Annotated in this window: 108 protein-coding genes and 1 tRNA gene (2 of these 109 running past the window's edge); 76 read left to right on the top strand and 33 right to left on the bottom strand. The window is 53.8% G+C overall.

Going from position 1 to position 115,343, the window contains the following annotated elements:
• Positions 1-1,958 carry the 3' portion of a UvrD-helicase domain-containing protein gene (locus F552_RS0114775; RefSeq protein WP_018152534.1) on the top strand. Its footprint begins 70 nt before the window's first position, so the window shows 1,958 of its 2,028 coding nt (coding positions 71-2,028); the start codon falls outside the window, past its left edge; it ends in the stop codon at positions 1,956-1,958.
• A complete protein-coding gene (arsN2, locus tag F552_RS0114770) occupies positions 1,955-2,395 on the top strand; it encodes an arsenic resistance N-acetyltransferase ArsN2 (protein ID WP_018152533.1) in 441 nt (146 codons plus the stop codon). The genes F552_RS0114775 and arsN2 overlap by 4 nt, the downstream gene beginning before the upstream one ends.
• Before the next feature lie 73 nt (positions 2,396-2,468).
• Here the strand turns inward: arsN2 and F552_RS19535 are convergent, their stop codons facing one another.
• Entirely contained in the window at positions 2,469-3,014 is a 546-nt protein-coding gene (locus tag F552_RS19535; RefSeq protein WP_018152532.1) for a c-type cytochrome, read from the bottom strand.
• Positions 3,015-3,170: 156 nt separating this feature from the next.
• On the opposite strand from F552_RS19535, the gene F552_RS0114760 reads away from it, so the two are divergent.
• From F552_RS0114760 to F552_RS0114745, 4 genes are all read left to right on the top strand, one after another.
• Positions 3,171-3,247: transfer RNA gene (locus F552_RS0114760), tRNA-Arg, on the top strand.
• 542 nt (positions 3,248-3,789) lie between these two features.
• Positions 3,790-4,257: a 5-(carboxyamino)imidazole ribonucleotide mutase gene (purE, locus tag F552_RS0114755; protein WP_026182770.1), complete on the top strand. Its 468-nt coding sequence runs from the start codon at positions 3,790-3,792 to the stop codon at positions 4,255-4,257.
• A gap of 11 nt (positions 4,258-4,268) precedes the next feature.
• Positions 4,269-5,462: a 5-(carboxyamino)imidazole ribonucleotide synthase gene (locus tag F552_RS0114750; RefSeq protein WP_018152529.1), complete on the top strand. Its 1,194-nt coding sequence runs from the start codon at positions 4,269-4,271 to the stop codon at positions 5,460-5,462.
• Between the two features lie 30 nt (positions 5,463-5,492).
• Positions 5,493-6,374 carry a phosphoribosylaminoimidazolesuccinocarboxamide synthase gene (locus tag F552_RS0114745; RefSeq protein ID WP_018152528.1) on the top strand — a complete coding sequence of 294 codons (882 nt, stop codon included), beginning with the start codon at positions 5,493-5,495 and terminating at the stop codon, positions 6,372-6,374.
• Between the two features lie 89 nt (positions 6,375-6,463).
• Here F552_RS0114745 and F552_RS0114740 read toward each other — a convergent pair whose 3' ends face one another.
• Positions 6,464-6,835, bottom strand: coding sequence for a hypothetical protein (locus F552_RS0114740; protein WP_156802342.1), 372 nt, complete (start codon positions 6,833-6,835; stop codon positions 6,464-6,466).
• Positions 6,836-7,088: 253 nt separating this feature from the next.
• Here F552_RS0114740 and gshA point away from each other — a divergent pair, with 253 nt between their 5' ends.
• From gshA to F552_RS0114630, 23 genes are all read left to right on the top strand, one after another.
• The gene (gene gshA, locus F552_RS0114735) at positions 7,089-8,378 is read left to right on the top strand and encodes a glutamate--cysteine ligase (RefSeq protein ID WP_018152526.1); all 1,290 of its coding nucleotides are present in this window, start codon (positions 7,089-7,091) and stop codon (positions 8,376-8,378) included.
• A 1-nt stretch (position 8,379) separates the two neighbouring features.
• On the top strand, positions 8,380-9,330 hold the full coding sequence (gshB, locus tag F552_RS0114730; RefSeq protein ID WP_018152525.1) for a glutathione synthase: 951 nt from the start codon (positions 8,380-8,382) through the stop codon (positions 9,328-9,330).
• 197 nt (positions 9,331-9,527) lie between these two features.
• Positions 9,528-9,893, top strand: a complete 366-nt coding sequence (locus tag F552_RS0114725; RefSeq protein WP_169333606.1) for a PTS sugar transporter subunit IIA — start codon at positions 9,528-9,530, stop codon at positions 9,891-9,893.
• Positions 9,894-9,937: 44 nt separating this feature from the next.
• Positions 9,938-10,207 carry an HPr family phosphocarrier protein gene (locus tag F552_RS0114720; protein ID WP_018152523.1) on the top strand — a complete coding sequence of 90 codons (270 nt, stop codon included), beginning with the start codon at positions 9,938-9,940 and terminating at the stop codon, positions 10,205-10,207.
• A 114-nt stretch (positions 10,208-10,321) separates the two neighbouring features.
• Positions 10,322-12,052, top strand: coding sequence for a phosphoenolpyruvate--protein phosphotransferase (gene ptsP / locus F552_RS0114715; RefSeq protein ID WP_018152522.1), 1,731 nt, complete (start codon positions 10,322-10,324; stop codon positions 12,050-12,052).
• The gene (gene rfaQ / locus F552_RS0114710) at positions 12,045-13,169 is read left to right on the top strand and encodes a putative lipopolysaccharide heptosyltransferase III (RefSeq protein WP_018152521.1); all 1,125 of its coding nucleotides are present in this window, start codon (positions 12,045-12,047) and stop codon (positions 13,167-13,169) included. The genes ptsP and rfaQ overlap by 8 nt, the downstream gene beginning before the upstream one ends.
• Positions 13,166-14,311, top strand: a complete 1,146-nt coding sequence (locus F552_RS0114705) for a glycosyltransferase family 4 protein (RefSeq protein ID WP_018152520.1) — start codon at positions 13,166-13,168, stop codon at positions 14,309-14,311. Before rfaQ ends, F552_RS0114705 begins: the two co-directional genes overlap by 4 nt.
• 50 nt (positions 14,312-14,361) lie before the next feature.
• Positions 14,362-16,197, top strand: coding sequence for a lipid A export permease/ATP-binding protein MsbA (msbA, locus tag F552_RS0114700; protein ID WP_018152519.1), 1,836 nt, complete (start codon positions 14,362-14,364; stop codon positions 16,195-16,197).
• A 17-nt stretch (positions 16,198-16,214) separates the two neighbouring features.
• Positions 16,215-17,225, top strand: a complete 1,011-nt coding sequence (locus F552_RS19530) for a glycosyltransferase family 9 protein (protein ID WP_018152518.1) — start codon at positions 16,215-16,217, stop codon at positions 17,223-17,225.
• Positions 17,226-17,229: 4 nt separating this feature from the next.
• Positions 17,230-18,336, top strand: coding sequence for a glycosyltransferase family 4 protein (locus F552_RS0114690; protein WP_018152517.1), 1,107 nt, complete (start codon positions 17,230-17,232; stop codon positions 18,334-18,336).
• A complete protein-coding gene (locus F552_RS0114685; protein WP_018152516.1) occupies positions 18,333-19,160 on the top strand; it encodes a polysaccharide deacetylase family protein in 828 nt (275 codons plus the stop codon). Before F552_RS0114690 ends, F552_RS0114685 begins: the two co-directional genes overlap by 4 nt.
• A 5-nt stretch (positions 19,161-19,165) precedes the next feature.
• Entirely contained in the window at positions 19,166-20,284 is a 1,119-nt protein-coding gene (locus F552_RS0114680; RefSeq protein WP_018152515.1) for a glycosyltransferase family 4 protein, read from the top strand.
• On the top strand, positions 20,277-21,467 hold the full coding sequence (locus tag F552_RS0114675) for a glycosyltransferase family 4 protein (RefSeq protein WP_018152514.1): 1,191 nt from the start codon (positions 20,277-20,279) through the stop codon (positions 21,465-21,467). Before F552_RS0114680 ends, F552_RS0114675 begins: the two co-directional genes overlap by 8 nt.
• Positions 21,464-22,519: a CgeB family protein gene (locus F552_RS0114670; protein WP_026182766.1), complete on the top strand. Its 1,056-nt coding sequence runs from the start codon at positions 21,464-21,466 to the stop codon at positions 22,517-22,519. The genes F552_RS0114675 and F552_RS0114670 overlap by 4 nt, the downstream gene beginning before the upstream one ends.
• Before the next feature lie 64 nt (positions 22,520-22,583).
• Positions 22,584-23,597 carry a glycosyltransferase gene (locus tag F552_RS0114665; protein ID WP_018152512.1) on the top strand — a complete coding sequence of 338 codons (1,014 nt, stop codon included), beginning with the start codon at positions 22,584-22,586 and terminating at the stop codon, positions 23,595-23,597.
• A gap of 4 nt (positions 23,598-23,601) precedes the next feature.
• Complete coding sequence (locus F552_RS0114660; RefSeq protein ID WP_026182765.1) at positions 23,602-24,738, top strand: FAD-dependent oxidoreductase; 1,137 nt, start codon at positions 23,602-23,604, stop codon at positions 24,736-24,738.
• Entirely contained in the window at positions 24,725-26,323 is a 1,599-nt protein-coding gene (locus F552_RS0114655; protein ID WP_026182764.1) for a hypothetical protein, read from the top strand. The genes F552_RS0114660 and F552_RS0114655 overlap by 14 nt, the downstream gene beginning before the upstream one ends.
• A gap of 3 nt (positions 26,324-26,326) precedes the next feature.
• Positions 26,327-27,130, top strand: coding sequence for an NAD-dependent epimerase/dehydratase family protein (locus F552_RS0114650; RefSeq protein WP_018152508.1), 804 nt, complete (start codon positions 26,327-26,329; stop codon positions 27,128-27,130).
• Positions 27,127-27,960 carry a sugar phosphate isomerase/epimerase family protein gene (locus F552_RS0114645; RefSeq protein WP_018152507.1) on the top strand — a complete coding sequence of 278 codons (834 nt, stop codon included), beginning with the start codon at positions 27,127-27,129 and terminating at the stop codon, positions 27,958-27,960. Before F552_RS0114650 ends, F552_RS0114645 begins: the two co-directional genes overlap by 4 nt.
• Positions 27,957-28,313, top strand: a complete 357-nt coding sequence (locus F552_RS20395) for a DMT family transporter (protein WP_083917521.1) — start codon at positions 27,957-27,959, stop codon at positions 28,311-28,313. The genes F552_RS0114645 and F552_RS20395 overlap by 4 nt, the downstream gene beginning before the upstream one ends.
• Positions 28,314-28,332: 19 nt before the next feature.
• Positions 28,333-29,154, top strand: coding sequence for a glycosyltransferase family 2 protein (locus F552_RS0114640; protein WP_051078330.1), 822 nt, complete (start codon positions 28,333-28,335; stop codon positions 29,152-29,154).
• A 24-nt stretch (positions 29,155-29,178) separates the two neighbouring features.
• Positions 29,179-31,191: a glycosyltransferase family protein gene (locus tag F552_RS0114635; protein ID WP_026182761.1), complete on the top strand. Its 2,013-nt coding sequence runs from the start codon at positions 29,179-29,181 to the stop codon at positions 31,189-31,191.
• Positions 31,192-31,230: 39 nt separating this feature from the next.
• Entirely contained in the window at positions 31,231-32,298 is a 1,068-nt protein-coding gene (locus F552_RS0114630) for a glycosyltransferase family 9 protein (protein ID WP_018152505.1), read from the top strand.
• Between the two features lie 32 nt (positions 32,299-32,330).
• Here the strand turns inward: F552_RS0114630 and F552_RS0114625 are convergent, their stop codons facing one another.
• Together F552_RS0114625 and F552_RS0114620 are read right to left on the bottom strand one after the other, a co-directional pair.
• Positions 32,331-32,744, bottom strand: coding sequence for a hypothetical protein (locus tag F552_RS0114625; protein ID WP_156802341.1), 414 nt, complete (start codon positions 32,742-32,744; stop codon positions 32,331-32,333).
• A 39-nt stretch (positions 32,745-32,783) separates the two neighbouring features.
• On the bottom strand, positions 32,784-34,256 hold the full coding sequence (locus F552_RS0114620; RefSeq protein ID WP_018152503.1) for a bifunctional ADP-dependent NAD(P)H-hydrate dehydratase/NAD(P)H-hydrate epimerase: 1,473 nt from the start codon (positions 34,254-34,256) through the stop codon (positions 32,784-32,786).
• 116 nt (positions 34,257-34,372) lie between these two features.
• Between F552_RS0114620 and glyQ the strand changes: the two genes are divergently transcribed.
• The 6 genes from glyQ (at position 34,373) to gloA (ending at position 40,046) form a co-directional block, all read left to right on the top strand.
• Positions 34,373-35,347 (top strand): glycine--tRNA ligase subunit alpha, encoded by a 975-nt coding sequence (glyQ, locus tag F552_RS0114615; protein ID WP_026182760.1) that lies wholly within the window; start codon positions 34,373-34,375, stop codon positions 35,345-35,347.
• A gap of 71 nt (positions 35,348-35,418) precedes the next feature.
• Positions 35,419-37,485, top strand: a complete 2,067-nt coding sequence (glyS, locus tag F552_RS0114610; protein ID WP_018152501.1) for a glycine--tRNA ligase subunit beta — start codon at positions 35,419-35,421, stop codon at positions 37,483-37,485.
• A gap of 7 nt (positions 37,486-37,492) precedes the next feature.
• Positions 37,493-38,032: a D-glycero-beta-D-manno-heptose 1,7-bisphosphate 7-phosphatase gene (gmhB, locus tag F552_RS0114605; RefSeq protein WP_018152500.1), complete on the top strand. Its 540-nt coding sequence runs from the start codon at positions 37,493-37,495 to the stop codon at positions 38,030-38,032.
• Between the two features lie 33 nt (positions 38,033-38,065).
• Entirely contained in the window at positions 38,066-38,788 is a 723-nt protein-coding gene (locus F552_RS0114600) for a lysophospholipid acyltransferase family protein (protein WP_018152499.1), read from the top strand.
• Positions 38,746-39,525 carry a M48 family metallopeptidase gene (locus tag F552_RS19525; protein WP_018152498.1) on the top strand — a complete coding sequence of 260 codons (780 nt, stop codon included), beginning with the start codon at positions 38,746-38,748 and terminating at the stop codon, positions 39,523-39,525. The genes F552_RS0114600 and F552_RS19525 overlap by 43 nt, the downstream gene beginning before the upstream one ends.
• 140 nt (positions 39,526-39,665) lie before the next feature.
• Positions 39,666-40,046 (top strand): lactoylglutathione lyase, encoded by a 381-nt coding sequence (gene gloA / locus F552_RS0114590; RefSeq protein WP_018152497.1) that lies wholly within the window; start codon positions 39,666-39,668, stop codon positions 40,044-40,046.
• A gap of 169 nt (positions 40,047-40,215) precedes the next feature.
• Here gloA and F552_RS0114585 read toward each other — a convergent pair whose 3' ends face one another.
• From F552_RS0114585 to F552_RS0114560, 6 genes are all read right to left on the bottom strand, one after another.
• Complete coding sequence (locus tag F552_RS0114585; protein ID WP_018152496.1) at positions 40,216-41,625, bottom strand: aminopeptidase P family protein; 1,410 nt, start codon at positions 41,623-41,625, stop codon at positions 40,216-40,218.
• Positions 41,626-41,699: 74 nt separating this feature from the next.
• Positions 41,700-42,683 carry a peptide ABC transporter ATP-binding protein gene (locus F552_RS0114580; RefSeq protein WP_018152495.1) on the bottom strand — a complete coding sequence of 328 codons (984 nt, stop codon included), beginning with the start codon at positions 42,681-42,683 and terminating at the stop codon, positions 41,700-41,702.
• A complete protein-coding gene (locus tag F552_RS0114575) occupies positions 42,680-43,669 on the bottom strand; it encodes an ABC transporter ATP-binding protein (RefSeq protein WP_018152494.1) in 990 nt (329 codons plus the stop codon). Before F552_RS0114575 ends, F552_RS0114580 begins: the two co-directional genes overlap by 4 nt.
• Before the next feature lie 9 nt (positions 43,670-43,678).
• On the bottom strand, positions 43,679-44,602 hold the full coding sequence (locus F552_RS0114570) for an ABC transporter permease subunit (protein ID WP_051078328.1): 924 nt from the start codon (positions 44,600-44,602) through the stop codon (positions 43,679-43,681).
• A gap of 13 nt (positions 44,603-44,615) precedes the next feature.
• Entirely contained in the window at positions 44,616-45,644 is a 1,029-nt protein-coding gene (locus F552_RS0114565; protein ID WP_018152492.1) for an ABC transporter permease subunit, read from the bottom strand.
• A 273-nt stretch (positions 45,645-45,917) separates the two neighbouring features.
• Positions 45,918-47,510, bottom strand: coding sequence for an ABC transporter substrate-binding protein (locus F552_RS0114560; protein ID WP_018152491.1), 1,593 nt, complete (start codon positions 47,508-47,510; stop codon positions 45,918-45,920).
• Positions 47,511-47,881: 371 nt separating this feature from the next.
• Between F552_RS0114560 and F552_RS0114555 the strand changes: the two genes are divergently transcribed.
• The 4 genes from F552_RS0114555 to F552_RS0114540 all read left to right on the top strand — a co-directional run bounded on the left by F552_RS0114555 (position 47,882) and on the right by F552_RS0114540 (position 51,386).
• Entirely contained in the window at positions 47,882-48,829 is a 948-nt protein-coding gene (locus F552_RS0114555) for a LysR substrate-binding domain-containing protein (protein WP_018152490.1), read from the top strand.
• Positions 48,830-48,969: 140 nt separating this feature from the next.
• Positions 48,970-49,506, top strand: a complete 537-nt coding sequence (locus F552_RS20170; RefSeq protein WP_156802340.1) for a hypothetical protein — start codon at positions 48,970-48,972, stop codon at positions 49,504-49,506.
• A gap of 39 nt (positions 49,507-49,545) precedes the next feature.
• Positions 49,546-50,184: an ABC transporter ATP-binding protein gene (locus F552_RS0114545; protein WP_018152488.1), complete on the top strand. Its 639-nt coding sequence runs from the start codon at positions 49,546-49,548 to the stop codon at positions 50,182-50,184.
• Positions 50,181-51,386: an ABC transporter permease gene (locus F552_RS0114540; protein ID WP_018152487.1), complete on the top strand. Its 1,206-nt coding sequence runs from the start codon at positions 50,181-50,183 to the stop codon at positions 51,384-51,386. Before F552_RS0114545 ends, F552_RS0114540 begins: the two co-directional genes overlap by 4 nt.
• An 11-nt stretch (positions 51,387-51,397) precedes the next feature.
• Here F552_RS0114540 and F552_RS0114535 read toward each other — a convergent pair whose 3' ends face one another.
• The gene (locus F552_RS0114535) at positions 51,398-52,387 is read right to left on the bottom strand and encodes a serine/threonine protein kinase (protein WP_018152486.1); all 990 of its coding nucleotides are present in this window, start codon (positions 52,385-52,387) and stop codon (positions 51,398-51,400) included.
• A 155-nt stretch (positions 52,388-52,542) separates the two neighbouring features.
• On the opposite strand from F552_RS0114535, the gene F552_RS0114530 reads away from it, so the two are divergent.
• The 5 genes from F552_RS0114530 to efeB all read left to right on the top strand — a co-directional run bounded on the left by F552_RS0114530 (position 52,543) and on the right by efeB (position 57,742).
• Entirely contained in the window at positions 52,543-53,388 is an 846-nt protein-coding gene (locus F552_RS0114530; RefSeq protein WP_018152485.1) for a DMT family transporter, read from the top strand.
• A gap of 7 nt (positions 53,389-53,395) precedes the next feature.
• Positions 53,396-54,202, top strand: a complete 807-nt coding sequence (locus tag F552_RS0114525; RefSeq protein ID WP_018152484.1) for a helix-turn-helix domain-containing protein — start codon at positions 53,396-53,398, stop codon at positions 54,200-54,202.
• Positions 54,203-54,311: 109 nt separating this feature from the next.
• Entirely contained in the window at positions 54,312-55,139 is an 828-nt protein-coding gene (efeU, locus tag F552_RS0114520) for an iron uptake transporter permease EfeU (protein WP_018152483.1), read from the top strand.
• A 51-nt stretch (positions 55,140-55,190) separates the two neighbouring features.
• Positions 55,191-56,372, top strand: a complete 1,182-nt coding sequence (gene efeO, locus F552_RS0114515) for an iron uptake system protein EfeO (RefSeq protein WP_018152482.1) — start codon at positions 55,191-55,193, stop codon at positions 56,370-56,372.
• Positions 56,373-56,446: 74 nt separating this feature from the next.
• Complete coding sequence (gene efeB, locus F552_RS0114510) at positions 56,447-57,742, top strand: iron uptake transporter deferrochelatase/peroxidase subunit (protein ID WP_018152481.1); 1,296 nt, start codon at positions 56,447-56,449, stop codon at positions 57,740-57,742.
• 7 nt (positions 57,743-57,749) lie between these two features.
• Here efeB and F552_RS0114505 read toward each other — a convergent pair whose 3' ends face one another.
• Together F552_RS0114505 and F552_RS19515 are read right to left on the bottom strand one after the other, a co-directional pair.
• On the bottom strand, positions 57,750-58,898 hold the full coding sequence (locus tag F552_RS0114505) for an MFS transporter (protein WP_018152480.1): 1,149 nt from the start codon (positions 58,896-58,898) through the stop codon (positions 57,750-57,752).
• Entirely contained in the window at positions 58,895-59,674 is a 780-nt protein-coding gene (locus F552_RS19515) for a DeoR/GlpR family DNA-binding transcription regulator (protein WP_018152479.1), read from the bottom strand. The genes F552_RS0114505 and F552_RS19515 overlap by 4 nt, the downstream gene beginning before the upstream one ends.
• Before the next feature lie 147 nt (positions 59,675-59,821).
• On the opposite strand from F552_RS19515, the gene dtd reads away from it, so the two are divergent.
• The 10 genes from dtd (at position 59,822) to F552_RS0114450 (ending at position 70,589) form a co-directional block, all read left to right on the top strand.
• On the top strand, positions 59,822-60,274 hold the full coding sequence (dtd, locus tag F552_RS0114495) for a D-aminoacyl-tRNA deacylase (protein ID WP_018152478.1): 453 nt from the start codon (positions 59,822-59,824) through the stop codon (positions 60,272-60,274).
• A gap of 9 nt (positions 60,275-60,283) precedes the next feature.
• On the top strand, positions 60,284-61,702 hold the full coding sequence (locus F552_RS0114490; protein WP_018152477.1) for an aminotransferase-like domain-containing protein: 1,419 nt from the start codon (positions 60,284-60,286) through the stop codon (positions 61,700-61,702).
• 128 nt (positions 61,703-61,830) lie between these two features.
• On the top strand, positions 61,831-63,213 hold the full coding sequence (gene ccoG, locus F552_RS0114485) for a cytochrome c oxidase accessory protein CcoG (RefSeq protein ID WP_018152476.1): 1,383 nt from the start codon (positions 61,831-61,833) through the stop codon (positions 63,211-63,213).
• 70 nt (positions 63,214-63,283) lie between these two features.
• Entirely contained in the window at positions 63,284-64,393 is a 1,110-nt protein-coding gene (locus F552_RS19510; RefSeq protein WP_033375658.1) for a PfkB family carbohydrate kinase, read from the top strand.
• 35 nt (positions 64,394-64,428) lie between these two features.
• Positions 64,429-65,352, top strand: a complete 924-nt coding sequence (locus F552_RS0114475) for a pseudouridine-5'-phosphate glycosidase (protein ID WP_018152474.1) — start codon at positions 64,429-64,431, stop codon at positions 65,350-65,352.
• Positions 65,353-65,537: 185 nt separating this feature from the next.
• Positions 65,538-66,728 carry a tetratricopeptide repeat protein gene (locus F552_RS0114470; protein WP_018152473.1) on the top strand — a complete coding sequence of 397 codons (1,191 nt, stop codon included), beginning with the start codon at positions 65,538-65,540 and terminating at the stop codon, positions 66,726-66,728.
• A gap of 228 nt (positions 66,729-66,956) precedes the next feature.
• On the top strand, positions 66,957-67,574 hold the full coding sequence (locus F552_RS0114465) for a DJ-1/PfpI family protein (protein ID WP_018152472.1): 618 nt from the start codon (positions 66,957-66,959) through the stop codon (positions 67,572-67,574).
• 41 nt (positions 67,575-67,615) lie between these two features.
• Positions 67,616-68,395 carry a carbon-nitrogen hydrolase family protein gene (locus F552_RS0114460; RefSeq protein ID WP_018152471.1) on the top strand — a complete coding sequence of 260 codons (780 nt, stop codon included), beginning with the start codon at positions 67,616-67,618 and terminating at the stop codon, positions 68,393-68,395.
• Between the two features lie 315 nt (positions 68,396-68,710).
• A complete protein-coding gene (locus F552_RS0114455; RefSeq protein WP_018152470.1) occupies positions 68,711-69,619 on the top strand; it encodes an O-acetylserine/cysteine exporter in 909 nt (302 codons plus the stop codon).
• Positions 69,609-70,589 carry a GlxA family transcriptional regulator gene (locus F552_RS0114450; RefSeq protein WP_018152469.1) on the top strand — a complete coding sequence of 327 codons (981 nt, stop codon included), beginning with the start codon at positions 69,609-69,611 and terminating at the stop codon, positions 70,587-70,589. The genes F552_RS0114455 and F552_RS0114450 overlap by 11 nt, the downstream gene beginning before the upstream one ends.
• A gap of 65 nt (positions 70,590-70,654) precedes the next feature.
• Here the strand turns inward: F552_RS0114450 and F552_RS0114445 are convergent, their stop codons facing one another.
• On the bottom strand, positions 70,655-71,905 hold the full coding sequence (locus tag F552_RS0114445) for a hypothetical protein (protein WP_018152468.1): 1,251 nt from the start codon (positions 71,903-71,905) through the stop codon (positions 70,655-70,657).
• 419 nt (positions 71,906-72,324) lie between these two features.
• Here F552_RS0114445 and metX point away from each other — a divergent pair, with 419 nt between their 5' ends.
• Genes metX through F552_RS0114430 form a run of 3 tightly spaced genes read left to right on the top strand, consistent with a single transcriptional unit; the run spans position 72,325 to position 74,557 of the window.
• Positions 72,325-73,473, top strand: coding sequence for a homoserine O-succinyltransferase MetX (metX, locus tag F552_RS0114440; protein ID WP_018152466.1), 1,149 nt, complete (start codon positions 72,325-72,327; stop codon positions 73,471-73,473).
• Positions 73,473-74,075 (top strand): methionine biosynthesis protein MetW, encoded by a 603-nt coding sequence (gene metW, locus F552_RS0114435; RefSeq protein ID WP_018152465.1) that lies wholly within the window; start codon positions 73,473-73,475, stop codon positions 74,073-74,075. Before metX ends, metW begins: the two co-directional genes overlap by 1 nt.
• A 2-nt stretch (positions 74,076-74,077) precedes the next feature.
• Entirely contained in the window at positions 74,078-74,557 is a 480-nt protein-coding gene (locus F552_RS0114430) for a glutathione peroxidase (RefSeq protein ID WP_018152464.1), read from the top strand.
• A gap of 39 nt (positions 74,558-74,596) precedes the next feature.
• Here F552_RS0114430 and F552_RS0114425 read toward each other — a convergent pair whose 3' ends face one another.
• From F552_RS0114425 to F552_RS0114400, 6 genes are all read right to left on the bottom strand, one after another.
• Positions 74,597-75,946 (bottom strand): sigma-54-dependent transcriptional regulator, encoded by a 1,350-nt coding sequence (locus tag F552_RS0114425; protein WP_018152463.1) that lies wholly within the window; start codon positions 75,944-75,946, stop codon positions 74,597-74,599.
• Positions 75,943-77,808 carry a sensor histidine kinase gene (locus F552_RS0114420; RefSeq protein ID WP_026182754.1) on the bottom strand — a complete coding sequence of 622 codons (1,866 nt, stop codon included), beginning with the start codon at positions 77,806-77,808 and terminating at the stop codon, positions 75,943-75,945. Before F552_RS0114420 ends, F552_RS0114425 begins: the two co-directional genes overlap by 4 nt.
• 181 nt (positions 77,809-77,989) lie before the next feature.
• Positions 77,990-78,724, bottom strand: coding sequence for an amino acid ABC transporter ATP-binding protein (locus tag F552_RS0114415; protein WP_018152461.1), 735 nt, complete (start codon positions 78,722-78,724; stop codon positions 77,990-77,992).
• 41 nt (positions 78,725-78,765) lie between these two features.
• The gene (locus tag F552_RS0114410) at positions 78,766-79,425 is read right to left on the bottom strand and encodes an amino acid ABC transporter permease (protein WP_018152460.1); all 660 of its coding nucleotides are present in this window, start codon (positions 79,423-79,425) and stop codon (positions 78,766-78,768) included.
• A complete protein-coding gene (locus F552_RS0114405; protein ID WP_018152459.1) occupies positions 79,425-80,171 on the bottom strand; it encodes an amino acid ABC transporter permease in 747 nt (248 codons plus the stop codon). Before F552_RS0114405 ends, F552_RS0114410 begins: the two co-directional genes overlap by 1 nt.
• A 188-nt stretch (positions 80,172-80,359) precedes the next feature.
• On the bottom strand, positions 80,360-81,256 hold the full coding sequence (locus F552_RS0114400) for a transporter substrate-binding domain-containing protein (RefSeq protein WP_018152458.1): 897 nt from the start codon (positions 81,254-81,256) through the stop codon (positions 80,360-80,362).
• 1,038 nt (positions 81,257-82,294) lie between these two features.
• Here F552_RS0114400 and F552_RS0114395 point away from each other — a divergent pair.
• Positions 82,295-84,166 (top strand): methyl-accepting chemotaxis protein, encoded by a 1,872-nt coding sequence (locus F552_RS0114395; protein WP_018152456.1) that lies wholly within the window; start codon positions 82,295-82,297, stop codon positions 84,164-84,166.
• Between the two features lie 341 nt (positions 84,167-84,507).
• On the opposite strand, the gene F552_RS0114390 is transcribed toward F552_RS0114395, so the two are convergent.
• The gene (locus F552_RS0114390; protein WP_083917519.1) at positions 84,508-86,100 is read right to left on the bottom strand and encodes a PglL family O-oligosaccharyltransferase; all 1,593 of its coding nucleotides are present in this window, start codon (positions 86,098-86,100) and stop codon (positions 84,508-84,510) included.
• Positions 86,101-86,760: 660 nt separating this feature from the next.
• Here F552_RS0114390 and F552_RS20165 point away from each other — a divergent pair.
• Positions 86,761-88,356 carry an HD domain-containing phosphohydrolase gene (locus F552_RS20165; RefSeq protein WP_018152454.1) on the top strand — a complete coding sequence of 532 codons (1,596 nt, stop codon included), beginning with the start codon at positions 86,761-86,763 and terminating at the stop codon, positions 88,354-88,356.
• Positions 88,353-90,731 (top strand): HD domain-containing phosphohydrolase, encoded by a 2,379-nt coding sequence (locus F552_RS20160; protein ID WP_018152453.1) that lies wholly within the window; start codon positions 88,353-88,355, stop codon positions 90,729-90,731. Before F552_RS20165 ends, F552_RS20160 begins: the two co-directional genes overlap by 4 nt.
• Positions 90,732-90,816: 85 nt before the next feature.
• Here the strand turns inward: F552_RS20160 and F552_RS0114370 are convergent, their stop codons facing one another.
• The 5 genes from F552_RS0114370 to F552_RS0114350 all read right to left on the bottom strand — a co-directional run bounded on the left by F552_RS0114370 (position 90,817) and on the right by F552_RS0114350 (position 94,272).
• The gene (locus tag F552_RS0114370; protein ID WP_018152452.1) at positions 90,817-91,419 is read right to left on the bottom strand and encodes a peroxiredoxin; all 603 of its coding nucleotides are present in this window, start codon (positions 91,417-91,419) and stop codon (positions 90,817-90,819) included.
• A gap of 299 nt (positions 91,420-91,718) precedes the next feature.
• The gene (locus F552_RS0114365) at positions 91,719-92,219 is read right to left on the bottom strand and encodes an RNA pyrophosphohydrolase (RefSeq protein WP_018152451.1); all 501 of its coding nucleotides are present in this window, start codon (positions 92,217-92,219) and stop codon (positions 91,719-91,721) included.
• Between the two features lie 128 nt (positions 92,220-92,347).
• Positions 92,348-93,133, bottom strand: coding sequence for a fused MFS/spermidine synthase (locus tag F552_RS0114360; RefSeq protein WP_018152450.1), 786 nt, complete (start codon positions 93,131-93,133; stop codon positions 92,348-92,350).
• A gap of 1 nt (position 93,134) precedes the next feature.
• Positions 93,135-93,503: a dihydroneopterin aldolase gene (locus F552_RS19495; RefSeq protein ID WP_169333605.1), complete on the bottom strand. Its 369-nt coding sequence runs from the start codon at positions 93,501-93,503 to the stop codon at positions 93,135-93,137.
• Between the two features lie 10 nt (positions 93,504-93,513).
• Entirely contained in the window at positions 93,514-94,272 is a 759-nt protein-coding gene (locus F552_RS0114350) for a pteridine reductase (protein ID WP_018152448.1), read from the bottom strand.
• Positions 94,273-94,487: 215 nt separating this feature from the next.
• Between F552_RS0114350 and F552_RS0114340 the strand changes: the two genes are divergently transcribed.
• Positions 94,488-94,883, top strand: a complete 396-nt coding sequence (locus tag F552_RS0114340) for a YkgJ family cysteine cluster protein (RefSeq protein WP_026182752.1) — start codon at positions 94,488-94,490, stop codon at positions 94,881-94,883.
• Between the two features lie 15 nt (positions 94,884-94,898).
• Here the strand turns inward: F552_RS0114340 and F552_RS0114335 are convergent, their stop codons facing one another.
• Positions 94,899-95,609 carry an SDR family oxidoreductase gene (locus F552_RS0114335; protein WP_083917518.1) on the bottom strand — a complete coding sequence of 237 codons (711 nt, stop codon included), beginning with the start codon at positions 95,607-95,609 and terminating at the stop codon, positions 94,899-94,901.
• Between the two features lie 145 nt (positions 95,610-95,754).
• Here F552_RS0114335 and F552_RS0114330 point away from each other — a divergent pair, with 145 nt between their 5' ends.
• The 7 genes from F552_RS0114330 to F552_RS0114300 all read left to right on the top strand — a co-directional run bounded on the left by F552_RS0114330 (position 95,755) and on the right by F552_RS0114300 (position 102,388).
• Positions 95,755-96,099, top strand: a complete 345-nt coding sequence (locus tag F552_RS0114330) for a hypothetical protein (protein ID WP_156802339.1) — start codon at positions 95,755-95,757, stop codon at positions 96,097-96,099.
• A gap of 60 nt (positions 96,100-96,159) precedes the next feature.
• Positions 96,160-96,954, top strand: coding sequence for a helix-turn-helix transcriptional regulator (locus tag F552_RS0114325; protein ID WP_018152443.1), 795 nt, complete (start codon positions 96,160-96,162; stop codon positions 96,952-96,954).
• Between the two features lie 126 nt (positions 96,955-97,080).
• Positions 97,081-98,412 (top strand): glutamine synthetase family protein, encoded by a 1,332-nt coding sequence (locus F552_RS0114320; RefSeq protein WP_018152442.1) that lies wholly within the window; start codon positions 97,081-97,083, stop codon positions 98,410-98,412.
• A 42-nt stretch (positions 98,413-98,454) separates the two neighbouring features.
• Complete coding sequence (locus F552_RS0114315; RefSeq protein ID WP_018152441.1) at positions 98,455-99,567, top strand: polyamine ABC transporter substrate-binding protein; 1,113 nt, start codon at positions 98,455-98,457, stop codon at positions 99,565-99,567.
• Positions 99,568-99,601: 34 nt separating this feature from the next.
• Positions 99,602-100,909, top strand: coding sequence for an NAD(P)/FAD-dependent oxidoreductase (locus F552_RS0114310; RefSeq protein ID WP_018152440.1), 1,308 nt, complete (start codon positions 99,602-99,604; stop codon positions 100,907-100,909).
• A gap of 58 nt (positions 100,910-100,967) precedes the next feature.
• Positions 100,968-101,333: a cupin domain-containing protein gene (locus F552_RS0114305; protein ID WP_018152439.1), complete on the top strand. Its 366-nt coding sequence runs from the start codon at positions 100,968-100,970 to the stop codon at positions 101,331-101,333.
• Between the two features lie 101 nt (positions 101,334-101,434).
• Positions 101,435-102,388: an AraC family transcriptional regulator gene (locus F552_RS0114300; RefSeq protein WP_018152438.1), complete on the top strand. Its 954-nt coding sequence runs from the start codon at positions 101,435-101,437 to the stop codon at positions 102,386-102,388.
• A 38-nt stretch (positions 102,389-102,426) separates the two neighbouring features.
• On the opposite strand, the gene nudC is transcribed toward F552_RS0114300, so the two are convergent.
• Both nudC and greB read right to left on the bottom strand, forming a co-directional pair.
• Entirely contained in the window at positions 102,427-103,242 is an 816-nt protein-coding gene (gene nudC, locus F552_RS0114295; RefSeq protein WP_018152437.1) for an NAD(+) diphosphatase, read from the bottom strand.
• 1 nt (position 103,243) lies between these two features.
• Positions 103,244-103,732, bottom strand: a complete 489-nt coding sequence (greB, locus tag F552_RS0114290; protein WP_211208315.1) for a transcription elongation factor GreB — start codon at positions 103,730-103,732, stop codon at positions 103,244-103,246.
• A 254-nt stretch (positions 103,733-103,986) separates the two neighbouring features.
• On the opposite strand from greB, the gene F552_RS0114285 reads away from it, so the two are divergent.
• The 6 genes from F552_RS0114285 to F552_RS19485 all read left to right on the top strand — a co-directional run bounded on the left by F552_RS0114285 (position 103,987) and on the right by F552_RS19485 (position 108,428).
• Positions 103,987-104,238 carry a BufA1 family periplasmic bufferin-type metallophore gene (locus F552_RS0114285; protein WP_018152435.1) on the top strand — a complete coding sequence of 84 codons (252 nt, stop codon included), beginning with the start codon at positions 103,987-103,989 and terminating at the stop codon, positions 104,236-104,238.
• A 142-nt stretch (positions 104,239-104,380) separates the two neighbouring features.
• A complete protein-coding gene (locus F552_RS0114280; RefSeq protein ID WP_018152434.1) occupies positions 104,381-104,632 on the top strand; it encodes a BufA1 family periplasmic bufferin-type metallophore in 252 nt (83 codons plus the stop codon).
• Between the two features lie 167 nt (positions 104,633-104,799).
• Positions 104,800-105,672: an MNIO family bufferin maturase gene (gene bufB, locus F552_RS0114275; RefSeq protein ID WP_018152433.1), complete on the top strand. Its 873-nt coding sequence runs from the start codon at positions 104,800-104,802 to the stop codon at positions 105,670-105,672.
• On the top strand, positions 105,656-106,429 hold the full coding sequence (locus F552_RS19490; RefSeq protein WP_018152432.1) for an HvfC/BufC N-terminal domain-containing protein: 774 nt from the start codon (positions 105,656-105,658) through the stop codon (positions 106,427-106,429). Before bufB ends, F552_RS19490 begins: the two co-directional genes overlap by 17 nt.
• The gene (locus F552_RS0114265; RefSeq protein ID WP_018152431.1) at positions 106,426-106,890 is read left to right on the top strand and encodes a DoxX family protein; all 465 of its coding nucleotides are present in this window, start codon (positions 106,426-106,428) and stop codon (positions 106,888-106,890) included. Before F552_RS19490 ends, F552_RS0114265 begins: the two co-directional genes overlap by 4 nt.
• Before the next feature lie 719 nt (positions 106,891-107,609).
• Positions 107,610-108,428 (top strand): cytochrome b/b6 domain-containing protein, encoded by an 819-nt coding sequence (locus F552_RS19485; RefSeq protein ID WP_156802337.1) that lies wholly within the window; start codon positions 107,610-107,612, stop codon positions 108,426-108,428.
• A gap of 145 nt (positions 108,429-108,573) precedes the next feature.
• On the opposite strand, the gene F552_RS0114255 is transcribed toward F552_RS19485, so the two are convergent.
• Both F552_RS0114255 and F552_RS19480 read right to left on the bottom strand, forming a co-directional pair.
• A complete protein-coding gene (locus F552_RS0114255; RefSeq protein ID WP_018152429.1) occupies positions 108,574-109,629 on the bottom strand; it encodes an HAD family hydrolase in 1,056 nt (351 codons plus the stop codon).
• A gap of 190 nt (positions 109,630-109,819) precedes the next feature.
• Complete coding sequence (locus F552_RS19480; protein ID WP_018152428.1) at positions 109,820-111,178, bottom strand: ATP-binding protein; 1,359 nt, start codon at positions 111,176-111,178, stop codon at positions 109,820-109,822.
• A 100-nt stretch (positions 111,179-111,278) separates the two neighbouring features.
• Here F552_RS19480 and F552_RS19475 point away from each other — a divergent pair, with 100 nt between their 5' ends.
• Positions 111,279-113,078: a GGDEF domain-containing protein gene (locus tag F552_RS19475; protein ID WP_033375743.1), complete on the top strand. Its 1,800-nt coding sequence runs from the start codon at positions 111,279-111,281 to the stop codon at positions 113,076-113,078.
• Here F552_RS19475 and F552_RS0114240 read toward each other — a convergent pair.
• Together F552_RS0114240 and F552_RS0114235 are read right to left on the bottom strand one after the other, a co-directional pair.
• On the bottom strand, positions 113,075-114,100 hold the full coding sequence (locus F552_RS0114240; protein ID WP_018152426.1) for a hypothetical protein: 1,026 nt from the start codon (positions 114,098-114,100) through the stop codon (positions 113,075-113,077). The two genes, F552_RS19475 and F552_RS0114240, sit on opposite strands and share 4 nt — an antisense overlap.
• A gap of 46 nt (positions 114,101-114,146) precedes the next feature.
• Positions 114,147-115,058 carry a DMT family transporter gene (locus F552_RS0114235; protein WP_026182750.1) on the bottom strand — a complete coding sequence of 304 codons (912 nt, stop codon included), beginning with the start codon at positions 115,056-115,058 and terminating at the stop codon, positions 114,147-114,149.
• Between the two features lie 30 nt (positions 115,059-115,088).
• On the opposite strand from F552_RS0114235, the gene F552_RS0114230 reads away from it, so the two are divergent.
• Positions 115,089-115,343: the beginning of a helix-turn-helix domain-containing protein gene (locus F552_RS0114230; protein ID WP_245546698.1), read on the top strand. It continues 375 nt past the right edge of the window; 255 of the gene's 630 nt are visible here — the first part of the coding sequence; it begins with the start codon at positions 115,089-115,091; the stop codon falls past the right edge of the window.

Genomic DNA, 115,343 nt, shown 5'->3' with positions numbered 1-115,343 from the left:
CTGGTGCCGGTAGTGGCAAAACACGCGTGATTACCCAGAAGATTGCCTATCTGGTCGAACAGTGTGGTATTTCTGCAAAAAATATTGCCGCCATTACCTTTACCAACAAAGCCGCCCGCGAGATGCAAGAGCGGGTGGGCACCCTGCTGCCCGGCAAGGCTGCCAAAGGGCTGACCATTTCGACTTTCCACTCGCTGGGGCTGATGATGCTGCGGCAAGAGTGCAAAGTGCTGGGCTATAAGCCCAACTTCTCGATTCTGGATTCTGCGGATGCCGCCAAGATTGTCTCGGATAATCTGGCCACCACCGACAAACAGCTGATCCGCTCGGTCCAAAGCCAGATATCCATGTGGAAGAACGCGCTTTTGAGCCCCGACGAAGCCATTTCGATGGTAACGGATGAGGCAGAGATGGTGGCGGCACGCATTTATCGGGTGTATCAGGACACACTGTTTGCCTATCAGGCACTGGATTTTGATGATCTGATCCGTTTGCCAGTGCGCCTGTTTAGCGAGCATGCCGATATTCTGGACAAATGGCAGGACAAGCTACGCTACCTACTGGTGGATGAGTATCAGGATACCAATGCCTGCCAATACACCTTGCTCAAGCAACTGGCGGGCATGCGCGCCCAATTCACCGCAGTGGGGGACGATGACCAGGCCATTTATGCCTGGCGCGGCGCGGATATCGAAAACCTGAAGAACCTGCAGCGGGACTTCCCGAAACTGAAGGTCATCAAGCTGGAACAGAATTACCGCTCGACCTCCCGGGTTCTGAAAGCCGCCAACACCCTGATTGCCAATAACCCCAAACTGTTTGAAAAGACGTTGTGGAGTGAGCACGGCCTGGGTGAGCAAATCCAGATTGTGGCGACCCGTGACGAGGAAAGCGAAGCCAATACGGTGGCGCAGCGGCTGATGGCGCACAAGTTCGAGCACCGGACCAAGTTTTCTGATTACGCCATTTTGTACCGGGGTAATCATCAGGCCCGCATTATCGAGCAGGCATTACGCAGTCAGAAAATCCCCTACGCCATGAGTGGCGGGCAGAGCTTTTTTGACAAGGCCGAGATCAAAGACATTCTCGGTTATCTGAGACTGCTGGCTAATCCGGATGATGACCCTGCGTTTATCCGTGCGGTAACAACCCCTAAGCGCGGCATCGGCAACCAGACACTGGAACGGCTGGGTGCTTACGCGGCAGAGCGGCATATCAGTTTGTTTGATGCGGTGTTTGAAAGCGGTCTGGAACACCAAATGCCCGTCAAGCAGTACGAATTGCTGAAAATGTTCTGTGAATTCATCAACCGCATGCAGTCCAGGGCCGAGCGTGAGCCCGCCGCCGTGGTGCTGCAAGACTTGCTGACCGCCATCGACTACGAAACCTGGTTGTTTGATAGCGAGGATGTCAAACCCGCAGAGGCCAAGTGGAAGAACGTGCTGGAGTTTGTCGGTTGGATTACCCGCAAAAGCGATAATCAGGACGACGACGGTCCGCCACCCAACCTGATTGAGCTGGCGCAACGCATTGCGCTGATTACCATGCTTGAAGGCCGGAACGAAGAAGAAGTAGACGCCGTCAAGCTATCCACCCTGCATGCCAGCAAAGGTCTGGAATATCCGCACGTGTTCCTGATCGGGGTAGAAGAAGACATTTTGCCGCACCGGGAAAGTGTGGACACCGGCAAACTGGAAGAAGAACGCCGGCTGATGTATGTGGGTATCACCCGGGCCCAGCGCAGCCTGACACTCACCCACGCCTTGAAGCGTCGCCGTGGCGGAGAATGGCATGTGGTAGAGCCTTCCCGTTTCATCAATGAAATGGGTGTGGATGATCTCTGGTTTAGTGGCCGTCCCGTGGCAGACAAAGTGGCAGCGAAGGCCAGGGGGAGCGAGCGCTTGGCAGGGCTAAAAGCCATGCTGAAAAAACCGGACGAACCAGAGGATAACGGATGACGGAAAAGGGTATTTTCTTTGCAGGGCCAGACCATCACGCAGTAGAAGGCTTGTTATCAGCCGCCGGATTGCCTGTTGAGGACATCCACCTCTGCAGCATGGATCACTTTATCGGCTACCGCACACCATCAGGCACTTTATCTGGTGTTGCTGGCCTGCAACTATTCGGGACTGTCGGGTTGGTACGATCCCTCGCCGTGGCGTCAACCCTTCGCCAGCAAGGCATCGGGCAACAGTTGCTAAAACAGATAGAGCAGCATGCGGTGGCACAGGGGGTACGTCAGCTGTATTTGCTGACAACAACCGCAAAACCGTTTTTCTTGCGTCATGGGTATCAGGAAGCAGACCGCGCTCAGGCACCGTTGCCTATTGGGCAGACGCCGGAGTTTAGCGGGCTGTGTCCTGCCACTGCATCGTTCATGCATAAATCCCTGTAAAGCTAGGCGCACAAACGCCAATAAAAATGGCGCACCATGGTGCGCCATTTTTTAGGGCAATGCGTTGGCAAGATTACTTGCTGGCAGCGCCTTCTTTACCGCTTGCTGCACCCTCTTTGTCAGAGGCAGAACCTTCTACTTCTGGCTCCTTGAAGTTTGCACCGGCCTTGTTAGCCATGTAGGCCACTGCACGGGCAACTTCTTTGTCGGTCAGGCTGGCATTGCCGCCTTTGGCCGGCATTTTGCCATTAAAGCCTTCCACGGCATGCTTGATCAGGGTGTCATAACCTTGTGCAATGCGTGGTGCCCAAGCGGCAGAGTCACCGAATTTCGGTGCGCCAATCAGACCATCTTTGTGACAGGAGAAACAAACCTGTTCGTACACCATTTGGCCGCTCATGGCACCAGCCGCGACGACTTCACCAGCGTCCAGTTCGCCGACTGGCTTGACACGAGCAGCGATTGCCTCGTTGGTCATTGCATCCGGATTGACCTGGCTTGCGTTAAAAGAGTGAATCAGCTTGGCGACCAGGACAATGGCCACAACCGGAACAACTACACCGGCAATGACCAAGCCTAGCAACTGCTTCGGGCTTGTGCTGCTTTTTTCTGTGCTCATGCTTGTCCAACCTTGTCCAAAGGGTGAAATAATAAAAATCTTGCGAATTATAGCGCCAAAAATCAGGTTAGCGATAGAAATTCGTGGACGTTTGACCAGAAAATCGCTATCCTTAGCGGCCTGTTAGCTTAGTTGCGACAGATTTTCCTCGTGCATGCACCCGTAGCTCAGTTGGATAGAGTGTCAGTTTCCGAAGCTGAAGGTCAGTGGTTCGATTCCACTCGGGTGCGCCAATCTCTTCAGCCTGCTTCTCCAAAATTATCAAGTAGTTAGTTCTCGACCGCATATTGCGGGTGTCCGTAACGTTTTTGCCAATCAGCGATCCGGCTCAATGTGTCAGTGCGTCACCAGTTGCTTGGCCATCCCCCAAAAGATGCTCTGTGCCTAGATAGCCAGTCTTACTGCCGTGATATTGCTTAGGGCCTTAAATCATCTTGCGGTTTTGGGTAATGTCTATCGAGCAGAGCGATTAAGGTATTAAGTCGTGTGGCAAGCATCTATGAATACATGGAATTCTTCGCAAACGCTTCTCAAGTAAGCAAACGATAGACATGTTTATTATGTGTGTGGTGAATATTCTTGTTTAATTTAATGGGTATATTCTTATATACGAAACAAATGGTATTTCCACAGTCCTTTCAAAACGAAATTGCTGGCATCGGTACAAAGTTCCCCAATCCTGCTCATTTTCTGTACAATCTCGTTTTTAAACGGGTAGGCCTTTTTGGCCCAATAAAAAATGACCGCTTCTCCTGCTCCTTTAGTTGGCGTCGTGATGGGTAGTTCCAGTGACTGGGACGTCATGCAAAACGCCGTTCAACAGCTCAAAGCCTTTGGTATTCCTTACGAAGCGCGCGTGGTTTCTGCGCATCGCACACCAGACCTGTTGTTTGAATACGCCGCTACCTCACAAGCCCGTGGCCTGAAGGCCATCATTGCCGGCGCAGGCGGCGCGGCTCACTTGCCGGGCATGCTGGCGTCCAAGACCATTGTGCCAATTCTGGGCGTGCCTGTTCCTAGCAAATACCTGCGCGGCGAGGACTCCCTGTTGTCCATCGTGCAAATGCCAAAAGGCATCCCGGTCGCTACCTTTGCCATTGGCGAAGCTGGTGCTGCCAATGCCGGTCTGTATGCGGTTGCCATGCTGGCCAATACCGATCCGGTACTGGCAGACAAACTGGCTGCATTCCGCAAGCAGCAGGAAGAAACCGTCCTGGCGATGAGCCTACCTGACGTTGAATAACGGGTTTAATCATGCCTGACCATACACCTACATCACCGATTTTGCCGCCAGCCATGCTGGGTATCCTGGGCGGTGGCCAGCTGGGTAGCATGTTTGCCACAGCCGCCAAAACCATGGGCTATGGCGTGACGGTGCTGGATCCGGATGCCAATGCACCAGCTGCGCGCTTTGCCGACCGGCATTTATGTGCCGCCTTTGATGATGCTGCAGCCCTGGCCGATATGGCCAATACGTGTGCTGCCATCACGACCGAATTCGAGAATGTGAATGCCAACTCCATGATCTGGCTGGCCCAGCACACGTTTGTGTCTCCCAGAGGCGAATGTGTTGCCATTGCGCAGGATCGCATCCGCGAGAAAACCTTCTTCCGCGATGCCGGCTTGCCGACTGCGCCGTTCCTGGCACTGGAGAAACCGTCGGATCTGGATGCTGATGTCTCTGCCTACCTGCCCGGTATTCTGAAAACGGCCCGTCTGGGTTACGACGGCAAAGGGCAGGTGCGCGTCAAGACACGCGACGAACTGGTGACTGCCTGGCATGACCTCAAGCAACAGGCCTGCGTGCTGGAAAAAATGATGCCGCTCAAAACCGAAGTGTCGGCCATTGTGACTCGCGGAGTAGACGGCAATACAGCGGTTTTTCCGGTAGCTGAAAACCACCATTACCAAGGCATTCTGGATGTTTCGATTGTGCCGGCTAATGTAACGCAAGATGTAGCTACCCGTGCTGCCGCGGCGGCCAAAACCGTTGCCTCATCGCTAGGGTATGTGGGCGTGCTGGCCATCGAATTTTTTGTGCTGGCGGATGACTCTCTGGTCGTCAACGAAATGGCGCCACGTCCGCATAATTCCGGGCACTACACGCTGGACGCCACCACCGTCAGCCAGTTTCAGCAGCAGGTACGTGCCATGTGCGGCCTGACGCCGGGGGACGCGTCCCTGCTCAAGCCGGTCGCCATGGTAAATTTGCTGGGCGATGTCTGGCCGGGTGCTGGTACCGCTGATTGTGTTGAGCCGGACTGGTCGGCCATGCAGCAAGAGCCTGCCGGGTTTCTGCATTTATATGGCAAGAAAGAAGCTCGTGTGGCGCGCAAAATGGGGCATTACAACCTGCTGGGCGATGATGCGAATACTGTTGCCCGCCGTGCAGGACAACTGCGCGACCAGTTGCTGGCCAGTGCCGGCCGTGCCCGTCCCGTTGAATGATTTGATACTGACCTCGATAAAGAGACCTTTATGAGTAGCTTGCTGACTTCTAACCTGACCAGCCTGAAAAAAATCTACGCTGGCAAAGTGCGTGACTTGTACGATGTGGAAGGCGGACGTTTGCTGATGGTAGCAACCGATCGCCTGTCTGCATTTGACGTGATTCTGGCAGAGCCGATTCCGGAAAAGGGCAAGATCCTGACCGCGATCTCCAACTTCTGGTTTGACAAGCTGAAAGACGTGATGCCAAACCACCTGACCGGTGAACAACCGGAAGACGTGGTCAGCAACGAAGCCGACCGTGCCCAGGTTGCAGGACGCGCTGTCGTCAGCAAAAAACTCAAGGGACTGCCGGTCGAGGCCATTGTCCGTGGCTATGTGGCGGGTTCTGGCTGGAAAGAGTATCAAAAGTCCGGCACGATTTGCGGCATCCAGTTGCCGGCCGGGTTGCGTGAGGCAGACAAACTGCCAGAGCCGATTTTTACCCCTAGCACCAAGGCTGCCGTGGGCGATCACGACGAGAACATCACCTTTGCCCAGTGCGAAGAGATTCTGGGGGCCGAACTGGCCGCCCAGGTCAGCGCTGCTGCAATCAAGCTGTATAAAACAGCCGCAGAATACGCCGCTACCCGTGGCATCATCATTGCCGATACCAAGTTCGAGTTTGGTCTGGATGAACATGGTGTGCTGCATCTGATGGATGAAGCCCTGACGCCGGATTCCAGCCGTTTCTGGCCCGCAGACCAATACCAGCCCGGTACCAACCCGCCAAGCTTTGACAAACAGTTTGTGCGTGACTGGCTGGAATCTACCGGTTGGGACAAAACGCCACCAGCGCCGGCCTTGCCGGCTGAGGTAGCAGAGAAAACCGCGGCCAAATATCGCGAAGCTCTGGAAAAACTGACCGCCTAAGCAACCGGTTCAGTATCGTGTCAAAAGCCAGCACGGCATGTGCTGGCTTTTGTTTTTTAGGGGATGCATGCAGGCGCGCCCTCGGTCGTCTATCTGGGGTCATCCATTTTCTGCCATGTCCAGCCCCTGGCTTCCATGCATTTTCTGAACGCACGATCGCGGTTGTCTTCATTCACGTCTTTCAATGCAGTAATCGGCCGATGCCAGAAACCGGGCGTGGTGGTGCAGGTGGTTTTATTGGCAAGCGTGGTGCAGCGGGTAAAGGGTTCGCTGTAGAAGCCATCGTCAATGAACTGGCGTGCCAGTATGACGGGATACAGCTGCGCGGCTTCTTTCTCGCAGGCATAGCTGTCCTGCTTGCGCGTTTCTTCGTCTTTGCCTGACTGTTGCCACTGGTAGTGCGCACACCCCGTCAATACGACGGATGCAAGCACAAGAAAGTACCATTGCTTGATTTTCATGCCGAGCCTGCCTGCGTTTTCATAGTCCATAGCGTATCATGAAGGAAGTGAATCATTCCTGAACAGTACCGCGATGGGTATCGCAGGAAAATGTCGGCTCTGTGCAAGCCTTTTTTCTGGCAGCGTGACATGATCCTGACATGTTGCAGGGGTTGAATATTTGCAATTCTGCCCCATGTAGACAGGATATCGTTTTTTCACGTCCCGAATAACCCGCTTATGTCTCCACAAGAATGACATATTGGAGTAGTCCATGGTTCCTCATTTGACCACCGCATTAAATGGCCCCCTTAAAGAACTCGAGTCCCGTATTATCAAGGCTCAGCCTCAGATTGAGCACTGGTTTCGTAGCCAGTGGGTCGATCACGCGGCTCCATTTTATGCGTCTGTCGACCTGAGAAATGCCGGTTTCAAACTGGCGCCGGTTGATACCAACCTCTTCCCGGGCGGCTTTAACAACCTGAGCGGTGATTTTCTGCCCCTGGCGGTACAGGCGGCGACGGTCGCGGTGGAAAAAGCCTGTCCGGACGCTCGCGGCATTTTGCTGATCCCGGAAAACCACACCCGCAATACCTTCTATCTGCAGAACGTGGCGGCCATTCACGGCATCTTGCGTCAGGCCGGACTGAATGTGCGAGTCGGTTCGTTGCTGCCGGAAATTACGTCCGCCACGGTACTGGATTTGCCAAACGGCAAGCAGCTGACACTGGAGCCAATCACCCGTCGTGGCAATCGCCTGTTTGTGGGGGAGGAATTCAACCCGTGCGTGGTCTTGCTGAATAACGATTTGTCTGGCGGCATTCCGGATATCCTGAAAAACATCGAGCAGAACCTGTTGCCTCCGCCTTATGCCGGTTGGGCGACCCGCCGCAAAACCCGTCACTTTGCAGCCTATGATGAGGTGGCACAAGATTTCTCCGAGCTGATCAGCATCGACCCGTGGCTGATTAACCCGTACTTCTCGCACGTGGGCGAACTGGACTTCCAGGCACGCCAGGGCGAGGATGTACTGGCCGATACCGTGTCTGACCTGTTGGCCCGGATCCGCGTCAAATACAACGAGTATGGCATTACCCATGACCCGTACGTGGTGGTCAAGGCCGATGCCGGTACCTATGGCATGGGGGTGATGACGGTCAAGGATGCAGCCGAAGTCAAAGGCCTTAACCGCAAGCAGCGCAACAAGATGTCGGTGGTCAAGGAAGGCCTGGAGGTGAATGACGTGATCATTCAGGAAGGCGTGCATACCTTCGAAACCGTCAATGAGGCCGTGGCCGAGCCGGTGGTATACATGATGGATCACTTCGTTGTGGGCGGCTTTTATCGTGTGCACACCGGACGCGGTGTCGATGAGAACCTGAATGCGCCAGGCATGCACTTTGTGCCGCTGGCGTTTGAAAAGCCATGTAATGCACCGGACTGTGACGGTACGCCGGATTGCGCACCTAACCGCTTCTACTCGTATGGTGTTGTTGCCCGTCTGGCACTGCTGGCGGCTTCGCGCGAGCTGGAAGCCATGGACGAAGAATTTGGAGATAACTGAGATGCAGATCGCCTTCATCCTGGACCCGCTACCGCTATTGAAAGCCTACAAGGACAGCAGTATCGCCATGATGAGGGCGGCGCAAGCACGTGGTCACGTATGTTTTGCCATCATGCCGGAAAGCCTGTTTGTTGACGGGCGCGATGGTCAGGTGGATGTCCTGTGTCAGGCGCTGCCCTTGACAGTATCTGATGACAACCATGACTGGTATGTAGCCGGCGAGATGCAGCAGCAACGGCTGGCCGCCTTTGATGCGGTGGTCATGCGCAAAGACCCGCCCTTTGATGCCGAATATCTGTACGCCACCCATTTGCTGGAAATTGCCGAGCGGGCCGGGGCCAAGGTCTTCAATGCCGCCAGGGCCTTGCGCGACTTTAATGAAAAACTGGCGATTCTCCGGTTTCCGGACTGGATTTCACCGACCCGTGTGACCCGCGAGTCGGCAAAATTGCGCGAGTTTATCGACTTGCATCAGGATGTGATTCTGAAACCGCTGGATGGCATGGGCGGAATGGGCATTTTCCGGGTGACGCCATCAGACCCCAACCTGAGCGTGATTCTGGAATCCATCACTCGCAATGAAACCACTACCGTGATGGCGCAGCGTTATATTCCGGACATTGTCAAAGGGGATAAGCGCATTCTCCTGATTGATGGCGAGCCCTTGCCATATGCTCTGGCACGTATTCCTCAGCAGGGAGAAACCCGTGGCAATTTGGCCGCAGGCGGGCGAGGCGTTGCTCAACCGCTGTCTGCGCGGGATCTGGCCATTGCCAAAGCTGTCGGGCCTTTTGTGAAGGCGCAGGGATTGTTGCTCGTAGGACTGGATGTGATTGGTGACTATCTCACCGAAGTTAACGTGACCAGCCCGACATGCATGGTCGAGATTGCTACCCAGACCGATTGCCGGCCCGCGGACCTGTTTGTTCAGGCGCTGGAGCGGTTGGCCTGATATCTGGCATTTATCGTTGCACTGCAGCACGTCAGACACTAGCGCTGACGTGCAATACAGGCTATCTTCCTATCTGTCTGCCAACGGAAATGAACCGTTGGGGCAGCCTCCATCGCCTACCCGTCAATGGATATGTTTACAGAGATTGACGAGCAGGTTTGAATCCTTCGCGACAGGCTATTATGGTTGGAATATTATTGATCACCCATTATCAGTTGGGTGAGAGTTTTAAGGCATGTGTCGAGCACATATTCGGACCGGATATCGAGCGGTTTGCCACCCTGGCCATCGAACGCGACGATGTACCTGAGCAAAAGCTGCAGGAAGCCGAACAAATGCTGACTTTACTCAATAACGGCACAGGCGTTATTGTGTTTACTGATCTTTTTGGCGCAACACCAGCCAATATAGCAGCTGCGTTGGCCAAAAAAACCGACGTTGCCTGTTTGTCTGGTGTGAACTTGCCGATGCTGGTCCGGTCTGTGACTTATCGGCATTTGCCGCTGGCAGAGGTTGTAGAAAAAGCGATGACTGGCGGGAAAGACGGCATCATCGAAATGTAAGTGGCATCAAATAGAATAAAATAATAAATCTACCGAGGCAGGACATGTTTGAACAAGAAGTCGAAATCATCAATAAACTGGGCTTGCATGCACGGGCAAGCAGCAAACTCACCCAACTGGCTACCTCATTCAAGTGTGAAGTATGGCTTAGCCGCAATAGCAAGCGCGTGAATGCCAAAAGCATCATGGGTGTCATGATGCTGGCTGCCGGCAAGGGCAGCAAAGTCAAGATCGAAACCATAGGAGAGGACGAAGAAGCGGCAGGTAATGCTTTGACCAAGTTGATCGCCGACCGTTTTGGCGAAGGGGAGTAATACCTTGACGCTACCATCGTGTGGTAGCAAGAAGGTGTTGGATATTGATACGTCACCCTGTGCCGGTCGTTTGCGGCATGACGTAGGTTTTACCGTATTCTGAAAGGGCAAAGCATGAGTATCACGTTACGCGGCGTAGCCGGAGCTGGCGGTATCGCGATAGGCCATGTGCATTTGGTCTCTGAAACCACTGTCGATGTGGTGCACCTTGTATTGCCTGAAGAGGAGATTTTCTCCGAAATCAACCGTTTTGATTCTGCCATCCGCGAGACACGTACCCAGCTGGAAATGCTGTGGGGCTCGATTCCGGACAATGCGCCAGCCGAGCTTGGCTCGTTTCTGAGCCTGCACATCATGCTGCTCAATGACCCTGCCTTGTCGCGGGACCCGCGTACCCTGATCGAGGAACAGCGCTGCAATGCCGAATGGGCGCTGATGCAGCAGCTGGAAGTCTTGCTGGCACAATTTGACGAGATTGAAGAAGACTACCTGCGGGAGCGTCGTGCCGACGTGATCCAGGTGGCGGACCGGATTCTGAAAGTGCTGGCCGGCCATTCAGTAGTTCATAGCCATGCGCAGCTGGCGACGGATGTCGATACGATTCTGGTCGCTCATGATCTCAGTCCGGCAGATATGGTGCAGTACAAAGACATCGAATTTGCTGCCTTTGTTACCGATGCAGGTGGCGCCACCTCCCATACGGCGATTCTCGCCAGGAGCCTTGGCATCCCTTCCGTAGTGGCCATGCACAATGCCCGTGAAATGCTCAAAGAGGGCGAGCTGGTCATTGTGGATGGCACGCAAGGGATTGTCATCGTTGAGCCAGACGAGACAGAGCTGGCCCATTACCGCCAGTTGCATGCCGACTGGGCGCAAAAGAAAATCTCCCTGACCAAGATTCGTACCGAAGCTGCGGTGACGATGGACGGGGTTGCTATCGAGCTGATGGGAAATATCGAACTGCCGCAGGATGTGGCCGAAGTTCACGAAAACGGTGGCTCGGCTGTTGGCCTGTTCCGGAGCGAATTCCTGTTCCTGTCCCGCGATGACCTACCAACCGAAGAAGAACAGCTGGAAGCCTACAAGGCTGTCGCCGAAGCCCTGAAAGGCCAGCCAGTGACCATTCGTACGCTGGACATCGGCACCGACAAGATTCCCCGCTGGTTTGAGCGCGGCACCGGTATCAACCCTGCACTTGGGTTGTGTGGCGTTCGCCTGACCCTGGCCCAGCCGCATATTTTCCAGACCCAGCTGCGTGCGTTGTTACGCGCCTCTGCCTTTGGCAAAATCCAGATCATGTTCCCGTTACTGTCCGAGACCCGGCAGATTCGCCAGTGCCTGCAGCACGTCGAACTCGCCAAGCAGTCGCTGCGGGAAGAAAATATCGCCTTTGATGAAGACATCAAGATTGGTGGCATGGTAGAAATCCCGGCTGCCGCAATCAACGTAGCCGGATTCCTCAAGCACTTGTCTTTTGTGTCCATCGGTACCAATGATCTGGTGCAGTACACGCTGGGCGTGGATCGTGGTGATGATCAGGTCGCACACCTGTATAATCCTGCCCACCCGGCGGTCCTGCATTTGCTGGCACACGTGATACGTACCGCTAACCGGATGGGGAAAGAAGTGTCCGTTTGCGGCGAGCTCGCCGGCGACCCGCGCTTTACCCGTTTACTATTGGGCCTGGGACTGAAACGTTTCTCCATGCACCCGTCTAGCCTGCTGGCTGTCAAAGAAGTGGTCAGAACGACCGATACCGGTACGCTGGAAGCCTCTGCGGACCAGATTCTGGCGATTGACGATGAAGATCAGGTATTACCCTTGTTGGATACATTGAATGTTTGAACCGGTAAGTGCAAGCACGGATTTCCGCATTGCCCCGCCAGATGCAGTCGACTTTGCCAGTGTGAAACGTGTCTTGATCACCAAGTTGCGCCATCATGGCGATGTGTTGCTGGCGAGTCCACTACCACGCATATTAAAGCAGCAGTTTCCTCATCTTGAAGTCGACGTGCTGGTGTATGACGATACCGCCCCGATGCTGGCCAATCACCCGGATATTGCCCAGATGCATATGGTAGGACGCAAATGGCGTCAGTCGGGCTGGCTGCAACAGTTGCTTAACGAATGGCGTTTGCTACGCACCTTGAAAGCCCGGCGCTATGATGTCTTGATACATCTGACGGATGGCCGACGCGGAGCAACCCTTGCCCGACAGCTGGGCGTGAAGGTCAGTGTTGCACCCAAGGTCAAGAAACGTGGCTGGGACAGGCATTTTACCCATCTGTTTGCCATTCCAAGGCAAGGTAATTCCCGTCATACAGTTGAATATCATCTGGATGCGTTGCGCAGGCTTGGGGTCCAGCCCGGGGCTGATCGGCAACTGGTGTTGGAGCCTGGAGCCATTGCACGAGAAACCATCCATGCCCGTTTGCAGCACGCAGGCTTGGTCGGCAAACCGTTTATTCATATACACCCGCCGTCACGCTGGTTTTTCAAATGCTGGCCTGTCGAGAAAATGTCCGCATTAATCGACCGTCTGACAGCTAACGGTTGGCCGATTGTCATGACAGGCGCACCCACGCCGACCGAACGAGCCATGAATGCAGCCATTGTCAGCAAGCTGTCCAGACCAATACACGACCTGACAGGGCAATTGAACCTGCAAGAGCTTGCTGCGCTCAGTGATGAGGCCACGCTGTTCATTGGTGTGGATTCTGCCCCGATGCATATCGCTGCCGCCATGCAGACACCGGTGGTCACCTTTTTCGGTCCCTCCGGCGACGTGGAGTGGGCGCCGTGGCAAATATCGCACCGCATCCTCAAATCGCAACATCGCTGCCGCCCTTGCGGCTGGGATGGCTGCGGCGGAGGTAAGCTTTCTGAATGTCTCACAACTATTTCGGTTGAAGAGGCCTTTAAGGCTGTGCAGGAGTTGCTGGTGGAGGTCGGGGCTGTATGAGGGTTGCGCTGATTCGTCAGAAATATAATCCGTTTGGTGGTGCGGAACGTTTTGTGACTAAGGCTTTAGATGCACTGTCGCAAGATGAATCGATTGAGCTATCCTTGATTACGCGGCGTTGGAAGCCATCTGATTCAAATCGACAGGCAATTGTCCGGGTCATCGAATGCAACCCATTTAGCATTGGGCGCACATGGCGAGATTGGAGCTTCGCGCGTGCAGTAAGGGGTGTGGTTGCCAAGGAACGATTTGATCTGGTTCAGTCTCATGAGCGGATTGATGTGTGCGATATTTATCGGGCCGGAGACGGGGTGCATCAAGTCTGGCTCGAACATAAAGGACGTGCCAGTGGCTTTTGGGGGCGCTTGGGCGATGTCATAAACCCTTATCACCGCTATGTGTTAGCAGCCGAGAAGCGGCTTTTTCATAGCAAACGGCTAAAAGCCGTGATTTGCAACTCACGTATGGTTCAACAGGAAATCCATACCCGATTTGGTTTGCCATTGGAAAAGCTGCCCGTCATTTACAGTGCGGTGGATACCGAGAAATATAATACTGATCTGATCAGCTATCGGGAGAAAATCCGGCAAACCTATGGCATACCGCAAGATGCATTACTTACGCTGTTTGTGGGTTCCGGTTTTTCCAGGAAAGGAGTCGGTCCGCTGATAAATGCGCTCAAGCATTTGCCAGATAACGTCTGGTGCATGATTGTCGGTAAGGACAAGCAGCAAAAGCGCTTTAAAACCCTGGCTGAACGATTGGGGGTGGCTCACAAGGTTGTATTTGCTGGCGGCCAAATGGATGTACGGCCATTTTATGGTGCCGCAGATGTATTTGTGTTGCCAACACTTTATGATGCGTTCCCAAATGCCGCATTGGAGGCATTTGCATGCGGACTGCCTGTCATTACGAGCCCGGGAAGTGGTGCGGCCGAGTTTGTTCAGAATGGCTTCAATGGCTGGGTCGTGGATGCGCTTGATGGGGACGCCATTGCATCGAAGATCAAATTACTACTCGATGAACTCCTGCTAGAAGAGATGGGGCGTGCAGCCGTCGGTACTGTAATACATCTAAAGCCTGAGAAAATGGCCGTTGAAATGCAGCAACTTTATCGGCAAGTCCTTGGTTTGACACCTTAACCCTCATATATCGGTTACAATTACCGGTTTAATTCCACTCGGATAGCGGCATGAGCAAAGCAGATGCGCAACTTGGCAGCTTGCAGTTATATGGAAGATTGCTCGGCTATATACGCCCTTACTGGAAGGTAATCGTCGTCGCATTTGTTGCCACTCAGATTGCGGCGGTGACGGAGCCTCTCTTTGCCTGGCTGCTCGGCCCGCTGATCAATATCAACTTTGGTGCGCATTCAAGCAAAGCATTGCCTGGGGCTTTGCAATATCTGGCAGATCATTTGCATTTGTCATCCTTTGCCAGTCCTGGCAAGGTGAGCCCACTACTGATTCCTTCCCTGATTGTTCTGTTGTTTCTGATTCGTGGTATTTCTACGTTTTTCTCGGACTTCTTTGCAACATGGTTATCAAATCGTTTGGTGACCGATTTGCGTGAAAAAATGTTTGAGCGTGTTTTGACATTGCCAGTTGCATACTACGATGAACACCCGTCAGGCCATCTGATGTCCCGTATTTCAGGTGATGTTACCAGTGTGACTGGTGCAGGCTTAAGTATTCTGACGGTTGTTGTAAAAGACAGTGTGACGGTTATTGCCCAACTTGGGTTAATGATTTATATCGACTGGCGCTTGACGCTGATTACCCTTGCAATTTTGCCATTGACCGGTTTTAGTATTAGAGCCGCTGGCAAGCGTTTAAGAGGGCTGAATCGAGACCAACAGCATGCCATGCGTGAGCTGACTCAAGTGCTGCAAGAGAGTATCCAGAATCAGCGCGTGGTAAAGATTTTTGGTGGCAAAGACTTTGAATTGAGCCGATTCCAGAAAGCAGCAAATCGAGTCAGGCAACTAGCGGTAAAGCAAACAGCTGCTAGCTCGGCAAACTCGGCACTTGTGCAGTTCCTTATTGCTGTAGCTTTGGCGATTGTTATCTATTATGCCAGCATCCGTTCGGCTGCAGGTGCCATGTCTGCCGGTGACTTTATGTCTTTTCTGACGGCTATGCTAATGCTTTCCCAGCCGGTACAGCGACTGACGCGTGTCAATGAGTCTTTGCAAAAAGGTTTGGCCGCCGCCGAAAGTGTGTTTGGCTTGATGGATGAAAAGCCGGAGTCAGACATCGGGACACAAACCACTGAAAACAAAAGCTTATCTGTACGGTTCGAGAATTTGAGTTTCCAATATAACAGGGCGGAAAAGCATGCCTTGCACCAACTGAATATAGAGATCAAGGCGGGTGAAACGGTCGCCCTGGTTGGATCATCCGGTAGCGGTAAAACAACGCTGGCACAGCTTCTGCCTCGGTTTTATGAGCCTGCTGCTGGCTGCATTTATATTAATAATGTTCCGGCGACCCAGCTCTCTTTAAGTAGCCTGAGAGCAGCAATTGCCTTGGTATCACAAGATGTCATGTTGTTTAACGATACGGTCGCGGCAAATATTGCGTATGGCATGACGCGTGAGGTGTTGCGAGAAGAGATAGAGGCTGCTGCCGAGGCTGCTTATGCCCTCGATTTTATTGAAGCCTTGCCAGAAGGTTTTGATACAGAAATCGGCGAACGTGGTACCCGGCTATCCGGGGGGCAGAAACAACGTTTGGCTGTTGCCCGTGCACTATTGAAAGATGCACCCATCCTGATTCTGGATGAAGCAACATCTGCACTTGATACAGAGTCAGAGCGACAAGTTCAAAAAGCATTGGAACGTCTGATGCAAAACCGTACCACGCTGGTTATTGCCCACCGCTTATCAACAATTGAACGTGCCGATCGGATTTTGGTGATGAGTCATGGCCAGATTGTGGAAGCAGGCAGCCATAAAGAACTGTTGGCCCATGACGGTGCTTATGCACGTCTTTGGCAGATGCAATTCAGGGAAGAAGGAAAGAACTAGTGCATTTGTCTTCTAACATGCGTGTCTTGGTCATTAATGTCGCCAGAATTGGTGATACGCTATTGTCTACCCCTGTGATCACTGCATTACATCAACAGTTGCCAGAAGGGACAGTTGATGTTGTGGTCCATTCTGGACGGAAGTCTGTCCTTGAACATTTACCGGGTATCCGCAAACTCATTGGTCTGACACCCAAGCAACTGTGGTGGAAACGTATTTTCTTTAAAGAAAAGTACGATATCGCAATCGTGTATGGTAATGACCAATCATTGCTTAAACTGGCTAGAAAGAAAGCTACCTATACCATTGGTTTCAAGCAGAACGATGAGCGTTCTAACCGTCTGCTGGATTGTGCTGTGCCAAAACCGAATCAGTTGATGCATGCCGTTCATGAACGGCTTTTGCTGTTGGCACCATTGGATATTCAAACGGATAAGCTAGAACTGTCCTATGTGGTGACACCGAAAGAAACCGCTTGGGCTGAGCAATGGCTTATGCGCCAAGGCGTTCATCAAGTAGGCTTGGTTGGCCTGCAAATGGCCAGTTTTCCAACAAAGTCCTACCGAGACTGGCCCTTCGAACGGTTTTCTGAACTAGTGAGTGGCATGCTGACTCGATGGCCTGACCTTCAATTTATTGTGTTGGGTGATAAGCAGTCGGTTCAACGGGCGCATGATCTTTCCGTAGCTTACCCAGGCAAGATCATCAGTGCTGCCGGAAAATTAAGCTTGCGAAAGTCGGCGGCCGTCATGTCACATTTATCACTGTATATTGGGGTTGATACGGGGCCTACGCATCTTGCAGGTGCCATGAAAATCCCTATGGTAAGTATGTACCACTGCTTTCATCGAGGAGAGTTTTTGGCACCACTTCAACATCCCTATCTTGAAGTTGTGGAGCATCCAGCTTTGATTGCAAGGCGTGAAGCCCCAATGGCTGAGTTAAGTGCATCCTTGGTCATCAATGCGGTAGAGCGATTGTCGCATCGTCTGCCTGCTAATCACCCTATGCACCCCGAGCAGGAGTAATGCAATGCTGACCGTGCTACATACCGAGAGCTCAACAGGTTGGGGGGGGCAGGAAAATCGTACATTGCAAGAATCCATTCAGTTAAAAGCGCTTGGACATCGAGTACTTATTGCATGCTCTCCAGGTTCACGGTTGTTGGCCAGAGCTGCCGAAGAAGGCATTGAAGTATTTGAGATCCCTTTTCTTCGTGGCTTGAGGCTTTCTGCTGTTCCCAAATTGCAACGCTTGATGCGTGAACAACATGTAGATGTGCTTAACACACACAGTAGTCGTGACACTATTGTAGCGGGGCTTGCTGCACGTTTGATGAGGTGCGGACCAGTCGTGATTCGTACTCGGCATTTAATCATGCCTATTACATCAAAGAGCACCTACAGTTTATTGCCCCATCATGTTGTCGCAGTCAGTGATGCTGTTCGAGATTATCTTGTGTCTGCAGGAGTAGATACATCAAGGGTGAGCGTTATCAGGACTGGAATCGATCCTGAAAAATTCAACCCAGATAACGTCTCTGGTGATCTTAAGGCTGAGTTGGGCCTGGATGAAGACATTCCTTTGGTTGGTTCTGTGTCTATCCTGAGGATCAGAAAGGGACATCGCCATTTGCTGGAAGCGATTCCTGAGATACTTGCACGTATGCCGCAAACGCACTTCGTGCTTGCGGGGGATGGTCCCCAGTTTGAAAATCTGAAAAAAATTGTTCAAGAACAAGGACTTAATCACTGTGTTCATTTTTTGGGACTACGTCGGGATATCCCGAATATTTTGAAATCCCTGGATGTATTTGTTCTGCCAACGTATGACGAAGCTTTAGGTACTGCATTCCTGGAGGCGCAGGCGATGGAGACGGCTGTTATAGGTACCCGGACAGGTGGCGTTCCTGAAACGATGCAAGAGGGCGTTACTGGGTTGTTGGTACCTACACAAAACCCTACGGCCATCTCTGAGGCTGTAATTGCGTTGCTTGAACAACCGGGACGGGCGCATGATATGGGCAAAAATGGGCGACAATTCATATTGTCTAACTTCACTGTCAAGGTGATGGCTGCGCAGATGTTGAACTTGTACCAACAGCTTTTGCAAGTATATGGACTGAATCATAAGAAATGAATTTTCGTCACCCTCAGGCTAAAGCCATTCCAGTGCTGATGTACCATCATGTGACGCCGCAAGCAGGTTTGGTAACGGTGTCTCCTGACTCGTTCGAAGCACACATGCGTTACTTGTCAGAACATGGCTGGAATACAATTACCTGCGATCAGTTGGCCGATTTCATGGCTGATAAGCAAGCATTACCTGCAAAATCGGTATTGATCACCTTTGATGATGGTTATCTGGATAACTATGTGTATGCGCACCCTATTCTGGAGAAATACCAGCAAAAAGCAGCACTCTTTATTGTTACGGACTGGATTGGTGATGGTGAGCCTCGCGATATTGCGAAGTGTCAATCAAGCGTGTCTTGCCCGGACCACAAAGCTTGTAAAAGAGCCATAGCAGATGGTCATCATGATGAAGTGATGTTGCGTTGGTCTGAGATTGAGTATATGCAAAAAATGGGAACTTTTGAGTTTCACAGCCATACGCATACACATACGCGCTGGGATAAAGTCGACCCGCAAAATAAATTGGCAAGCATGATTCAAGAGTGCGAGCTTTCTAGAAAGCAATTAATAACTCATATGGGTCGTGCTTCTGCTCATTTGTGTTGGCCGCAAGGGTATTATGAATCAGACTATCAGCATTTAGCGATAGGGCATGGTTTCTCCCACTTATATACAACAGAAAAAGGCATGGTTACTCCTGAGACTTTACCCACGCAAATTCCTCGAGTGGTTGTGAAAGATAAGCCTGCATCATGGCTAGCCACGAGGTTATGGCTATTTAGCTCGCCTTTACTTGGAAAGTTGTATACCCAACTACGTGGACAGTAAGCTACATGAAAATAGCATTTGTGGATGTAACAGTCACTGTGACATTTGGTGGAGTCCAGACCGCTGTGTGGGAACTCTCAAAAACACTGGTCAAACTTGGTCATCAAGTCACTATCTTTGGCGGGGATGGCAATATTTGCCCTTTAAATGACAATGATGGAGTTAATGTCCAGAAATTTCCGTTTACACCAAGAGAGAAATTTCCAAATTTAGGCACAAGATTCAGGAAGTTGGCCGAGAGAGTGAGTTTTGCGAGAAATGCGAGATCTGCGCTTATTCAAGGTAAATATGATTGGGTAGTTCTGACCAAACCTTTCGATTTCTGCTGGCCACTGTTTATGCCTGCCCATGCGCAGACAAAATTTGCCTTTATGAGTGGGGGTACAGATTTTTTCAAAGGTGACAGGTGGCTGTCCAAGCATGTCAGCGCCTGGTTGGCTTGTAGCCATTTTAATGCATGGCAGATTTTTCAGCGTTACGGCCAGTACCCCAATGTGATGTTTAACGGTGTCGATGTTGATAAGTTCAAGGCCGGTGCCAAAAACATGGAGCTAAGGCAACAATTGGGTATTGCCGCGGAAACTTGTGTGTTTACATTTGCAGGGCGTTTGATTGGTTTTAAGGGGTTGCATATTCCGATCAGAGCACTTGCTTCTAACAGATTAAACAACAAAGATACCAAACTCATGATTGTAGGCAGCGGACCTGCGGAGGCATCTCTGAAAGCCTTGGCAAACTCACTAGGCGTTCTTGATAAAGTCATTTTTCAAGCCGCAGTATCTCACAGTGACTTGCCTGCCTATTACTCCGCGAGTGATGTTGGCATCTTTCCTAGTGTTGGGGCTGAGGCATTCGGGATTACAATTGCAGAAGCCATGAGCTGCGGAATTCCTGTTGTAGCCAGTCATATGGGGGGAATTCCAGAGGTTGTTGGTAATGAAGGTCATGCGGGTTATTTGTTTGAAAGGGAGCGCGTGGATACGTGCGCTGCCTTTATGGAGCAGCTGATTGATAATCCAGCACTCAGAAAACGGCTTGGACGGCAAGCCAGGGAAAGAATTGTCAATTTATTTACATGGGAGGCAAGCGCCTTACGCATGTTGAATACACTCGAGAATGCCTGAAATGAAAATGGCTTACATAAACCCGCAAGCCGTGCCAGATTCTTTACCGTCTGCAATACAGGTTCTGCAGGTGGTAGATTCTTTCGGTGATATGGGTGTGGATGTCAGTCTTGTTACACCAACCCCGTCAGCTGGGGCTAACCCAACGTTGTTTCTTGGCAGACCATTATCCTCTAACGTCCGATTGGTTCATTTGTTTGACTGGCGGAAAAAATGGTTTTTTCCATTTTCAAGCCATAGGCCCTTTTACCAACAAGCTAAGGCATGGGTAAAAAAATACAAACCAGATGTTGTCTATCTCAGAAATTTAAAATTAGCCGAAGTGCTATTAAGTTTGAAAGATCGTCCCAAGATTGTGTTTGAGACACACGAGCTGTTTGCTCAGACCTATCGAGAGAATCATCCTGCACCTACGAAGCGACAGCAGCAAAAACTTGAGATACTGTCAGCCAGAGAGTTGAAGGTATATCAATCAGTTGATGCATTGGTGACAATTACCCAGGCATTATTAACGGATATTCAGACTACTTACCATATACAAACCCCCTCATGCGTGGCACCTGATGGTGTAGATCTGGCACTTGCAAAGGAAGCACATACCCCAACACATGCAGAATCTGAGCCAGTCATGTTGTACATTGGCAGTTTACACCCATGGAAGGGAGTCGATACTCTGATTGCGGCAATGCCCTCGGTTAAACGGGGTATGCTTTGGATAGCGGGTGGTATGACAGAGCAAATCGCAGCACTGCAGGCACAAGCTGACAATCTGGGCGTTGGTGCTCGAGTCCGTTTCCTGGGAAAGATACCACCTGCTCAGCGGTTTAAGTTGATAGGGAAGGCAGATATATGTTTGTTGCCATTAACTGATAGCAGTATTGCTAGCCGTTATACTTCACCGCTTAAGTTGTTTGAATACATGGCGATGGGAAAGCCCATAGTCGTTGCAAATCATGAGTCTATTCGTGAAGTTCTTGTTCACGGGCAAGATGGGGTTCTGGTTGATCGCTGTGAAGATCCTTTGTGCTTTGCTGAATCCATCAATTGGCTCATCAATGATCAAGATTTGCAAAAGAAATTAGGTGCAGCTGCAGCAGTAAAGTCGGCACAATTTACATGGCACAAGCGTAACCAGCGTGTTCTTGCGTTACTTGACTCTTTGAATGACCTGGCATTGATATGACAAAATTACGCAAAGTATTACTTTATTACGTGCCAAGACCTCCTATCATGGCGTATCTGCAAAAGGCTTTTACTAAGCAGGGGGTGCAAGTCATCTGCTCAGATGCTCATGCAAATAATTGGGTTGATAAGCGATTATTTCATTTTATAAATAAGCAAGCGCATAATTTCCGGATTTTGCCAAAGTCTAAAAATTTTTTTGAATCCCATCCACTAACGCAGAGAAATTATCGGGAAGCAGTACTAAAGCAACAGTTTGATGAATTCAAACCCGATCTGTGCTTCATGATCAGGGGACTGTTTGGTATTCAGGCTGATACCATCAAATATCTCCAAAGATCATCACGCCTGTTTGGCTGGTGGATTGAAAGTGATGATCGTGTTGATCAGGCGTTGGCGCAGGCAAAAGATTACGAGACCTTTTATGTCATGAATTCAAGCTTACATGATGCAGCAATTAGCAGAGGTATTCACAATACAAGGATCATGCACCATGCTGTCGATCCAGAAGCTTTTTATCCAATAGAAGGAATCAAGAAGGATATTGATATCTGTTTTGTTGGCTCATGGTCTGCGTCGCGTCAGAAAGCTCTTGAATCAGTTTTCCAGCTAACTAAAAATGTTGTGATTTATGGGCGGCATTGGCGTAAGCGTTTGGCGGATAATGCTGTTTTACAGTCTAAAGTCCTAGGCGAATATATTGGTGGGCATGATTTAGTTGTGTTGTATAACCGTAGTCGTATAGTTTTCAACTATACGGGCTGGGGCAATGAACAGACAAGGTCCGGATTTACTATGCGTACATTGGAAGTGCCTGCCTGTAAGTCATTACTGTTGACAGACTATTCAAAGGATATAGAAAAAATAATGACATCCAGAGAGCATCTAATTATGTTTAAAGAAATGGATGAAGCCCTCGAAAATATCGAGTCAATTTTATCAAATAGCAGAATGGCACAGCAGATTGCTACGGATGGATATGAAAAGGTAATCTCATGTTTTACTTATGATGTAATTGTTAGAAAAATCATTGAGGGTTATGAAAAGCAGTGAGACAAATTTGTATTTGAAAAGTGTTTAATACGGTTTAATCGAATTTAAAAATAGGCAATCCACAATGAAATGCTATCCGATTTTTTTGTCAGTTGTGCTAGTAATTAAAAATAAATCAGATAAATTGCAGAAATTGCTAGAATTTGCAACAGATGAATTATCCAAACTAGTTTCAGATTATGAACTAATTATTGTTGATAACGCTTCAACAGATAACAGTCTAGAAGTTCTTAAGTCGCTTACGTTTGAGGGTGGCTTACCTAACCTGCAAGTGTATGGATTAACAAAAACTGTAGATAGGGATACTGCTACATGGGCAGGGGTGGAGAGTGCGCTGGGTGACTTTGTTGTAAGTATGGATCCATTTTTAGATGATTTTGAGTTTTTACCTTCAATGCTTGATAAGGCTGTGGGTGGCGTGGATATTGTATTAGCTGAAAATGTAGTAGAACAAAAGCATGGTTTTTTATATAAAACCGCATATAGGATTTTTGATAAAGTATATCAGATTTTTAATGGTGGAAGCCTAAAAAAAGATGCTCCATCCTATAGAATTCTAAACAAGAAGGTTATAAATTTCATTATTCAGCATCCTCAGCCTGCCATTACATACCGTCAGATACCAGTAACAGGCGGCTTTGTAAAGACGAAAATTAGTTACAGATATGAAGTGCTATCAGATTCGCATAAGAGTTTACTTGCAAGTCTTGATAAGGGAATACAATTGCTAGTGTCAACAACGCAAATGCCTATGCGGTTGGTGACGTATTTATCACTTTTCGGTGCTCTCTCAAATCTTTTGTATTCAGTTTATGTGGTCATGGTGGCCGTTACAAAAAAAGACATTGCACCTGGGTGGATCAGTCTTTCACTTCAGCAGTCTGGCATGTTCTTTTTGATATCACTAGTATTATTGGTTTTGGGTGAATATATTATTCAAATGGCGACATTATCTAATGAGGGTCCTCCATATCATGTTGCACAAGAATTTACAAGTGCCAAATTAACTAGAAAAGAAAAATTAAATATTGAGGAGATTAACAAAATTCAATCTGGCTTTACAGACAAAGTTAGGTGAGTGAATGCGTTGCTCTAGTGATATATATGATGCAGTTATTATTGGTGGTGGATTTTATGGTTCAGCAATTGCGATATATCTTGCAAAAGAAAGAGGCTTTAAGCGCATTCTTCTGATAGAGAAAGAATCGAAATTGCTTTCACGTGCTTCTTATAATAACCAGGCAAGAGTTCATAATGGTTATCACTATCCAAGAAGTTTCACGACAGCATATCGAAGCAGGATTAACCTACCTAAATTTGTGTGTGACTGGGAAGATGCTGTCAAGCGTGATTTTCATAAGTTGTATGCTATATCTAGAAGGAACTCTAAAGTAACTGCAAAGCAATTTGAGCGTTTTTGTAAGGAAATTGGCGCAAAACTTGAAATTGCACCAAAGAATTTTACTGATTTGTTTAACCCAAGACTGATAGAGAACGTTTATCTTGTGGAGGAGTTCGCATTTGATGCGACAATTCTTGCCTCGTGGGCTGAGAGTGAACTTAAAGTTAATGGAATTGAAATAAATTTTGGTACAGTTGTTAAATCTATTTCAAAATCAGACTTTAGTGCTTTATGTATAGGATGCCTGAGCCATGAGGATGAGGTTTTTTCTGTAGAATCTAAATATGTATTTAATTGCACATATAGTGGTTTAAATCAATTTACAGGAGATTTTGGCGGTATCAAAAATCAATTAAAACATGAAATAACAGAAATGGTTTTGCTTGATTTGCCTGTAAAATTACGATCGCTTGGCATTACGGTCATGGATGGCCCTTTTTTCTCGGTAATGCCTTTTCCAGCTCAGGGTTTGCATACGTTATCACATGTAAGATATACGCCTCATTGCAGTTGGTTTGATCAGGCGGGCGTTGATCCATATAAGAAGTTAAGTGACTATCATTTCATTTCACGACTGGAAAGAATAAGGCGAGACGTTGCACGTTATCTGCCTGTCATAGAAGATTCTAAATATTCATCATCTTTACTAGAAGTAAAGACCATTTTGATAAAGAATGAAGGGGATGACGGTAGGCCAATATTGTTTGAAAAGCATGATGATTTAACCGGTTGTTATTCAATATTGGGTGGAAAAATAGATAATATATATGACGTGCTGGAGAAGTTGGGTGAGGAGGATTTTAGTGCAATCAGATAAATATAATTTTGCACTGATTGTCTCTCTGTTTGCTGTCATTATATCGGCATGCTTATCATTTTTCAGGATGGATGGTGGAGTATTACAAGATGTTTTTCATTATGGAGAGTTTTTTTCTGCTTTGTTTAAAGGACATCCAAATGATTTCAATGGGCAGCTTGTTATACATGGGGCGCTAGACTACCTCCCAGGTATGTTCGCATTGAGAGTCTTTGGTGAACAGCATTTTATGCTACCCACATGGGTCATGTACCAGATCCTGAATTTAGTTACAGTATTGTTCGGCTGGCTGGTGCTAGTATTGGTTACGAGAGATCGCTCAGCGCGTCCCTTGATATTATTACTATGGGGGGTGGTGGGAACGCAACTTGTTGGTTATCGTGATCTCTTATTTATCATTAATTTATACATCTTTCTATTGCTAAAAGATACGGATAGAAGTAAGCAAAGTATTTGGCTAGAAATTGCTTTGGGTGTGGCATGCGCATTAGGTGTTTTCTGGTCATTTGATCGTGGTATTGCCATGGCCGGTGCAATGCTTGCCTGGTCAATAATTGAACTTGTTGTCAGTGGGAAAAAATCAAAAGTATTAATAAGTTTTTTGCTTGTTATTTTGATTTTATCTTTTGGCTTTGATAGATTTTCTATAGGAAATTATTTTGAGAATTTAAGAATTCTATTTGAAACCTCAGATCAATGGAGGTATCCATTTTCATGGGAAGTTGGTTTGATGATGTTCTCGGTGTATTGTCTGTCCTTCTCGGCAATATACTTTCTAACAACCCAGTTGAGGCTCGAGAAAGAGAAAGTAATATCTGATTATGTTTTCTATGTATTCCTGATTGTTTTTTTTGCAAAAATATCCACTAACAGAATGGATGTTCAGCACTTTTTGATGGGTATCTGGGTGCCGCTGGTAATAGGTCTTCGTTGCTATTTTAAAATTCCAGAGCTTTTTGGCTTTAGGAAGTATAAGTTAGTTGTGTGTTTGAATGTGATTCAACTACTTCTTGTATATGGGGTATGTAAAAGCCAGGTTGTTCTGATTGTTACCCTTTCGTTGCTTTCATTTTTAATAATATTGAGTTTTGAAAGAAAGTCTCTCAAAATTATTGGCTCGCTCCTTGTTTTTATAATGTTCTTTTTGATTGCCATTGAAGTAAAAAGCCTTGTTAAAAGTGTGAGAAATGGAAGTTACGATTGGGCTCTTCTTTTGGTGAAGAATTTAAATAATAAGGAAGTTCTTCCTGAAGGCGTAGTATGGGCTGCCTCCGAAATATTAAAACTAAATAACTCATGTTTGTTTGACTTCACAAATAATGGATTAATGAATGGGTACACTAATTTGGGGTCATGCGGGAGGTTTTCATATTTGGTTTATGGAAATGAAAAGTATGAGCCGGAGTTCATTAGTACACTGCTGAATTCAAAGCCAAAAGTGATATTGTATTCAACAAATCATTGGTCGTTTTCTATTGATAAAAAACCTATGATGAAACGATTTCCACATTTGAATGCAGTTATACTTGAGAAATATTCGCGAGAAATATGTCGATATGGATATTGTATAAGATATTTAGGGTGAGTTATGAATTCTAAAATTTATATGGGGAATGCGCTGGTAGGAGCGACTGGGTTTGTGGGAACAACCTTGCGGAAACAGACTTGCTTTTCTGCATTCTACAATTCGAGAAATATAGCTGATATTTCAGATAATGAATTTGATACTGTGGTTTGTGCCGCTGCTCCTGCACAGAAATGGATTGCAAATAAAAATCCCGCACAAGATTACGAAAATATGTGTGCTTTGATTGGTAATCTGAAATCAGTAAAGTGTAATAATTTCATATTGATTAGCACTGTTGATGTTTTTAAGTCGCCAATTGAAGTCGATGAATCTTGTCGTGTCGATGAACTGGGTTTGCATGCTTATGGATTGCATCGTAGATTTCTTGAGAAATTTGTTCAAGAGAACTTCGAGAAGAGTTTGATCGTAAGATTGCCAGGTCTAGTTGGCCCAGGTCTAAGAAAGAATATAATCTATGATTTCCTTCATAATAATAACATTACTAGTATTGACTCAAGATCTGTATTTCAATTCTACCCAATGGTGAATCTGTGGTCTGATATTGAAACGGCACTTAAAGCGTCACTTTCTCTTATTCATTTAACCTCCGTACCCATTTCTGTTGAGGAAGTAGCTAGATATGCCTTTGGAATAGATTTTGAAAATCAGTGTAATAGTCCACCTTCGAAATATGATTTCCGATCCAAATTTGCGAGTATTTTTGGGACGGATGATCTGTATCAGTACAGTAAGAAAGAGGTATTACTTGCAATCCGTGCATATGCTCAGTCAGAGCTGAGTAATGCCAAGGAGCCCCAGTTATGAGAATTTCGATTTCTAACATAGCTTGGAATCCTGCTGAGGATGAGCATGTTGCCGACATTCTTGCAGAAAGGAATATAGATGCAATCGATGTTGCACCAACAAAATATTTTCCTTCCCTGAAAGCTGTTTCAGTAAATGATTTAAATGTGGTCAGATGCTGGTGGGAGGATAGAGGCATTGAAATTATTGGGATGCAATCCCTAATGTTTGGAATGGGAAATTTAAATCTCTTTGGGGTGCCAGATATACAAGCAGAAATGCTTGAGTATTTAAAATCGGTATGTGATGTTGGGGCTGGCTTAGGGGCAAAATATTTAGTATTTGGTTCTCCTAAGAATAGGGATAGACTCTCATATACAGATAGTCAAGCCAGAACGATTGCTGTTGACTTCTTTCGTCGTCTCGGTGATTTTGCAGATTCTTTGAATATGATTATTTGTCTTGAACCAAATCCTGCGATTTATGGATGTAACTATCTGCGAAATTCGATGGAGACAGCTGCTGTTGTGCGTAGCGTGGCTCACCCTGCAATACGAATGCAACTTGATACTGGTGCGTTGCAGATTAATAAAGAAGATGTCGGCTACACCTTGCTGGAATATGCAGATATTATCGGTCATGTACACCTCAGTGAGCCGAACTTGATTTGTATTCAAGATTCAGATTTTCATTATGTTGCTGGAAAATTAATTTCAGAAAAATTGCCGGAACATATTGCTACAATTGAAATGCTTAATTCTAATGATGCGAATGGGCTTGCTAATATCGAGCAGGCTCTTGATATTGTTATTCATAATTACAGATCGAACCAACAAAGGGCGCTAATGTGAAATGGCTTATTTTGTTATTAGGCATATTTTCAAATGCATTTGCTAGTGTCCTAATAAAATTAGCAATGATCGCGCCAAGGAAATTTCCCTCAATTCAGGATCCTGGCTCATTGCTAAATAACTGGCCATTTTGGGCTGGGCTTAGTTTGTATGGAATTGCATTCTTGTTATATTCGGCGGCGCTAGCGCGCTTGCCGCTTAATATTGCCCATCCTATATTGACCTCTGGTGCCGTGGCGGTGGTTGCTATATTGTCAAGTTTATTCTTCCATGAATCATTTCATTGGTCCACAATATTTGGAATAGTGCTGGTTATCTGTGGCGTTTTCTTTATTACAGTAAAAGTAGTTTAATATTTATGGAGTATAGGTGATGTCAATTAATGGGCAATTTGGACATTCCCTGTCTGGGGCTTGTGTGCCACTTTTTGAGAAATTTATTCTCGCTGAAAAAAAATGTAAATATTGTATTGTAATCCCTGTGATTAATGAAGGCTTGCGAATTAAAAGTCTTCTGATGAAAATGCATGCGCTTGCTATTGCTTCCCAAGCAGATATTATTATCGTGGATGGAGGTTCTACTGATGGTTCATTGGGTGTTGATATTCTATCAAAATATAACGTAAGTGCACTTTTGACAAAGACTGGGCCTGGAAAGTTAAGCGCTCAGCTGCAGTGCGCTTATTATTTTGCGCTTGGATTAGGTTACAATGGTATTGTAACGATTGATGGAAACGATAAAGATGACCCGGTTGCTATATCTAATTTTTTGCGTGCGCTAGATCAAGGTTATGACTTTGCCCAAGCCTCGAGATTTATCCCCGGTGGTATTTCTGAAAATACACCATTTAGCCGTTATGTAGCGATTCGTTTGATTCATGCCCCCTTGCTAAGTCTCGCTTCAGGGTTTAAGTGGACTGATACAACACAAGGTTTTCGTGCATATAGTAGCCGCCTGCTTTTAGATGGAAGAATTGCTCCGTTCAGGTCGGTTTTTTCCGCATATGAGCTATTAGCGTATCTCTCTTACAGAGCGCCAAGATTAGGTTATAAGTGCATTGAGTTGCCTACTTCACGTATGTATCCAATCGGAGAGATTCCTACCAAAATTTCTGGTTTTAAAGGGAATTTAATTGTATTAAAAACCTTAATTATGGCATGTCTTGGTTTATATAATCCACCATCTAAATTCTAGTTTTAAGCAGTTTGTTAGGCGTTTATGTCCATAAATTTAGTAAAATACAAAAAGAATTTGTTTTTTATTTCTTCAATAGCATTGATGCTGTTAACGGGGATGTTTTTTGGCCTCGCACAGGCTGTTTATGTTCCAATATTTCATCTTGATGGCGCATTTCAAACGGCAAGTGGTTTATTTCGTATAAAGGATGGGTTGTTTCCTGGTAAAGATTTTTATCCATATCTCGGGATTGGTCTTAATTGGTTTATGTATCCAATATTTTATATCTTGGGTGCTAATTTCTCAGCTTCTGTTGCGACTTCAAATTTTGTTGTTTGTCTCACAAGTACATATAGCATTGCTGTTGCCTCGTACCTTCTTACAAATGGACGCAATAAAAATGTTGTTGCGATTTTTTCGGCTACGCTTGCGCTATCCTATTTCATAATCTTCTATCCTGATGTCTATGGCTTGTTGCTTGAGCGATTTAGTCCTGGAAATAGTTTAAGGCCGCTAAGATCTTTTCTGCCTTATTTGTTGGTGTCATTCTGGATACTTATTGATAGATGTGATATTTCCTATGCAAGAAAATCCATTTTTGTTTCAGTACTGGTTGGGTTATCTGTGTTATGGTCAAACGATTATGGTTTGGTGAGTGGTTTCTTGTTGGCAATTTTTTTGTTGATAAAAGCAATTTCTGATAATGAATTTAGTGTGAAGTTATTTGTTATTTGTTTCGCGACTTCGATAGTAACTGCTTGCCTTGCGTACTATGTTGTGACATTAGGTCATCCTGTTAATCTGTTTAATTATAATTTTTTTTCGGTAAGATTGGATCAATATTGGTATTTTGGTGGCTGGTCTGAATCTGCAAGAATATTAAGTTTCTCAGATTTTTTTGACAAATTATTACTTGATTTGGGGCAGCGATTATTAGTAATGATTGCTGTTTTTTTCTTCGCTCTAATAAGGAAGAAGTTTTCACTGTTTTTGCTGTCATACATCGGCTTTGCTGAGTATGCTGGGGGTCTTGTCGCATCATTAGGTGGCCATCTTGGTTATATGGCAGCATTTGTTTTTTGGTATAAAATATTAAAATTTTCTTTTATTTTTATTCTTGCTTTCTGGGTCTTTAGATTTGCCTTGCGTCAACTTGCGTTAGATGGATTTTTGAGATATGTGCACAATTCAAAAATCAAAATTGCTATCTGCAGTGTATTGCTGATAAATTTAAATGTTCTTTTTTATCAAGCATATCAATATCACAAAGTATTGAATGAAGCAAAAGATAGCAAGTCCTTTTTTTATGTTCATGAATTGGGTGGATTTCTCCCTATAACATGGAGATCTTATATCTCGGTTATTCGCCATAGCTCTACTATTTCTGTGGTTGAGGAGTATTGGGGCTTGTGGAGTGCAATTAGAAACTTACATCCGCCAGTGCCAGTTGATTCAGTCATACATGCGCTAGGCGATGTTCGTAATATGTTTGCAAGCAAAGTTGCTGCTTTGCCAGATGTCGTTATAACAACTGCAAAGACTAGTTCTGAGAATTGGCAACCTTGGAATTTGAGTGCAAACTGGTGGTTTTATAAGCCAATTCTACTTAACTATATACCGGATAAGATGTCCCCAATGACTATCGTATGGCATCGCTCGGGGAATAAAAAGTGGCCTGAAGTTATGTGTAGAGTCGGACATGATGCACATGGTGATTATGTTAGCCTCGACAATTCTTCTGTTGGGTACTATGAAATTGGCATTAACTATAAATTTGAACCAACTTCTTCAAGAACATTGCTGCTGGCGCAGAATAATATTGTTTATGTGGGTGACGCTCAAGGATTTCTATCATTAGACCCTCGTGCAACACATGCTGAATATCCTGCTGCAATATTATCGAATGGATTGACTCGCTTTTATTTTAAACTTACGACTAAATATGATAAATTGTCTGCGTTAAATATTGATTCTTGTTTTGCAAAGAGAATCGTTTTTTCATTTCCAGATGTTTTGCCATATCCTCCTCGCGTCGGTAGTTCTAAATTGGAATAACCCAGAAAAAGCTTTTTTGCTCATTAGAAGATTTTACATATGAAATTATTGGTTATTAGACGCGATAATATCGGCGACTTGATTTGTACAACACCGTTAATTCGAAAATTGCGTCAAAAATTTCCAGATGCTCAGATTGATGCTTTGGTTAATAGTTACAACCTACCTGTTGTTAGGAACCTTCCTGAATTGGATAGCGTATTTTCTTATACCAAGGCAAAGCATCGTACAGCTGACCAATCCTTTTTGGGTGTGCACTTTTCTCGGTTGTGCATGCTTTGGAAAATGCGTAACGAAAGTTACGACTATGTCATTTTGGCTAATGGAGGATGCTTGCCACGTCCTTTGGCTTTGGCAAGAGCGTTAAACCCTAAGCATATTGTTGGTTTTATCGAGGATGGCAACAAGCTTGGAAAATATATAAATCTGGGAGTAAATAATGCAAGACCAGAAGGTATGCATGAGGTTGAAAATCTGCAGCGCTTATTATCCGTATTTGATATTACGGATCAGCCTTTGCCTGTTTCTATACATTCTGATGAGACTGAGGTTGCGAGTGTTAGAGCAAAGCTCCTTATCCAGCATTGGTATAAGAAGACTGTACCTACGCTTGCCATCCACATATCTTCCCGTAAACCTCCTCAGCGCTGGCCGGCTAACCACTTTATTACGTTAATGCGTGACTTGTACTCAAAGTATAACGCGCAGTTTCTGTTGTTCTGGTCGCCCGGAGATGAGCACAATCCGCACCACCCTGGGGATGACCGTAAGGCGGCCGAAATTATGGAGGCCGTGAAAGACTTGCCGGTTCTTGCCTATCCGACAGAAAAGCTGGAAGAGCTGATTGGAGCGATTTCAGTTTGTGATGCGATGATCTGCAGTGATGGAGGTGCCATGCATGTAGGTGCTGGGTTGGGTAAGCCAATCGTATGCTTCTTTGGTAATTCGGATGCGGCAGTTTGGCATCCGTGGGGCGTGCCATATGAATTACTGCAAAAGGAAAGTCGCAATGTGGCTGATATCTCGGCAGAAGAAGCCTTGCAGGCTTTTGAGCGATTGTTGCCGTTTATTAAGATGGAGCGACCCAGCATAGAAAATATGAATTAATCAGGTCTGTCCACTTGAGACCTGATTAATGTCTATTGTGCTTTCACAATGGGTCCCCAGCACTGCGTACCTTGTTGATTGCGGCAAATGGCATACTGGTCTTTGGCTGTATTGAATTTGATGTAGCGGGTGTCTTTTTTTCCCGTATCATTTTTATCTACGCCACCGCAGTCTGGCCCTAATGAGTCGTATGTGACTTCCCGGTTGACTTGTAGCTGGGTAGGGGAGTTGTCCGGTAGCGGCAGTACACTGACATTTGCTTCAATGGTTTCTTTATTGCTGACGCTTTTAAAGTGATTTTCAGAGAAAAAGAAATAATCCGTACATTGGTTTTCTGTATACCGCCATTCTCCATCCAAATCACTAGCCATATTGCTTGCCTGGGTCGAGAGCGCTACAGTGCATCCTGTGATGGTTAACAAAAACCGCAAAATATTTTTTGACATATGCATACTCCTAAAATGGGTATGCTATTTGAATGATTGCTAGTTGTAAATCGCCATATTCATCCGCGAACGCGCAACAGCCATCAATTCTTCCGACCCTACCCCAATCATCCCCCCTTGTTCCGTTACCACATGATCCCCCGCTGCACCGTGTAACCATACGGCAGCGGCGGTTGCGTCGGTGGCATCCATGCCTTGTGCCAGCAGGGCGGCTATGATGCCGGTGAGGACGTCGCCCATGCCGGCGACGGCCATGCCGGGGTTGCCGCTTGTGTTGATCCACCAGTGGCCGTCCGGTCTGGCGATGACACTGCCGGAGCCTTTGAGGACGACGGTGGCCTGGTAGCGTTCTGCAATCTCTAGCGCATGAGTGATCCGGTCGGCCTGCAGTGTCTCGATGCTGGTGGGGAGTAGCCGGGCGGCTTCCAGCGGGTGGGGGGTGAGGATGGTGGGTGCTTCGCGCAGCACGGTGGCGGTTTGCAGGTGTGCGTGAAGGCCCAGGAGCGTCAGGGCATCGGCATCCAGAACCAGCGGCATATTCAGTGCCAATGCTTTTTCCAGTAGCTCGACCGCCATGGCACTATCGCCCATGCCGGGGCCGACTGCCAATACATCCAGTTCCATTTCCAGCAGGGTAGCCGGTGCGGCACGCATTAGCTGTAGTGTATTCATGTCTAAAGGTACATCGCCCAAGGCGCTGGCAAACACTTTGCCGGCTCCTAGCTTGAGGGCTGCTCTGGCTGCCAGTAGTACCGCGCCTTCCATGCCGCGGTCCCCGCCCAGAACACCGACGCACCCGTGACTGCCCTTGTGGCTGTTGTATTTGCGGGGGGCGAGGGTGGCCGGCATGGCGTTCAGCAGGCGACCATGGCTGGTGCCTGGGGCAATCCCCAGATCGGCCAGTCGCACATGGCCGGCAAAGTCTTTGCCGTCAGCGGTGATCAGGCCGGGTTTCCAGCCCAGAAAGGTCAGCGTGTAGTCGGCGATGACGGTTGGCCCGGTGGCGACGCCAGTATCTGCTGCCAGGCCGCTGGGGATATCCAGAGCAAACACGTGGTTTGCATACTCATTGGTGTAGTTTACGGCATCGGCATAGAGGCCATCCAAAGGCCGGCTCACGCCAATGCCGAACAGGCCGTCCACGATCCAGTCCCATGCTTGCGGGGCGGGCAAGACATGGCTGGCACTGTATCCTGCCTGCTGGTATTTTTGCCAGGCATCGCTGGCATCTGCAGGCAGCCGGGCTGGGTCACCCAGCAAGACGGTGTCTACCGGATACCCTTGCTGCTGCAACAGGCGGGACATCACGATGGCGTCTCCACCATTATTTCCCGGCCCGGCAAGGATCAATGTCCGCTGGTCTGCTGACACATGCTGGCTGAACCATTCTGCCGCAGCCTGGCCCGCTCGTTCCATCAGTGACGGTTGCGGCGAGGCCGCTTGAGCGTCGGATTCCAGTTTTCTCAGGTCTTTGGACAGGTAGCAGAGGGGCAGTTGCGTGGTTTCTGACATGCTGAGCTTTCAGTCGGTGAATATTCCAAGTAAAATCAACTGTTTTGAAAACCGTTTTTTGAGGCAGTGGTGCGGTAGAGCCCCTGCTTCTCTGTTTTGATTGGGTACGGCATAGCATGCGCACATTTCAGGAAATGATTCTCACGCTGCAACAATTTTGGGGTAAGCACGGTTGCACCCTGCTGCAACCTTACGACATGGAAATGGGCGCTGGTACAAGCCATACCGCCACCTTCCTGCGTGCAATCGGCCCGGAACCCTGGAACGCTGCCTACGTGCAACCTTCCCGCCGCCCTAAAGATGGCCGCTATGGCGAAAACCCGAACCGCTTACAGCATTATTACCAGTTTCAGGTTGTAATGAAACCCTCTCCGGATAATATTCAGGAGCTGTATCTGGATAGCTTGCGGGCGCTGGGTGTAGACCCGACCGTGCACGACATCCGCTTTGTGGAAGACGACTGGGAAAACCCGACGCTGGGTGCCTGGGGGCTGGGTTGGGAAGTATGGCTGAACGGCATGGAAGTAACGCAGTTTACCTACTTCCAGCAGGTGGGCGGCATTGATTGCAAGCCGGTGCTGGGTGAAATCACTTATGGTATCGAGCGTTTGGCCATGTACATCCAGGGTGTAGAAAACGTCTACGACTTGGTGTGGTCGATTGCCCCGGATGGCACGCAAGTGACCTACCGTGATGTGTACCATCAGAACGAAGTCGAGCAATCGACCTACAACTTTGAGCACAGCAACGTGGAAGGACTGTTCCACCTGTTTGGCTACTACGAGTCTGAAGCCAAGCGTCTGCTGGACGTGGGCCTGGCGCTGCCGGTGTACGAGATGGTGCTGAAAGCCGCCCATACCTTTAACCTGCTGGATGCCCGTGGTGCGATTTCCGTGACCGAGCGTGCCGCCTATATCGGCCGTATCCGCAACTTGGCCCGTGGCGTGGCGCAAGCGTATTACAACAGCCGCGAGGCACTGGGCTTCCCGATGTGCCAGCTGGATAACCCGCGTGTGGCTGCCTTGTTTGGCGATGAGTGGATGAACCATGTAAAGGCCATTCGTGCCGGAGAAGCGCCTGCGAAAGTGTAAGGCGCTGCAGACTGGAATACTGAATTCAATACAACGGCAGCCGCAGGCTGCCGTCTGGGGCGAGAAAGACAATGCAAGAAACTTTATTGATTGAACTGTTGACCGAAGAGCTACCTCCCAAGGCACTGGCCACCTTGGGCCAGGTATTTGCACAAACGGTATTTGATGAGCTGGTCAAGCTGCAACTGGTAGGGGCAGACGTCGAACTGCAACCATTTGCCAGTCCGCGCCGTCTGGCCGTGCGTATCCCCGCCGTATCGTCTATCCAGCCCGAGCAGCAAATCGAGCGCAAGGGACCTGCCGTTGCATCCGGCATGAAAGACGGCCAGCCAACGCCAGCCTTGCAGGGCTTTGCCCGCTCTTGCGGGGTAGACGTATCGGTCTTGCAGACCATGTCTGATGGCAAGCAGGATGTGTTTGTGTTCCGTAGCAGCAAACCGGGTGCGGCCTTGGCCAGCCTGTTGCCGGACGTTTTGACTACCGCCATCAAGAAACTGCCGATTCCAAAGGTGATGCGCTGGGGTGATACCGATGTGCAGTTTGTACGCCCGGTGAAAAGCCTGATCGTCCTGCTGGGTAATGAAGTGCTGCCAGTTGAACTGCTGGGCTTGACGTCCGGCCGTGTGACGCGTGGTCATCGTTTCTTGTCCAGTGGTGAACTGACCATTGCCCACGCCGACGACTATGCGCGTGTGCTGTTTGAAGACGGTAAAGTGGTCGCCAGCGTGGCCGCCCGCAAGTCATTGATTGAAAAAGAACTTAGTCAGGCGGCTGCCAGCCTGAATGCCACCATCGGTGCAGACGTAGCCCTGATTGATGAAGTGGCAGCACTGGTGGAGTGGCCAGTGGTGTATGTGGGCCGTTTCGAGGACGAGTTCCTGAAAGTGCCGCAAGAGTGCCTGATGCTGACCATGCAGCAGAACCAGAAATATTTCCCGCTGCTGGATGCTGCGGGCAAACTGCTGCCGACTTTCCTGGTGGTGTCTAACCTGAAGACGGACGACCCAAGCCATATCATCCAGGGGAACGAGCGCGTGTTGCGTGCCCGCTTGTCTGATGCGCGGTTCTTCTTTGAGCAAGACCAGAAGACCAAGCTGGATAACCGTGTCGCCCGTCTGGCCGATGTGGTCTACCACAACAAACTGGGTTCCCAGCTGGAACGGATTGCCCGCCTGCAAACCCTGGCCGGTGAAATTGCGGCCCTGCTGGGCGCTGACCGTGCACTGGCAGCGCGTGCTGCTTATCTGGCCAAGGCCGATCTGGTATCAGACATGGTGGGTGAGTTCCCTGAGCTGCAAGGCATCATGGGCCGTTACTATGCGCAGATTGATGGCGAACATGCTGAGGTGGCCGATGCCATCGAAGGGCATTATCACCCGCGCTTTGCCGGTGACGCCTTGCCTCAAGGCCATGTAGCGCTGAGCGTAGCGCTGGCAGACAAGCTGGAAACGCTGGTGGGCATCTACGGTATCGGCTTGATTCCGACTGGTGACAAAGACCCGTTTGCCTTGCGCCGTGCTGCGCTTGGCGTGCTGCGCATGATGGTCGAGGCCGAGCTGCCAATCGACTTGCAGCAGTTGCTGAACATGACGGCATCCACCTTTGAAGCGGGCAAGTTGTCTGGCGACGTTGTGGCTGGTGTACTGGGCTTTATGCAGGACCGTTTGCGTAACCTGCTGGCCGGCGAGTTTGATGCCCGCGAAGTGGATGCCGTACTGGCGCTGAACCCGACCCGGCTGGATACCATTCGCGCCAAACTGGTGGCAGTGGCCGAGTTCCGTGCCCTGCCAGAGGCCGCTGCACTGGCGGCCGCTGACAAGCGTATCCGTAACATTCTGAAGAAGGTGGAAGGCATCTTGCCAGCGGTGGATGCTGCCCGTCTGGCAGAAGCCCCTGAAAAAGCCTTGTTTGAGGCGACACGTGCAGCTGCACCACAGGTAAATGCAGAGCTGCAAGCCGGCAACTACACGGCGGGCCTGAAGCAGCTGGCCAGTTTGCGTGCGCCGGTAGATGCCTTCTTTGCTGACGTGATGGTGATGGCTGAGGACATGGCGGTGCGGAACAACCGTCTGGCCCTGTTGTCCGAACTGGCCGCGCTGATGAACCAGGTGGCGGAAATCGCCCTGCTGGCCGAGTAAGCGCCGCATGAAACTGATCATCCTTGACCGCGATGGCGTGATTAATCACGACAGTGACGAGTATGTGAAATCCGTGGACGAATGGATTCCGCTACCCGGTAGTCTGGAAGCCATTGCACGCCTATGCAAGGCGGGCTGGACGGTGGCGGTGGCCACCAACCAGTCCGGCATCGCCCGGGGATATTTTGACCTGGCCACGCTGGGCGCCATGCATCAGAAGCTGGATGATCTGCTGGCCCCGCTGGGCGGCAAGATTGATCGCATCGAATTTTGCCCGCACGGGCCGGATGTGGATTGTGATTGCCGCAAACCGCTGCCGGGCATGTTCCGCAACCTGGTTGCCCACTACGGCTTGCCGGATTTGCAAGGGGTGCCGGTAGTCGGCGATAGCCTGCGGGATCTGGAAGCCGGGCTGGCGCTGCATGCGACTCCGTATCTGGTCAGAACCGGTAAAGGCGAGCGCACGCTTGCCAAAGGCGGTTTGCCTGCCGGTACCCTTGTCATGGATGATCTGGCCGCTGTGGCTGATGATCTGTTGTCCCGTTAATTTCGCGTCAATTCAGGAAACCTGCCCGTTACCATGAACGCTATCCGCTCGATTCTGTTTTACATTGCCGCCTTGGTACTTACCCCGATTTATTGCCTGATTGGCACGCTGGTGCTGCCGTTGCCACCGATGGTGCGTTACCGCATTGTCAGTACCTACGGCTGGACAGGCATGATGATGTGGGTGATCAAGCACCTGTGCGGTATCAAATATGAGGTGGAAGGGCTGGAAAACCTCAAAGGCCTGAAACCGGCGATTATCTGTGCCAAGCACCAGTCGGCCTGGGAGACCATGGCGCTGCAGTCCATTTTTCCGCCGCAAGTGTATATCGCCAAAAAAGAGCTGCTGTACCTGCCGTTTTTTGGCTGGGGGCTGGCGACGATTTCTACCATCTTTATTGACCGTGCCGCTGGCGTGGAGTCCCGCAACAAGATGCTGGCCGTCTCCAAAGACCGTCTGGAGCACGGGTTCTGGATCGTGATTTTCCCGGAGGGGACACGTACCGAACCCGGCGCCAAGGTAAAGTACAAGAAGGGCGCGGCCGACATGGCGCGTGCGCTGGAGGTACCGCTGGTGCCGGTGGCCCACAATGCCGGTGATTACTGGCCGAAGAACAGCTGGAAAAAGCGTCCGGGCACCATCAAGGTATCGATTGGCGCACCCATCTGGCCGGAGGGCAAAGACCTGGCCGGCATGACCAACGCAGCTCACGCATGGATAGAAGGCGAAGTCGCGCGCATCCGTCAGTCCAGTTAAGCACGGATGATGCAGGTGCTTACTGGCTGACCTTTTCGGATGCCGACGATGAGGAAGACCCTTGGCCGGTGCAAGTCCGCACAGGCCAACGGCAGACAGTAGGGCTGACCATCCGCGATGCCGGTCTGACGATTCATCTGCCACCACGCGCCACACTGACAGATGCCCAAGCATTTCTGGATGCCAAAGCCGCATGGTTGCGAAAGCACCTGATCCGGCAGCAACAACTCCCAGTAGCCCCTGATTTTGCCGATGGCTCCCAGGTCGACTGGCTGGGGCAGTCGCTGACCATCGCGCTGTTGCCTGGCAGCGGCCGATCTGTGCATGTTGAGCGTGACGCCCAATTTCTGGTGGTTCGCGTACCGGTTGGCAAACCCAAAGAGGTGGTGCCGTCGGCCATTGCGGACTGGTATGCCCGGCAGGCGCTGGCGTATTTCTCCCCGCGGCTGGCGCACTTTGCGCACCGGATGGGTTGCAAGAAAGTGCCTCCGCTGGGGTTGTCATCTGCGCGCGGCAAGTGGGGCAGTTGCCGCAGTGACGGCGCCATTCGCCTGAACTGGCGGCTGATGCAGGCACCGCCTGAACTGATCGACTATGTGATCTGCCATGAGCTTGCGCACCTGGTCGAGTTTAACCACTCCCCGCGCTTTTGGGCGCAAGTGGCCGTCTTGTGTCCAGATTATCTGGCCTGCCGGAAGCAGCTGAAGCTGCAAGGGCGTCAGTGGTTGCAGTGGTAGGGCCGGGCATGTTTTTCCTGGGCCGATCACTGGTCTGCACTGGCTGCCTACCGCCTGATTTTTTTTGCTATTCTGTGATCTATCCCCCCGTATGCAGGTAGCCGAAAGTGGCTGCCATGTTTTCTTCAGAAAGGTATTCCATGCGTTTACTCCATACCATGATCCGAGTGGGTAATCTGGATCGATCCATCGCTTTTTACACCGATGTGCTGGGCATGAAACTGCTGCGCCGGGATGATTACCCGGACGGGCGTTTTACGCTGGCATTCGTGGGGTATGGGGATGAGACCGATCATACGGTGATCGAGCTGACCCATAACTGGGATACGGAAAGCTATGACCTGGGGAACGGTTTTGGCCACCTGGCCGTGCAGGTGCCGGATGCCTATGCCGCGTGCGATGCCGTGCGGGCCAAAGGCGGCAAAGTGACGCGCGAGGCGGGGCCGATGAAGCACGGCAAGACCGTGATTGCCTTTGTAGAAGACCCGGACGGCTACAAGATCGAGTTCATTCAACGGTAAGCTGGTTGAGTGACTGTAAGGTAGGGATGCGTGTTTGGTGTGTATCGCGCAGCGATATACACCCAGCGGTGGTGGCCGTATAACCCTGTTACCGAACGATATGATGCAAAAAAAAGCCAGCACATTGTGCTGGCTTTTTTTGTAGGCTTAAGGCAGTAGCGCAGGCCGGTTAGCCAATGCCCATCAAGGCTTCGACTTCGTCCACGGTTTTCGGGATCGGTTTGCCGATGACGCGGCAACCCGTATCGGTAATCAGGACTTCGTCTTCAATCCGTACACCGCCGGCATCTTTGTACTGCTGGAAGGTATCGTAATTGATCAGGTGGGCGTGGCGGTTTTCGGCTGCCCACATGTCAATCTGCTGTGGAATGAAGTAAAGACCCGGTTCTACGGTCATGACCATTCCTGTTTTGTAGGCTTTGCCCATGCGCAGGTTGCGCATGCCAAACAGGGTGCTGCGTGCGTTGTGTTCATCGTAGCCGACATAGGCTTCGCCGAGGTTTTCCATATCGTGCACATCCATGCCGATCTGGTGGCCCAGACCACACTGGAACACGAGTGCATAGGCGCCGGAGTCGACAATCTCTGCCGGATCACCCTTGAAAAGCCCCAGCGGGATCAGGCCTTCAACCAGTTTCTGGCAGGCGTGCTTGTGAACCGCCAGATTGGTGACGCCCGGTTTCATCATGGCAATCGCTGCCAGCTGCGCGTCTAGCGTGATGTTGTACAGGGCTTTCTGGCGCTCGGTAAATTGGCCGCTGACAGGCAGGGTGCGAGTGATATCGCTGGCGTAGTTCATGCGGCTGTTGGTACCGGTGTCGTTAACGACCCAGTCACCATCTTGCAGCTGATTAAGGTGGCTGCCATTGTGCAGGACTTCGCCGCGTTTGGAGAAGATGCTCGGGTAGGCCAGTTGCAGGTCGTGGCTGCGCAGCAGGCCTTCCATGGCACCGACGATTTCGTATTCAAAACGACCAGGCTTGGTCAGGCGCATCGCCAGTTCGTGCACTTGTGCGGTGATTTCCAGCGCGGCGGTCATTTCGCTGATTTCGTCAGCGGACTTGATTTCTCGCTGGGCGACCACGGCTTTGATGAGCGGCACGGAAGCGCCGGCCTTGATGGCGGCGGGCGTTGTACCCAGCAGGTCTGCCAGCGTAATGACGGTTTCACCGCGATAGGGGGGTAGGTAATGAATGCTGCGGCCTTGGGCTTTTGCCTGGTTGACGACATCGCATAAGGCACTGAGGGTGGCGGTAGCGGTAATGCCGGCGCGGGCCGAACGTGTGGCCAGTACGGGTAGCGGACCGGTCCAGACTACGGCGTCCAGATTCGGGTCATCGCCAAACATCGTGCTGTTGCCAGTGTCCAGATCGATGACGCCGACCAGGTCCGGCGCCTGCAGGCCGAAATAGTAGCTAAAGCAGCTGTCTTGCCGGAACGGGTAGATGTTGTGCAGGTAGTTCATGGGCGAATCAATATTGCCCATGATCAGGGCGATGCCTTGGCCTTGAAGCTGGCTGGCAAGCTGCTGACGACGTTGCTGGTAGGTTTCTGCGCTAAACAGGGGGGCGTTGCTCATGAAAGTTTCCTTTCTGTGCTGCAAAAAACGCCCGCTGCCAAGAGGGGAAGTGGCAGCGGGGTTGCAAAGTCCAATCAGGCCATATTGGTCGGAATGGTTTCGACGTGGTGACAGGCGATATCCCGCCCTTCCAGCGCGCGCAGGAGGGGGGTTTCTTGCTCGCAACGGCTGGTGGCATACGGGCAGCGCTTGTGGAAAGCGCAACCGGTCGGCGGATTGAGCGGGCTGGGCAATTCGCCCTGAATCTTGATCTTGATACTGCGGTCTTCCGCAAACACGGACGGCGTAGCTGATAGCAAGGCTTGCGTGTACGGATGCATTGGCCGGCTATAGATCACTTCTTTCGGGCCCATTTCCACCGCACGACCCAAATACATCACCATCAGGTCATCGGCCACGTGTTCTACCACCGACAGGTTGTGAGAGATGAACACATAGGCTGTCTGGAACTCTTCCTGCAGGTCCATGAACAGGTTCAGCACCTGTGCCTGAATGGAAACGTCCAGCGCAGAAGTCGGTTCGTCGGCCACCACAATTTTGGGTTGCAGCATCATGGCGCGCGCAATGGCAATCCGCTGGCGCTGACCGCCAGAGAACATGTGTGGATAGCGGTAGTAATGTTCCGGACGCAGGCCAACGCGGGTCATCATGGCGCGCACTTTTTCTTCGCGCTCGGCTTTGGTCAGGTCGCTGTTGATCGCCAGTGGTTCGCCCAGCTGGTCGCCAATCTTCTGGCGCGGGTTGAGCGAGGCATACGGGTTCTGGAACACCATCTGCACCTTGCGACGCATGGCTTTCAACTGGGCCTTGTCGGCATGGGCAATGTCGGTGCCGTCCAGAATCAGCGAACCAGCACTTGGTGGTTCGATCAGGGTCAGCTGGCGGGCCAGCGTGGATTTACCGCAACCGGATTCCCCCACCACGGCCAGCGTTTTGCCGGGCGACAGCGAAAATGAAACACCGTTCAGTGCCTTGACGTGAGCCTTTGGCTTGAACAGACCTTGGGATACTTCATAGTGGCGCGTCAGATCTTGCGCCTGTAACACGACAGCGCTCATACGGCCTCCTTGTCAACTAATGGGTAAAAGCAACGCACGGCGCCGGTGTCATGCTGGGTCATGCCCGGACGCTCCTGGTGGCAATGCTCGGTGGCATACAGACAACGAGGCGAAAGCAGACAGCCTTTCGGACGGTCGTACTGGCCGGGCACGATGCCAGGCAGCGTAGACAGGCGGCGGGCACCTTTGCTGTGTTCCGGAATCGAGGCCAGCAGGGCTTCGGTATACGGATGGGTCGGATGACGGAACAGGTTGGGTACCTTGCCGATCTCGACAACCTGGCCTGCGTACATCACGGCCACCCGGTGGGCGACTTCGGAAATCACGGCCAGATCGTGGGTGATCATGATCAGCGCCATGTTGCGCTCTTTTTGCAGGTTGACCAGCAGGTCCATGATCTGGGCCTGAATGGTCACGTCGAGCGCCGTGGTTGGTTCATCGGCGATCAGCAGCTTGGGGTTACAGGCCAGCGCCACGGCAATCATCACCCGTTGGCTCATACCGCCAGACAGCTGGTGCGGGTAAGCGTGCAGACGGGTTTTGGCGGCCGGAATCTCGACCAGTTCCATCAGTTCCAGGGCGCGTGCCTGCAGTGCGGCGCCGCGCAGGCCCTGATGCACTTTCAGCACTTCCATGATCTGGTAGCCGACGGTGTAGCTCGGGTTGAGCGAGGTCATCGGGTCCTGGAAGATCATGGCAATGTCTTTGCCGACAATCTTGCGGCGGTCACGGCCGCTGATGGTCAGCAGGTTCTTGCCGTCAAAGGTCAGGTCATCGGCCACAATGCGGCCTTGTCCTTCCAGCAGGCCCATCATGGCCATCATGGTGACGGATTTGCCGGAGCCGGATTCACCGACGATACCGACGATTTCGCCTTGCTGGACGGTCAGGTCCAGGCCTTCGACCGCACGGAACGGGTTGCCGACCGAGCCGAACTCGACCGACAGGTTCTTGATATTCAGTAATGGGGTTTGTGTCGTAGTCATGGGGGCTCCTTAGGCGGCACGCTTCAGTTTCGGATCAAGCGCGTCGCGCAGGCCGTCACCCATCAGGTTAATGGCCAGTACCGATAGCAGAATCGTCAGGCCCGGCAAGGTCACAACCCACCAGGCGCTTTCGATGTAGTCACGGGCAGAGGCCAGCATGGTGCCCCATTCTGGTGTCGGTGGCTGTACGCCCATGCCCAGGAAGCCCAGTGCGGCGATTTCCAGAATGGCAGACGAGAAGCTCATGGTGGCGTGCACGATCAGCGGTGCCATGCAGTTAGGCAGTACGGTGATCAGCATCAGACGGAACAGACCGGCACCGGCCACGCGGGACGCAGTGACATAGTCTTTGTTGAGTTCGGTCATGGCAGAGGCACGGGTAAGGCGCACATAGGCTGGCAGCGAGACCACGGCAATCGCGATCATCGCGTTGATGAGGCCAGGCCCCAGAATGGCCATGATCGCCACGGCCAGCAGCAGCGACGGCAGGGCCATCATGATGTCCATCAGGCGCATGATGCCTTGGCCGATCCAGCGCGGGAAGAACGCCGCCAGCAGGCCCATCAGGATGCCGGGTACCAGCGACATTACCACCGATGACAGGCCGATCAGCAACGACAGACGTGCGCCATGAATCAGGCGGGACAAAATGTCGCGGCCGACTTCATCCGTGCCCAGCAGGAAGGCAGATGAACCGCCTTGTGCCCAGGAAGGGGGCGTCAGCAAGTGGTCACGGAACTGTTCGATCGGGCTGTAGGGTGCCAGCCACGGTGCAAACAGCGCACAGATCACGATCAGGCAGATGAAGGCCAGACCGGCCACTGCCCCTTTGTTATGGGAGAAACCCAGCCAGAACTCTTTCAGCGGGGATGGATAGTTAATGACCGGCTCTTCAGCCACGGCCATTGTTGGTAAGGTTTTTGCGTTAGCCATGTTGTTGTTCCACTTATTTGGCGTGACGGATACGCGGGTTGGCGATGCCGTAGAGGATGTCTACGATAAAGTTGGTCAGGATGACCAGCGATGCCACCAGCAAGATGCCGTTTTGCACTACCGGATAATCACGGCGACCAATGGCGTCAATCAGCCACTTGCCAATACCGGGCCAGGAGAAAATGGTTTCGGTCAGGACCGCACCACCCATCAGGGTACCTACCTGCAGGCCAATCACGGTCAGTACCGGGATCAGGGCGTTACGCAGGGTATGGACAAAAATCACGCGGGCAGGCGACAGGCCTTTGGCGCGGGCGGTACGGACATAGTCTTCGCGCAGCACTTCCAGCATGGAAGAACGGGTCATCCGGGCAATCACGGCCAGCGGAATGGTACCCAATACAATGGCAGGCAGAATCAGGTGTTTGACGGCATCTTTGAAGGCACCCGCGTTCAGGCTCGGGTCTGCCAGCTCGGCTCGCCAGGCGTCGATCAGCATGAAGCCGGTTTGTGGCTGAACGTCAAAGGCCAGATCCAGGCGTCCGGATACGGGCGTCCAGCCTAGCAGTACCGAGAACAGCATGATCAGGATCAGGCCCCACCAGAAAATGGGCATCGAGAAGCCGGTGAGCGAGATGGTCATCACGCCATGATCAAAGATGGAGCCCCGCTTGATGGCGGCGATAATGCCGGCCAGCAAGCCAACGATGGTGGCAAAGGCCAGCGCAGCCAGCGCCAGTTCCAGCGTGGCCGGGAACAGGGTTTTAAACTCTACCCAGACGTTTTCCTGGGTTTTCAGCGAGGTGCCGAGATTGCCGTGCAGCAGCTGCCCCAGATAGTTCATATACTGGGTGGCAATGGGCTGATCGAGTCCGAGCCGTTTCATGGCGGCTGCGTGCAGTGTTGGGGAGAGCGAGCGCTCGCCGACCATCACCTCGATCGGGTCTCCGGGGATAAGCCGGATCAGTGTAAAGGTAAGCAGCGTGATGCCGAGGAAAGTCGGAATCAGTACGCCGATACGTCGTAGCAAAAATGAAAACATGTAAATCTCCCGCCCTGTTTACCTTATGGGTGCCCTGGCGACATGCAATGTATTGATTCGGGTATCTGACCGGAAGCAAGAGGCAGTACATTCGCCTAATTGGTTATAGCATCCAGCCATGTCCCAATACATGATAAAACGAAATTTTTACCGGCCTGACACAGTGCCAATGCGCTGGTCATAACCCGGTGGCTGTATTGAACAAAACCCCGACTTTCCGGCAGCCCTTGCAGACTGCCGGTAAAATCGGGGTTTTGGGGTTACTGCAACCGCTTATTTAACGCTTACACCCTCAAAGTTGTAATCGCCAAACGGGCTGATCTTGAAGCCATTGACTTCTTTGCGCATTGGCTGGTTAACAACCGAGTGTGCAACGGTAGTCCAAGGCAGGTCTTTCTTGAAGATTTCCTGAGCCTTCATGTACAGCGCAGTACGTTCTTTCACGTCGGTGCTCTTACGTGCTTTCAGTACCTGTGCGTCGAAGTCTTTGCTGCAGTAGCGAGAGTAGTTAGAACCACCCACGGCTTCGCAGGTCAGCAACACACCCAGGAAGTTGTCAGGACTTGCATAGTCACCGGTCCAGCCGATCAGGCCAGTGTCGTGCTCGCCGTTTTTCATGCGTTTCAGGTACTCGCCCCACTCGTAAGTGGTGATCTTGGCGTTCACGCCGATTTTCGCCCAGTCAGCCTGAATCATTTCAGCCATCAGTTTGGCGTTCGGGTTGTAAGGACGTTGTACCGGCATGGCCCACAGGGTGATGTCAAAGCCGTTTGGATAGCCGGCTTTGGCCAGCAGGGCTTTGGCTTTTACTGGATTGTAAGGCGCGTTTTTCAGTGACTTGTTGTAAGACCACAGAGAAGACGGGAACGGGTTAGACGCTTCCTGGCCTTGGCCCTGGTAAACGGCATCAATGATCGCTTTGCGGTTGATGGCCATGTCCAGTGCCTGGCGAACTTCTACTTTCGACAGTTGTGGTTTTTCGGTGTTGTAAGACACGTAGCCAATGTTAAAGCCAGGTGCAGTGATCACTTTCAGCGCTGGGTCAGCTTTCATGGCTGGCAGGTCGCTTGGTCTTGGGTAAGACATGATCTGGCACTCGCCAGCTTTCATTTTCTGGTAACGGACAGAAGCGTCGGTCGTGATCGCGAAGATCAGGTTGTCGACTTTAACTGCACCCTTGCGCCAGTATTGCTTGTTCGCAACGTAGCGAATCTGCGCATCTTTCTGGTAACGCTTCAGGATGAACGGGCCGGTACCGATTGGCTGCTGGTTGATCATGGAGGCTTTGCCTTCCTTGACCAGTTTGTCAGCGTATTCTGCAGACAGGATAGAAGCGAACGGCATGGCGATTTTAGCCAGCAGATCGGAATCCGGATCTTTCAGGGTGAACTTGACGGTATTGGCGTCAACTTTGGTGACGGCAGTAATGTTTGCATCCAGACCGGTGTCTGATGCATACGGGAATTCTGCTGGGTAAGCTTTGTTGAACGGGTAGTTCTTGTCGATCATCCGGCTGAACGTGAAGACGATGTCGTCAGCATTGAAGTCACGGCTTGGGGTGAAGTATTCGGTAGTGTGGAATTTCACGCCTTTGCGCAGCTTGAAGGTGTATTCCTTGCCATCTGCCGATACGGACCAGGATTCTGCCAGGCCAGGAACGATCTTGGTGGAACCGTGTTCGAATTCGACCAGACGGTTGAACATGGCGTGACCCGCTGCATCAAAGGTCTGACCGCCAGTGTATTGGGCAGAGTCAAAACCTTCAGGGCTACCCTCTGAACAGTAAATCAGGGTGCCGGCTGCTTGGGTTGCGCCTGCGACAACGGTCAGGCCTGCGGCCAGAAGAAACTTTTTAGAAAAATGCATTGATGCGACTCCCTTCCAATTGTGGTCTGCTAGAGCTTGGATGAACCTTTATGCTGTTACCCCTCTCATCAAGGTAACAGCAACATTTCTCCACACGACGTGGGCTAGGTACCCGTGAAAACACGTGGCACTAAACACTTTTTATTTATAGACTATTTTTACTTGACCGTTTGATCAGTTTGTTACGCTGATCTTCCGCGGAGAACGGCCAGGCTAGTCATCAGATCTTTGTCTTATGCATACATGATGTAACCGGAGTCCGGCTAGTTGCGCATTATTTCACACATGCAATATCACACCAACTAAAGAAAAGTGATGTTCCATGTCTATTTGTTATACTCTATCTGGCGTATATCCAAAAGGGACATGTGATGATCCGGTTCAGACAGATTGAAGCTTTCCGTTATTTGATGAGTACAGGCACGACAGTAGGGGCGGCCAGGAAACTGCATATTACCCAGCCAGCCATCAGTCGCCTGATTGCCGATCTGGAAGAAGATCTCGGGTTTCGGCTGTTTAACCGGGTCAAGGGCCGGCTGGAGCCCACCACGGCTGGTGTGCGTTTTCACCGGGCGGTGGAGGAAAACTTCCTGGGGCTGGAGCGGTTACGCAAGGCGGCCGAAACCATCCGCGAGGACGAGCATGAAGGGTTATCGATAGCCTGCATGCCGGTGCTGGCAACCACGTTGCTGCCACTGATCCTGAAAGAATTTTTCAAATTGCAGCCGTATGTGCCGGTCAAGGTGGATTCGATTGGCAACTCCGAGCTGCTGGTACAATTGCAGGACATGAAAGTGGATGTCGGCATCAGTGCCGAATTTGCCTCGATTGCCGGGATTGAGGTCGAGCAGATTTACGAGACCGACCCCTTGTGCGCCTTGCCGCCAGGACATCCGCTGGCGACCAAGGAAAGAATCTATCCGGAAGACCTGGAAGGCGAAACCGTGATTGGCTGGCTGGCCAACAATGCGTTGTCGCACGGGGATGAAGACAAGGTGTATTTTGGCCGGGCGGGTGTCAAGCCCCGCTGCCTGATCCGGACGTACACCTCGCATATCCGCTATGCCATGGTAGCCAATGGATTTGGCGTGTCGATTGTCGAGCCGTTTGCGTCCAGTATCTGGACGGCACATGGCGTGGTGGTGCGTCCCTACGAGACCGATGTCAAACACCGGTATGTGCTGGCGTACCCGAGTGCCAGCAGTCGTTCCAGTGTGTTGCAGGATTTCCGGCAGGCGACCCTGAAAGTGGCGGGAGAGCTGGCGGGCAAGCAGTGGGTACAACCGCTGCCAGCGGCAGAAGCTGCTGATGAGCATTGACGGGTATTGATTTAAGCCTGCCGTAAGGTTGGGCAGGTAGCATGCCTTACCGGATGGACGGGTCAACCGGGAAACCGCTTGGCCCGTTGTACCTGTATCTTCTGGTTTCTTTTGATGTGTTGTATGGCTCAGGCTTTCTGATGAAATTCACTCCGCGCTTTATGGCTTTCTTTATCCGGCATCCTGTGATGCTGGCGTTATTGCTATGCACGGTAGGGGTAGCGGTGCTGGTGTTTACCTTGCCAAAAGCCAGCGGCAATGGCGGGGCGGGGGCTGCCGAGCACGCCTTGGGCATGGCGCACCCGCTGAGCGCGCGGACCGATGTGGTGCAGTGGCCGGTGTTTGCCCAGGTAGAACTGAAACGGGCCGCCGATGGCGCGTTTCACCCACAGTTCGGGGCTGGTCCCAGCGGGCTGGCCGATAAACCGATCCGCGTGCAGGGCTATATGGAGGCCCTGGAAGTCGGCGAACACCAGCGGCATTTCATCGTCTCCAGAGATTCGCCATCTTGCCCGTATTGTCTGGCCGATGGCCCGGACCAGATGCTGGAAGTGTTTGCCGACCAGCCGGTAGACACCACGCAGGAAGCCGTCGTGCTTTCTGGCCAGCTGGAATTGATCAAAGGCATGGGCAACGGCATGTTCTACCGCCTGAAACACGCCCAACAAGTCGACTAATCACCAAAACCGGCAACCCGTTGCCGCAGGATGTCATCAATGCTTAAGCTCCAAGACGTGCGTTACCAGTACCCGGATGGCAAGACGCTTTCTTTTCCGGACATCCATCTGAGTCCCGGCCAGTCTGCTGCGCTGGTGGGGCCTTCCGGCAGTGGCAAATCGACGCTGATGCACCTGATTGGCGGCATGCTGACGGCGCAGGCGGGTAGCGTGATGGTAGACGGCACGGATATCACGACACTGGATCAGCCCGCGCGGGATCAGTTCCGCGGGGAGAAGATGGGGCTGGTATTGCAGCAGCTGGGACTGTTGCCGAACCTGACCCTGCTGGACAATCTGCTGCTGGCGCAATATCTCTCCGGAACGGCGCAGGATGTGGCGCATTGCACTAGCCTGCTGGTGGAGCTGGGGCTAAGCGAGGCACTGCGCAAGAAGCCTGCCAAACTGAGCCAGGGGCAACGCCAACGGGCCGCCATTGCACGGGCTATTGTCAACAAACCAGTGTTACTGATGGCGGACGAACCCACCGCTGCGCTGGACGATGCCAGCGCCGAAGCCGCCCTGAACCTGCTGATGTCTGTTGCCGCCAGGCATGGTGCCAGTTTGCTGGTGGCCACGCATGATGTACGGGCCAAAGCCCGCTTTACTCAGGTATGGACGCTGGGAGACGCGCAATGAACCTGCCGCGTCTGGCACTGGCGAATCTGCTGGCAAGGCCGCTGAACCCCTTGCTCAATATCGTGCTGTTGGCACTGGGGCTGGGCAGCATTACCCTGATGCTGCTGTTTTCCAACCAGCTGGAGAACCGGCTGGTGTCTAACGCGCAAGGCATTGACCTGGTGGTAGGGGCCAAAGGCAGCCCGCTGCAACTGGTGCTGTCCAGTGTCTACCATGCCGATATCCCGACCGGTAATATTCCAGCGTCAGAAGTCGGCCAGTTCCGTGCTAATCCACTAATCCGTACCGTGGTCCCGCTGGGGCTGGGAGATAACGTGTACGGATTCCGCATTGTCGGTACCGAACCCGCGTACCTGTCTTTGTACGGCGGGCGGCTGGCGCAAGGCTATTTGTGGTCCAAGCCGATGCAGGTGGTGGTGGGCAGCGAAACGGCCAAGACGCTGGGGTTGACCCTGGGCGCCCGTTTTGTCGGCTCGCACGGCTTGACTGGCATGTCGGACCTGCACAAGCAGTTTCCGTACACCGTGGTCGGGATTCTGGCGCCCTCGGGTACCGTGCTGGATAAGCTGGTGCTGACCTCGATTGAAAGTGTCTGGGCGGTGCATGCCCATCCGGACGCGGATGAAATGCAGATGGCGGGGAGTGCAAAGCGGGAACCGGAAGTGACGGCCTTGCTGATCCAGTACCGCTCGCCGATGGCGGCCGTGATGCTGCCCCGGGCGATCAACGCGGAGACCCGTTTGCAGGCCGCCTCGCCGGCGTTTGAATCCAACCGCTTGCTGTCCATCGCCGGTTTTGGCCTGAAGGCGTTCCGCATGCTGGGGCTATTGATGATTGCCGGGGCTGGCTTGTCGGTCTTTGTGGCGTTGTACAACACCTTGAATGAACGCCGTCGGTCGATGGCCGTGATGCGTTTGCTGGGCGGCCGGCCGGACCAGCTGTTTGTGACCGTCTTGCTGGAAGGCTTGGCGCTATCGGTGGTCGGTATTGTGGCCGGTTTGCTGCTGGGGCACCTGACCGTGTATGCCATGGGCGCGTGGCTGCTGCCCGCTGGTAATCAGCTGGTGCTGAGCGGTGCGGTGTGGTTTGCCGGCGAAGGTTGGGTGATCGGGCTGGGTCTGCTGGTGGGCGTGGTGTCTGCGGCCCTGCCGGCGATGTCTGCCTCCCGCACGGATATCGCCAAGGTGCTGGCTGAGCCGTAACTCCGCTGCGTTCAATAGTGCGGGTCGAGTTTTTCCTGCATGACCAGTACTTGCTGTTCCAGCGCCTGAGTGTGTTCATCCCAATAATGGGGTTCGCCAAACCAGGGGAAGGCGGCAGGAAAGGCCGGGTCTGACCAGCGCTGGCTGAGCCAGGCGGCGTAGTGAATCTGCCGCAGGGTGCGCAGGGCCTCAATCAAGTGGCGTTCATGCCAGTTGAATTCACAAAAATCTTCATAACCGACCAGAATGTCCGTCAGCTGGTGCTGCTGTTCGATGCCGGCACCTGTCACCAGCATCCACAAGTCCTGCACCGCGGGGCCCATGCGGCTATCGTCAAAATCGACAAAATGCGGGCCGTCGTCTGTCCAGAGCACGTTGGACGGATGGCAGTCTCCGTGCAGACGGATCAGCTCGATGTCCCCGGCTTTTTCATACAGCGCTTCGATGGCTTCCATCGCACGGTTGGCCGACTGCTGCCAGCGTCCCCGCTTGTCTGCCGGCACAAAACCGCTGTCCAGAATCTGCTCGATGGCATGGGTGCCAAAGGTTTGCGGACTCAGGGTAGGACGGTGATGGTAGCGCGACTGACGGCCTATGGCATGGATGCGGCCAATGAAGCGGCCCAGCCAGGTGAGCGTTTCCGGATTGTCCAGTTCGGGCGAACGTCCGCCACGACGCGGAAAAACGGCAAACCGGAAGCCTTCGGCATGAAACAGTGTTTCACCCGCCGCATTGGCCAGCGGGGCCACCACCGGAATTTCTGCTTCTGCCAACTGGCGCAGAAACGCGTGTTCTTCGTGGATGGCGTCATCCGTCCAGCGGTGCGGCCGGTAAAACTTGGCCACCACTGGCGTACTGTCTTCTATGCCCACCTGATATACCCGGTTCTCAAAGCTGTTGAGCGCCAGCAGGCGGCCATCGGTTCTGAAACCGGCGGCTTCCAGGGCATCCAGCAGACAGTCGGGTGTCAGCTGGCTATAGGGGGTCAATGGGGACGACATGGTCGGGTTTCCTTGCGTGATGTTTTCATTCTACAGGGGTTCGGCCAAGGCAGCTGGTCTTTGTCGTGTCTGGCAGCATTTTACAAGACGATCGGTGCGGGTTTTGCTAGGCTAGCGGGGTTAAGCATGAGGTTGCGCACATGGTTTGGATTTGTATGCTGTTTATCGGAATCTGGTCTACCGGGTTTATTGTGGGGCGGATGATTGTGCCGTTTGCCGACCCGAACCTGTTTTTGCTGGCGCGGTTTCTGGGCGCGAGCGGCTTGTTTCTGGCCGTGGCGCTGGCCACGCGCGCCCCTTGGCCGGCCCGGCTGGATATTCCCAAGCAACTGGCGACTGGCGGACTGCTGCAGGGGGTGTATCTGGGTGGTGGTTACTGGGCAGTGGCCAACGGACTGGCACCTGCCGGCATGGCGTTGCTGGGGGCCTTGCAGCCGGTGTTTACCGCGTGTCTGGCCGGCTTGTTACTGGGTGAAGCCATTTCCCGCCGGTTTTGGCTGGGTCTGGTCATTGGTGTGAGCGGGGTGGTGATGGTGTTGCTCCCGCCGTTGATGACCAAGGGGGCGGGACATGTGTCTGCCGGTGTCGTACTGGTGGCGGTGATCGCCATCTTGTCGATTACCTGCGGCACCTTGCTGCAAAAGAGCTGGGCGGTCAGCGCAGACTTGCGCACCGCATCGGTGTATCAGAATTTGGGGGCCGCCCTGACGGCCGGAGTCATTGTCTGGCTGATGGGCGAACAGCGCTGGCTGCCGCATCCTGTGCTGTGGGGATCGCTGGCATGGGCCGCCATCATGCTCTCCGGGCTGGGGACCAGCCTGCTGATCTGGCTGGTTCGGCGCGGCAAGGCATCTACCGTGTCTTCCCTGATGTTTTTGGCTCCGCCACTGGCCGCGGTCGAGGCGTGGTGGCTGTTTGGCGACCGCTTAACCGCCTTGCAGATGCTGGGGTTTCTGGTGGCGTTGTTGGGGGTGATTCTGTGCAAACCGGTGTCCAAATGAGTTGCCCATGCTGAACGATGCCTACACGGCGGAAACCCCGCATGCCTTTTATTGCATGACCGGGCAAGACCCGTTGCTGGACGTTCGCGAGTATGAAGATACACCGGACTACCACACGCATGACTTTCATCAGGTGCTGATGGCCTTGGGTAACGGCACCGAGGTACTGATCCGGGACGTACTGTACCGGCTGGATGCCGGGGCGGCACTGATTGTCCCTGCCGGCGAGCGTCATGATTTTCGGGGCGGGCATGGTAACCGCCAACTGGTGCTGGATGTGCCGCCAGACGCCCTGGCGCTGCCAGCTGCCTTGTTCCGGCAGCCGCGGTTTCTGCAACTGCACCCGGCGCTGCAACAGCAGATGCGCCAATGGGCTGTCGTACCTTCTGTCAGTAGCCGGGTGCGGGACTGGTATCGGGTGGTGCAGTTGAGTGACGTGCTGGCACAACAGGTTCTCTCCACGTCGCCAGCGGTACCGGTACGCTTGCCGGTGGACCGGGTAGACGCGCAATTGCGCGCCCATGTCCGGCTGACCGGTGGTGATGGCCTGCTGGGGGCAGACGTGCTGGCCCGGCAGTACGGCATGAGCGAGCGCCGGTTTTATCAGCAGTTCAGGCAGGTATTCGGGGTATCTCCGTATGCTTACCAGCTGCAGTTGCGGCTGGAAAATGCCGTCTTGTGGCTTGCCGATGCAAGCTTGTCCGTGAGTGACGTCGCGGCAGGTCTGGGATTTACGGATCAGGCCGCGTTCTCGAACCAGTTCCGGCAACGGTTTGGCATGTCCCCGCAACGCTGGCGGCAATCGCAGGGCTGACTTCTTTCTGGTAGGTTTTTACCTGCAAATAGTAATAATTACCATTTGCATTTGTATTGGGTGATGTATTAGAATGCGAATCGTTATTATTTGTATTTGGTGACAGATTGTGCTGATCCCCTTTTTGATCATGCTCCGTGAGGGCATGGAGGCTGCGCTGATTGTCAGCATCATTGCCAGCTATCTCAAGCAGTCCGGTCAGGGACGCTGGATGCCTGCCGTGCTGGCCGGGGTGGTGCTGGCCATTGTCGCCAGTCTGGCACTGGGGGTTGGCATGAATGCCATGCAGGCCGAGTTCCCGCAAAAGCAGCAAGAACTGTTCGAGGCTGCCGTTGCACTCATTGCCGTGGTGGTGTTGACCTCCATGGTCTTCTGGATGCGCAAAGCGGCCAGACACATGAAGCAGCAATTGCATGGGTCTATCCAGCAGGTGCTGGAAACCAGCCGGCACAAGGCACTGGCGCTGGTGGGAATGGCATTTTTTGCGGTGGCGCGGGAAGGACTGGAGTCGGTGTTTTTCCTGCTGGCCGCCTTCCAGCAGGATGTGGGTGTCGCGGCGCCTGTAGGTGCGATGCTGGGGGTGGTGGTGTCAGTTGCGCTAGGGCTGGCGCTGTATTACGGCGGTATCCGGCTGGATTTGCGCCGTTTTTTCCGCTGGACGGGCGTGTTCATCTTGCTGGTGGCTGCAGGCTTGCTGTCCGGTGCGGTACGGGCTCTGCACGAGGCGGGGCTGTGGAACGGTTTGCAGACAGTCGCCTATGACCTGACCCGGGTGTTGCCGTCCGGTAGCCCGCTGGGCGTGGTGCTGGGTGGCGTATTGGGCTATCACGATGCCCCGGCCATTGGCGAAGTGCTGGTGTGGTGGGTTTTCATGATCCCTGCCTTGTGGCTGTTCTGGCAGGGGACGCGTCCTGCCCGGCTGAACGGTGCGGCCTGACCGGTTTGAATCTGCTTGAACGCTGTTCAAGTCCATTTTGAGAGAGCATGTATGAAACAAGGTTTTCCAATCAAGCAAACATTGGCGCTGGTGCTGGTGGCAACGGCACTGACGGCCTGCCAGAAAGAGACCCCCGCCAGTGCGTCAGATGCAGTGGCATCCGGTGCCGTGACGTCAGAAGCCAAACCGGCAGAAACACAGGTTACGGTTTCGGATACCGGATGTACGCCGGCAGATTTGTCGCTAGCAACGGGCAAGCATACGTTCAAGATCGTCAACCAGAGCCAGCGGGCAGTGGAGTGGGAAATCCTGAAAGGCGTGCTGGTGGTGGAAGAGCGCGAAAACATTGCCCCCGGTTTTACCCAGCGGCTGACAGCAGACCTGGCCCCTGGTGATTATGAAATGACCTGCGGCCTGCTGACCAACCCCAAAGGCAAGCTGACCGTGACCGGTGCGGCCGCCGGCGAGTCTGGCGAGAAGCAGGCAGCATTGCTGAAACTGGAGCAACCCGTAAGTGCCTACAAGGCCTATGTCACGGCAGAGGCGGGTGCACTGGTGGGAGAAGTAGAGAAATTTGCTGCCGTGATCAAGGCAGGCAAGCTGGCCCAGGCCCAGGCGATGTTTGCGCCGAGCCGTGTGCACTACGAACGGATCGAGCCGATTGCGGAGCTGTTCAGTGACCTGGATGGCGCCATGGATGCAAGGGTGGATGACTTTAAAGGGAAAGAAAGCGACCCTGAGTTTACCGGTTTCCACCGGATCGAATATGTGTTGTTCCATGAGAAAACTACCGATGGTCTGGCGCCGTTTGCCGACAAGCTGGTGGCTGATGCCAAGGCACTCAAGGCACGTGTTGATGCGCTGGCCTTCCAGCCGGGCAAGGTCGTTGGCGGCGCAGCGGCGCTGATCGAAGAAGTGGCTAACGGCAAGATCAGCGGCGAAGAAGACCGCTATAGCGGCACCGACTTGTCTGATTTTCAGGCCAACGTGGATGGCTCGAAGAAGATTGTCGACATCCTGCGGCCGATGATCGAGAAAGCCGATACCGCCTTGCTGACCAAGGTGGATGCCAATTTTGCCCAGGTGGATGCCTTGCTGGCCAAATACCGCAGTGGCGATACCTTTGCCCACTACAGCAAACTGACCGATGCAGACCGCAACGCGCTGAAAGCGCCGATCACCACACTGGCCGAAGAGCTTTCCAGGCTGCGCGGCATTCTGGGACTGAACTAAGCTGCATTTGACCTGCATGTACAACCGGTGCGGCCTGAGGGCGCACCGGCAGACCTTATCATCGAGACGTAACAATGACGACCCCGCAACAGCCTGAACCCCGTGTATCCACCCCTGTAGCCGATGCCGCACTGGCATCGCCCTCGCGCCGACGCTGGCTGAAAGGCGCCGGACTGGGCAGCGCCGTTGCCATTGGCGGGTTGGGCACGGTGGCAGTCCTGCAGCAACAGGAAGCCAAGGCGGCAGATACGACCCGGGAAAACCAGGCATTTTTTGGCCGGCATCAGGCCGGGATCATTACCCCGCAACCGGCTGCGGCCCTGATTGTGGCGTTTGATGTGCTGGCCACTGACAAGGCCGGTCTGGTGCGGTTGTTCAAGGTGTTGTCGACCCGCATCGCGTTTTTGACCAAAGGCGGCAAGGTGCCGGCGGTAGACCCGAAACTGCCGCCGTTAGATAGCGGCGTGCTGGGAGAAGAGGTTTTTCCGGATAACCTGACCGTGACGGTGTCCGTGGGGGCCAGCCTGTTTGACCAGCGCTTTGGCCTTGCCGGCAAGAAACCGGTGCACCTGATGCAGATGGTGCGCTTCCCTAACGACCAGTTGGATGCCGACCTGTGCCATGGTGACCTGTCGGTGCAGATTTGTTCCAATACGGCAGAAACCAATATCCATGCCCTGCGGGACATCATCAAGCACACGCCGGATTTATTGTCGGTTCGCTGGAAAATGGACGGCTTCCTGCCGCCGCATACCTTGCGCAAGATGGGCAAGGAAAGCGTGATCAACCTGCTGGGGTTCAAAGACGGGACGGCCAATATCAATGCGCAAGACCAGCAGATGATGGACGAACTGGTGTGGGTGCAAGCAGGTAGTCAGGAGCCTGCCTGGGCAGTGGGCGGCAGTTATCAGGTGGTGCGGGTGGTGCGTAATCTGGTCGAACAATGGGACCGTACCCCGCTGCAGGAGCAGGAGAGCATCATTGGTCGCCACAAGCATTCTGGCGCACCGCTGGGCAAACAGCACGAGCACGATGATCCGGACTATGCGTCGGATGCCGACGGTGCGCGCATTCCGTTCCATGCCCACATCCGGCTGGCCAACCCGCGCACGCCGGATACCCGCAAGAACCTGATTCTGCGCCGCGGTTACAACTATTCCCGCGGGATCAGCAAATCTGGTCAGCTGGATATGGGGCTGCTGTTTGTGGCCTATCAGGCAGACCTGCAAGCCGGCTTCCTGACGGTGCAGAACCGTCTGAACGGCGAACCGCTGGAAGAATATATCCGTCCGATTGGCGGCGGGTATTTCTTTTCTCTGCCCGGCGTGGTGTCGGACGGGCAGTTTCTCGGTCAGGCGCTGCTGGCGTAAGCTGCCCTTAGTCCTTGTGTGCCAGCGCCATGGAGGACGCAATCGCCACCGTGGCAGCGCACAGGGCAATGACACTGAGCGCCAGCGTCAACCCGGTGTGCTTGATCAGAAAGCCGATCAAGACCGGCCCGCTTAAAAAGCCGATATACCCGCAACTGACGATGATCGACAGGCCCATGGCGGCCGAGGTATCCGGCAGGTGGCGGGATTCGCCAAACAGGATGGGGGCAATATTGGAAAACCCCATTCCGACCAGCGCAAAGCCGGCCAGCGTCAGGCTTTCTCCCCCTTTCCACAACACCATCGACATGCCGACCGCGGCAATGGCCCCACAAAAGGTCAGGATGTCATGCGGCAATACCCGCATGCGTATCCAGTCGCCAGAAAAACGTCCCACGGCCATGGCCATGGAAAACGCGGCATATCCCCAGGCGGCCCGACTGGTCGTGACCCCGATGGCTTTTTCCAGATAGACCGAGCTCCAGTCTGCAATGGCGCCTTCGCTAAGGAACACCAGAAACGCCATGCCGGACACCAGTACCAGTTTGCGGCTGATACGCCAGCTGCCCTTGGTTTCATGATGCTCATGCCGGGCTTGCAGCAGATAGTGGCGCCCAAATACAACCACGCCCAGTCCGACCGCCGCCATGATCAGGCTGGCGGGCAGGCCGTTGCTGCCCAGTTTCAGGGAGATGGCCCCAAAACTGGCACCACCCAGGCCCCCCAGGCTGAAGGCGCCGTGCAGCCCGGACAGAATCGGCTTGCCACCGTCGCTGAGGATGCGTTGTTCCAGCCGGATGCCTTGTTCGTTCATGGCCACATCCATCAAGCCATTGGCGATACCGTACAAGAGCAGGGCGATACCCAGCACCAACAGGTTGGGCGCGCCCAACATGACCGGCAGCATGCAGAACATCAAGACCGACCCCAGGATCAGCAGCGTGCGGCTGCCAAACCAGTCCAGCGTTTTGCCGGAGGTCACCAGCGTTCCGGCGGAACCGCCGGCAATCAGCAACAGCAGCAGCCCCAACTGGGCAGGGTCTAGCTGGAAACGGGCCTGGACCAGCGGAATATGTACCGCCCAGAAGCCAAAAAACAGGCCGTTACCAGCAAACAGGCTGCTGATGATCAGCCGGGGTAGCAGAGCGGTTTTCATGGGGAGTTTCCTTCGGCCAGCAAAATGGTCACGCCGGCCTGTTCAAAGGCTTGCCGGTCTTCTGCGCTGGGGGCGGTTTCCAGTAACAGATAATCCAGCGCATCGATCGGGCACATACGGAACGGCAGCACCTGGTTGAGTTTGTCCTGACTGACGGGTGCCACCACGACTTGTGACTGACGTACCAGCGCCTGCTTGATCAGCATGTCTTCATAGTGGGAGGTGGTCACGCCAATGTCAGGGTGCAGGCCGCAGATGCCCAGAAAGCACAGGTCCGCGTTGAACTGGCTCAGGCGTTCGAAGGTTTCTCCATCGGAACACATCATCTCTTTGCGGTCGATTTTGCCGCCCAGCATGATCACGTCCACCTGCGGGTGGCTGGCCAGTTCCAGTGCGGTGTGCAGGCTATGGGTAATGGCGGTAAACGCCAGGTCGTGCGGAATGTGGCGGGCGATTTCCAGCACCGTGGTGCTGTTGTCGAACAGCACGGTTTGCCCCGGCCGAATCAGGTTTACCGCCGTCTGGCCGATGGCAACCTTGCTGGCATGATGCAAGCCCACCCGTTCTGCGCGCGGCAGGTAGGCTTCGCTTTTCTGTACGGCGCCACCATGTACCTTGACCAGCAGCCCCTGTGCAGCCAGTTCGGTCAGGTCACGGCGAACCGTGTCGATGGACACCCCCATGCTGGTCGCCAGCTGCTGCGCAATGATGCGGCCGGTCTGATGCAGTTCGTTCAGAATGCGCTGATGCCGTTCGGCAGGAAGTTGCGGGTTCATGGGGGTTACCTTGTATCTGCTAGTCTGCCTGATATTACGTATTTTTGCTGTTTTATGCAATTTATTGCAGTATTTTGCTGTTTTGTGCATGGGTGACCCAAACCTTGCCTGCGATTACAATAGGCCGGTTAATCAAGGGGGTTAGTGATGCGTGTATTGCTGCAAAGGGTGCTGGAAGCCAGCGTCAAGGTTGAGGGCGAGGTGGTCGGGCAGATCGGGGAAGGATTATTGTTGCTGGTGGGCGTGACCGAAGGTGACCAGCATACGGATATCGACTGGCTGGTACGCAAGCTGGTGAACCTGCGCGTGTTTGATGACGCCGAGGGGGTCATGAACCTGTCTGCACTGGATGCGGACAAACAGATGCTGGCGGTGAGCCAGTTCACCCTGTTTGCCAGCACCAAAAAAGGCAGCCGGCCCTCCTGGAGCAAGGCAGCCCCGCCGGATGTTTCCCGCCCGCTGTTCGACGCATTCGTTGCTGCCCTGCAAGCGGCACTCGGCAAGCCGGTGCCGACGGGGGTATTCGGGGCCGACATGAAGGTGGCGCTGGTCAATAACGGCCCGGTCACGCTGATGCTGGATTCCCGGAACCCGGAATAAGCCGAGCCTATGCCGATACACCAGCCGCCCCGTTACCAGCAGCTTGCCGACGAACTGTCGCGCCAGATCCGCCAGGGCATCCTGCAGCCGGGCGAGGCGGTACTGTCCGTCCGGCGAGCCTGCCAGGTGTTTGATGTCAGCCCGGTGACCATTACCCAGGCCTACTATCTGCTGGAGAGTCAGGGCTTGATCGAGGCCCGGCCACGGTCGGGCTACTATGTGCGCACCCGCTTGCCGCAGGTGCTGAATGCGCCGGCCATGACGGCACCCACCACCGATGCGGCGGAGCTGGAAGTCAGCGACTTCATCTTCCAGATTCTGGATTCGGTCAAAGACCCAGTCTTTTTGCCGCTGGGTTCCAGTTTCCCGGACCCGGCGCTGTTCCCGCTGGAAAAGCTGGGGCAGCATCTGGCCAAAGCCGCCAGACATCTGACTCCCATGGACACCGTGGCGCATCTGTCGCCGGGGCATGAAGGCCTGCGCCGCCAGATTGCCCTGCGTTATCTGGCCCAAGGAGCCAGCGTATCGCCGTCAGATATCATTGTGGTGTCTGGCGCCATGGAAGGACTCAACCTTTGCCTGCAGGCGGTGACCCGGCCAGGCGACGTGGTGGCGATCGAGTCTCCGGCGTTTTATGCCGGCCTGCAAGCTATCGAACGCCTGGGGCTGAAGGCCATCGAAATCCCAACCCATCCCCATGAAGGCGTTAATATCCCGGCACTGGCTGCGGCCCTGCAAAAACACCCCGTCAAGGCGTGTCTGTTCATGCTCAATTTCCAGAACCCGATGGGCGGGGTGGTGCCCCGTGCCAACCGGCAGGCGCTGCTGGCCTTGTTGCGGCAGTACGATGTGCCGCTGATCGAGGACGATGTCTACGCCGAGCTGCATTTTCCGGACGCCTTGCCGGTGTGCACCAAGCAGGATGACCCGACAAGGCAGGTGATGCACGTGTCGTCGTTTTCCAAATCGCTGGCACCGGGTTACCGCATTGGCTGGGTGGCGGCCGGCAAGTATGCCGAAAAAGTGCGGCGCCTGAAGCTGGCCACCAGTCTGGCGACCAGCATTCCGGTCCAGATGGGCTTGGCGGCATACCTGCAAAGTGGCGGCTTTGATAACCATTTGCGCCATCTGCGCCAACAACTGATGCGGCAGGCCGAGCAGATGATGAATTCCCTGTCCCGTTATTTCCCGGTGGGGACGCGGGTGGCTGTGCCCACCGGCGGGTACTTTCTCTGGGTGGAACTGCCGGAAGGGCATGATGCGCTGGCCATTCATCAGCGAGCTTTGGCGCAAGGCATCAGCGTGGCGCCCGGCCCGATCTTTTCGGCCAGGGGGGGGTACGCCCATTGCCTGCGCCTGAACTTTGGCCATACCCATTTATCCCCTGCCGGAGACAGCATCGAGAAGCTGTCGCGCTTGCTGGGCTGACAGGCTGGCCTGCGTTTGCGATAACGCAAGGTTTTTCATCTGTTCCTATTGTTTTTTATATTTTCTGCATCTGTGCTGGTTGTGCGTGAAGGCGTACCTTTCGGGTAAAACCAACCGAAGGATGCATCATGCAAGCCAGCCCCATCCAGTTTTACCCCAAAAACAGCAAAATCTACCCCAAAGCCATTCAGGGCCGGTTCAATGACTGGCGCTGGTGGCTGGTGTGGGCCACCCAGATTATCTTCTTTGGCGGCTGCTGGCTGCAATGGGATCACCGGCAAGCCATCCTGTTTGATATTAGCCAGGGGCGCTTTTATCTGTTCGGGCTGGTGCTGTGGCCACAGGATGCCCTGATACTGGCGTTTGTGATGATCATGGCTGCCGTAGGGTTATTCTGGGTGACGGCCATTGCCGGACGGCTGTTTTGCGGCTTTGCCTGTCCGCAAACCGTGTATACCTCGGTCTTCATGTGGCTGGAGGCCCGCATCGAAGGGGATCATCTGGCCCGCAAAAAGCTGGCAGACGCGCCCGCCAGCCCGCGCAAGGTGCTACTGAAAACCACCAAGCATCTGGTATGGGCTTTGTTTGCCCTGTGGGCCGGGCTGACGTTTCTGGGCTACTTTACGCCCATGGCCCAGTTGCCAGTCCGGATTACCCAACTGGCACTTGGCCCGTGGGAAACATTCTGGTGGCTGTTCTACGCGGCTTTCATGTACGTGCAGGCCGGCCTGGCCAGAGAGGCCGTGTGCCAGCACATGTGCCCGTATTCGCGCTTTCAGGGCGTGATGTTCGATGCCCATACCCGAACCGTAACCTATGATGCTGCTCGCGGCGAACCGCGTGGCGCACGCAAGCACGGGGAGGCTGCCCATGTCGCCGCCAAGGGGGACTGTGTGGATTGCGGCATTTGCGTGCAGGTTTGTCCTACCGGCATCGATATCCGCAATGGCTTGCAATACCAGTGCATCAATTGCGGTTTGTGTGCCGATGCCTGCGATCAGGTGATGGAGAAAATCCAGGCGCCGACCGGGCTGATCCGTTTTGCTTCCGAGCAGGAGCTCGCGCTGGTTACATCCCCTGCAAAGGCCGTGTCCGTTCATCGCCCCAGAGTGTGGGTGTACGGCGGCATCATGACCGTGGTGCTGGCTGCCAGTGCGGTCTTCATGTGGCAGCGCCAGACCGTGCAGATGGACGTCCTGCGCGACCGCGGCGCCCTGGTCCGTGAAAACGTGGATGGAAATCTGGAAAACGCCTATACCTTGCGAATCAGCAATATGGTGGAAGCGCCACGTACGTACCGCTTGAGGGTGCAGGGTACAGCCGGCATGCGGCTTTTGGGCCAGCCGGTCATACAGGCAGGCGCAGGTGAGGTGGTCAATGCCACCGTGACGGTGGTGGCACCGGCCGATACGCCGCACAAGGGCGCCTTGCCGATCGAGTTCGTGATTCAGGATACGGCAGAAGCGGGGCGGCACAACCGGGCGCTCACCACCTTCATCTATCCGATGTAAGGTTCCGGTTGACGGAGGGCATGAAGCGGTTCAGAATATAAACATTAGTTTGTTAGGCAAACATTTGTTTATGACTGAACGCGAACAGCAAATCCTGGCCATCTTGCGGCAAGAGCCGCTGATACCCCAGCAGACACTGGCAGAACGTCTGGGGATCAGCCGTTCTGCGGTGGCAGGCCACATCATGAACCTGATGCAGAAAGGGCATATCCTCGGCAAGGGCTACATTCTGGCCGGCCAGCGCTATGCCTTGTTGATTGGCGGGGCCAATATGGACATCGCCGGCAGCACGCTGTCGCCGCTCATCAGTGCCGATTCCAATCCGGGCCGCATCCGCTGCTCCCCCGGTGGCGTGGTGCGCAATATCTCGGAGAACCTGGCCAGACTGGGGAGCGATACCCGCCTGCTGGCGGTGGTGGGGGATGACCTCTACGGGCATACCTTGCTGGAGGCGACCCGCAATGCCGGGGTGGATGTGCGGGACTGCTGGCTGTTGCCGGACGAAGCAACCTCTACCTACCTGTCCCTGCACGGGCCGGATGGTGACATGGTGGCCGCCGTGAACGACATGGGCATCATCAACCGCCTGACGCCGGAGCGGCTGAACGAAAAGCTGGACAGGGTCCGCAACGCGGCCGTGATTGTCATGGATTGCAACTTGCCGGAGGCCAGCCTGCAATGGCTGTTCGCCCATCATGGCGAGATTCCGGTCTTTGCCGACACCGTCTCTACCCACAAATGCCACAAATTGCGCCCCTGGCTGGGGCAAATCCATACCCTCAAGCCCAACCGCATCGAGGCCGAGGCGCTCAGCGGTATCCCGCTGGTGTCTGCAACCGATGCCGAGCGCGTGTCGGCCTGGTTCCATGCCCAGGGGGTACAGCAACTGGTGCTTAGCCTGGGCGAGCAAGGCGTGTACTGGAGCGAGCGGCAAGGTAGCGCTGGCTGGCTGCCCGCTCCAGCGGTCAGCATCGTGAACGCCACCGGTGCGGGGGATGCGTTGATGGCGGGGCTGGTGCATGGCTTCTTGCAAGATGAAGCACTGGCTGACAGTGTCCGCTTTGCGTCCGCCTGTGCCGCCCTGACCCTGATGTGCCCGCAAACCAATAACCCGAGCCTGTCCCGATCCGCAGTTTCCAGCTGGCTAAGCAACCCGCATCTGGCCGCAGTAGCGCCCTGATGGCGCGTACCGAACTTTTCGCAGGAGCAACACCCATGACAACACCAACCTATCTGGATATCCACCCCGACGTCGCAGCAGCGGTTGCGGCCAGGCAACCCGTTGTTGCGCTGGAGTCCACCATCATTTCCCACGGCATGCCGTACCCGCAGAATGTGGAAACCGCACTGCGCGTAGAGGCTGAAGTCCGCGCCCATGGTGCCGTACCCGCCACGATCGCGATTATCAATGGCCGTCTGAAAGCCGGGCTGACCACTGACGAGATCGAGCTGCTGGGCAAGTCCGGCCGCGAGGTGACCAAGGTGAGCCGCCGCGACATCCCGTTTATAGTAGCAGCGGGCAAAACCGGCGCGACCACCGTGGCGTCTACCATGATCATCTCCGCCATGGCTGGCATCAGGGTGTTTGCGACCGGCGGTATTGGCGGCGTGCATCGCGGCGCAGAAACCTCGTTCGACGTATCGGCCGACTTGCAGGAACTGGCGCAAACGCCGGTAGCCGTGGTGTGTGCCGGAGCCAAGTCGATTCTGGATCTGGGCCTGACGCTGGAATACCTGGAAACCCATGGGGTGCCGGTGGTCGGGTATCAGACCGATTCGCTGCCCGCCTTTTTTACCCGTGACAGCGACTTTGGCGTGGATTACCGCCTGGATGCACCGTCGCAGATAGCCGCAGTCCTGAAAGCCAAGTGGGACATGGCGCTCAAGGGCGGCATGATCATCGCCAACCCGATTCCGCACCAGTATGCGATGCCCAAAGCACAGATTGACGCCGCCATCGAACAAGCGCTGGCAGAGTCGGTGCAGCAAGGCATTTCTGGCAAGGAATCCACCCCGTTCTTGCTGGCACGGGTGTGCGAACTGACCGGCGGCGACAGTCTGGCGTCTAACATCCAGCTGGTGCTCAATAACGCCCGGCTGGCATCTGCCATTGCGGCGGAATATGCGGCACTGGGCTAAGTGTCAGACCTGCTGAAACCTTGCTAACGCCCGGCAACAGGCGAATCACCAAGTCGCTCCGAACGGCCAGAGGCTGGCCTTTTGGGGTGATGTCCGTTTTGCCAAATGAAATGAGTATTATTTCCAGGCAGTTTTTGCATGGCATGCTAAGATAAAATTAACACCACCGTGTAGAGGAGGTTGCCATGCCTCGCATCTCACTACGCCATGTTTTGCTGGCGCTGGCAATCCTGTGTTCCGGGTTGGCCAGTTCGCTATTGCAAGCCCGTCAGTACCCTCCGCTCAAAGAAGTCGGCACCGGCACGAATAGCTATCAGTTTGTGCTCAAGGACCCGGTGACCGGCACCCCGTTAGCGCATACGCATTACCGCCTGTTTGCCTACGATGTCACCATCAAGGATGTACCCCTGTATCCCGGGGCTAACGTCAGCGTTTTGTTTGGTGAAACCGATGCTGCCGGGCGCACCGCGCTGGTCAAACTGCCGCAAGCCGTACCCGAGCAGGACTGGGTGCTGACCCGGGTCGTGGGCGACGGAGACAACGGTAATTCGTTTCATCTGATTGATGTGTTTGGCCGGGTGTCACCCGGGGCCGATTATGTCATCGATATCGAACACGGCCTGCTGTACTGTGGCCGGAGCGATGAATACGGGAATACCGCGTTTGTCGCCACCCGAGATGACCGGAATCAAGACCTGTTCTTGCCGGACGCACTTACCGAGGCTGATTTTTCCTGGTGTACGGAAAACGTGGATATCATGAACCGCATGCCAACAGACATGACGCCTGCGTCACGCTTTGCCGTGTTCGAGAACCGTTATGTGACCTTCAAGGACGGTCTGAGTGACAGTCTCAAGCTGATCGCTGCACGCAAGCTGACCGACATGGCCATCGAAACCAAAGATGCCCTGAGCGTGACCGAGGCTGTCGATTTGCGGCTGAAACTGGGACAAAGCACGGACATTCTCAACAATGTGGGCTATGACCTGATCAACGCCAATGTGCTGGTAGATCGCGGACTGGACCTGATCAACCGGTCCTTGCAGAATGAGCCAGACAACTTTTACGCGCTCGACAGCAAAGGCTGGGCACTGTTCCGGTTGGCCAGGTTTGATGAAGCACTGGAATGGCTGAATAAATCCCTCTCCGTCTACCTGCAGCAGCAAGCCGAAGACAACACGGCCCTGGCCGAGAACTATGCCCATCGGGCCGAGACCCTGTACCACCTGGGACGCACCGACGAAGCCCGCAAGGTGCTGAACGACGGTTACACCATTGATCCTGAAAGCCCGCAGATTCTGGAAACCGCCCAGCGAATTGGCATGCCGCTAAAGAAAGGTAGCGGGTCGCAGGCATCCGCACCCGCCATCATCTAGCTGTCTTGGATGCCAGATGCAGAATCTCACTCGTCATTTTGTGAGTCATCAGGTTGGCTGAAATTGTCCGCTGCCTGTCGTGATCCTGCCTGCCATTCTCGTGTCTTCCCCGATAAGATAGTCACCATCCTCCCTGTAAACGGACCTTCTCGCGCACAGGGTGCCAGATATCAGATTAACCATTGGCAAAAATTGTCCTGTTGCGACGGGCGCATGATCGGGGTTCAGATGGGCAAGCAGATTGGCATATATGTCTTTGACGAGGTAGAGGCGCTGGATTTTGCCGGACCGTATGAAGTGCTGACCACCGCCAGTCGGGTAGCAAAGCGCATGGGGTTGGCAACATCGGCACTGTTCGAGGTGGTCGTGATTGGCCAGACCATGCAGACGGTCAAGGCCAGGGCGGGGATGGGTATCATGCCAGACCAGTCCATCACGGATCATCTGCCGCTGGATGTCCTGATTGTGCCTGGCGGTGTCGTTACCCGCGAGCTGGCCAAGACCGATGTCATTGCCTGGGTGCAGCGGATGGCGCAGCAGGTGCCGCTGGTGGCGTCTGTCTGTACCGGTGCCTTTGTGCTTGCCGAGGCCGGTTTGCTGAACGGCCTGACCGCCACCACGCACTGGGAAGACATCCCTGACTTGCAAGCCCAATATCCCACCGTCACCGTCCGGCAGGGGGTACGCTGGGTCGATCAGGGGCATATTGTCACCTCCGCCGGTATCTCGGCCGGTATTGATATGTCGCTGCATCTGGTCGAACGGCTGGGCGGCCGTGCCCTGGCGGCGGCCACAGCCCGGCAGATGGAGTTTGACTGGACGGAGAACCCGGCCGTTAGCACATAAGCCAAACCTTTGATCACCATGTTTTTGTAAGGAGCCTTGCCGTGAAAGTCTGTTTTGTCGAATGGCCCGTTAATTTGCTGGCCGGATCAGAAACCTGGCAACAGATCGCCTGGCAGGTCCGTGAAGCCGCGCCGGATGTGCTGGTGACCAACGAGATGCCGTTTGGCCGCTGGTTTGGCATCAGTAACCGCTTTGATACAGATGTTGCGTCAACTGCGGTGCAGCAGCATGAAGCCGGGCTGGACGCCTTGCGTCAGCTGGGTGTACCGCTGGTGCTTTCGTCCCGTCCGGTCTGGGCTGGTGCGAAACTGGCCAATGAAGCCTTTGCCCTGGAGCAAGGCGAGTACCGTCTGCTGCACCATAAGCATTACTTCCCGGGCGAACCCGGCTGGTATGAAAGTGACTGGTTTCACACCGGGAGAACCGGGTTTGAAACGCTTGAACTGGCAGGCATACGGGTCGGGGTCTTGCTGTGTACCGAGGTGATGTTTAACGAGCATGCGCGCGCTTATGGCCGTAGCGGAGCAGACCTGATTATCGTCCCGCGGATGACCGGCACAGAGCTGGCCAGCTGGCGCACCGCATGTGCCATGGCCGCGCTGGTTTCCGGCAGTTATGTCGTCAGTTCCAACAAAGAAGGGGATGAGCCCGATGGCCCGACATTTGGCGGGGTAGGGATGGCGTTTGCACCAGACGCAACCCTTATTGCTGAAACCAGTACCGCGCAGACACTGGTCACGTTCGAGCTTGACCCCAAACGCAGCGTAAACCAGCGGCAGTCCTACCCCTGTTATGTGTCCGAGGTCATTGTGACCCCGTAACCTGTTGTCGGTGGATATCGCTTTGCTCCAACCATCCTGCGTAACAACAGGCCGGCATTGTGGTTAGAGTGAATGGAGTAACGCGATATCCACCCATACCCGGCACCCCCATTCATACTGCAGCGTAGGGTGGCAGGTGCCTAGCGATATGCACCATGGCAACCCCTGTTGCCAGCATCCGGGTATCTACCGGTACAGTTGCCAAAAATTGTCTGTTAGCTGTACCTGTGCGAGTGGTTCAAACCGTAGCATTGTTACGCTGTAAATTGTATACAAAAGCCAGATTGGCTTTTTCATCAATACGTTAGGACAAACATGCCATTCCGCCATTTATTACTCGCCTTGCTGATTGTACTGGTGTGGGGTGTCAATTTTGTTGTCATCAAGTTTGGCCTGCACGGCATTCCGCCGCTCATGCTGGGGGGGCTGCGCTTTCTGACGGCGGCATTACCGGCCGTCTTTCTGGTGCCTCGTCCCAAGGTGCCTTTCAAGCTGTACCTGGCGTACGGCCTGACCATCTCCGTGGGGCAATTCGGTTTTCTGTTTACTGCCATTCATGTGGGCATGCCTACCGGTCTGACATCGGTGGTACTGCAATCCCAGGCCTTCTTTACATTGCTGTTTTCGGCCCTGTTCCTGAAAGAGCACTGGCAGATCAACCAGCTGCTGGGCTTGTTTCTGGCCGCGGGCGGGCTGCTGCTGATCGCTTTGTCGCACGGGGTCGGGATGCCGATTGCCGGCTTCCTGTTTACGCTGGCGGCGGCCTCCATGTGGGCAACCGGCAATATCGTGACCCGTCAGGTGGCCAAACACGGACCCATCAATATGTTTGCCTTTGTCATCTGGGCCAGCCTGGTGCCGCCGATTCCGTTTTTCCTGCTGTCGCTGGTGTTTGAAGGCCCAAGCGCAATAGCACAAGCCGTCACCCATATTGATCTGGTCAGCATCGCCGCCATTGCCTACCTGGCCTGGGTGGCCACCCTGCTGGGTTACGGGCTTTGGAGTAAACTGTTATCCATGCATCCTGCCAACAAAGTGGCTCCATTTAGCTTGTTGGTTCCGGTGGTGGGGCTGATTACCGCATGGCTGGTGTTTGGGGAGCAACTGAGCGGCTTGCAATGGGGTGGCTGTGCATTGCTGATGTTCGGTTTGATTGTGAACGTATTCGGCGCATCAGGTATGCGCTGGTATCGGCAGAAATTCGGGGTAGCGTATGTCTCCTGAACAACTTCCGGCATTACCGGTTTATTTTGTCCTGACCCCGGGGTTCCTGATGCTGGACCTGGCCGGTCCGGCCGAGGCTTTCCGCATCGCCAGCCAGTTGGGCGGTGCCTTCAAGCTGCATCTGGTGGCACCCACGGACAAGATCATGAGTTCGCTGGGGGTCAGCGTAGGTGATTTGCAGCCATTGCCGGCCACATTGCCTGCCAATGCGCTGGTCATGCTGGCCGGCGCCACCCGCTCTGCAGAAATGTATGCCTTGCCAGAAGCGACACAAGTGGTGGATTGGCTCAAGCAGGTCATTACCCCTGCCCACCGTCTGGCATGCGTCTGTTCTGCAGCGCAGTTGGCCGGCAAGGCCGGTCTGCTCAACGGTCGGCGCTGCACCACCCACCACACGCTGATAGACCGGCTGAAAACTATTGCGCCGCAAGCCAAGGTGGAAGATGACCGCATTTTTGTACAGGATGGTAATGTCTTTACCAGTGCCGGCATCACCGCCGGTATTGATCTGGCCCTGTTTCTGATCGAAAAACTGGGTGGTGCTGCACTGGCCCAGCAAGTGGCACGCCACATGGTGGTGTTCTTGCGCCGGAGCGGTCACGACCCGCAGCTATCCCCCTGGCTGGAAGGGCGCAATCACATGCACCCCGCCATCCACCGCGTCCAGGACGCCATCAGCCAGCATCCGGGGCGACACTGGTCGCTCGATGAACTGGCCGATATCGCCTGCATGAGTGTGCGCAACCTTAGCCGCCTGTTTCGGCAGCATACCGGTGTTAGCGTGCTGGATTACCAGCAGCGCCTGCGCATTGCTTATGCGCGCCAGCTGGTCGAAAGCACCGGCTTGTCGATCGAGCGCATCTCGGAACAGGCCGGTTTCGGCTCTGCAAGAGATTTCCGCCGCGTCTGGGGCAAGTTCGAAGAAGCCCCGCCCGCCATGCTGAGGATGCAATTGGTCGAGGCAGCCTGAGACATCATGGAAGTCCGGCCCGGCAAGGCCGGAAGGCCTGATAACAGGCTACGGCATCATGATGCTCAGGTAAAGCAGGCGTTAAAATACATACGGTCGCCCACTGTGTTTTTAGCATAGGCTGCTTCAGCAGGGGCTGTATTGAGGTTCTCTCCTTTGTAGACTTCCCACCAGCGGTAAGATTTTCCTGGATGTACATCTACCCAGATGCTGCGGTGTGTCCCTGTTTTGCAATCGAATGCAAACAGTTCTGCCCTGTTGTCCTGCGGACTGTACTGTCGGTTGCGGATCGCTTCTTCCAGCTGCTCGACAGGTTTCTCTTTGTCCCAGTCTTCCATCACGCTCAGCATGTAGCCGGGGTTGTCCGGCATCAGGGCCATGACGCTGAGGATGCCTTTGTCCGGGTCGTTCTCGTCCTTGATGTGGGTACTGGCCATCCAGTCCGGTGGTGTCGGGGTGCCATAATCCAGCAGATTGTTGGCAGTCTCTGTGCAATACCTGCTGGCGCTCAGGGTTGGGCACCGGGTTTTAAACTGGCTGAGGAAAGCGAAATTACTGGCGAGCCGGTAGGCAATGTCCCTTTTAGCCGTTTCTGTGCATATGTACGGCATGCGGTTATTGAGTATCACCATGGCTTCTGGGTGAGAAAACGCATAGCTACTACCCTGGCCATCCAGGCCGATGTTATTGGCCGTGATGCTGATGGGGTCCTTTAGCCGGAGTTGCAGGCAATAGTTCTCCGGGCGTTCAGTCAGCTCCTTTTTGAGTGCGAGCATGGCCTGATCATGTATATAGCCTTGCGGATCCAGTTTCCATGTGATGCGGGTTGCAATATTGCCGGCCTCCATATCATCCATGAAAATGACGGCGATCAGTCCAATCTGTAACCCAAGTCCAAGGATTGACAGCGCAACGGCGGCTCTTAAATACCCGCGACCGAGACCTGCGGGAAACAGCATCTTGCGCAGAGTCCTTAGTAGCAGAACACACACCAGAACGGCCAGGAGCACGAATGCAATCACGCGCGGCATGGTCACGTAGCGTGTGGGTTCCTGCATCACGATCAGCTGAAACTTGTCGATCCAGCCTGTCTGATCCCGAAACATCAGAAAGAAAAAGCCGTAGACAAGGGCGGCAACGGCAGCCAGCATCACACCCGCACGCCAGAGTTGTCCCTGCCATCCGATACGTTCCATGTCAGGCGCAGCGTCAGGAGGGCCGTCGGATGGTATGGTTTTGCCAGCTCTTTTCTTCATTATCAGGAAACCGGACAGGGCAAAGAGGAAGATCAGACCACTGATCAGCAAGGGTGACATGGAGGAGTCCTTTAATAAAGCACGGTAGTGATATATCCAGGTCTGGACGCAACGACGCCATCCATCGTGTCAAAGCAGCGGGGGTGGCTCTTTGTGTTAAATCAAATCAGTCCCAATTTGATGGCTGTTTGCTGTAGTTTGTCGTAAGTCATTTGCATGCCAGGCTGGTTGCTCCCTTGCTGGCAAACGCCTTGCAATTGACACTCCCCCTGCTTAGGTATACATTTGCCAACAACTGGAGCTTGCTTGCAAAGCGGCTCCGCGCCGATTTGAAAACAGCTTGCCGGCGCGTAATAAATGGGGCTAAAGCGTGCGAGTGAATCTATAAACCCGTTGCGCTTTCTGGCCTGCGGGTTTTTTGTTTTTTGTGGTTTGCCGCCAGATAACACCGCTGGTGGAGACAAACTGCCGGAGTTTTTATGTCCTCTCAAAGAGACTCGTCATCAGTCGGGATTGTCGTGCCACAGACGGCACATTTTGATGAGCCACTGGCGTTGACCTGTGGCGTGGATATGGCCAATTACGATCTGGTCTATGAAACCTATGGCACGCTCAATGCAGATGCATCCAACGCCATCCTGATTTGCCATGCGCTGTCCGGCCATCATCACGTGGCCGGGCGCCACCATGCCGATGAAAAATACCCTGGCTGGTGGGATACCATGATCGGGCCGGGCAAACCGATTGATACCAATCACTTTTTTGTGGTTGGGGTGAATAATCTGGGCGGCTGTCATGGATCGACCGGACCTTCTTCCATCAATCCGGCTACTGGCCAGCCTTATGGCTCCAGCTTCCCGGTGGTGACGGTCAAGGATTGGGTAGATTCCCAGGCACGCTTGTCAGACCGCCTTGGTATCCACCAATGGGCGGCGGTGGTCGGGGGGAGTCTGGGTGGCATGCAGGCCCTGATGTGGACCATGAGCTTCCCTGAACGGATTCGACACGCCGTGGTCATTGCCTCTGCGCCGAAGTTGTCTGCCCAGAATATTGCCTTTAACGATGTAGCCCGCCAGGCGATCCTGACCGATCCGGAGTTCCATAACGGCGACTATTACCAGCATGGCGTGGTGCCAACCCGCGGGCTGCGGCTGGCGCGGATGCTGGGTCACATCACCTATCTGTCAGATGACGGCATGGGCGAAAAATTCGGCCGCATGCTGCGTAACGAAAAATTCCAGTACAGCTTTGATGTCGAGTTCGAGATCGAGTCTTACCTGCGTTATCAGGGGGACAAGTTTGCCGGGTATTTCGATGCCAACACCTACCTACTGATGACCAAGGCGCTGGATTATTTTGATCCGGCCCGACGTTATGGCGAGGGTAACCTGACCCGCGCGCTGGCTCGTGCCAAGGCCTCTTTCCTGATCGCCTCGTTTGATTCTGACTGGCGCTTTTCGCCAGACCGCTCGCGCGAAATCGTGAAAGCACTGGTGGATAACCGCCACAAGGTGACTTATGCCGAAATCGAATCCACGCACGGGCACGATGCCTTCCTGATGGACGACCCGCAGTATTTCGCGGTGATGCGGCATTACATGCAACGAATTTATAGTGAGGTCGCGTAATGGCTGACGCTGAAACATTGAATATCCGGCCAGAGTTCAAACAGATTGCCGAACAGATTACCCCTGGTAGCCGGGTACTGGATCTGGGGTGTGGTGACGGGTCCCTGATGGCATTTTTGCAGCAGGAACGTCAGGTGACCGGCTACGGTGTCGACCGTGACGATGCCAATATCGTGTCTTGTCTGGAACACGGCGTTCATGCCATCCAGAGTAACCTGGAAGCCGGTCTGTCGATGTTTGAAAGCGGCACGTTTGATTATGTAATCCTCAGCCATACCATCCAGTCGATGCGTGATATCGAGGGCATCCTGAAAGAAATGGTGCGAGTGGGCAAGGAGTGCATCGTGTCGTTTCCCAATTTTGGTTTCTGGGAAAACCGCTGGCAGATTTTGCGCGGGCGCATGCCCGTCTCGGACCTGATTCCGTATCAGTGGTACGACACGCCGAACATCCACTTTTGTACCATCAAAGATTTTAGTCGTCTGTGCCATGAACTGGGGTTCCAGGCGCTGGAAACCCGCCAGCTGCACGAGGGCGAGCATGTTCCGTTCTTGCCCAATCTGTTTGCCAGCGTGGCCATCTACCGTTTCAAAGGGGAGTAAACATGCCGGTACTCAGCGATTTTTCTGCCAATACGCTTGCCGGCCAACCCAGACCGCTGAGCGAATTTGCAGGCAAGGTGGTACTGGTGGTCAATACCGCCAGCCAGTGTGGCTTTACCCCGCAATACGCCGGCTTGCAGGCGCTTTACGAGCAATATGCCAAAGATGGACTGGAGATTCTGGGCTTTCCATGCAACCAGTTTGGCCAGCAAGAGCCGGGGACGGCTGCCGAGATCGGTACCTTTTGCGAGACCAACTTTGGTGTGCGCTTCCCGATGTTTGAACGCATTGAGGTCAATGGCCCGCAGGCACACCCGCTGTACCGCTGGCTAAAGCAAGAGGCGCGCGGCCTGCTGGGGCAGCCCATTCGCTGGAATTTCACCAAGTTCCTGATCGGCCGTGATGGCAAAGTCATCAAGCGTTTTGCGCCATTTACCAAGCCGGAAAAAATGGCGGCTACCATAGAAAAAGCGTTGGGCTAGGCAAGCTTCCAGCTGTACATGCTGGCATGTTGCGTTTTTCTAGTTGCCAGTGCCCGTTGATTCATCCTTCAGGTTGTACTTCTTCACTTTATCAAACAGTGTTGTTTTAGCCATACCGAGTGCCTGGCTTGCTTGCGTCAGATTGCCCTGATAGTGGGCCAGCGCGTCGCGTATGAGTGCTTTCTCAAATGTTTCTACTGCTTGGGCAAAATTCTGAGCACCTGTTTTTTCAGGGATCATGGCACTTTTGAAAATCGGCAGGCCCAAGGCGTACCGCTCTGCAACATTTTTCAGCTCCCGGACATTGCCCGGCCAGTCATGCGACTGAAGGCTGGCCATGGTGCTTCTATCCGGCGGCGGGACTTCTCGTTCAAAGCGCAATGTCGATTCATGCAGGAAATGCTCAAACAAGAGTGGTATGTCTTCCTTGCGCTGACGTAGTGGCGGAATGGCAAGTGTGGCGACATTCAGACGGTAATAAAGATCGGTACGGAAATGCCCGGCTTTACTATGCTGTTCCAGATCTTCTTTGGTGGCTGCGATGATCCTGCAATCAACGGGAATGGTCTGGTTTGATCCCAGGCGTTCCAGCCTTCTGTCTTGCAATACCCGCAATAATTTAATCTGCAACGCAATCGGCATGGTTTCTATTTCATCAAGAAATAATGTGCCTTGGTGTGCATGCTCGATCTTGCCGATCCGCTTCTTGCCCGCGCCGGTAAAGGCATTAGCCTCATGCCCGAAAATCTCGCTCTCAAACAGGCTTTCGGGTAACCCCCCGCAGTTAAGTGCCACAAAGGCATGAAGCTTTCGTCGACTAAAATCGTGCAAGCTACGCGCTACCAGTTCTTTGCCGGTGCCGGTTTCCCCCTCAATCAGGACGTTGGCGTCCGTATCTGCCAGGTTGGCGATCAGCTGACGTAACGTTTTCATGGCTGCCGAGTGGCCAATCAGAAAGGCTTCCAGCGGTTTCTCGTGTAACTGCTTGCGCAAAAATGAAACTTCCAAAGCCAGTCGTCGCTGCTCCATGGCTCGTCTGGCCACTTCAATCAGTCTTTCCGGCGAGAAAGGTTTTTCGATGAAATCATAGGCGCCGTCTCGCATGGCATCAACGGCCATGCTGATAGCACCGTGGCCGGTAATTAGAACCACAGGCAGGGTCGCGTCCATCTGGCGTATCTGCTTGAGCAACTGTAAACCATCCATGCCTGGCAGGCGGATATCCGAGATGACAATGCCGGCAAAATCTTTCGCCAGCATCGGCAGGGCTTCTTCGGCCGAAGTGGCTGTCAGGGTGGGAATCTCTTCCAGCGCAAATGCCTGCGAGCAGCCTACCAGAACATGCGGGTCATCTTCGATGATAAGGACTTTAAGTGTGTTGGGCGTCATGAAGACAATTCCTGGATAGAGGAGATTGGTAACGACAAAGTGAAAGCTGCGCCGCCGGTCGGAACCTGTTCTGCACTTAGCTTACCGCCAACAGCCGCCGCGAGACTGGCTGACAAGGTGAGACCTAGTCCCAACCCGTGCGGCGCCGGTTTGGTCGTAAAGAATGGCTGAAACAGGTTGTTAAGTGCTTCTGTCGATAAGCCGCTACCGTTATCGGCTACTGTCAAATGAAGGTTTCCATCTGTTTGTACTGCAGATATCTGGAGATGTGGTGCGGCAGTTGATTGCATGGCGTCCAGTGCATTGCCCAACAGATTGGTGAGTATTTGCTCCAGACTTGTCTGATCAATCTTTAAGCTAATATCACTCTCAAGCCCGGTCAGGGTTATTTTTACGCCCGCCAGCCGCGGCTGCAGTAACAGCCAGTTGGCGTCGAGAGAGCGCTTGAGACTGGCCATACCCTGCTGGCGGTCGGGTTTGCGGGCAAACGCACGCAAGTTGGCAGTCGTCCGCCCCATTCGGTCAACCAGCTCATTGATCATTTGCAGATTGCTGGTAACAACCTCGTCATTGCCACGTTCGAGAAACCGAATGCTATTAGCCGCAATGGTTCGCAGTGCAGCCAGTGGCTGATTCAGTTCGTGAGCAATGCCCGTCGACATCTGTCCAATTGCGGCCATTTTACTGGCTTGCACCAGCTCTCCCTGGGTTTCACGCAGATGCTGCTCTGCAGCCATACGCGACTCAACTTCTGCCATCAGGCGCAGATTGGTTTGTTGCAAAACTTCTGTGCGTTCTGCAATCCGTCGTTCCAGCTCGCTATTGGCTTTGCGAAGCGCTTCTCTGGCTGCCAGCCGAGCGCGAATCACCTTTCTGCGCTCGTTCCAGGCTATGAGCAGAATCGTGAAACAGGCAAACAGGGTGGCGGCCAAAATGGCATTGCTGATGGCATCATCATGCACCGAATCAAGCGGTACCAATAGGGTAAAACCCCAAGGCGTACCGTGGAGCAAGCGGGTCTGGGCAATGTAGCTCACGGGGCGATGGTTTTCTGTTTTATCCCCTTTTAGTACCAGTATCTCGGCATGATGCCCGATCGGTTCTCGGGTAATCGGTGCAAGATCCAGCAGTGCTTGCCAGTAATATTGCAGGCTTCTGGCCAATGCCTCCCGCTTTTCAGGAGAGATCGGGTTCAAGGCTTTCAGCTTGAGCGATGGATCGGAGGAAAGAATAATGATGCCGTTACTGTCCGTCACAAATGCGTGCAAACCGGCTTTTTGCCAACGCTCTTCCAATGCTTCCAGTTTGATCTTTGCGACGCCAACACCCACAATCCGGTCGCGATAGAGTAGCGGATGAGATAAATAGTAGCCGGGTTCCCCCACCGTGATGCCGATCCCGTAAAAGCGGCCAGGTGTTCCCTTGATGGCATCTTGCCAGTAGGGGCGGAAAGAAAGGTCCTCATCCAGATAACTGTCGTTATCATTCCAGTTGCTGGTAGCAAGTACTCGGCCGGTAGTATCGAGCACATACACGGCACGGCTGCCTGCTCGCTTGTTGAGCCCTTCCAGATAACGGTTTGCGGCTGCGCGGGTACGGGGCGAAGGGGACCGCAATAGCTCACTGACAGACTGTTCCAGTTCCAGAATCGAAGGCAGAAAGGCATACTTGCCCATTTCACTCTCGATCCCCTTGGTGTGAAACTCCAGCTGCTTGCTGGCGCTTTCTTGCAGGGTCTTGATGCCGTGCTGAATGCTCAAACGAAATGTTAATACGCCGATGCCAATCATCAGCAGCACTAACAGAATCAGTTTGAGCAGTGTGGCCTGGTTAAAGAGGGAGCCGTGGGTTTTGAGTTGCATGTCGTCAGCACATCCTTGCTGCCTGACGCTGGAATGAAGGTCTTCGTCAGGCTCAGAGAAGAGCATAACTGATCTTTTGGTGAGCTGTTGGGCAAAATCGATCAGAACGGGCTTGCTGAGCATGCTGGGCTGATGTCATCTGCCACACTACCCTGAGGCGGCAGATGACATACTCCTGGGGTTAGTGTTGCAATATTTTGGACAAGAACTGCTGGGCACGTTCCGACCGTGCCTCGACATTGCCAAAGAACGCTTCCTTGGCGCAATCTTCCACGATTTGACCTTTATCCATGAAAATCACACGGTTAGCTACCCGGCGGGCAAAGCCCATTTCGTGGGTGACGCACATCATGGTCATGCCTTCCTGAGCCAGTTCTACCATGACATCCAGCACTTCGTTCACCATTTCCGGGTCGAGTGCCGAGGTCGGTTCATCAAACAGCATGGCGATCGGGTCCATCGATAAGGCACGTGCGATTGCGACGCGCTGCTGCTGTCCACCAGATAACTGGCCAGGGAATTTGTGCGCATGAGCTTTCAGGCCAACCCTGTCGAGATATGCGAGCCCCTTTTGAGATGCTTCTTCTTTACTGCGTCCCATCACTTTCATCTGCGCGAGCGTCAGATTTTCTGTTATCGACAGATGTGGAAACAGTTCGAAGTGCTGGAACACCATCCCCACACGTGAACGCAGTTTCGGCAGGTTGGTTTTCGGGTCCGCAACCGAAATTCCATCGACAATGATGTCACCCTGCTGGAATGGTTCGAGCGCATTTACGCATTTGATGAGGGTGGACTTCCCCGAGCCTGAAGGCCCGCACACGACCACGACCTCGCCTTTATTGATACGGGTAGAACAATCGGTCAGAACCTGAAAGTCACCATACCATTTGCTAATTTTATTAATTTCAATCATTTGCAAATCCTTTTCTGGCTTCTGCGGCTGGCCGCACGCCCTTAGCGAATAATGGCGATCTTGCCATGCAACTGTTTCACTGCTTTCGATAGGCTAAAGCTGATGGTGAAGTAGATGATGGCGACGCCCAGATACATGTCTACCAAGGTATTGTCCCGGTGGGCCACTTTGTCTGCTGCACCCAAGAGGTCAGTTGCACCTACCACGTAAACCAGCGAGGTATCTTGAAACAGCACAATGGTCTGTGTCAGGAGCAGTGGCAGAATGTTGCGGAAGGCCTGGGGCAAAATCACATAACGCATGTTTTGAGCCGGGGTGAATCCCATCGCCAAGCCCGCATTGATCTGGCCTTTCGGGATGGACTGAATGCCGGCGCGGATGATTTCGCAGTAATATGCCGCTTCAAAAATCGCAAAAGTGATATAGGCAGATTTGTCGGCCCCCATCTGGATGCCGGTAATCAGTGGCAGCAAGATGTAGAACCAGAAAATCACCAAAACCAGCGGGATGGAGCGGAACAGGTTCACATAAGTTGCAGCCGCACTGCTCACCATGCGGTTAGAAGACAGGCGCGCAATCGCCAGCACAGTACCAGCCGTAATGCCGATGAGCATGGCAAACCCGGTCAGGCTGAGCGAGTACTGCAAACCTTCTAGTATGAAGTCACGGGCGTGCCAGATATTTCCGAGGTTAATGTCCATTACTTGCCTCCCGAAATATAGCCAGGCACACGTGATTTCTTCTCGATAAATGCCATGATGCGATTGACGCTAAGCGCCACAGACAGATATAGCAGACTGACCAGGGTCATCACCTCAATGGGGTTGGATGGGGCGTAGTCGCCTGTGATCTGTTTCATCTGAAACGTGAGTTCTGTCAGGCCAATAACGAGGGCCACAGCTGAATTCTTGAAAATGTTCATGAATTCGGAGGTGAGTGGCGGAATCACAATGCGGAACGCCATTGGCAGCAGTACATGTCGGTAGGTTTGTCCCAGCGTGAGGCCTAGTGCCAACCCGGCATTTTTTTGCCCACGAGGTAGTGTCAGTATCCCTGTTCTGACCTGTTCTGCTACCCTGGCCGCAGTAAACAGGCCAAGGCCAAATACCGCCGTGGTGAATTCCGGTAGTGGCATATCGCGCTTCATCCAGTCACCCACTACAGTGGGGACTAGCTCTGGTACGACAAAGAACCAGATAAATAACTGCACAATTAGCGGAATATTCCGAAATAGCTCTACATACGCAGTACCGATAAATGACAGAGGTCTGGACGGCAGGGTACGTAATACCCCAATCAGCGAGCCGAGTAGCAAGGCGATGACCCATGCCGACAGGGCGGTCGCAATTGTCCAGCCAAGGCCTGATATTAGCCATTGATAATAAAACTCTTCGGATTCTGGGACTTGTTGCAAAATGATGCCCCAATCCCATTGATAAGTACTCATGAACACTCCTTACCGTCTGTCGCCAAGAAAGAACACGATGCGCAGAGACGGTCAATGTGGCAAAGAGGTCAACCGTGACATAGGTGGAAGCCGGGTAGTGGCAAAGCACCCACTACCCGCCGGACTTCTTTTAACAATTTGGCGGCAGAGGCGCTCAGTGTGTTTCTGCCAACCAGACCGCGTTTACCTTACACACCCTTGTCAGACGGGTTGGTAAATGCATTCTTCAGTTCTTGGCTCATTGGCAAGCTCAAGTTGATGTTTTTGGGTGGAATTGGGCTCAGGAACCACTTTTGATAAATTTTGTTGATCTCACCAGACTTCATCAGACCTTTCAGGGTGTCATCCACTACTTTCTTGAAGGCTGGATCATCTTTGCGCAGCATGATGCCATAAGGTTCAGCACGCAGGGTTGGGCCGACAATTGCAAAGTCCTTAGGATTTTTGGCGTTGGCAATAAAACCTGCCAATAGGATTTCATCCATTACAAACGCATCAGCACGGCCGGTTTCTACCATCAGGAAGCTTTCTGCATGGTCTTTGGCGTAGACGTTTTTCACGTCAATGTTCATGCCTTTTTCATTTTTACGGATCAACTGATCAGATGTCGTACCGGTTGTTGTCACAACCGCTTTACCGTTTAAGTCATCCAGAGAGTCAAGTTTGGTGCCTGCTTTGACCAGCATGCGCACGGGTGCCACATACGTTGCAACCCCGAACGCTACCTGTTTTTGGCGTTCCATCGAGTTAGTGGTAGAGCCACATTCAAGGTCAACGGTCCCGTTTGTCATCAATGGAATACGGGTCGCAGACGTGACAGGTACCAAATTTACTTTCAGACTTGGCATGTTCAGGTCTTTTTTTACGTTCTCGATAATCTTGTTGCAAAGGTCCATCGAGTAGCCGATAGGCTTTTGCTTGTCATCCAGATAAGAGAACGGAATGGAGGATTCTCGATGACCAACATTGATGATGCCGCTGGCTTTAATCTTTTGCAGTGTTGGCAGCGTGGTATCTTCTGCCGATGCTGCTACTGAAAACACACCACTGATGGCTGCCATGATTAAGGTTGCTTTACGAAACATCTTCTCTCCTTTGGCGCAGCAATTGCGCAGATATAGATAAGTCAACACACGAGGCATCTCCATTCAGGACGAGAGGAACTGAAAGCGAGTTTCATCGGTGCCTTGTATCTGATCTTCAGCATAAAACATGCCAACTAGGCTCAATTTGAAAATGCGTTTTAAGATCAATAGGATAGGTGTTGTTGTCGCAGGGTGGTCGTTTTCTGAATGTTCGGATAACCGAATGTTGTGGCACGATTGATTCGATTTGCCGGACGACATCCATGTGGCTTTTACGCTGTATATCCAAGCGTGTTTGATCATGACTCTTGACTAGATACCGGGGTTGGCGATATCGCCATAGTCTCTTGCGCGATCTGTTTAGCGGTAAGTTTCCAGCGGTTTGAAAGCGTAGAGGCTCATGCGCTGGCGGTTGCACGATATACCGCTGCTTGCAAAAGGAGGCTTGTTGTATATCGGGGGAGCGCTAGTCTGCAAGTGTTTCAGGAAATTCCTGGTTGGCCGTGATCGCAAGGTAATTGAGTGATTTCTGTCATTTGCCAGAACTGGAAAACCGTCACTTATATTCAAAACGCTGTATCCACCAGCGAGTACTTTTCTGGGAGATATATCTAACGACTGAGCGATGTTTCCAATTCAAAGGTGTAATTTCCTGCTGCCAGACCCATTCTGACAACAGGAATGCATCTTTTTATATGCCTTTGTCGCATGTCACATGCTTGTAACAAACCGGAATTTGCCTTGATGCAAATCAGCATATGCAGAAAAGCAATCGTATTTTGCAATTGTTTACAAATCGCGCTAAGCTGCGCGCTTTGTAACCTCCCATGTGTTGAATTGTTTTCTTTCAAAAATCTAAATCAAGATTAGAATGAAAATACGAGGCACAAAAATATTGTTGTTTTGTAAGAGATTTGATGTCTTTTATAAGCTTGGATTTGCCTGTCCAGCACAGCAAGCATGATCGCCATCAGGGTATCGTAGCACCCTGGATAGTGGCTTGCTGCGGAAACGACTACTAACAAGAAAGAGGACTCCATGAAATCTATTCGGTCCCGTGTCATTGTATTTGTCCTGACCATCGTTGTATTACTCTCTGCCCTGTTTTCTGGTGTGGCCTATTACAAAATGCGTGAATCCTTGCTGGAAGGGATTTATGCAGAGATTAATCAGGCAGCCGCTTCTAAAGTCAGTTTTGTATCCGAATGGGTGCAATCTCGCCAACGCATCGTGGCATCGGTATTGCCGCGCTTCGGTACGGGTGACTTGAAGGCTGTGCTCGACCAGGCCCATGATGCCGGCGGTTTTGACGATATGTATGTCGGCCAGCCTGATAAAACCATGACCCAGTTCTCCAAGGCGACACTGGTCCCGCCGGGCTATGACCCGACCGGACGTCCATGGTACAAGGCCGCAATGGCCTCCAGCGGCCCGATTGCTTCTCCGCCCTATATCGATGCGTCTACCAAACAGCCGATTATCACGTTTGCCATGGCGCGACGAGACGGCGGTAATCTGGTGGCGGTAGCCGGTGGCGACGTGACCCTAAAGCGTGTGGTGGAAGAAGTAGTGTCTGCCAAGCTGCCGGGTGATGGCTATGCCTTCCTGATTACCAAAGAAGGGGCCGTGGTCGCGCATCCGGCCAAAGACTCCGGTCTCAAGCCGATTAATGAAGTCATTGCCGGGTATGATCTGTCCAAGGTATCGCAGGATGGAAAAACCCAGGTGCTGGATATCGGTGGTGCCAAACAGATTACGGCCTTGTATCCGGTGGGTAACACCGGCTGGTTACTGGGGGTGATGGTGCCGGAAGCCAAGGCAACCTCTGACCTGAACCAGCTGCTGATGATCATGCTGGTCCTGCTGGTGGCCGGCAGTGTGGGCGCAGGGCTCCTGGCGTATGCCGGTATTGCCCGGATGATGTCAGGCTTGGCAGCGATGCGCGATGCCATGAATGCCGTGGCCAATGGTAGCGGGGATTTGTCTCATCAGTTGCCGGTTCAGTCCAACGATGAAATCGGCCAGATTGCCGATGCGTTTAACCGCTTTATTGCCAGCTTGCGTGCCATGTTTATTGAAGTGCGCCAGCAAAGCCAGTCTGTGGGCGAAGCGGCTGCCAAGTTGCACGAGTCTGCCCAGATGGTACGCTCGGCATCCAACCATCAGGCAGAGGCAGCCACCGCTACTGCGGCCAGCGTAGAAGAAGTGACCGTCAGTATCCAGTACATTGCTGACACCTTGCGGGACTTTGAATCAACGGCTTCTGCTACAGGCAAGGCCACGTCCTCTGGTGAATCACTGGTACGGGATGTGGCGCAAGGTATTGGCCAGATCAATACCAGTATCAATTCGCTGGCCGAAACCATGGATAAGCTGGGTACCCAGTCCCAGCAAGTGGATACCATTGTGCAGGTGATCAAGGACATTGCGGAGCAAACCAACCTGCTGGCCTTGAACGCAGCCATTGAAGCCGCGCGTGCGGGCGAGATGGGGCGCGGGTTTGCCGTGGTGGCCGATGAAGTGCGCAAACTGGCGGCACGTACTGCACAAGCGACCATCGAGATCGGGACCATCGTGTCCGGTATCCGTACCGAGATTGATGCTGCAAGCACCAGCATGGGCAGTACCCGCCAGCAGGTTGATCAGGGCGTAGCCTTGTCTGGCAAGGCGGCCGATGCGATTAGCCAGGTACATGGGGAAACCGGCCGTCTGGTATCGGGTGTGTCTGATGTGGCCAATGCCACTAAAGAGCAAGCCGCTGCCACCACGGATATTGCCCAGAATATCGAGAAAATCAGCAGCATGGTGCAAGACAATAGCGCCACCATCGATGAAGTGGCTGAAGCCGTGGCCCAGCTGGAGCAGTTGTCCAGCTCCCTGCAGGCTATTATGGGACGCTTCAAACTGTAACAATGATCGTGGTGTTGTCCAAAACCCATGCAGCCATCACGGTGTATGGGTTTTTTATTGGGCGTAATGCTTGCGGTATTGGGAGACAGGTGAACTGGAGATCATTTGCCTGCTGGCAAGTAATAGGTAAACCACCACTTGTCAGCACCTTTCTACCCATAACCAGCCTGTCAGAATGTACCAATGCAACGGGGGGGGGGTGAGCGACTGCTTTGGGTTGATGACCTAGTCTGCCGCCCACTTGCCTAGTCGGCGGGAACTGGCGTTGTTAAACATCTCCACCCCACAAAAGCAAACAGGCCCGTTTCCGGGCCTGTTGCATGATGAACTCACGAATGGGCTTAATGTGCCGCAGTCTTGGGGGCGGCCATCGCCTGCAATGCCTGTTTGTAAAACGCGCGCAGGGCCTTGAGATTGGCATTCTGGACGCTGTCATCCAGTAACGGATCAAAATAGTCGACCCGCTTGGACGGGTACACTTTCAAGCCGGCCAGCAACCACTTCTTCGCTTCGTCCATCTTGCCAAGCTGTGCCATCAGCAGCGCCCGGTGGTACACCACGGACGCATACGGGCGCCAGTGCAGCAGCCGGGTATTGCGGGCCAGCTTGTAACCCAGGTTGACCGGTTCCACGTTTTCCAGATAGCTCACCATCTGGTCGGCTTCAATGGCCACAAACGGGTTGCGGGCCGCTTGCTCACCAATGGCCATGGCTTTTTTCGGCTGGTCATCAGACAGTGCATAGCCTTCTTCGACCTGGCTGGCGCCAATGTACGTGGTGTAAACCGCCCAGCCGGTTCCGCCCAGACACGCCAGAAACAGCAGGCTGATCATGGCGGTATTGACCCGGATATAGGCAATGGCTTCATCCGTCATGGCCAGCATGATGGTAAACGAGATCAGGAAGTACCAGTACCACAACGGATATTCCAGATTGGAGTGGATAAACAGCACCAGAATGCCGCTCCAGCAGAACAGTGTCGCGGCATTCTTCTCGGTGGCACGTTGCTGCCATAACCAGATCAGGAACAGGGTGCAGGTCAGGGCCAGGCCCACGCTGCCGGTTTCTGCCGCCAGCTGGGTAAACAGATTGTGAGAATGGTCGTAGACTTGCTCGCGCTGGACTTCATTAAAAGGCGGGCGCTGCTGCAACTGAAAGCTCTCATAGGCATAACGGCCAACACCAGCCCCACCCACAGGGTGTGCTTCCCATACCAGAACACTCTTGCGCCATTCATCGGTGCGCAGACGTTTACTGCCTGTCATGCCGGCAGCCTCAATCCGGTTGAGGGTGCTGCGGTTACTGATGCCGGTCAGCTTGGAAGCCACTTCCGGCAAGGAAACCTGTGCTGCCAGCCCCAGCAGCATGGCCAGCAACACGGTGCCCGCCATGCGTTTGGTTTCTTGCAGCCGGAACATGAACCAGCCGGCCAGTGACAGCAGTGAGAGCGCCAGCATGCTGATCAGCATGGTTCTGGAGCCGGTAAAAGGTAGTGGTGCACAGTACAGAATATGGGCCGCGAACAAGGTGATGTATCGCACCCAGCGGAAGGGGATGTGGCACAGCAGGTAAATGGCCGCCAGCCAGCCCAATAGCACCAGGCTGGCATACAGGTTGGCCTGGCCGATAAAACCGTTGATTTGCTGGCGGTAGAAATCGCTCTGGTGCAGGTGATCAATATACTCTTGCCAGCCGCTCACGGCAGCAGCGCCTCCGCCAATGGCAAGGGCAATGGCCAGCAGGGATACCACGGATTTTCGGCCTGCCCAGTTGGCCATCTGCTGCAAGGCAAACACCAGCGTCATCAACCCGAGAAAGGTAAAGGTGGCTTGCCACAGGGACATATAGCCGGGGTCGAGCTGCCAGAGTGAATACCCGAGTAGCAGGGTCGCTATGGTCGTAAATAAAAGCGTAGGTGTAAGAGCGAGTTTCATTGCCAAACCAGAAATAGCCAAGTTGCGCGGAGTGTAGCATATACCGCCCTGACGCTCTATTGAACATCAGCAGCTTTCCTTATTTGGTATGGTATTCATGGCAAATAGGGGTTGTAATAGATCCGTCAGCTGCAGGTCATTAAAAATATCGGGTACCCCCTGATTCTGATCACTTGGCAAGCGACCAGCATTCAAATCTTTAACAATGATAAATAAGCATTTAATTTGTGAATATGCTTTTGGCGTATTTGAAAGTTAATGGATTTATCAAAATAATTCTTATGGAGAATTTCAATAAGGTCTGAATGTTGTGGGCTTGTTTCTACCCCCTTTGAGTTCTGATGCGGCGGCAATTTGAAAGGTAGATGTTTGACTACGGGTTCATGCGTGTACGCCATGACACGGAACAGCTGTTATTCTCAGCGTTTAAGGTTGAGATGGTATTGCTGAAAGTTTCATAACAAAGCATATGACATTTGATATGTCATGGTTAGTAATACCAATCCATTAACACCCGTGAGTTTGATATTTAAGGAATGCGAACGGTTATTTGTATATTCACTGTCTAACTGACCAATTCGAGTTGCAATATCTTGCTAACCGTCTACAGTAAAAGGTGTTTTGAATATCCATGCTGTAATAAAGGTTTTGCCCGCACCCATGAACGAATTGCTCTCCATTTTGCCCACCATGACGTTGTCGCTGCTGGCCATTTTCATCTTGCTAGCCGTGCAGCATCAATTGCTGGGACGGGTGTCCAGAAAGAACTGGTCGCGGATCACCCGGCTGTTTTACGCTCTTATCGCGCTGATTGCTGTTTTTATCGATACACACCTGTCCGGTGATGCCCGGTTTGATCTAGGTTCATCGGTGATTGCCATCGTGACCGGTTTTGCCGGACCCTGGATAGGCTTCTGGGTCTTGGTTATCCAATTGTCTTATCTTGGCCTGAGCGGGGTGTTCACCTTTGCATCTGCCATGACGGAAATCACCAGCTATCTGTTGAGTTTGCTGGTGGTCAGCTATTTGTTCCCCGGACCACGTATCAACCGGCCGGGTCTGCGCGAGCTGATCCTGCTGGGGGCTGCGGCAGGCTTGTCTGAGGCGGTGTCGTTTTACCTGCAATTGTCCCGCGTACCCTCGATGGAGGGTCTGAAGTACAAAGCCTTTGTCCTGTTTGCCGTCCAGTTTTCCAGTACCTGCTTTATCGGCTGGCTACTGAAACTGCAGTATCGCTACTTCATGATGGATGAAAAAAGCCGCTATTCGCTGGAAGTGGTGGCCCAGCGCCTTGGCATTGTGACGCTCTATGCAGACGGTTTGATGCGCTACACCCTGAAAGGACAGATACTGGACGCCAACCCAGCCTATCTGCAGCGTTCTGGTTACCAGCTGCAGGCGCTGCAGCAGATGTCTGTCTATGAGCTGGATACGCATTTCACGGCCGATGAGATTACTGTGGCGCTCGCGTCTATCAAAACACAGGGTAAAACCCGGTTCGAAACCACACATCGGGCTAAAAATGGTGAAGAGTGGCCGGTGGAGATTACCGCTGCGTATGCCCCTGATGACGGGGGGTGTATCTATGCGTTTTTGCGCGACATTACCGAGCGCAAGCGCGCCCAGCAGGAACTGGAAGAAAAAAACCTGGCGCTGAGGTCTTCGCTGGAGCAGGCGGTTGGCGCACTGTCTACTGCCATGGTGCACCGGGATATCCTGACCGCCGGGCATGAAAAGCGGGTGAGTGATTTGTCGGTGGCCATCGGTAAAGTGCTCGGGATGAATGATCACCAGCTGGAAGGCCTGAGTCTGGCCGCCATGGTGCATGACATCGGACAAATCCAGACCCCGGCCGAAATCCTGACCCGCCCAAGACGCTTGTTTCCCGAGGAAATGGCGCTCATCCGGCTGCATGCAGAGGCCGGATTTAACATTCTGAAGGATATCCAGTTCCCATGGCCGATTGCTGAAATGGTTTATCAGCATCATGAATGCATGGATGGTTCGGGGTATCCCCGTGGTCTTGCCGGAGACCAGATTCTGCTGGAGGCGCGCATTTTGCGGGTGGCAGACTGTGTCGAGGCGGTACTGTCTCACCGGCCTTTCCGCCGAGCCTACGATGTACCCTATGCAATGGAGATGCTAAGAGACGGTGCGGGTAAAGTATTCGATGCGGATATCGCCAATATCTGCATTACCCTGTTTGAAGAAAAGGGGTATCAACTGGTCGAGTTTAAAGCGAAGGAATTAACGTGAGCCAGTCAGACATCCAGTTTCCAGAAATGGACGCACATCACCGTCGCCTGGTACGCGACATCATGTCTACCAGCCTGGTGACGTTACCGGACACGGCCAGCCTGATTGCCGCCAGCGAAAAGATGGAACACGCCGGTGTCAGCAGTATCCTGATTCGCGGTGCGGCAGGTATGGACGGCATCCTGACCGAAAAAGACATCACCCGCATGCTGAGTCTCGGCATGCCGGGCGATACACTGGTCGCAGAGGTGATGGTCAAACAGATTATTTCGGTGTCGGAAAACACCGAAGTCCATGATGCATACCACAAGATGATGGTGCACGGCATTCGCCATCTGGTGGTGGAGGACGAGCAAGGTCATATCCAGGGAGTGATTTCGGAAGCAGATTTCCGCAAGAAACTCGGGGTAGAGCGCTTTGTCGGGCGTTTGACCGTGTCTCAATCCATGAGTACCCATTTCCTCATGCTGCCCGATACAAGCAGTATTCAGGAGGCGGCCAAGACCATGCTGAGCCAGCGCATGACGACCGTGCTGATCATGCAGGGGGCACGTCTGGCCGGCATTGTTACCGAACGCGACATGGTGCACGCATTCCGCCAGGGGCTGGGTAGCGCTCCCGTCACCCAGATCATGAGCCATCCGGTACATACGATTTCCGGAAGCAGCTCGTTGCTGGATGCGGCAAACCGCATGCAGGCAGACGGGATTCGCCGTCTGGTGGTGCTGGATGATTTCTCGGGCGCGGTGACTGGTCTGCTCGATGAGCATGACCTGGTCAAGCAGCTGGAAGACGATTACATCCAGATGCTGCAGCAACTGGTCATGAAGCAGGCGCGGACGCTGAATGAAGACAAGTTCCGCAAGCTGGTGAACCAGCTGCCCCAGCGCATCATCGTCAAGGATACCGAGCTAAACTATGTTTCTTGCAATGAGCGCTATGCCGAGGATCTCGGCGTTTCCGTAGATGGCGTGGCCGGCAAAAATGATTTTGATTTCTTTCCGGCAGACCTGGCAGAAAAGTATCGTGCGGATGACCGCCTCGTCATGGCGAGACGTGCAGAGCATTCATTCGAAGAACGCTACATTCTCAATGGCGAATTACGCTGGCTGCATACGCTAAAAGCGCCGGTCTTTGATGCCGAAGGGCAGGTTACCGGCGTACTGGTGACTTTTACCGATATTACCGAGAGCAAGCTCGCATCCGAAGCCTTGCGACGGCGCTCCTGGGTGTTGCAGGCGCTACGCCACTGCGATCATGCACTGGTGCATGCAGACTCCGAGACGGAAATGCTGCAGCAGGTGTGTGACGCCATCACGTCTGAAAACATGTACCCCCTGGCGTGGGTTGCCAAGGCCGGGCCAGCCCCCGAATGCAAGGTAGAGGTGTTGGCCGCTGCGGGCAGGGCGATGGGCTATCTGCAAGGGCTTGAAGTCTACTGGTCGGATATTCCGCTGGGTAATGGTCCGACAGGACGATCCATCCGGCTTGGGAAAACCATCGTCAATAATCAGGCCGCCAGTGCCGAGAATTTCCTGCCCTGGCTAAAACAGGCGCAACGCTATGCCATTGCCTCCTCCATCTCGCTCCCGCTACGCACGCATGGCCAGGTGACGGGTGCGCTGGTCGTCTATGCCGAAGAGGCCGATGCATTTGGCAAAGATGAAATACTGCTGCTGGAAGAGTTTGCCGCCAATCTGGCCTACGGGGTGGAGTCCCGGCGTACTCGGCAGGCTTATCAGGCCGCCTTGCTGCAAAAGGCAGAGCAGTCACGCAAGCTGGAAAAGGCCCTGGAAGACGCTTTGGCGGTAGTAGCTGCCGTGCTGGAACAGCGAGACCCCTACACGGCTGGGCATCAGAATCATGTGGCTGCGCTGGCACAGCAAATCGGCAAGGAATTAAAGCTGGATGAAGACCGTCTGCGGGGGCTGTATCTGGCTGGTCTGGTTCATGATCTCGGCAAAATCCAGGTGCCGGCCGAAATCCTGAACAAGCCGGGCAGGCTAAACCGCGAGGAGTACGCGCTGGTCAAACTGCATCCGGAAGTCGGTTATCACCTGCTCAAGAAAATTGATTTCCCATGGCCGATTGCCGATGTCATTCGCCAACATCACGAATATCTGGACGGCTCCGGCTACCCGAAAGGCATTTCCGGGGATGCGATCTTGCCGGAGGCCAGGATTATCACCGTCGCCGACATTGTGGAATCCATGTCGTCAGACCGGCCCTACCGGGCATCGTTGGGTTTGCAGGCTGCCATGACAGAAATCCAGCGGTTATCAGATCAGCACAAACTGGATAGTGATGTGGTGGCTGCATGTATCCGGGTGCTGCAACGTGGTGAATATGTGCCACAGATACTGACACTGGATTAAGCGATCCAAGAAGCACTATACTTTTACGCAGAAAAAAGGCCTGCGCACAGGCAGGCCTTTCAGAACAAGCTTAGCAGAAACCGGATTACAGTTTGTCTGCGTTACCTGCCAGGTAGGCAGCAACGCCGTCCGGGCTGGCTTGCATGCCTTTGTCACCTTTGTTCCAGCCAGCTGGGCACACTTCGCCGTGCTCGTCGGTGAACTGGATGGCGTCAACCAGACGCAGCAGTTCGTCGATGTTACGGCCGATGGGCAGGTCGTTCACGATAGATACGCGTACTTTACCGGTGTTGTCGATCAGGAACGCGCCACGGAAAGCCACGCCATCATCGGTTTCAACGCCGTAAGCCTGGGCAATGGCGTGGTTGATGTCAGCAGCCATGGTGTATTTGACTGCGCCGATACCGCCATTGTTGATTGGGGTGTTACGCCATGCGTTGTGGGTGAAGTGTGAGTCGATAGAAACAGCAACGACTTCAACGCCTTTGGACTTGAATGCATCCATGCGGTGATCCAGCGCGATCAGCTCAGACGGACATACGAAAGTGAAGTCCAGCGGGTAGAAGAACACCAGGCTGTATTTGCCTGCAGTGGCTTTAGAGAAGCTGAAGTTTTCTACGATTTCGCCAGAACCCAATACGGCTGGTACGGTAAAGTCCGGTGCTTGCTTGCCAACTAAAGTTGCCATAAGTCATTCTCCAAGTTTCAAGGTAAACCGCCTGGCACTCACGGTGCAGGCAGCAAAAAAGGGGATTGCAACACGCGCATGTCATCCGCCAGTGAAAGCCGTCATGCCGCGTAAACATCATGATCTGCAGGTCTTATGACAGGATGATGGTGCTGCAGCTATTTCGTTAGTATAGCGGGCTTTTCATTAAAAAAAAGCAGATGATATTAAATAATCGATTGATTTTTTCTATTGCCATGATAGAGAAAAACATCAGGCAAACCGGGCGCTTGCCTGATGTTTCACACGGCAGATGACGTCTATTGTTCCAGACGCCGTTGGTGCTGTTGCTGGCTCAGGAAGCGGGATAACTCACTCAAGGCGCGCTGGTAGACATCGCGCTTGAACTCGATAACCGTTTCCAGGGGGTCCCAATAACTGCTCCAGCGCCAGGCATCAAATTCAGGATGCGTACTGGCACGCAGGCAGACATCGCAATCACGCCCGGTCAGGCGCAATAAAAACCAGATTTGTTTCTGACCCCGATAACTCCCTCGCCATTCACGACGCACCCAGCTGGTGGGTACATCGTATCTAAGCCAGTCACGTGTTCGTCCCAGAATCTGGACATGACTGGGTTTTAAGCCCACTTCCTCTTCCAGCTCGCGGAACATCGCTTGCTCTGGCGTTTCGCCATGCTTGATGCCCCCTTGTGGAAACTGCCAGGAATGTTCCCGGATGCGTTTGCCCCAAAAGACCTGGTTTTTGTGATTACACAGAATGATACCGACATTGGGGCGATAACCGTCGCGATCGAGCATAGTTATCACCTTGATAAAACTGTTGAACTGATGTGATTTTTTCACATTTGGTCGACTTTTACCAGTTTATTAGCAACAAATGTGCCTGCCACGGTGCTGTGCACAACAACACCATGGCAGAAAGCGGGCTAAATCAACAGTTGGGTCGGTGATTGCGGGTTTTCTTCGATCATGCGTTCCAGCAGTTCCGGAAACGGCAGGCCGACATGTTCTTCCAGCGTTTCGGCCAGTTCTCGCAAGGAAGCCTTGCCCGGATTGTGCTGGTCCTGTTTGAAGGCCAGAATGATGGTGTTGCCGTGGCGGTAGTCCGGCAGGACCAGCAGGCGCTGTTCGAAAATGGCACCGATGCGTTCTACCAGCATCTGGAACTGTGGCGAACTGCGCCAGAGGTTGACCATCAGGATGCCGTTGGCGGTCAGTGCCTCGCGGGCATTGCGGTAGAACTCGTCACTGCACAAGTTGTCTGCCAGTTTGTGGCTGCCAAAGCCGTCCACCATGATGATGTCGGCGTGATCCTTTTGATTGGCAATATAGGCACCACCACACCCGATGTGAATCGGCAGGCGAGTCGGGTCGTCGGGTAGCATGAACACGCTGCGGGCTACCGCGGCGACTTCCGGGTGCAGTTCGACGTTCTCGATGATGGTATCGGGCAAGTGCCGGTACATGAACTTGGGCAGCGAGGCGCCGCCCAGTCCCAGTACGACCACCCGCTCTGGCCGGTCGTTAAACAGCATGAAGGCCATCATGCAGCGCGTGTACGGCAGTACCAGTTCGGTCGGGTCGGCAATCTTCATGGCGGATTGCACGGTTTCCGAGCCCAGGTGCAGGTAGCGGATACCACCTTTTTCGCTGATGTTGATGGCGACCGATTCCTGGCCGCTGCTGTTGCGGCGTGTCTTGAAGAGTGCCATGTCAGGGGGCCTTTGGCCAGTCCTGGCGTGAGGTGCGGATTTCGGCACCCACGGCTTCTACATCCGGGTAGGCTTCCAGCTTGGCGGTAGATACGCAGACTGCGTTGACTTCCGGGCAAGTGAAGCACAGGTCGACAATGCTTTCGGCCAGTGCTTCTTGCAGGTTGAAGTGTCGGCTTTTGACCAGCTCGACGATGCCGTCCCGCAGGTAGTCGTAGTCCAGCGAGTGCTGCACGTCATCTGCCGGCAGGCGGATATCATCCAGCTCGACCTCCAGATTGATGTGGATGGTCTGGCGACGCAGACGCTCGTGCTGGTAAAAACCGATCGAGGCCATCAGGCGTAAATTGCGGAAGAAAAGTTTGCGCACGATTGTTCTTTCAAAGATAAACGCTACGTCCACCATCCACGTTCAGCACGTGGCCAGTGATATATGGGGCATCCAGTAATAAAAAGGTGACCGCTCCAGCCAGGTCATCCGGCGTTCCCGCACGCTGCAGAAAGGTTCGGGAGAGTATTTCGGCCCGGGTGGCATCGTCAAAGCCTGGGTGATGCTCAGGCCACAGGTTAACGCCTGGGGCGACAGCGTTCACGCGGACATCCGGCCCCAATTCACCTGCAAGCGACTTGGTCATGGCGACGATGCCGGCCTTGGCAATCGAGTACACCACGTGTCCGCGCATCGGGCGTTCGGCGTGGATGTCCGCCATGTTGACGATGGCACCTTGCTGCTTTCGCAGGTGTGGCATGGCCGCCTGGCTTAACCAGAGCGGAGATTTCAGGTTGGAACCGATCAGGTCATCCCAGTGGGCATCGGTGATTTCCCCCAGCGGGGTGGCAAAAAAGCTGGAGGCATTGTTGACCAGATAATCCAGTTGCCCAAAATGGGTGACTACATCCGCTACCAGCATGGTCAAGGCGTCCGTATCCAGCAGGTCTGCCTGAAAACAGGCGGCACTGCCAGGCGTCATCAGGTTCAGCTCATCGGTCAGCTGCACGGCATCTTCCCGGGCGTGCCGGTAATGAATGGCCACCCGCAGGCCGCGGCTATGCAAGGCACGGGTAATGCAGGCGCCAACACGCTTGGCTGCGCCGGTAATCAGGACAACAGGGGAGGCATCGACGGTATGGGCAGTCAAGGGAGACCTATCGCTGGCGGGATAATGGACGATATTTTAAACCATGTTGATGGCTTCGGGGGAGTCGGCATGCAGAGCCTTGCTGCTGGCCAATGGGGGCAAGGTGAGCAGATGCCGGCAGACCGGACTGCAATTTAGGGTAAAATCCGGTGTTGTGGGCGGCAGCGGCAGGGAAGTCGTTGACCCGCCAAACGTGTTTTTTGCAAGGACTGAGTGTGGCCGATATTGAACGTCTTTCTACCTGGGTAAAGTACCGGAACGGATTATGCAGTGATTGCATGGCGTCCTGCTGTGCCATGCCGGTGGAGGTAAAACTGCCGGATCTGGTGCGCATGGGTCTGGTGGACGAGTTCGAGCTGGAAGAGCCGATCAAGGGCATCGCCAAACGGCTGGAAAAGCAGCGCATCATCCAGCATTTCAACTTCAAGCATGGCAAATTTACCCTCACCCAACGCACCAATGGCGATTGCCTGTTTCTGGATCAGGAAACCCGCCTGTGTACCATCTATGACAAGCGGCCGAACACCTGTCGTCGGCATCCGGAGGTCGGACCCCGTCCAGGGTATTGCGCCTATACCTCCAAAGCGCATGTCTTGCGGCGGATGAAATAACCGCTGTCCGCGGTGTCAGGGTTTGCTGTAGCCGCCATCCAGCGGCAGGATGTGCCCGGTCAGGTAACGGGCACCAGCCAGGTATTTCACTGCATCGGCAATATCTTCAACATGCAGTGGCCGTTTGAGCGCGACCTGATGCAACAGGCGTTTATGTTGCAAGGGGTCATCAGAGGGCGGCGGCTTCAGGTGGTAGGACGGATAGCGGATGGCATTGACCCGGATGTCGGGGGCAAGTTCTTGTGCCAGTGCCCGTACCGCTTCTTCCAGAGTGGCGTGGGCAATCTGTTTCTGCCAGTTCATCTGCTGGTGCAGCAGAGGCCAGTCCAGTAACCAGATCAGACTACCCTGGGTGACTTCTAGCAGAGGCGCGGCGGCGATGGCGAGATCCGCCAGCGGTTCGAGCTGCTGGGCGATGGTGTCAACATGCCCGCTGCCAAACGGCAAGGTGGCCCGGTGTTGCGGTATCTGCACCACCAGATCCAGCTGGCCCATGCTTTGGCGGATATCCCGCAACAGGGCTGCGGCGGCTGGCGGCGCGTGCAAATCTCCCTGAATGCGCAACAGGCGCTTGCCTTGCCGTTCTGCATGATAGCAAAGGCTGGCGGGTGGTGCTTCCGGGCTGTGCCAGACCAGATCATGGCCCGCGGTCAGCAAGGTATCCGCAATGCAGCCCATGGGTATGCCTGTGCCCGATAAAAGCGCAACCGGGGTGAGATCAGTCATGTGGACAGGCTCCTGTAGAGACAAATAGCCGGATCTGAAGTCTTCCGATGCTTTGATTATGGTGGGTAGGGATGGTGCATGGTTTGATGCATCTCAAGTCCGTTACACGCCGTTTTTCCTGATGGCAGATTCTCATGCGAGAGACATGCAGAATCTTGCACAACTAGCTTATAATGCCGCTATGCAGACCCATGACCCACAACCAACACTGAACTGGCTCGATGTTGCATTCGGCTGGCTTTGTCTATTGGCGGGCGGGGTGCTGTTCTGGCTGGTGATCAGCTTTGCACTGGATGCCAAGCCGGAACAGATCACCATCAAGGCCATACTTGGCTGCTGGCTGGCGGTATGGACCGGGTCGCATGCCCTGAAGGTGGGCAAGCAGCTGGTCAGCGATAGCATTGTCTGGATACGCTGGCGCAGGCTGCATCCGCCTGTGCCGCCTGTTGAACCTGCCGACACGGTAAGCACGGTTGATGCTCAGGCGTAATGTACTTTTGACGGTAGCAGGGTTAACCTTTGCTGACGCAGCCTGTGCCGGATCTGGCCGATGACCCGACTTGCAAACGTCACGGGGCAAAGTGTGCTGGATGTCAGTGGCGAGCTGGGGCCGTTGATCGAAGCGCTGGATCAACCGTATTTTCTTGACCTGATGTTTCAGTGGCTGTGCATTCAGGTACCCCATCAGCAGCTTAATATTTATCGCTACGTGCGTCCTGCACGGGGCCATGCGGTCAGTGAAGTGCAAGCGCTTTACTGGTCGTCACAAGAGCAGCATCTGCATGAGTATCCGCAACTGCAAGCCTTTGTTTCCCGCTACTGGCAAGAAGACCCCGCGCTTTCCGTGATTGAGTCTCTGACAGAGCCATGCCTGTTTGTGTCCGGTACCGACCAGCTCAGCCCCGACTACCTTGCCGATTGTTACCCAGGCGGCCAGTCGGTGGACTGTGACCTGCTGTGCGAGTTTGGCAACGATGTGCTGATGATGGCGCTGTATCGCTGGCAGGGGGCGGCACGTTTTTCACTACAGGAACTCTCGACCCTCAAGCAATTATGGAAGCTGGTGCAACCCCTGTTGGTGCAGCATCTGCGGATTCAGCAGTTGCAGGCGCTGGCCAGCCAGGGGTCGGTTACCTTGCGTTTTCAGCAGAAGCTAGAGCGGTTGCGCGTGCGCTTGTCTCCCCAGGAATACCGCCTGTGCCTGGCCTTGCTGGATGGCCAGCAGTTACCGGCCATTGCAAAGAACATGGGGGTGGCTGTGCCCACAGCCCGCACTTATCAGTTACGTGCGTTTGCCAAGCTGGACATTACGACCCAGCATGACCTTTTCAGATGGGCAACCTGAGCCTGTCAGCCTGTTTGTTGTTCTTCTGTCCTCAAATCTGAGGACATACACATCCCCAAAAGCTTCTTAGACTTTGCAGGTCATTGATTCCGTGTCGTGACAGACACATCTGCAAAGCGAACCCTCATGGACAAGATCTCTGAATTTCTCCAGCAACATGCCATTACCGAAGTGGAGTGTATCGTCCCGGATACCACCGGCATTGCCAGAGGAAAGATCATCCCGCGCAGCAAATTCGAGCATGGCGAAGCGATGCGCATGCCGGTGGCCGTGCTGGAACAAACGGTGACCGGTGACTACCCGGACGAATCCAGCACGGGTCCGACGGATCCCGATATGGTCTGCATTCCTGACCCCGACACCATCCGCCTGATTCCCTGGGCGATTGACCCGACCGCTCAGGTTATCCATGACTGTGTCCACTTTGATGGCTCCCCGGTGGAAATTTCTGCACGCTATGTCTTGCGCCGCGTTTTGCAGCTTTACAAAGAAAAAGGCTGGCAGCCAGTGATTGCGCCTGAGCTGGAGTTTTATCTGGTGGACATGAACAAAGACCCGGATCTGCCACTGCAACCGCCAATTGGCAGAACCGGACGCGCAGAGACCGGACGTCAGGCGTACTCGATTGATGCCGTGAATGAGTTTGATGCCTTGTTCGAAGACATTTACGAATATTGTGAATTGCAGGATCTGGAGATCGATACCCTCATTCATGAAGTCGGGGCGGCGCAGATGGAAATCAATTTTCTGCATGGTGACCCGCTGAATCTGGCCGACCGGGTGTTCCTGTTCAAGCGTACCGTGCGGGAAACCGCGTTGCGGCACAAGATGTACGCCACTTTCATGGCCAAACCGATGGAAAACGAGCCGGGCAGTGCCATGCACATGCATCAGAGCGTGATTGACATCCATACCGGGAAGAACATTTTTACCCGTGACGATGGGTCTGCCAGCGAAAAATTCTTCCAGTTCATTGCCGGGCAGCAAACCTATATTCCGGCTGTCATGCCGATTTTTGCCCCGTTTGTGAATTCCTACCGGCGGTTGTCACGGTTTACCGCCGCACCGATCAATGTGCAATGGGGCTATGACAACCGGACGGTCGGTCTTCGGATTCCGGCATCCAGCCCGGCCGCTCGGCGGGTGGAAAACCGGGTCGCCGGGGTGGATTGCAACCCGTATCTGGCCATGGCCGCTACGCTGGCGTGTGGATATCTGGGCATGACGCAGGCTCTACAGGCCACGGACCCGATTGATACGGATGCCTACAATCTGCCTTATGAGCTGCCCCGCAATCTGGAAGAGGCCATGACCCGTATGCAATTGTGCGAACCGATGGCAGAGATTCTGGGGCGTCAGTTTGTTAATACCTACCTGCAGACCAAAGAACTGGAGTACGAAACCTTCTTCAAGGTCATCAGTTCCTGGGAGCGCCGTCACCTGCTGCTGCACGCATGATTTCCTGTCGTTCACCATCATCCAAAAAAAGAGGAGTAGAGGATGCGTTTCCCCCAACAATATACGGGTTTGCTAAAAGCATGTGCGCTGGCCATGGGCTGTCTGTCGGCTATGGCCAGCATGGCCGCCGAAGAACCGGTACTGAACATTTACAACTGGAATGATTACATCGGCAAGGATACGCTGGCCCGCTTTCAGAAAGAGACCGGCATCAAGGTCAAATACGATGTATATGACAGCAATGAGACACTGCAGGCCAAACTGCTGACCGGCAAAAGTGGTTACGATATTGTGGTGCCATCCTATGAATTTGCCGGCAAGCAGATTCAGCTGGGCGTACACCGCAAGCTCGATAAGTCCAAGCTGAGCAATTACGGTAATCTGGACCCGAGTATTTTGCAAAAACTGACACTGGCAGACCCGGGTAACCAGGTACTGGTGCCTTATATGTGGGGGACGACGGCGCTGGCCCTGAACGAGGACAAGGTCAAAAAGGCACTGGGCGGGGATTTGCCAACGGATATGTGGCGGCTGGTGTTTGACCCGACGTATACCAGTAAGCTAAAAGCCTGTGGCATTTCGTTTCTGGATCTGCCGTCAGACGTATATGCCATGCAAAACCTGTATCTCGGCAAATCTGCCAACGATTTTTCCAAGGCCAGTCTGGAAGCCAACACGCAAGCCTTGATCAAGGTGCGCAAGGATATCCGCATGTTTAATTCGTCCCCGATTGACTTGCTGGCCAATGGCGATGTCTGTGTGGCACTGGCGTTTTCCGGTGACGCCTTGATTGCACGTAACCGCGCAGTAGAAGCCAAAACCGGGCAGAATATCCGCTATGTCATCCCCAGCAAGGGCACGGTCATGTGGGTAGATAATCTGGCCATTCCAAAAGATGCCAAGCACCCGGATAATGCCCACAAGTTCATCAACTTTATCTTGCGCCCGGACGTGGTGGCCAGCATTACCAATGAAATTAACTATGCCAACCCGAATCTCAAGGCAACGGCACTGGTGGATACAAAAATCGCCCGTGATCCGGCGGTGTATATCCCGGCCGGGTTGATGAAAATGCTGGTGCCGGAGAAAATCATTCCAGCGGATGAGCAGCGTAACCTGACTCAAAGCTTTATTAAATTTAAAACGGCTCGTTAAGTCGTTTAGCGTCCATTTTCAGAAGGTGAGCCCCATGTCATTAACCCAGATTGCCCAACAACCACACGTGGATTCTTACTATGCCGCGACGGTGAATGATGCGACCCGTTACCCGAGCCTGACGGAAGACATTGCTTGTGATGTTTGTGTGGTGGGCGGTGGGCTGACCGGGGTCTCCACCGCGCTGAATCTGGCCGAAAAAGGTTATAAGGTGGTATTGCTGGAGGCAGCCCGCATTGGCTGGGCCGCCAGTGGCCGCAATGGTGGGCAGATGATCTATGGCTTTGCCAGTGGCATGGACGAGTTTGCCAAGTACATGCCGGAAGTCGATGTGCAGAAAGTCTGGCAGATGGGCCAGTATTCACTGGATATCATCAAGCGGCGGGTGGCACAGCACCAGATCGACTGTGACCTGAAAACCGGCTACTTCCACGCAGCCAACAAGCCGCGCCACGTGGCAGAACAGAAAGCCTGGCAAGAAGAAGCCGCCACCCGCTTTGGTTATGACCGTTTTGAATACGTCGGCAAAGACGGCTTGGGCCGGTTTATCCAGTCCGAGGCGTATCTGGGCGGCCTGTATGACCCTGACAGCGGGCATTTGCATCCGCTCAACTACAATCTGGGCTTGGCCCGTGCCGCAGCGGCAGCGGGGGCTCGCCTGTTTGAGGATTCGGAAGTGACCTCGCTGGAGATGTCTAATCAGGCAGACGGTCAGCACCTGCTGAAAACGGCGCAAGGCTCGGTCAAGGCGAACTTTGTGGTACTGGCCTGCAATGCCTATATCGGCAAGTTGTCTCCGGCGCTGGCACGCAAGATTATGCCAGTAGGCACCTATGTGATTACCACCGAGCCGATGAATGCGGAGCGTTGCCAGGCCCTGATGCCAGCGCGTGCAGCCATTTGTGATAGCCGCTTTGTGCTGGATTACTTCCGCACTACCGTGGATAACCGCATGTTGTGGGGTGGCAAGGTCAGCTATTCCAAAATGGCGCCACGGGATTTGCCCAATGCCATGCGCGCTGACATGCTCAAGGTGTTTCCGCAGCTGGCAGACCTGAAGGTTGAACATGCCTGGGGCGGCTTTTGCGACATCACCATGAGCCGGGCGCCGCATTTTGGCCGTCTGGCCCCTACGGTATATTTTGCTCAGGGCTTCTCCGGCCACGGTGTCAACGTGACCGGGCTGGCGGGCGAGCTGATGGCCGACGCCATTGCCGGGCAGGCCGAACGCTTTGACCTGTTTGGCAAGCTGAAACATCAGGACTTCCCGGGCGGCGACTTGTTGAGAACACCGGCGCTGGTGCTGGCCATGGCCTGGTTCCGCCTGAAAGATTACCTGTAAGCCGGATGAGGCCTATCCTCATCCAGACACGTTACATTCACAGACAAGAGAGACTCCTATGCAGATTACCCTGATCGACCCGCACCAGATGGCCGTTGAAGGCGAAACCGACTACCCAACTGAGGCACGCCGCTTGGAGGGCAACCCGAAACGCCAGACCTTCAACCACTATACCAATGCCCGTGAAGACGTGTTTGCCGGTGTCTGGACCACAGAGGCGGGTAGCTGGAAGGTTGTGTGCGACCCGGGCGAAGAAGAGCTGTTTACCATCATTGAAGGCCATGCCCGCATGGTGGACGAAGACGGCAAGGTGACGGATATCCATGCCGGGCAGTCTGCCGTGGTGCCCTGCGGCTTCAAGGGCGTGTTTGAAGCGGTGACGCCGGTGCAGAAGTTTTACATGATCATTAACCGGGCGGTTTGAGTATCTTCTGGCTCATCCGGGCAGGATAGCAAGCCTAATCAGCAGTAGCGGCATGGTTGAGTGTTACCATGCTATCCATATAAATGGATGATGGGCATCTCATGAGCCTGCAAGAGTATAGTTACCGGATGAACAAAGTGCTGGATCATATCGACCAGCATCTGGAGGCTTCGCTAGAACTGCCCGACTTAGCTGCGGTAGCGCATTTTTCTGCGTTCCATTTTCACCGGATGTTTGCCGCCTGGATGGGGGAAACCGTTGGGGATTATATTCGTCGGCGTCGCTTGGAAGTAGCGGCCCGGCGTTTGCGGCTGCAGCCACGTACTTCTGTGCTGGAAGTGGCTGTTTCGGTCGGGTTTTCTTCCGGAGAGGCCTTTGCCAGGGCTTTCAAGTCACACTTTCAATGTACGCCCAGTGGTTGGCGGAGAGGTGGTGCAGGGCAGTGGGCTGCTGCGTTGCCGTCTCCGTTTCATGCATTGCAACTGGCAATGCGCAATCCTGATCAGTTACAGCGCAATCCCCATCAGTTTGCTGTCTTGCCCATGCCGCATACTGCAAGCGTAATCATGAACAAGGAATGTGTGATGGACGTTAAACTGGTAACCCTACCCCCCACCCGCGTAGCCACCCTGCGCAAGATTGGCCCATACGGGCAGGCGATCAACGATTTCTGGCGCGAGACATTTGTGCCCTGGCTGCAAGCGCATGACCTGCTGGATAGTCCCAAATACGGGATCGGCTATGACGACCCGAGCGTGACGCCTGCAGAGAAGTGCCGTTACGATGCGGCGGTGGTCATTGCGGATGATATGGCGGTAAGTGCCCCTGCCACGGTCCAGATATTGCCCGGTGGCCGCTATGCGGTGCGGCGCTTTGAAGGAAAGATTCCGGATATTTTCATCGCCTGGAAGGAAATCATGGGCATTTGGCTGCCGCAAAGCGGCCTGACTCTGGATGACCGGCCCTGTTTTGAGTATTTCGATGCCTCATCCCGCCATGATCCGGAGACGGGTATCTTTAGTTGCGATATTTGCATCCCCGTGCGGCCCTTGTAGGCACCGCCGGTCTATTGCATGCATGAGTGGCGGGCGACTCAGGCCGGATAACGGGCGCGCAGTTCGTCTGCCACGGTATTGATCAGCTGGTTGGCAATGCTGTACTTGAACGGCTGGGTCGGCAGGGCGTCGATATCAAACCAGCCTGCGTCTTCAATCTCGATACCGTCCGGTGCCAGTTCACCGCTTTCGTAATCGGCCTCAAAGGCCAGCATCAGCGAATGCGGGAACGGCCAGCACTGGCTGCTGACGTAGCGCAGATTGGTGATCTTCACGCCGACTTCTTCCATGGCTTCGCGATGAATGGTCTGTTCGACGGCCTCGCCCGGCTCCACAAAGCCGGCAAGGGCGCTGTAAACTCCCGGCGGAAAGTGTGGCCCGCGGGCAAGCAGTAGCTCCCGTCCACGGGTAATCAGTACCATCATGGCCGGGCTGATGCGCGGGTAGGCCAGTTGCCCGCAAGACGGACATTCCCGGGCGCGCTCACCCGGCTTGATATGCGTTGGCGTGCCGCAACGGCCGCAAAAACGGTGGTTGCGATCCCATTCCAGTATCTGTAGCGCGCGTGCCGCCACCCACACCAGAGGTTCTTCCAGATGCAGAAAGGCCGCCCGCAGCCCCAGCCATTGCCCCTGATGCGGTTCCTTGGCGGGGATGTCTACTGCAAAGCAGTGACGCCCGTCCAGATCGCCAATGTAATGGTGGGTATAGTCATTCAGTAACAGCTGCTCGGGCAAGCGCATTGCTTCGCCTTCATGCACAAACAGCTCGTTCTGATGAAAGGCAAACAGCAAAGGGCTCCCCTTGCTTTCCATGTTGGCAGTCAGCGACGGTTCAAAGCGCGGCGGCAGCATGTCAGTCCAGTTCTATATATTCAACAGCAATAATGTCCAGTTCCTGCGGCCCTTCCGGGGTTTGCAGGATCACGGTGTCGCCTTCACGCGCTTTGGTCAGCGTGCGGGCAATGGGGGAAATCCAGCTCACATAGCCTTTGGTCGGGTCCAGTTCATCCAGACCGACGATGCTGATGGTTTCTTCATCGCCGCCATCGCGCATGAAGGTGACCGTGGCCCCAAAAAAGACCTGGTCCGTGTCTTTGCGCGTGGTATCGACGACTTCGGCATTTTCCAGCCGCTTGGTCAGAAAACGGATACGCCGGTCGATTTCCCGCAGCCGGCGTTTGCCGTAAATGTAATCTCCGTTCTCAGAACGGTCGCCGTTGCCGGCGGCCCAGCTGACGATATTCACCAGTTCAGGGCGTTCGACAGACACCAGATGGCGGAGTTCATCCAGCATGCGGCGATGCCCTTTGGGCGTCATGTAGTTTTTGCTGCCCGGTGGAATGGGCGGCACGCCAGCGGGCAGGTCGTCATCGTCCTGATCGGTTTCTTTGGTAAATGCTTTGCTCATGTGAATCTTTGACTTAAAAACAGGACAAACAAACCATCCGGAAAAATTTTAAAATTTTTTGCAACAGGCTGTAAGAATCTTAAAACTCGCCCGACTATTTGCTCAGTTAGCGCAGACATACTAATCTGGCGGTTAACGGATAGTCTAAACCAGAATCGTATCACCAAACTTAATCAGGAGTATGGAACATGGATAAGAAACAAGCTTTGATGCTGGGCGCCGTGAGTACCTTGCTGTCGCTGGGTCTGTCTGTCGGGACGGCACACGCAGACGACATGAAAGAAAAATGTTTTGGTGTGGCCAAGGCGGGCAAGAACGACTGCGCAAGTGTGAACGGCAGCCACAGCTGTGCCGGGCAAGCCACCAAAGACAATGATGCCGGCGACTGGAAATACGTGGCCAAAGGTACCTGCCAGAAAATGGGCGGTATGGTGAAGTAAGGCATCTTGCCTGCTGGCCACGCTGGGCTGCAAACCGTCCGTGGCCGCGGGTGTGATGAAGTGGTGCAAGACGGGACAAGGGGCATGCAAGGCCCCGCCCCGTATGGAAATGACCCGATAATGACTCAGGAGACACAACAAAATGCAAACCAAACAAAAAATGATGCTGGGTGCCTTGACCGGTTTGATGATGCTCGGCGCATCCGGCAGTGTGTTTGCCGACGGCGACATGGAAAAATGTCTTGGCGTGGCCAAGGCTGGCCAGAACGATTGCGCCAGCATCACCGGCAGCCATAGCTGTGCCGGTCAGGCCACCATGGATAACGACGCGGGCGACTGGAAAAACGTCCCCATGGGCACCTGCGTGAACATGGGCGGGAAAGTCGCTGAATAGGCAGTTCGCTATCGGGCGATGAAGCAGGTGGTAGCTGGGCCGGAAAGCCGGGACGGCGCCACCTGTTGCTTTAAGTGACGAAGGTGACAAGTAGCACGGGATATCTGGCGTAGTCACGGAGATACCCTGTGTTTGTCGGATGTTGGTTTTCTTGAATGGATGCTCGCGTGAACCCTGCTTTTTCTGATCTCCCGTGCGCCGCCGGTATCGGCCTGCGTAGCCCGCACGTCAAGGAAGTGTGGCAAACCCGTCCGGATGTGGCCTGGTGGGAGGTGCACAGCGAGAACTATTTTGAGGGCGGCACCAACCTCGCGGTGCTAACGGGCTTACGGCAGGATTACCCGATCAGCCTGCACGGGGTCGGCATGGGGCTGGGGAGCCTGACACCGCTGGACCAGACCCATTTGCGGCAATTGACGCAGCTGGTGCGGCAGATTGAACCCGCCGTTGTGTCCGAGCACTTGTGCTGGAACCGTACCGCAGAAGGCTATTTGCCGGATTTGCTGCCGGTGCCGTATACGCAAGAGGCCTTGGCCCTGTTGTGCGAGCGGGTAGACCAGGTCCAGACCGCTCTCGGGCGGCCCATCCTGATCGAGAACGTCTCGGCCTACGTCCGCTTTGCCTGGCATACCATGGATGAAGCCGGCATGCTGGCAGAGCTTAGCCGGCGTACCGGTTGCGGCATTTTGCTGGACATCAACAATGTGTACGTGAATGCCGTCAATCTGGGTATTTCCCCCGGCGACTTTCTGGCCGCCTTGCCGGCGCCGGCTATTGGGGAAATCCATATTGCCGGACACAGCCAGGCGGACGGATTTTTGCTGGATACCCACGATGCCCCGGTGATTGAGCCGGTCTGGCAGCTGCTGGCAGAGGCCTATCAGCGGTTCGGGCCCGTGCCGACCCTGCTGGAGCGGGATGGTAATATTCCGGCCCTGGCTGAGCTACGACAGGAAGCAGACCGGGTTGAGGCCGCCTTGCAGCAGGCCTGGTTGCAACAAACCCGCGCACAGGAGGCCGGTCATGAAGACGCTCGCTAAACAGCTGGATGGCTTCTATCGGGTTGCCCGGGGCGGAGAGGTGCCAGAGGGCTTGCTGGATGTGACCAGTCAGGCTCGGGTCGGCGCGTACCAGCGCAACCATCTGCTGAACCGTGTGGAGGCGCTGAAAGCCAGTTACCCTATTTTGCTGCAACTGGTGGGTGAGCCTTTCTTTGAAGCCATGGCCGCTGCCTATGTAAAGGCCACACCTGCGGTGTCCGCCAACCTGCATGACGATGGTGCGGATTTTGATCGTTGGGTCGGGCAGTTTCCGCCTGCGGCCCATTTGCCTTATCTGCCGGACGTGGCCCGGCTGGAATGGGCATTACACCGGGCTTACTATGCGCCGGATGTGTCGCTGTTCGATCCGGCTCGTTTGGCAGAGGTACCGCCTGACGCGGTCGGCCAGCTCTGCTTTCGCTTTACCCCTGCCACTCGCCTGTTGACGTCTGCGTGGCCGTTGTTTGACATCTGGGCATACCACCAGCCAGGGCAAACCGAGTCGCCACCGGTCAACCTGGCACAAGGAGGTGGTGCGGTGCTGGTCTGTCGGACCTCGGACGGCTGTATGCCGCAGGTACTGACTGCCAGTGACGCCAGCGCCATAGAAGCCATGCTGGCAGGTGCGACTTTTGCCGAGGCGGTCGATGCTGCCGTTGCGCTGGATGATGCCTTTACGCCCGGGCCGCTGCTGGCCCGATTGCTGTCATGGCAAGCCCTGCATGACATTCGCCTTGCCGAAGGAGTTCACTCATGAAAAGACATTTACTGGCGCTGGATCAGCTGATCAGCCGTGTTGGGGTGGTATTGCTGCCGTTGGTGCTGTTACTGATGCGTCTGGAAATCGGGCGGGCATTTTTCTTGTCCGGACTGACCAAGATTCAGGACTGGTCGACCACCATTGCCCTGTTTACCGATGAATACCATGTACCGTTGCTACCGCCAGCGGTGGCTGCGCCATTGGCCACTGCGGGCGAGCTGCTGTTGCCGGTGTTGCTGGTCACGGGGCTGATGAGTCGTTTTGCCGCCAGTGGCCTGTTTGTCTTGAACCTGATGGCGGTCATTTCTTACTGGCACGGCTTAACCGGGCCACAGGGGCAATGGACAAGCGGGCTCTTTGATCACTGGCAATGGGGGTTGATGCTGCTGGTGCTGGTATCTAGCGGCGCAGGCAAGCTGTCAGTCGACCATTGCTGGCTGAACCGTGGTTCGCGTTGATCAAAAAACAGGCAATACAGTATAAATGCTTTATTTACAACGGGTTGCTGTGGTTATCCACAGCCTTTCCCCATGCTTGTTAAGCCCTAATGTGAACTATCTTGCCTTATGCCTGTATCGGGCATGAGGACCTGACGGGATGGCCTTGCAGACTAATTTCTGCCTAAAAAATAAGCGTGCTAAAAAAGCCCTTGTGGATCATGTGCTTGGGTGTCTTATCCACAGCTTATCCATAGACCCATCCAGCTTCTGTGTGCATGCCAATACAGGGATGCCTGTTTTTTAATCTCTGTGTAATATGTGTTTAAAATCAGTTGATTAGCCTGTTTGTCCACAGGCTGTCCACGTGGATGTCCAGTATCCATGTGGACAGTGCCACGAACTATCCACATGCCCTTGACGCAGGTGCAGGCGCACTACTATTCATTCCATGTTGCAGTCTGCATAATGCCTTAAGGTTGACTTAAGAAAAGCGGCGTATTCTGCCACCATGCACACAAAAGGTGATTGGGTGCATGGCGCTGTAATGCCGGTTTGAGTGCCCATGCTGACATGTTCTCCCGCATGTTGGTGTGGGTCTCCCGCAAAAAAGCAAGAACGTGAACGGTCTGATACAGGATGGAGTAACACCCTGATCAGACTGGCAAGACAAGGCAGCATTGCATCAGGCAATCAACTGCCACACAAAAACCGTTAATGAACATTGAGAAAAGGAAGTCATGATGAAAATGCCGGAAAAAGTGCTGGTGTGGGATATTCCGACCAGGGTATTTCACTGGTTGCTGGCGGCCAGTTTCCTGACCGCTTACATTACTTCTGAGGGTGAGGCCAACCGCCATATCCACATCCTGGCCGGTTATACCGTTGCGGCGCTGGTGGTATTCCGTGTCATCTGGGGGCTGATTGGTACCAAGTATGCCCGCTTTACCCAGTTTATCCGTTCTCCTGCGGCAGCCATCCGCTACTTCAAGGCCATCAAGGCAGGCAACCCGGAGCATCATGTTGGCCATAATCCGGCCGGTGCCCTGGCGATTATTGCCTTGTTGCTGCTGGGCATTGCTACTCCGCTGACCGGCTGGCTGACCTACTCCGATACGCAAGACGTGGGCGAGTTTCATCAACTGCTGGGCAATGTATTCCTGGGGCTGGTGATTGTGCATGTGGCAGCGGTGGTGGTGAGCAGCATTCTGCATAAAGAGAACCTGGCCAAAGCCATGGTAACCGGCAAGAAAATGGCCAATGCCGGTGAAGGCATCAAGACCAGTCGCGTGTTGGTGGGTTTGTTACTGGCCGCGTTTGTGGGTAGTTTCCTGGTGGCCGGTTACGGCGGTGCCAAGAGCATGCTGGGCAAGATGCCTGCGTTTGCACCCTTGTTCCAGGATAACCGTCTGGAAGCGGGGGATGATTCTGGCGATAGCAGCGATGATGCCGTGGCGACGAGCAAGGTGCCAGCCAAGCCTGCTGAAAATGTACTGAAGCAACAACCTGCGGCAAATGCTGCGGCCAAAAGTGATGATAAAGACAAAGATGATGATTGATTCTGTTACGGTGTGATTGACGTCCAGGTAAGCAGAAAAAAACCGCCGGCAGGAAATACCTGCCGGCGGTTTTTCTTTTTGACGCAGGGCCTTGTCAATGCCAACCCTGTCGCTGTCTGGGTGCTACAACGGTTAACGGGCCGGTTTACTGAATGTCTTCAGGTTTTACTACCAGCCAGTTCTTGTCTGCGGTGACGGGTTGACCCAGTGCCGCCTGTTGCTTGGCTGCGTCTTCCCACCATTTCTGGATGACTGGCATGTACTTGGCTTTGCGGTTCACCCACACACGGACGCCACCTTTGTCGATGTCGGTGCCATTCAGTAGCATGTAGCCGTCTGAAATCGGGGTGTCGCCAGCCACCAGCACCGGTTTTTTCCACTGATCGATCCAGCCCAGAATGGTGCCCATCTTGCCTTCGTACCAGGTCATTGGGTTCATCAGGTAAGGCGTAAGTTCCAGGTTCATGTTGCCAGCCTGGTCGTATTTACCTTTTTTGATCTGCAGGCGGGAGGTGGTCAGCGCGCCGGATGATTTGTCTTTCAGCAGCAGGTTAACCCCGAAGACGTTTTCCGGTTTGGCGTTATAGCCGTATTTAGGATCAGCCGTCACCATCCGTACCAGTTCTTCACTGGCGGCACTCATCACGTACACCTTGATGCCGTTTTCCTGCAGCTTGTTGTACAGCTCTTGCATGCCGGTATAGAACTTGGGCGGGTTGACCGTGCCTTCTACCACCTTGTCACCGCTGTAATACTTGATCGGGATCGGCTTGCCTTCGGCCAGCATGTCATCCAGATAGCCTTTGAGTTCTTTCAGGGTAAAGCCGGAAAATACCTGGGCCACCCATGGGTAACATACCAGATCATCCACTTCACACATGCGGTAGTAGTAGCTGTTGAGGCTTTCCTTGAATTCTGGCGTGTCCTTGAACGGGATCAGTTTGAGTGACGGGTCCAGTTTCTCGCGCGTCAGCACGCCTTTCATTTCCAGATACGGCAGCAAGGATTCTTCCAGATCATAGCGGTAGGTGGTGTTGTCGGCATCAAATACCGCATAGGCACCGGTATTGGCATTTTTGCTGATCATGGCGTTGAGCTTGGCAGCCACATCTGCAGGCCAGTGTGTCAGTTCGGTGGCGTCAGCCGAAAAAGCCGCGCCGATCAGGCAGGTACTTGCAAACAGTTTCTTGAAGCGATTCATGTGAACTCCTCATCACAGGTGGTTACAGTCAGGCGGTACGTCGAAACAGAATGACAACACAACCATATTACACACAAATTACACAAAAAAACACAAATGCACAAAAAAACACATTAAAGGGTGTTGTTGATGCGAACGTACAAAGAAAAAGCCCGCACAGGGGCGGGCTGGAGCGGGGGGGAAGGGCGGTCTATTTGGGCAGGTGAACCGTGACGCGCAAACCACACTGGTTCTGCCCCTGAGACAGCTGCATGGTGCCACCATGCAGCCGGACAATCTCTGCCACTAGCGACAATCCCAATCCACTACCTTCTTTGCCGGTACCAGGGATGCGGTAGAAGCGGTCCATGACCCGGCTCATGTCGGCTTCCGGAATACCCGGACCATCGTCCTCGACAATCAGGTGTACTGCAGTGTCATCTTCATCGCAACGCACCATGCAACTGCCGCCTTCCTGGGTATAGCGCAGGGCGTTATCCACCAGATTGCGGAGCAACAGGCCAAGTAATGCGGCATCGCCCTTGACCCGCACCGGGTGGTCGGTCAGCAATTCCAGATTCTGGTTATGCGCCAGCGCCCGCCCGGCTTCATTGGCCAGTGTTTGTTGTGCCAGCTGGACAAGGTCGATCTGGGCTGCGTTTTCCAGTGTCTGGCCGTGGTCCAGCCGCGCCAGCCACAGCAATTGTTCCAGCAAGTGTGTGGTTCTGGCCGCGCCATCTACCAACTGGGCCAAGGCGTGGGCACGGGCTTGCGGGTCGCTGGCCTGGCTGGCCAGTTCGGCTTGTACCCGCAGCGCCGCCAGCGGCGTCCGCAGTTCGTGTGCGGCATCCGCGGTAAAACGTCGCTCTTGGGTAAAAGCGTGGTTCAAACGCTCCAGCAGGTCATTCAGTTCCAGTAGCAGGGGTTTGACCTCTTCCGGGGCCAGCGTCATCGGCACGGGCTCCAGATGCTTGGCGTGCCGGGCGCTTAGTTCCTGAGTCAGTCGCTTCAGCGGGCGCAACCCGCGTCCGACCGACCACCAGATCGCCAGCGCCAGAAATGGAGCCAGCAACAGAAACGCCAGCCACTGTCGGCTGACAATTTCGCCCACTACTTTCAGGTTGTTGGCCTCGTTTTCTATTACCCGTACTTCCAGCGTGCCGTCTTCATCCCAGACCGAATAGGTGCGCCAGTGCGTGCCATGAATATGTTTGGTCGAAAAACCGTCTTGTGCGTCAAAGGGCAATGCAGGTGCGTGCGGTGTGGCAACAATCAGCGTGCCGTTGCGACGCCATACCTGAACCTGAAGCTCGCTTTTACTGGTCGGGAAATGCTCCGCCTCGGCCATCGGGCTGGTTTCTTCCGATGGCAGTTTTTCATTGCGGATCAGGCTTTCCACATTAAACGCCAGCAGGGTGTTGGCGGTTTGTTCCAGCTTGTTGTCCAGCAGTTCCAAGGACTCGTGGCGCGCCGAATACACAGTCACGGCCGCGGTGCCCAGCCACAGGGCCAGAATCGCCAGCAGGGTATTTTTGACAAGCTGCTTGCGCAGCGAATTAGGGGCTCGCATGGGTGCCGTTCTGATCAATGTGTCTGACTGTCATTCTAGCGTCACATCCTGAAGCTAATCTTAACATCCAACCTGACATGAGTGATTTATGGGAGCAAACATGCCCGTACACGCCTTAAGACGCATAGAAAGAGATGACGACCAGTTGTCTTTCCTGCTTGAGGCGATTGACACAGATGCGCTGATTGCGCATTTTCAGCCGATCGTCGATTTAAAGCAAGGCAGGGTACTTGGCTTCGAAGGCTTGATCCGCGCACCGGCAGGCAGTCCGGTGACGTCCCCGCAAGCCCTGTTTGACCTGGCCGAGCGTTACGGCGTACTGATTCAGCTGGAAGGCTGCTGTCGCCGGGTGATTCTGAAATCCTTTGCCGAGCAGCAACTGCCGGGTTACCTGTTTCTGAATACCAATCCGGATTGCTTCTTCTCCCCCGCCTTTTCCTGTGACGGTCTGGCCAAACAACTGACCGAGCTGGGGCTTTCGCCCGGCCGGCTGGTGCTGGAACTGACCGAAAGCCGGCCTATACCCGGCTACCAGCAGCTCTGGCGCAGTCTGGATGCCTACCGTAAAGCGGGGTTCAAACTGGCGCTGGATGATCTGGGGGCTGGTTTCTCCAGCTTGCGGCTGTGGTATGAGCTCAAGCCGGACTTTGTCAAAATTGACATGCACTTTGTGCAAGAAATCAATAACGATCCGCTCAAGCGTCACTTTACCCAAGCGGTACAGAACCTGACCGCACAGTCTGGCGGCAGCCTGATTGCCGAAGGCATCGAAACGCATGACGAGTTGCGGGTATTGCAGGAACTGGGCGTGGCGTATGGGCAGGGGTATTTTCTGTCCAAGCCGCAAATGCAGATTCCGCCGGTCATGAATGCCCATGTGGTCTCGACCATCCAGCGCGAGGCAGAACGCATCCAGCTACGGCATCAGGGGCGTTCCGGTCATCTGGTGGCCCGGTCACTGATGCAGACGGTAGAGCCGGTCACCCCGGATACCCTGAGCGATCTGGTGTATCAGCGCTTTGCCCAAGACGCAGAACTGATTGCCCTGCCGGTGGTGGAGCATGATCGTCCGGTCGGGATGCTGGACCGCCAGACCTTGCTGGAGCTGTTTGCCGGCCCTTATAAGCGGGACCTGTACGGACGCAAACCCTGCCGGATCTTGATGAATACTGAACCGCTGATGGTCGAGGCCGATCTGGATCTGACCACGGTCAGCCAGCAAGTGGTGGAAGAAGGGCGTAGCCAGTTGAGTAAAGGCTTTATCATCACCGAAGGCGGCTTTTACCGGGGGATGGGCAGCGCGTTCGATCTGATGCGGGCCTTGTCGACCCGGCAACTGAACCAGGCCCGTTACGCCAATCCGCTCACGCAACTGCCCGGCAACGTACCGATCGACGAGCAGGTCGACTCCCTGATCGCTGTTGGGGCTCCGTTTGTGGCCTGCTATGCCGATCTGGACAACTTCAAACCATTCAACGATGTGTACGGTTACCGGCGCGGAGATGACCTCATCCGGCTGGCGGCCAGAATCCTCCTGGATATCTCTCAGCCGAAGTGGGACTTTGTCGGGCATATCGGCGGGGACGACTTTATTGTGCTGATGCAAAGTACCGACTGGGAGACACGTTGCAGGCAGGCGCTGAAACGCTTTGATGAAGAGGTGGCCAGTTTCTTTTTGCCCGGCCATCTGGAACAGGGCGGTTTTTCCGGCATGACCCGCCAAGGGGAGCAAACGCTGGTACCGCTTACGTCACTGTCGATTGGTGCCGTGGTGGTACCAACGGGCACCTGCTCGTCCCATCATGATCTGGCCGAGCTGGCGGCTGAGGTCAAACATATCGCCAAAATGACGCCCGGCAGCAGCCTGTCGGTCTGCCGGATGAGCCAGGCATGGCGCTAAGCAGTAGCGGAGGATAGGCTGGCCAGTGTTTTTGGGCGTTTCCAGAATTGCCATCTTGCACTACGCGTCACGGTAGTTTCACATACCTGATGATCTCCCTCATACACGAGAGTGACCTGCTGGACCTGTCCTTGCTGCAATGCCGCCATCAGTGGCGCAAACCATACGGCGTCGTATTCTCTCAGTATTTCCTGCCAGCCCCAGCCGTCTTCCCTGGCTTGCGGCATGGCCAGGCCGTCCAGATACACCCAGGCATCCTGTTGCTCGCTGACAATCTGCTCTGCACGTGAGGGTGTCGGTTCGCACGAATGCGACAGATAGCTTGCCAACCCAAGCCAGGCAGGTGCATCACTCCACCAGCGGGGCAGAGATTTGGGCTTTGCTACTGGTGCCGGCAAACTGCCACCACCCCAAGGCCAGACACTATGCAACATCGGCTGCCCGTTGGCATCCCGCTGGTCATTCACCGGGTGGTTATACATCAGCATCTGGATTTCATTCAGCAGCTTGTGCCAGCGTATGGCATTCTCCCCCTTGGGCAGATGCGGGTCCATGCTGCGGCCAATTACATGCTGCAACGGGGTCATGTCCAGTTTAGGGTCTTCGGCCACATGCAGCAGCCACTGGTAGGGTGTCAGCGGGAAGAAGCGCAAGCCATCTTCCGCAAAATGCAGGTTCAGTGCGTCAATCAGTGCATTTGCTTCGGCAGGCGTAATGCCAAAGGTCTGGGTGTCAATCACCCGCAGTTCGGAACGGTTCGGGTGCAAATGTACCGGGTCGGCATGCAGCCAGTAGCCGGTTGTGGGGGCATCCGGAAGGCGCAGGGCCGTCAGGGCCGCATTGGGCAACGAGAACCCTAGCTCTGCTTTGCGTACCAGCCATTGATCCAGCGTCTGGCCGGCCAGCACGTTAACCGTGCCTTTACCAAGTAACCAGTGCAAGTGGGGAAGGTCCAGCCCGTTGTACAACGCCGGGTCTGCATCTGGCCAGATCAGGCCAGGAAGAATCAGGGTAATATTCATGCCGGTATTGTAATCGGCCTACCTGCAAATGGAAACCATGCCCCCTTTACGCCGGTGTGTCTGTCGCGACTGATGAGGCAGGTCGTGGCCTGAGGAAGCCAAAGTCCAGCGAACTGATGAGGACACTCAAGATGATCAGTCCGGCACCGGAGATGCTCATCCAGGTCATGGGTTCGCCGGCCAGATAACCAATCACCCCTGCCCAGACAGGCTCCATGGCGTAAATGACGGTGGCGCTGGTTGCAGATACCGTTTTTTGCGCCCAGTTCATGCCGATGATGATCAGCGCCGTGGCCGCGCCAACCCCCAGAATGCAAGCAGTCAGGTAATGTGAAAATACCGGCGGGGCTTCGTGCGTAAAGGCCATGGAGACAAACGCCAGCAATGAAACCGTCAGCAGTTGGACAGACGCCGTTCTTTTCGGGTTGCAGCCCTGGGCAAAATGGCTGATGAAGCTGATTTCAAAGGCAATCAACAGCGTACTGATGATGGATAGCCACTCGCCCGTGCCAATCTGGAGCGACATCCCGTGCGGGTTGGATAACAAGATCAGCCCGATAAACGCCACCAGTACGCCAACCCATGCTTTCAGTTTGGGCAGCTTGCGAAAAATGGCCCATTGCACCAGCGGGACCAGGGGTACATACAGTCCGGTGAGAAAAGCCGACTTGCTGCTGGGGATAGACGTCAGGCCAATCGTTTGCAAGATGTAGCCACCAAAGAGAATAGTGCCTATCATGATGCCTGCGGTAATTTCGCGCCGGTGCAGCTCCTTGATCTCTTTGCCGCACAAGAGCAGGGCAATCAGCCCGGCGACCAGAAAGCGCATGCCCACAAAGCTGTAAGGGCCTGCCCATCTGAGGGCAGTCTGCACTACAATAAAAGAGCCACCCCAAAACATGGTGATCAGTATCAGTACTGACACGGGTAAATGTTTGTAATGACGAGGTGTGGACATGGATTCTGGCTTTTGATTGAAAGGTAAGTTATGTCTGGACAGCAACATGAGCAATATACTGCCCCATCTGGCATGGAGGCAAGCACGACAGAAGAAAGTGCTGGCCACATCCAGGTGATCCAGCACGTATCTGCCAATATCAAACACGCCAGACAGCAAAAGGGATGGAGTCAGGTACATCTGGCCGGCCTTGCTGGCGTCAGCCGCCGCATGCTGGTCAATATCGAGGCAGGGGAAAGCAATGTCAGCATTGCCACGGTAGACCGCCTGGCCAATGCCCTCGGG

Origin of the sequence: Leeia oryzae DSM 17879 (assembly GCF_000376945.1) — a bacterium.
GTDB lineage: Bacteria > Pseudomonadota > Gammaproteobacteria > Burkholderiales > Leeiaceae > Leeia > Leeia oryzae.
Note: the sequence above shows the minus strand (reverse complement) of the source record. Positions and strands in the feature narration are given on the sequence as shown.

Coding starts and splice junctions, on each gene's coding strand:
- arsN2 (WP_018152533.1), top strand. CDS start 1,955: ATGACGGAAAAGGGTATTTTCTTTGCAGGGCCAGACCATCACGCAGTA.
- F552_RS19535 (WP_018152532.1), bottom strand. CDS start 3,014: ATGAGCACAGAAAAAAGCAGCACAAGCCCGAAGCAGTTGCTAGGCTTG.
- purE (WP_026182770.1), top strand. CDS start 3,790: ATGGGTAGTTCCAGTGACTGGGACGTCATGCAAAACGCCGTTCAACAG.
- F552_RS0114750 (WP_018152529.1), top strand. CDS start 4,269: ATGCCTGACCATACACCTACATCACCGATTTTGCCGCCAGCCATGCTG.
- F552_RS0114745 (WP_018152528.1), top strand. CDS start 5,493: ATGAGTAGCTTGCTGACTTCTAACCTGACCAGCCTGAAAAAAATCTAC.
- F552_RS0114740 (WP_156802342.1), bottom strand. CDS start 6,835: ATGAAAATCAAGCAATGGTACTTTCTTGTGCTTGCATCCGTCGTATTG.
- gshA (WP_018152526.1), top strand. CDS start 7,089: ATGGTTCCTCATTTGACCACCGCATTAAATGGCCCCCTTAAAGAACTC.
- gshB (WP_018152525.1), top strand. CDS start 8,380: ATGCAGATCGCCTTCATCCTGGACCCGCTACCGCTATTGAAAGCCTAC.
- F552_RS0114720 (WP_018152523.1), top strand. CDS start 9,938: ATGTTTGAACAAGAAGTCGAAATCATCAATAAACTGGGCTTGCATGCA.
- ptsP (WP_018152522.1), top strand. CDS start 10,322: ATGAGTATCACGTTACGCGGCGTAGCCGGAGCTGGCGGTATCGCGATA.
- rfaQ (WP_018152521.1), top strand. CDS start 12,045: ATGTTTGAACCGGTAAGTGCAAGCACGGATTTCCGCATTGCCCCGCCA.
- F552_RS0114705 (WP_018152520.1), top strand. CDS start 13,166: ATGAGGGTTGCGCTGATTCGTCAGAAATATAATCCGTTTGGTGGTGCG.
- msbA (WP_018152519.1), top strand. CDS start 14,362: ATGAGCAAAGCAGATGCGCAACTTGGCAGCTTGCAGTTATATGGAAGA.
- F552_RS19530 (WP_018152518.1), top strand. CDS start 16,215: ATGCGTGTCTTGGTCATTAATGTCGCCAGAATTGGTGATACGCTATTG.
- F552_RS0114690 (WP_018152517.1), top strand. CDS start 17,230: ATGCTGACCGTGCTACATACCGAGAGCTCAACAGGTTGGGGGGGGCAG.
- F552_RS0114685 (WP_018152516.1), top strand. CDS start 18,333: ATGAATTTTCGTCACCCTCAGGCTAAAGCCATTCCAGTGCTGATGTAC.
- F552_RS0114680 (WP_018152515.1), top strand. CDS start 19,166: ATGAAAATAGCATTTGTGGATGTAACAGTCACTGTGACATTTGGTGGA.
- F552_RS0114675 (WP_018152514.1), top strand. CDS start 20,277: ATGCCTGAAATGAAAATGGCTTACATAAACCCGCAAGCCGTGCCAGAT.
- F552_RS0114670 (WP_026182766.1), top strand. CDS start 21,464: ATGACAAAATTACGCAAAGTATTACTTTATTACGTGCCAAGACCTCCT.
- F552_RS0114665 (WP_018152512.1), top strand. CDS start 22,584: ATGAAATGCTATCCGATTTTTTTGTCAGTTGTGCTAGTAATTAAAAAT.
- F552_RS0114660 (WP_026182765.1), top strand. CDS start 23,602: ATGCGTTGCTCTAGTGATATATATGATGCAGTTATTATTGGTGGTGGA.
- F552_RS0114650 (WP_018152508.1), top strand. CDS start 26,327: ATGAATTCTAAAATTTATATGGGGAATGCGCTGGTAGGAGCGACTGGG.
- F552_RS0114645 (WP_018152507.1), top strand. CDS start 27,127: ATGAGAATTTCGATTTCTAACATAGCTTGGAATCCTGCTGAGGATGAG.
- F552_RS0114640 (WP_051078330.1), top strand. CDS start 28,333: ATGTCAATTAATGGGCAATTTGGACATTCCCTGTCTGGGGCTTGTGTG.
- F552_RS0114635 (WP_026182761.1), top strand. CDS start 29,179: ATGTCCATAAATTTAGTAAAATACAAAAAGAATTTGTTTTTTATTTCT.
- F552_RS0114630 (WP_018152505.1), top strand. CDS start 31,231: ATGAAATTATTGGTTATTAGACGCGATAATATCGGCGACTTGATTTGT.
- F552_RS0114625 (WP_156802341.1), bottom strand. CDS start 32,744: ATGTCAAAAAATATTTTGCGGTTTTTGTTAACCATCACAGGATGCACT.
- F552_RS0114620 (WP_018152503.1), bottom strand. CDS start 34,256: ATGTCAGAAACCACGCAACTGCCCCTCTGCTACCTGTCCAAAGACCTG.
- glyQ (WP_026182760.1), top strand. CDS start 34,373: ATGCGCACATTTCAGGAAATGATTCTCACGCTGCAACAATTTTGGGGT.
- glyS (WP_018152501.1), top strand. CDS start 35,419: ATGCAAGAAACTTTATTGATTGAACTGTTGACCGAAGAGCTACCTCCC.
- gmhB (WP_018152500.1), top strand. CDS start 37,493: ATGAAACTGATCATCCTTGACCGCGATGGCGTGATTAATCACGACAGT.
- F552_RS0114600 (WP_018152499.1), top strand. CDS start 38,066: ATGAACGCTATCCGCTCGATTCTGTTTTACATTGCCGCCTTGGTACTT.
- F552_RS19525 (WP_018152498.1), top strand. CDS start 38,746: ATGGATAGAAGGCGAAGTCGCGCGCATCCGTCAGTCCAGTTAAGCACG.
- gloA (WP_018152497.1), top strand. CDS start 39,666: ATGCGTTTACTCCATACCATGATCCGAGTGGGTAATCTGGATCGATCC.
- F552_RS0114585 (WP_018152496.1), bottom strand. CDS start 41,625: ATGAGCAACGCCCCCCTGTTTAGCGCAGAAACCTACCAGCAACGTCGT.
- F552_RS0114580 (WP_018152495.1), bottom strand. CDS start 42,683: ATGAGCGCTGTCGTGTTACAGGCGCAAGATCTGACGCGCCACTATGAA.
- F552_RS0114575 (WP_018152494.1), bottom strand. CDS start 43,669: ATGACTACGACACAAACCCCATTACTGAATATCAAGAACCTGTCGGTC.
- F552_RS0114570 (WP_051078328.1), bottom strand. CDS start 44,602: ATGGCTAACGCAAAAACCTTACCAACAATGGCCGTGGCTGAAGAGCCG.
- F552_RS0114565 (WP_018152492.1), bottom strand. CDS start 45,644: ATGTTTTCATTTTTGCTACGACGTATCGGCGTACTGATTCCGACTTTC.
- F552_RS0114560 (WP_018152491.1), bottom strand. CDS start 47,510: ATGCATTTTTCTAAAAAGTTTCTTCTGGCCGCAGGCCTGACCGTTGTC.
- F552_RS0114555 (WP_018152490.1), top strand. CDS start 47,882: ATGATCCGGTTCAGACAGATTGAAGCTTTCCGTTATTTGATGAGTACA.
- F552_RS20170 (WP_156802340.1), top strand. CDS start 48,970: ATGAAATTCACTCCGCGCTTTATGGCTTTCTTTATCCGGCATCCTGTG.
- F552_RS0114545 (WP_018152488.1), top strand. CDS start 49,546: ATGCTTAAGCTCCAAGACGTGCGTTACCAGTACCCGGATGGCAAGACG.
- F552_RS0114540 (WP_018152487.1), top strand. CDS start 50,181: ATGAACCTGCCGCGTCTGGCACTGGCGAATCTGCTGGCAAGGCCGCTG.
- F552_RS0114535 (WP_018152486.1), bottom strand. CDS start 52,387: ATGTCGTCCCCATTGACCCCCTATAGCCAGCTGACACCCGACTGTCTG.
- F552_RS0114530 (WP_018152485.1), top strand. CDS start 52,543: ATGCTGTTTATCGGAATCTGGTCTACCGGGTTTATTGTGGGGCGGATG.
- F552_RS0114525 (WP_018152484.1), top strand. CDS start 53,396: ATGCTGAACGATGCCTACACGGCGGAAACCCCGCATGCCTTTTATTGC.
- efeO (WP_018152482.1), top strand. CDS start 55,191: ATGAAACAAGGTTTTCCAATCAAGCAAACATTGGCGCTGGTGCTGGTG.
- efeB (WP_018152481.1), top strand. CDS start 56,447: ATGACGACCCCGCAACAGCCTGAACCCCGTGTATCCACCCCTGTAGCC.
- F552_RS0114505 (WP_018152480.1), bottom strand. CDS start 58,898: ATGAAAACCGCTCTGCTACCCCGGCTGATCATCAGCAGCCTGTTTGCT.
- F552_RS19515 (WP_018152479.1), bottom strand. CDS start 59,674: ATGAACCCGCAACTTCCTGCCGAACGGCATCAGCGCATTCTGAACGAA.
- dtd (WP_018152478.1), top strand. CDS start 59,822: ATGCGTGTATTGCTGCAAAGGGTGCTGGAAGCCAGCGTCAAGGTTGAG.
- F552_RS0114490 (WP_018152477.1), top strand. CDS start 60,284: ATGCCGATACACCAGCCGCCCCGTTACCAGCAGCTTGCCGACGAACTG.
- ccoG (WP_018152476.1), top strand. CDS start 61,831: ATGCAAGCCAGCCCCATCCAGTTTTACCCCAAAAACAGCAAAATCTAC.
- F552_RS19510 (WP_033375658.1), top strand. CDS start 63,284: ATGACTGAACGCGAACAGCAAATCCTGGCCATCTTGCGGCAAGAGCCG.
- F552_RS0114475 (WP_018152474.1), top strand. CDS start 64,429: ATGACAACACCAACCTATCTGGATATCCACCCCGACGTCGCAGCAGCG.
- F552_RS0114470 (WP_018152473.1), top strand. CDS start 65,538: ATGCCTCGCATCTCACTACGCCATGTTTTGCTGGCGCTGGCAATCCTG.
- F552_RS0114465 (WP_018152472.1), top strand. CDS start 66,957: ATGGGCAAGCAGATTGGCATATATGTCTTTGACGAGGTAGAGGCGCTG.
- F552_RS0114455 (WP_018152470.1), top strand. CDS start 68,711: ATGCCATTCCGCCATTTATTACTCGCCTTGCTGATTGTACTGGTGTGG.
- F552_RS0114450 (WP_018152469.1), top strand. CDS start 69,609: ATGTCTCCTGAACAACTTCCGGCATTACCGGTTTATTTTGTCCTGACC.
- F552_RS0114445 (WP_018152468.1), bottom strand. CDS start 71,905: ATGTCACCCTTGCTGATCAGTGGTCTGATCTTCCTCTTTGCCCTGTCC.
- metX (WP_018152466.1), top strand. CDS start 72,325: ATGTCCTCTCAAAGAGACTCGTCATCAGTCGGGATTGTCGTGCCACAG.
- metW (WP_018152465.1), top strand. CDS start 73,473: ATGGCTGACGCTGAAACATTGAATATCCGGCCAGAGTTCAAACAGATT.
- F552_RS0114430 (WP_018152464.1), top strand. CDS start 74,078: ATGCCGGTACTCAGCGATTTTTCTGCCAATACGCTTGCCGGCCAACCC.
- F552_RS0114425 (WP_018152463.1), bottom strand. CDS start 75,946: ATGACGCCCAACACACTTAAAGTCCTTATCATCGAAGATGACCCGCAT.
- F552_RS0114420 (WP_026182754.1), bottom strand. CDS start 77,808: ATGCAACTCAAAACCCACGGCTCCCTCTTTAACCAGGCCACACTGCTC.
- F552_RS0114415 (WP_018152461.1), bottom strand. CDS start 78,724: ATGATTGAAATTAATAAAATTAGCAAATGGTATGGTGACTTTCAGGTT.
- F552_RS0114410 (WP_018152460.1), bottom strand. CDS start 79,425: ATGGACATTAACCTCGGAAATATCTGGCACGCCCGTGACTTCATACTA.
- F552_RS0114405 (WP_018152459.1), bottom strand. CDS start 80,171: ATGAGTACTTATCAATGGGATTGGGGCATCATTTTGCAACAAGTCCCA.
- F552_RS0114400 (WP_018152458.1), bottom strand. CDS start 81,256: ATGTTTCGTAAAGCAACCTTAATCATGGCAGCCATCAGTGGTGTGTTT.
- F552_RS0114395 (WP_018152456.1), top strand. CDS start 82,295: ATGAAATCTATTCGGTCCCGTGTCATTGTATTTGTCCTGACCATCGTT.
- F552_RS0114390 (WP_083917519.1), bottom strand. CDS start 86,100: ATGAAACTCGCTCTTACACCTACGCTTTTATTTACGACCATAGCGACC.
- F552_RS20165 (WP_018152454.1), top strand. CDS start 86,761: ATGAACGAATTGCTCTCCATTTTGCCCACCATGACGTTGTCGCTGCTG.
- F552_RS0114370 (WP_018152452.1), bottom strand. CDS start 91,419: ATGGCAACTTTAGTTGGCAAGCAAGCACCGGACTTTACCGTACCAGCC.
- F552_RS0114365 (WP_018152451.1), bottom strand. CDS start 92,219: ATGCTCGATCGCGACGGTTATCGCCCCAATGTCGGTATCATTCTGTGT.
- F552_RS0114360 (WP_018152450.1), bottom strand. CDS start 93,133: ATGGCACTCTTCAAGACACGCCGCAACAGCAGCGGCCAGGAATCGGTC.
- F552_RS0114335 (WP_083917518.1), bottom strand. CDS start 95,609: ATGACTGATCTCACCCCGGTTGCGCTTTTATCGGGCACAGGCATACCC.
- F552_RS0114330 (WP_156802339.1), top strand. CDS start 95,755: ATGCAGAATCTTGCACAACTAGCTTATAATGCCGCTATGCAGACCCAT.
- F552_RS0114325 (WP_018152443.1), top strand. CDS start 96,160: ATGACCCGACTTGCAAACGTCACGGGGCAAAGTGTGCTGGATGTCAGT.
- F552_RS0114320 (WP_018152442.1), top strand. CDS start 97,081: ATGGACAAGATCTCTGAATTTCTCCAGCAACATGCCATTACCGAAGTG.
- F552_RS0114315 (WP_018152441.1), top strand. CDS start 98,455: ATGCGTTTCCCCCAACAATATACGGGTTTGCTAAAAGCATGTGCGCTG.
- F552_RS0114310 (WP_018152440.1), top strand. CDS start 99,602: ATGTCATTAACCCAGATTGCCCAACAACCACACGTGGATTCTTACTAT.
- F552_RS0114305 (WP_018152439.1), top strand. CDS start 100,968: ATGCAGATTACCCTGATCGACCCGCACCAGATGGCCGTTGAAGGCGAA.
- F552_RS0114300 (WP_018152438.1), top strand. CDS start 101,435: ATGAGCCTGCAAGAGTATAGTTACCGGATGAACAAAGTGCTGGATCAT.
- nudC (WP_018152437.1), bottom strand. CDS start 103,242: ATGCTGCCGCCGCGCTTTGAACCGTCGCTGACTGCCAACATGGAAAGC.
- F552_RS0114285 (WP_018152435.1), top strand. CDS start 103,987: ATGGATAAGAAACAAGCTTTGATGCTGGGCGCCGTGAGTACCTTGCTG.
- F552_RS0114280 (WP_018152434.1), top strand. CDS start 104,381: ATGCAAACCAAACAAAAAATGATGCTGGGTGCCTTGACCGGTTTGATG.
- F552_RS19490 (WP_018152432.1), top strand. CDS start 105,656: ATGAAGACGCTCGCTAAACAGCTGGATGGCTTCTATCGGGTTGCCCGG.
- F552_RS0114265 (WP_018152431.1), top strand. CDS start 106,426: ATGAAAAGACATTTACTGGCGCTGGATCAGCTGATCAGCCGTGTTGGG.
- F552_RS19485 (WP_156802337.1), top strand. CDS start 107,610: ATGATGAAAATGCCGGAAAAAGTGCTGGTGTGGGATATTCCGACCAGG.
- F552_RS0114255 (WP_018152429.1), bottom strand. CDS start 109,629: ATGAATCGCTTCAAGAAACTGTTTGCAAGTACCTGCCTGATCGGCGCG.
- F552_RS19480 (WP_018152428.1), bottom strand. CDS start 111,178: ATGCGAGCCCCTAATTCGCTGCGCAAGCAGCTTGTCAAAAATACCCTG.
- F552_RS19475 (WP_033375743.1), top strand. CDS start 111,279: ATGCCCGTACACGCCTTAAGACGCATAGAAAGAGATGACGACCAGTTG.
- F552_RS0114240 (WP_018152426.1), bottom strand. CDS start 114,100: ATGAATATTACCCTGATTCTTCCTGGCCTGATCTGGCCAGATGCAGAC.
- F552_RS0114235 (WP_026182750.1), bottom strand. CDS start 115,058: ATGTCCACACCTCGTCATTACAAACATTTACCCGTGTCAGTACTGATA.